The sequence below is a fragment of the Citrobacter sp. Cpo069 genome (assembly GCF_030332785.1).
Lineage (GTDB): Bacteria > Pseudomonadota > Gammaproteobacteria > Enterobacterales > Enterobacteriaceae > Citrobacter > Citrobacter portucalensis.
In genome coordinates, this window is record NZ_JAOWHD010000061.1 from 176,460 (window position 1) to 291,802 (window position 115,343).

Sequence of the window (115,343 nt, forward strand, 5' to 3'; positions counted from 1 at the left end):
CGTAGCTCAGCTGGATAGAGTACTCGGCTACGAACCGAGCGGTCGGAGGTTCGAATCCTCCCGGATGCACCATCTTCTCCTGAATAATAGCGAAACTGTTGTTTCACGGTCTGCGAGATAATCGCCAGCACCAGGGAGGATAACGTTGCTTCAGCAACGGCCCGCAGGGCGAACACTAGTGAGTCATCCTCCCGGATGCACCATCTCCCCCTCAAATCATTTCCACATACTCTCTGAACACCCCTCAATTCGCTGTCAGCGACAAAATCAATCAATTACGATAAAATAACGTCTGGTCACTCGGCTTGTGAGAAGACGATGTACGAACGTTATGCGGGTTTGATTTTTGATATGGATGGTACCATCCTGGATACCGAGCCTACGCATCGTAAGGCGTGGCATGAGGTATTGGGGCATTATGGACTACGGTTTGATGAACATGCCATGGTCGCCCTCAATGGCTCCCCAACGTGGCGTATTGCGCAGTCGGTAATTGAATTGAACCATGCCGATCTTGATCCTCATGCGCTGGCACGTGAAAAAACCGACAAGGTGAGAAGCATGCTGCTGGATAGCGTCCAGCCTTTGCCGTTGGTTGATGTTGTGAAAGCCTGGCATGGTCGTCGTCCTATGTCGGTAGGTACGGGTAGTGAAAGCGCAATTGCAGAAGCGCTGCTCGCTCACCTTGGTCTGCGTCGCTATTTTGATGCTGTAGTCGCAGCCGATCACGTACAACACCATAAACCGGCTCCTGATACGTTTTTGCTTTGTGCCGAACGTATGGGGGTTGTTCCGGCTCGTTGCGTCGTGTTTGAAGATGCCGATTTTGGAATACAGGCGGCGCATGCCGCGGGAATGGATGCCGTGGATGTCCGGTTATTGTGAGTGATGGACTGTCGCTCCTGTCACTGTTTGCCAGCAGTTTTCTCAGTGCCACGCTATTACCCGGCAATTCTGAAGTTGTTCTGGTTGCTTTGTTGGTTTCCGGGGTCAGTCATCCCTGGGTCTTAGTCTTAACAGCAACAATGGGTAATAGCCTTGGAGGGTTAACTAACGTTATCCTTGGGCGTTTCTTTCCATTGCGTAAAACATCGCGCTGGCAAGAAAAAGCCACTGGCTGGCTGCGGCGCTATGGCGCTGTCACACTATTATTAAGCTGGATGCCGGTTGTGGGGGATTTGCTGTGCCTGTTAGCCGGGTGGATGCGCATCTCGTGGGGCCCAGTTCTCTTTTTCTTATGCCTTGGCAAGGCGCTGCGCTATGTTGTTGTCGCAGCGGTTACGACACAAGGCATTATGTGGTGGCACTAATTGTGTTGTGGGATAGCCTTCAGGGTAACCAATACCATTATGCTAATTAAAACGATTTTGACAGGCGGGAGGTCAATTTGATCCCGGACGTATCACAGGCGCTGGCCTGGCTGGAAAACCATCCTCAGGCGTTAAAGGGGATTCAACGTGGTCTGGAGCGCGAAACGCTGCGTGTTAATGCAGATGGGTCATTAGCAACAACAGGCCATCCTGAGGTGTTAGGCTCAGCGCTAACGCATAAGTGGATAACCACTGACTTTGCCGAAGCATTGCTGGAGTTCATTACTCCTCCCGGTGACGACATTGAGAAAATGCTCACGTTCATGCGCGACTTACATCGTTATACCGCCAGAAACCTTGGCGACGAGCGTATGTGGCCGTTGAGCATGCCTTGCTATATTGCCGAAGGTCAGGATATCGAACTGGCACAGTATGGTACGTCGAATACCGGTCGCCTGAAGACGCTGTACCGTGAAGGCCTCAAAAACCGTTACGGCGCGTTGATGCAGACAATCTCGGGCGTACACTACAATTTCTCGCTGCCTATGGCTTTCTGGCAGGCGAAATGCGGTGTAACCGAAGGTGAGGATGCAAAAGAGAAGATCTCCGCGGGCTACTTCCGTCTGATCCGCAACTACTACCGTTTTGGTTGGGTGATCCCGTATTTGTTTGGTGCCTCTCCGGCCATTTGTTCCTCATTCCTGCAAGGAAAACCGACAACTCTGCCGTTTGAAAAAACCGACTGTGGGATGTATTACCTGCCGTACGCAACGTCGCTGCGTCTGAGTGATTTGGGCTATACCAATAAGTCGCAAAGCAATCTCGGAATTACGTTTAACGATTTGCATGAGTATGTGGCAGGATTAAAGCGCGCGATTAAGACGCCTTCCGAGGAGTACGCGGCGATCGGTCTGGAGAAAGACGGTAAGCGTCTGCAAATCAACAGCAACGTTCTGCAGATTGAAAATGAGCTGTATGCGCCTATTCGCCCGAAACGCGTCACTCGTCGTGGAGAAACGCCATCAGATGCGCTTCTGCGTGGCGGTATCGAGTACATCGAAGTACGCTCGCTGGATATCAACCCGTTCTCGCCTATCGGCGTGGACGAGCAGCAGGTGCGCTTCCTCGATCTGTTTATGGTCTGGTGTGCGCTGGCTGATGCCCCGGAAATGAGCAGCGATGAATTGCTGTGTACGCGTAAAAACTGGAATCGCGTGATTCTCGAAGGGCGTAAGCCTGGGCTGACGTTAGGTATTGGCTGTGAAACAGCCCAGTTCCCGCTGCCGAAGGTTGGGAAAGATTTGTTCCGCGATCTGAAACGCGTGGCACAAACGCTGGACAGCATCGATGGGGGAGAGGAGTATCAGAAGGTCTGTGATGAACTGGTTGCCTGTTTTGACAATCCTGAACTGACTTTCTCTGCCCGGATCCTACGGTCTATGATTGATGAAGGCATTGGCGGCACGGGCAAAGCGTTGGGTGAGGCTTACCGAAATCTGCTGCGTGAAGAGCCGTTAGAGATAGTGCAGGAAGCTGAATTTATTGCTGAAACCGAGGCTTCAAAGCGTCGTCAGCAGGAGATCGAAGCGGCTGATACTGAGCCGTTTAGCGTGTGGCTGGAAAAGCACGCTTGATACAAAAGAAAAAGGCCACTCGGGAGTGGCCAAAATTTCATCTCTGAAAACAGGGATGATGATAACAAATGCGCGTCTTTCATATACTCAGACTCGCCCCGGAACAAAGAGTTCAGATTATTTTTAAAAAATTTATCGGAGGTGGCTAAATGCCGTTGTTAGATAGTTTTACTGTCGATCACACCCGGATGGAAGCTCCCGCGGTCCGGGTTGCAAAAACGATGAACACCCCGCATGGCGACGCAATCACCGTGTTTGATCTGCGTTTCTGCATTCCGAACAAAGAAGTGATGCCTGAGAAAGGTATCCATACGCTGGAACACCTGTTTGCAGGTTTTATGCGTAACCACCTTAACGGTAACGGCGTTGAGATTATTGATATCTCTCCGATGGGATGCCGTACCGGCTTCTACATGAGCCTGATTGGTACGCCGGACGAACAGCGTGTAGCCGACGCGTGGAAAGCGGCAATGGCGGACGTGCTGAAAGTACAGGATCAGAACCAGATCCCGGAGCTGAACGTTTACCAGTGCGGTACGTATCAGATGCACTCTCTTAGCGAAGCACAGGATATCGCGCGTCATATTCTGGAGCGTGATGTACGCGTGAACAGCAATGAAGAGCTGGCGCTACCGAAAGAGAAACTGCAGGAACTGCATATTTAGTCTTATTGATTAGCTGTTCCAGTATTTAAATCAACCCCGGTTTATATCCGGGGTTTTTTATTGCTTAATATAATGTGTGTTTATTATATTTGCGGCGAGAATATGTTTTAATTTAAATGATGTCTGACCTGTTAAATAATAAAATGTGATCTGGCAAGCAGAAAGCGGTGGATAATTAACGATGCCAGAGTGTATTGATCACATAAACTAAAAAACATAAATAATTAATAGAAAAACATAATGGAATGCGCCAGATATCCGGGTAATAACAAGACTCTTTTAATAGCCGGTAGATAGGGTTTTTATCAAATCTTATCTGGTATACATTAAACTTTAGGGATGAAAATGAAGGCTAAATATTGGGCGCTGATGATCGGTGCTTGCTTTTCTCATAACCTTTGGGCAGCAAATAATATCACTATTGAGCAGCGTCTGGCTGAACTGGAGCAACGTGTTGTTAATGCCGAAAAACGGGCATCCGATGCCGAGGCACAAATTCGCTCGCTGAAGCAGCAGCAGGTCGCCGCTACGCCGACGGTGAATGTCCAGTCTGCCGAGCCGATTGCAGCAGGTGAAACTCCGCCTAAGCTGACATTATCCGGCTTCAGCGATATTAAGTTCTATGGCGATGTCGAATTTAATATGGATGCGGCAAGCCGTTCCGGTAGCCTGACATCGACGAGAACGTCAGCGAATAAAGATTGGGCACCAGGAACCAATGAACGCTGGGATATTAACGGACGCCTGTTGCTGGGTTTTGATGGCTACCAGCGGCGGGACAACGGTAATTTTGCAGGGTTCTCGGTACAGCCTCTGGCGGACCTGACCGGAAAAATGAACCTCGATGATGCCGTTTTCTTCTTTGGTCGTGAGAATGACTGGAAAATTAAGGTTGGTCGTTTTGAAGCCTACGATATGTTCCCGCTGAATCAGGATACGTTTGTTGAATATTCGGGGAATACAGCGAACGATCTCTACAGTGACGGTTACGGCTATATCTATATGATGAAAGAAGGACGGGGACGTAGCGACAGCGGGGGTAACTTCCTGCTGAGCAAAACCATCGACAACTGGTATTTCGAAGTTAACACATTGCTGGAAAATGGCAGTACGTTATATACCGAGAAGCAGTACCACGGAATGGATTTAACCAACGATAAAAACGTGGCTTACGTCCGTCCGGTTATCGCCTGGCAAAATGGGCGTTTTTCAACGGCGATAGCGATGGAAAGTAACGTCGTTAACAACGCCTACGGTTATTACCAAAATGGGACGTGGATCGATCAGTCAGATCGTACGGGCTATGGTTTTACCATGACCTGGAATGGTCAAAAAACGGACCCGGAAGATGGCGCGGTGATTAACCTGAATACCGCCTATATGGATGCGACCGATGAGACAGATTTTACTGCAGGGGTGAATGCGTTGTGGCATCGATTTGAACTGGGTTATATCTATGCGCATAACAAAATCGAAGCCTTCAATGCTACCAATATCGATGCCGTTTGTGAGGACGATTGCTGGATCACCGATCCCGGCAATTATGACATTCACACTATTCATGCCTCATATTTATTCCCCAATGTGATGGATATGAAAAACTTTAACATCTACCTCGGTGCCTATGCTTCATGGGTAGAGGCCAATCCGAATAATGGTGATAACAGCGAAGATGCGCGTTACGGCGGGCGTCTGAGATTCAAATATTACTTCTGATTGTAGGTCTGATAAAAGGGATCCGCAGATCCCTTTTATCAGATAGTTAGTGTGCGCCACCGCCGCCACCGCCGCCACCGCCCGCACCGAAGGGCGGTTTGGCGAACCACACCAGGCCAAGCAGGACCAGGAAGATCCCCGCCGACATCCAGAAGATTTCGTTAGCGGAAATAATCAGCCCCTGATTGGTGATCTGCTGAGCTATCCAACCTGAAGCCTGCTGGTGCGTCATCCCTAAATCTTGCAGCTTATCGTACATAGCCTGTGCATTTGGGTTGTAGGGGTTAACAGATTCCGTTAGCTGCGCATGATGCAGCGACTCGCGGTTTGTCCACATTGTCGTCGTAATCGATGTGCCAATGGAACCTGCCAGCGTTCGCGTAAAGTTCGACAAGCTGGATGCCGCCGCCAGACGCTCTGGCGGTAAGCCGGACAACGTAATGGTGGTTAGCGGCATAAAGAAGCAGGCTACCGCGAACCCCTGAATAAACTGCGGCCAGGCCGATGCGCCAAAGTCCATACCCGGCTCGAACGTCCACGCACGCCAGTAGAAACAGACGGCGTACATAATAAAACTGAACGTTACCAACCGACGCATATCCAGCTTATGCGCGAAGCGGCCGATAATCGGAGACAGGATCACCGGAATCACCCCAACCGGCGCTGACGCCAGACCAGCCCAGGTTGCCGTATAGCCGTATACCTCCTGCAACAGCTGCGGCAGCAGTACGATTGCGCCGAAGTAGAGCATATAGGCCAGACTGATACACAGACAGCCGATGGTAAAGTTGCGCGACTTAAACAGCGAGAGATCGACAATGGGGTGCTCGTCGGTAAGCTCCCAGACGATCAGGAAGCTGATAGCAACCACGGCGACCACAGTCAGGATGATAATCTCCTGCGAGGCGAACCAGTCCAGCTCTTTGCCGCGGTCGAGCATAATCTGCAAACTGCCGATACCGATGACCAGCAGTGCCAGACCAATGGCGTCAATGCGCCGCTGCTCGGTTTTGGTTTCCCGACCGCGCAGGGTTTGCAGTGTCATCAATACCACCACAGCCCCGATTGGCACGTTGATAAAAAATATCCAGCCCCAGTGATAGTTGTCGCTGATATAGCCCCCAAGAATAGGACCACATATCGGGGCAACAATCACCGTCATCGACCATAGCGCGAGGGCGATGGAACGCTTGGCGGGTGGATAGTTATTCAGCAACAGGCTCTGTGACAGCGGAATTAATGGACCGGCGACAATACCCTGGATTACGCGGAAGAAAATCAGCATGTTCAGGCTGGTGGACATCCCGCATGCCCATGACGCAATGACGAAGGCGATAGTTGACCACATAAAGAGTCTTACTTCGCCAAAGCGTTTTGCCAGCCAGCCGGTGATCGGAATAGAGATAGCGTTCGCCACCCCGAATGAGGTGATCACCCAGGTTCCCTGGCTCAGTGAAGAGCCGAGGTTCCCGGCGATAGTGGGGATCGCCACGTTAGCAATGGTGGAGTCCAGCACCTGCATGAATGTCGCCAGGGACAGCGCGATCGTCATAATGACGAGCTGCGCGCCTTCCAGCGGTTTTTGCTGTTGCATCACACGCACCTTTGAATTAGCCCGCGTTGGCCCGCACGATCTCTTCGATCATCTTATTGACCGGAGCAAGGTTGATTTCACGTGCATTACTTTCTGATACCGGCGTGGTACGAACCTGGCTTGCCAGAATTTGTCCGTCACGATTTGAGGTATCTACCGTAACCAGCGTAGACAAACCAATACGTAATGGATGCTGTGCCAGTTGCTGCGCATCCAGTTCGATACGTACCGGCAGACGCTGGACGACTTTGATCCAGTTGCCGGTTGCGTTTTGCGCCGGCAGCAGGGAGAAGGCGCTGCCCGTACCCATATCGAGACCGACAACTTTACCGGTATATTTTACGTCATCGCCGTAAATATCGCTGATAACGGTCGCCGGTTGGCCGATACGCATGTGCGCGAGCTGTGTTTCTTTGAAGTTGGCATCTACCCACAGGTTAGTGGCCGGAACAACCGCCATCAGCGGCGTGGTTGGGCTAATTTGCGCACCAGGCTGTACGGCGCGACGGGATACATAACCGGTCATTGGGCTGACAATTCTGGTACGTTCCAGCGCCAGCCAGGCATTGCGCACTTCGGTGGCAGCCTGTTGCACAGCGGGTTGATCTTCCAGCTTGCTACCCAGAATCATCGCCTGGTTAGCATTATATTGTTGGATCGCGACATCAAGCTGGGCCTGAGCGCTGGCGACGGCATCACGAGCGTGTTGCAGCTCTTCACGGCCAATCAGGTTGGCATTGCCCAGCGGAACTCGGCGATTAAAGTCGCTTTGTGCCTGCGCCAGTGCGGTTTTTTGCACTTCAATGCTTGCCTGTAACTGCTTGCTGTTGATCATCAACTGGTGCGTCTGACGCACGCTGGAAGCCAGCGCAGTTTTGGCTTTTTCAAATGCCTGCTTTGCGTCTGTCTGGTCGAGGGTGACCAGCACATCGCCTTGTTTTACAAAGTCAGTGTTATCAGCCCAGACTTTCGTCACGCTGCCTGATACCTGAGCCATGATTTGAACCTGGTTCCCTGCCACGTACGCATCGTCTGTCTCTTCGACATGACGAAGTACTAAAAACCAATAAATCCCATATGCCACGGCAATGATAATAAAGAGCAAGGTCAGAAGGAGCAGCATACTTTTACGTTTGCCATTCTTCTTGACCGGTTGCTGCGGGGTTTGAGTCTCCGCATTTGCGCTCATGTTGTTCTCCACGATCTTATTTTTTTCACATCGGCTGAGCCGACCTGTTTATCAGACAGGCCAGCAGTATGCGTGCTGGCCTGTCGGTTTTTTCATTTATAAATCTGGATTTCTGAGCGAGTCAGCGCGTTAGCGCAGCGCTTCTAACACCGCGCCATCCTGCTCCATCTGATCAAGACGGGTCAGAAGTTTACGGGTAATTTGCTCAAGCTGATCTTTTTCGGTGGTGCTAAGAGACGACCAGAGCTGATGCAGGCAGTTATGCTGAGGCGGTAACACCTCTTGCAAAAAAGCATGGCCTTTCTCGGTCAATTGCAGATGCAGACAGCGGCGATCGTTATCGCTTTCACGACGTTCGATCCAGCCACGTTTTTCTAACTCATCCGCAATGCGGGTAGCGTTAGTGCGTGACGAGCCAAGCGCGCAACTCAGTTCAGAAGGCTGAATACTGTGGTTTTCCTGAGACTCCAGCGTAATCAACGCCATAAACAATGTCTCGTTAATCCCTTGAGCTTTCAGCATCTTATTGCGGTTTTCCAGCAACTTACCCTGCATGTGCATACAGAGGCGAGTCAGAAGCACTTCCTGATAAGGGAACTCTTCGTAGCGGCTGGCGCGAAATTTTAGCATTTGTTCAATGGGCGTAAACGAACTATCCATTTGGGTATAACCTCATTAATTTCAGCCGATATAGTAACGACAGTGACAAATAAAGTAAATGTATTATTTCTTTAAAATGATTGTTTTTATCTATAAGCCAACAAGCATTTTCCAGGCTAATCCATAGCCCAGAGCACTCAGTAACGTTGGAATGATGATGCTGCGGGTCTTATAGAAGCTTGCGCCCAGTATGACAAACCCCACCAGCGTAGGCACGAACCGACGAGCGTCGTGCATAACTTCTGGTGCGGTAGACACCACCAGCAGGGCGCAAATAGATGCAATGCCAATAGTGTCGAGTAGTATGCCCGTCGCGCCGCGCTTCGTCGGGCGAACATTGCCTACCCCAAGACGGAGCGGCAAATAACGAAAACAGTAATTAACGCAGCCGACCAACAGGCCAAGTAGCAGAACCTCATAGCTCATCAGGACCTCCCTGCCAAAATGACTGGATGAGCGCCGTCAGGCATCCGCAGACAATACCTGCAAGGATAGCGGCAGGTATGGAAAACAGCATGACGCCAGCCAGCGCCCCGGCCAGGGAGGCAGTCACGCAGAGCGCTTGTTTACGTTGGAATGACGCGAGCAGGAAGCTCATAAACAGCGCCGGGAGCATGAATCCCAGTGCCGCTTCAACCGCCGGGTAATCCTTGAGTAAACCACTGCCGGAAAACGCGCCGATCACCGTACCAAACACCCAGGAGGCCCAGGAGCACAGTGCGATGCCGATCATCCAGTTTTCACTCCAGCGCCGATTATCCCGGACCAGTTTTGCCGTTGCAGCGGCAAAGACTTCATCGGTAAGGCCAAAAGCCCACAGTGCACTTTTGGGTTTACTCAGTCGCTGGGCTATTCGGCTGCGCAGGGAAGGGCCGTACAAAACATGGCGGACATCCATGGCCATGACGGTAAGGGCGGCGACCCACAGCGAACTGCCCGCAGCGAGCATGGTGGTAATGACAAACTGGCTGGCTCCCGCATAGATAATGCAGGAGAAAAAGACGCTTTCAACCGGCGTAAAGCCAAGGCGAGTGGCATTGAGACCAAATGCAAAAGCGACCGGAATATAGCTGATGACTATTGGTAGGCTGTCTTTGAATCCTTCCGTTAACGTTGCCGAACAGGATTCAGACTGGGGTACAGGGCTTTCCATAGGGTTATAGGTTTCATTACCGAAATTAATATAACTTGGTTCAATGAGTTATAACCTTAGCAGACTGATGGGCTCCTTAACACCCTGTGGAGCCCAATCAGCGGTAAACATGCGCTATACGCTTAATTTACGGCTTCCTGACGGTGAAAACCTCGCCACCAGACCACCAGGTTGAGTACGGCAACGGTCGTACCCGCCAGACAAACGCCAGCCCACCCGGCATGCTGCCAGGCAGAGGCTGAAATTAGCGAACCTGCCGCTCCGCCAATAAAATAGCTGGTCATGTATCCGGCGGTCAGGCGATTACGCGCATCCGGATGAATGCGATAGATAACCGTCTGGTTGGTGATGTGTACTCCCTGAACGGTGAGGTCCAACACCAGAATACCGATAATCAGCATGGGGACTGAAGTGTGCCCAAACCAAATAGCAAGCCAGGAGAGCAGCAGTAATAGCAGTCCTATGGTTGTGGTCAGGTGGGATTTACCTTTATCGGCAAAACCGCCCGCAGGACGTGCGCCTAACGCCCCTGCGGCACCCGCCAGACCGAACAGACCAATCATTCCTTCCGAATAGTTAAACGGCGGCGCGGCGAGCAAAAACGCCATCGAGGTCCACAGGATACTGAAATTGGCAAAAGTCAGGCAGCCCAGCATCGCGCGGGTACGCAGCAATTTATCGTGAATAAACAGGCTGAATACCGAGCCTAACAGCTGAGGATAGTTAAGATGAGTATCGGATTTCATCTTCGGCAGGCCGCGCCACAGAGCAACCGCCATCAGCGCCATTAATACTGATGCGACCCAAAATACGGTGCGCCAGCCGCCAAGATTCGCCAGTAATCCCGCCACGGTGCGCGCCAGCAGAATACCCAGCAGCAGGCCGCTCATAATCGTGCCGACAACCTTCCCGCGCTTGTCCGGTGTGGCAAGCGTTGCCGCCAGCGGAACCAAAATCTGTGCCACTACCGAGAACAGTCCGGTCAGGGCAGTACCGAGAATCAGCATACCCAGCGACTGGCTGCTGGCGGTGATCAGCATGCCGCCAGCCGCGAGCAATGTCATGGAGACAATCAGCATCCGACGTTCAAACATATCGCCGAGCGGCACTAAGAACAGCAGGCCGGCGGCATAGCCGAGTTGGGCCGCGGTGACGATAAACCCTGCGGTACTGGCAGATAGCGAAAAGTTGCGCGCGATGGTGTCGAGCAGCGGCTGCGCATAATAGTTACTGGCGACGGCGAGGCCGGTGGCAATAGACATTAACAGGATCAGCGAAGGGCTAAGTCCCTGAGTAGTTTTCGTCATTGTTTTCAACTGAGTAATGGGTTGCAGAAAACAATCATAACGGAAGTGATTAAATGTTGCTGATTTGTTGAGTGATGGATTGTGCGATTGGGGGAGGGAGGATAGGCCGGATTAGGCGCATCGCGCCACCATCCGGCATTTATGCGGTTACTGGCCTGATGGCGCTACACTCATCAGGCCTGCGAGTGGGTTATTTCTGCGCGGCCAGCGCTTCGTTCACCCAGCCGTCAAACTGCTGCTGGTGGGCTTTGATCCAGCCGTCAACGTGACCCTGTACGTCGGCTTCAGACGCTTTCCCGTCGTGCATCATTGCGTTCTGCGCGTTGATATCCGCCAGCGGCAGCTTCATGATGGCAAACAGTTTCGCCGCAGCCGGGTTTTTCTCCGCCCAGGCTTTATTGGCGACAATATGCATAGTGTTCACCGGGAAGCCGTAGTTGGCGCCGTTTGGCAGTTTGGTATCAATATCTTTCTGCTCACCTGGCAGGGAAGAGAACGGCACCTGCAGCCAGACCACATCTTTACCAGGTTTCATTACGTCGCTCACCCAGTACGGTGTCCAGGTGTAGTAAAGAATGGGTTTACCTTCTTTGAAGCGGGTAATGGTGTCGGCCATCATCGCCGCATAGTTACCGTGGCTGACCTCGACGGTTTTTTCCAGATCGAAAGCTTTGTTCTGGTGGTTGATTACTGCTTCACAGCCCCAGCCCGGTGAACAGCCCATCATATCGGCTTTTCCGTCACCGTTGGTGTCAAAGATTTTGGCGATCTTCGGATCTTTTAACTGGGCGATATTGGTGATTTTATACTGCTCAGCGGTTTTCTTGTCGATCAGATAACCCTGTGCGGCACCCGTAACGAATACCCCCTCGCGATAAAACTTTTTGTCTCCGCCCGCAGCGGCGTACATATCATCATGCAGCGGCTGCCAGTTCACGGCGGTAAAAGTTGCATCGCCAGAGGCAATGGAGGTATAGCCGACGTTGTAGTCAACTTCGCTGGTTTTGTTAACGGTGTAACCCAGTTTCTCCAGCGCACGGGCGACTAACTGCGTCTGGAAGGATTCTTCAGAGATAGTGCTCTGGATTGGCTGTACGGTGATGCCTTTGCCCGGCAGGTCGGCAGCGAAAGTGCTGGTGGAGACAAGGGTGGCAAACGCTGTGGCAATAATTACTTTCTGTCGCATCGTTGTTCCTTATTACACTTCATCCTTCAAGCTGCCTCTTTGTTGGCTGCACTCATGCACCCCAGTCACGTACTACTTGTACGCTCCTGGGGATACATTCGTTTACCGCCGCGATGCAACTTGAATGATTTTGTGCAAGTTAATGAATTGTAGGCCCGGTAAGCACAGCGCCACCGGGCAACGGGTGAATTACTTCGTGAAAGGGCGAGTGATAAGCCCAATGGGACCGGTGGTGTACCAGCGACGGTTGCCACGACTACGCGAGTCGCGACCGACGGCCTGCGTCAGGCGGTCGAGAATGATAGCGAGGATCACAATCCCAACCCCGCCGACGGTGGCAAGCCCCATATCCAGACGACCGATTCCGCGCAGAACCATCTGACCCAGTCCGCCGACGGCAATCATCGACGCGATGACGACCATTGAGAGTGCCAGCATCAGCGTCTGGTTAACCCCAGCCATAATGGTGGGCATTGCCAGCGGGAGCTGCACTTTAAACAGCATCTGACGCGGGCTGGCGCCAAACGAGCGCGAGGCTTCAATCAGATCGGCTGGCACCTGGTTAATCCCCAGAATAGTCAGACGCACGATTGGCGGCAGGGCGAAGATAATCGTCACCACTACGCCCGGGACGTTACCAATACCAAACAGCATGACAATCGGCACCAGATAGACAAACGCGGGTGTGGTTTGCATGGCGTCCAGCAGCGGGCGAACAATTTTTGCTGCCCGTGGACTGCGCGCCAACCAGATCCCCATCGGCAGACCGATCACCACGCAGAACAGCAGCGCGGTCAACACCAGCGCCAGGGTTATCATGGCCTGCGACCACGCGCCGATGGCACCGATAGCAATCAAGGAAATCAGCGTAGCAACGCCCATCCCCACGCCGGAAATCTGCCAGGCAATCAGCGCGAACAGGATAATCGCCACGGGCGCTGGCATACCCAACAGCAGCTGTTGAAAGCCGTTGAGAATGTAATCCACCGGGACACGAATGCCCTGGAAGACCGGACGGAAATGGGTAACGACCCAGTCGATCCCCTCTGTGACCCAACTGTCAAGCGGGATCAGCGTTTTATGGAACGGATCCATAATATTGAAATGCTCTGGTGCCGGCGCGGGTGCGCTGGTCAGCCAGTCCGCGCCACCACCGTCAGTGGGTGCGCCTGATGGCGTACTCCAGGCATCAGCATTTTGTGCGGCACTGTCGGCCGCTGGTGTGGTGTCCCACGGATTAGTTTGATCAGCCATTGTTTACCCCCTCACGATCTAAAGCCTGTAACAGCATGCGTTTTGAAATGACGCCCACATACTGCTGTTCCTCATCTACAACCGGCACCGCGCACGGGGCCTGACCGACATGAGAAAGCAACTCGCTGAGAGGGGTTTGTGCATCTACGGCTAACGGCTCATCGATCAATGCCGCTTCAATACCTTGCGCCTGACTTAACGCTGTTTTTAATGAGTCGATAGAGACAACGCCAACGAATTTATTGCCGCGTTCGATCACGTAACCATATTCGCGATCTTTGTCCTGCAATAATTGCAGCGCAGAACGTGGACCCACCCCGGGGTTTTTACGAATTAAACCTTCGGGACTACGGCGTGAAATATCTTTCGCGCTAAAGACCTGGCTAATATCGACGCCACGGAAGAAGGTGCGTACATAATCATTGGCCGGATTATTCAGGATTTCATCTGGCGTGCCGACCTGGACCACTTCACCGTTTTGCATAATGGCAATTCTGTCGCCAATGCGCATGGCTTCGTCGAGGTCATGCGATATAAAGACCACGGTGCGTTGATGCTTCGCCTGTAGTTTTACCAGTTCATCCTGCATCTCAGTACGAATTAATGGATCGAGGGCTGAGAAGGCCTCATCCATTAATAAGATGTCAGGGTTAATGGCTAATGCGCGGGCGAGGCCTACACGCTGGCGCATCCCCCCGGAAAGTTCATCCGGGTAGCCGTGAGCATAATTCTCCAGACCAACCTGGCGCAGCGCATCTAACGCTTTTTCACGACGTTCATCCGCACCAACACCGGCTAATTCCATGCCGAATGCCGTATTGTCGAGAACCGTCATGTGCGGCATCAGGGCAAAGGACTGGAACACCATCGCAATCTTTTTTCTGCGCACCTCGCGAAGCTCAGCATCGGATATCCGGGCGATGTCTACGCCGTCAATCAATACCTGTCCGCGGGTGGGTTCAATCAGGCGATTGAGAAGGCGTACCATTGTGGATTTACCCGAACCGGATAATCCCATGATGACAAATATCTCGCCTTCTTCAATGGCCAGACTGGCGTTCTTAACGCCAAGCGATAGCCCCGTTTTATCCAGAATCTGCTCTTTTGAAAGCCCTTTTTCAATATATTTGAAGGCTCTCTGGGGATGCTCTCCAAATATCTTATAGAGATTTTTAACTTCTAATTTAATTGCCATGCAATAGAATGATTCCTGTTATTTGTTTATATCGATATATTACCTGATGGAAATAGTGACCTTTTTCTACCCTAACATACTGAGAATCTGAGACAACCCTGAATTTGGTTGTGGCATGAATATTGCCAAAGGCCAAGTGGCGGGACTTCCCGTGATATAAGGGCTGAGCGCGAATGTGAACGGGGTAATATTTTTTGTAAATGGCAATGAAAAATCGCCTGAATTGCTGGAATGCAGGCGAATAATGCGGCTGATATTGAGTGTAGATCACACAATTATATTTGCACGACAAAAGTGTGATCCTGTTAAAATATTTCCGCGAAAAATGTACGGTATTTCCCGTGAAAATGAGCGCTAGAAATTCCAGTCGTCATCTTCTGTTTCGACCGCTTTTCCCATCACATAAGATGAGCCGGAACCCGAGAAGAAATCGTGGTTTTCATCAGCGTTGGGCGACAGCGCAGCAAGGATTGCCGGGTTAACCTCCGCCATTTCAGGCGGAAATAGCGCCTCATATCCCAAATTCATTAATGCCTTATTGGCGTTGTAACAAAGGAAGGCTTTGACGTCATCCACCCAGCCGGTTTCTGCATACAACTCTTCCGTATAACGCGCTTCGTTATCATACAATTCCATCAGCAGGTCAAAGGCAAAATTCTTTAACTCCTCGCGTGCGGATTCGCAAATATGCTCCAGACCTTTTTGATATTTATAACCAATGTAATACCCATGAACCGCTTCATCACGAATGATCAGACGAATGAGATCGGCGGTATTGGTCAATTTGCCGCGGCTGGAAAAATACATTGGCAACCAGAAGCCAGAATAGAACAGGAAGGATTCCAGAAACACGCTGGCTATTTTTTTCTTCAACGGTTCGTCGTTGGCGTAATGTGTCAAAACGATCTGCGCTTTGCGCTGGAGCGGGGTATTTTCCTCACTCCAGGCGTAGGCAGCATCCACGTCTTTGGTCTGGCAAAGGGTAGAGAATATTGAGCTGTATGAACGGGCGTGCACCGCCTCCATAAAGCTGATATTCGACAGCACCGCCTCTTCATGCGGCGTTAACGAATCAGCCATTAACGCTGGCGCTCCGGCAACATTCTGAATGGTGTCGAGCAGCGTCAGCCCGGTAAAAACGCGGATTGTTAACTGCTGTTCGGCGGCGTTCAACGTTTGCCAGGCCGGAATGTCATTGGAGAGCGGGACCTTTTCCGGGAGCCAGAAGTTACTGGTCAGACGGTTCCATACCTCAAGATCTTTATCATCCTCAATCTTGTTCCAGTTGATGGCGCTCACGCGGGATAATGTCATTTTCTCCTCCTTACAGCGCGCATGACACGCAGCCTTCGATTTCGGTGCCTTCCAGCGCCAGCTGGCGTAGTCGGATGTAGTACAGGGATTTGATGCCCTTACGCCAGGCGTAAATTTGCGCTTTATTGATATCGCGCGTGGTGGCGGTATCGGGGAAAAAGAGCGTCAGTGAAAGCCCCTGATCGACATGGCGCGTTGCTTCTGCGTAGGTATCAATGATTTTTTGTGGACCGATCTCATAGGCATCCTGATACAAGGCCAGATTCTCATTGGTCATAAACGGGGCAGGGTAGTAAACGCGCCCGGTTTTGCCCTCTTTGCGAATCTCCACTTTCGACACGATCGGGTGAATGCTTGACGTGGCATGATTGATGTAGGAGATAGAACCGGTGGGGGGAACCGCCTGTAAATTCTGGTTATAAATGCCGTAGCGCATCACATCTTCACGCAGCTGTGACCACATCTCGCGCGTCGGCAGCGTAATGCCGCTGGCGGCAAACAGCGTGCGAACCTTGGCGGTTTTTGGCTGCCAGTCGCCCTGCAGATACTGGTTAAAATATTCGCCGCTGGCGTAGCGCGACTGTTTGAATCCGGCAAAGGTTTGACCGCGCTCGCGGGCGATCTTCATTGACGTATTCAGCGCATGCCAGGTGATGGTATAGAAATAGAGATTGGTGAAATCCAGCCCTTCCGGCGAACCGTAGGCGATCCCTTCCCGCGCCAGATACCCGTGCAGATTCATCTGCCCAAGACCAATCGCGTGCGACGCGCTGTTTCCGGCCTCAATCGAGGGCACGCTGCGGATATGGCTCATGTCCGAAACGGCGGTTAAGCCACGAACCGCCGTTTCCACGGTACGACCAAAATCGGGTGAATCCATGGTATGGGCAATGTTCAACGAGCCGAGATTGCAGGAAATATCGTGCCCGGTCTGCGCGTAATTGAGATTTTCATCGTAGGTGGAGGCACTGTTAACCTGCAAAATCTCCGAGCACAGGTTGCTCATATTGATCCGACCTGCAATCGGATTGGCGCGATTCACCGTATCTTCAAACATGATGTAAGGATAGCCAGACTCAAACTGGATCTCGGCCAGCCGCTGGAAGAAATCGCGGGTGTTAATGTATTTTTTACGCACACGTTCGTCGGCAAGCAGTTCGTCATAGCGTTCACTGACGGCGATATCGCCGAACGCTTTGCCGTAAATCCGTTCCACGTCATACGGCGAGAACAGCGCCATTTGGGCATTTTCTTTCGCCAGTTGAAAGGTAACATCCGGGATCACCACGCCAAGCGAGAGCGTTTTGATGCGGATTTTCTCGTCGGCGTTTTCGCGCTTGGTATCGAGAAAACGCAAAATATCCGGATGGTGTGCGTGCAGATACACCGCCCCCGCGCCCTGACGCGCGCCGAGTTGATTCGCATAAGAAAACGCATCTTCCAGCATTTTCATTACTGGGATCACCCCAGATGACTGGTTCTCAATGCGCTTTATGGGCGCTCCTGCCTCGCGCAGGTTGGAGAGTAAAAATGCCACGCCGCCGCCGCGTTTGGAGAGCTGAAGTGCTGAGTTGACCGCCCGACCAATAGACTCCATGTTGTCTTCAATACGCAACAGGAAGCAGGAGACCAGCTCACCGCGTTGCTGTTTGCCGCAGTTTAAAAAGGTTGGTGTGGCGGGCTGAAAGCGCCCGGAGAGCATTTCATCGGTCAGCTGCATCGCGAGCGTTTCATCGCCCTGCGCCAGCGTGAGCGCCACCATCGTGACCCGATCCTCAAAGTCTTCGAGATAGCGCTTACCGTCGAACGTTTTCAGCGTATAGCTGGTGTAGAACTTCCATGCGCCGAGGAACGTCTGGAAACGGAATCCGCTGGCGTGGGCGTGATCGAATAGCTTCAGCACGAACGCGCGATCGTAGCGGGCTAACACGCTGGCATCGTAATAGCCTTCATCCACCAACGTTTCCAGGCGCTCCTGCTGGCTGGCAAACGCCACCGAGTTTGGGCGGACGTGGGTGGCAAAGAAGGCCTCCACCGCCTGATGGTCTTTGTCGAACTGAATGCGCCCGGCTTTATCGTACAGATTTAGCATGGCGTTCAGGGCGTGATAATCCAGCGTTGGCTGCATTACACGTTCTGCGGTTGTCGTTGCCAAAATTCGCTCACTCCTTTTCGAACGTTGTCGATATCGCTTTGGGTGCCCATCAGCTCAAAGCGATAGAGCCACGGCACGCCGCATTTTTGTGAGATGACATCACCCGCGCGACCGTAGGCGTCACCGAAATTACGATTGCCGGAGGCGATCACTCCACGGATTAACGCCCGGTTGTGCGTATCGTTTAAAAAGCGGATCACCTGTCTTGGGACCGCGCCAGCAGTGCCGCCGCCGCCGTAGGACGGCACGATTAATATGTAAGGTTCGTCTACCCGGATCCGCTCGCGTTCGTTAAGCGGAATGCGGATGGCTGGCAGCCCCAGACGCTGCATAAAGCGGTGCGTATTTTCGGAGCTGCTGGAGAAGTAGACGAGCTGACTCATGCGCTGGCCACACGGTGTTCCGGATGCAGACGGTTGATCATGTCCGGGCGAAACCCTGACCAACTGGTTTCACCCGCGACCACGACCGGTAGCTGGCGAAACCCTTGATCGCGCAGGCTATCAGCCAAATCGGGCTGTAAATCGACGTTTACCATCTCAAAGTCAAAACCACGGCTTTCCATTGCCCGTTTGGTGGCGTGGCACTGAACACAGTTATTGCGAGTGTAAATAATAATACGCATGATTCGTATTTCCATTTAAAAATAAAGGATCGGCGCGATAGAGGGCGTCGGGTTGTATGTGTCCTGATAGAAGAAATACTAGATGTAGTTTTAAAAAGATTCAACCATACAAGATATGGGAATTTTAGATTGATGATGAGCGGGGTGATGAGCGTGGCGGGGGAAGGCTAACGGGTGGTTATAAATTGCCCGATGGCGCTAAGCTTATCGGGCCTACGGGCAACAGGAGAGCACAACGTAGGCCGGATAAGGCATCTATGCCGCCATCCGGCAGCGCAAAATCACATGCGCATCCCCACCGCCAGACGGTTAAAGCAGTTCATCAGGCTAATGGCAAATGTCAGGTCGCTAATTTCTTTCGCGCTGAAATGGTCTAGCAGCGGCAGATAAACGTCATCTTCGGCGTGAGTAGTGGCAATCTGGGTGACCGATTCGGCCCACGCCAGCGCCGCACGTTCCTGCTCGCTGAAGTGGTGACTCACCCGCCAGCCTGCCAGTGCGTCCAGTTTGGCCTGCGCAACACCGGATTTGCGCAGTGCTTTACTGTGCATTTCCAGACAAAAGGCGCAGCCGTTGATTTGCGAGACCCGCAGGTAAATCAGTTCCGTCAACGTAGGTTCCAGCGCGCAGTTTTCCAGCGCTTGGCTTGCCTGAACCAGAGCGTTATAGATTTCGGGACTGAGTTCGTAATAGGGCTGGCGTAACATTGTCATGGTATTTCTCCTCGTTTGGATGACCCGCAATGTAGCACTATAATGGACTGCAATAGAGAGCCATATTGTTACCAAAAAAGCAGACCATAAATGCCACGTTATCAGCAAATCGCCCGTCAGTTAAAAAACGCAATTGAGAAAGGTGAACTCAAGCCCGGTACCAGATTGCCCTCCAGCCGGACCTGGGCCCAGGAGCTGGGAGTATCACGCTCGACGGTGGAAAATGCCTATGCAGAGCTGGTGGCGCAGGGCTGGCTCGCGCGGCGTGGGCAGGCAGGAACGTTTGTCAGTGAGCAACTGCGACCAGAAAGGGCGCCTGCATCGCCTGCCATCTTCGCCGGAGAAAATCCCAGACCGCAACCTTTTCAGATGGGATTACCCGCACTCGATCTTTTTCCGCGTGAAGTCTGGGCACGGGTGATGGGACGGCGTTTACGCACCCAAACGCGTTTTGATCTGGCGGTGGGCGATGTATGTGGTGAACGGGTGTTACGCCAGGCAATTGTTGATTATCTGCGCGTTTCACGCAGCATTGAATGCCAGCCAGAGCAGATTTTTATCACTTCAGGCTATGCGGCATCAATGACGTTAATCCTGCGCGCTCTGGCGCATCCCGGTGAGGGAATGTGGGTCGAAGATCCCGGTTTTCCGCTGATCCGGCCCGTGGTGGCTCAAGAACGCATTGAATTGATGCCGGTAGCGGTGGATGCCGATGGTCTGGATGTCAGCGCCGGGATCCTCGACTACCCGCAGGCGCGTTTTGTACTGCTCACTCCCGCACATCAAAGCCCTCTGGGGGTAGCACTGTCTTTGGACCGTCGCCATCAGTTGCTGGAGTGGGCGACTCGTGCGCAGGCGTGGGTAATCGAAGATGACTATGACAGTGAATTTCGTTACCACGGTAAGCCGTTGCCGCCGCTAAAAAGTCTGGATGCGCCTCAGCGGGTGATTTATGCCGGAACGTTCAGCAAATCGATGTTTCCGGCTTTGCGTACGGCATGGCTGGTGGTGCCTCTGACCCAGGTTGAACGCTTTCGCCAACAAGCGGCGCTAACGGCCTGTAGCGTCCCGGTTCTATGGCAGCAAACGCTGGCGGATTTCATGCGAGACGGCCACTTCTGGCGACACTTAAAACGTATGCGACAGCATTATGCCGAACGACGGCAATGGATGGAAAACGCCCTGACCGAACAAGGGTTTAGCGTCATTCCTCAGGAAGGTGGGATTCAACTGGTGATGAGTGTAGACGGAGATGATACTGCGCTGGTGCGCAAAGCGAATCAGGCCGGGTTAGCGGTTCAGGCGCTAAGCCGCTGGCGAATAACGTCAGAAGGAAAGGGGGGAATATTGCTGTCATTTACTAATATCAGCTCGGCGGAAATGGCGCAACAGGCGGCCTACCAACTGAGGTTGGCGCTGACATAAATCTGTACGTTACTTAAGATATTCGTCTCATCGTGTTCACTCGTTTATGGACTTTTCTGAAAGCGTTGCTAATGCTGAATCAGGTAAGGTAAGCCCGCAGTAAAAGATAACGAGGAAAATAATATGTATTTACGACCTGATGAGGTGGCGCGCGTACTTGAAAAAGTGGGCTTTACCGTTGATGTAGTGACGCAGAAAACGTACGGCTATCGGCGTGGCGAAAATTATGTGTATGTTAATCGTGAAGCTCGCATGGGGCGTACCGCATTAATTATCCATCCCACGTTGAAAGAGCGTAGCTCTTCGCTGGCGGAACCGGCAACGGATATTAAAACTTGCGATCATTACCAGCAATTCCCGCTGTATTTAGCCGGAGAGACTCATGAGCATTATGGTATTCCGCACGGCTTTAGCTCGCGTATTGCGCTTGAACGTTATCTGAGCGGGCTGTTTGGCGACGTTAATTCTAACTAATAACGCGACTGGCAGTGCCAGTCGCGAAGAAGCGTGTCAGGCTTTAGCCTGATGATAGCTGCTGACCTTAAACAAGCGGCGGCAATAATCAAGAAAGTAGCCATAGACAGCGCCCATCAGCATTGACACCACGATGTTCGAACTTACTGCAGCCGTAATCTGATGCCAGTCTGCGCCAACCGTCAGTAGAATAATCACATACACCGGCGACTGGAAGGTGACATAAGCCAGCACATCCGCCAGATTTTTTGCCCATCCTGCCTGCGTGGCTTTACGGGCCGCGCGCATGAACAAATCACGATACATGCCGTATGGCCACGCGATCAGTATGTTGACAGGGATAGCGACTAATCTGGAATACAGCGACTGTTCGAAGCTCATTCCAGAAAGGAATATTTCGATCAACATGTTCACGACAGAACAATAAACAACCATCGCGAACGTGTCTGCTACTGCATGACGCAAGCGTGACTGCGGAGAGAACATGTTAATGCTCCTTGTAAAAAGGGGAAAAAAGGTTTTGAATACCTTAGCTGCTAGTGATTTGTCTTGCTGCTTTCGCGTTTTAATAGGATATCTGCCTGGGTAATAACTAGCAACTAGCTGAAAATTTTTATTTATTGTCTTTTTGTCGATAAAATACTCTGTAATGGTTTGTTTTTTGTTCGTTTTGGTGTTTTCGTTGCTGTGTTAACTAAAGTCTTTTTAGATCAAAGAGTTATTGTTGCTTGTTTTTCTGAATTTTTTGCGCTCCTTTTCTGAATGTTGACTGATGTGCAATATGTATACTCGTTGGTTCCACGAGATGCCGTGGCTTGTTTCTTAAGTGACGCGCTGAGATACCTTGCAGGCATATTCAAAGCTGCAATCAGGGTAATAGAATATATTTTCTGGGCGATAGCAGAATGGATGCTATAAATATCAGAGTTGGCTATTTGTTTAATAATAAATGAATAAATTAGACTGGAAATATAATAGTCGGTTGCATACAATATTTAGCGTAATACCGTTTTTATGTTTTACGTTAAAGAGGTTTTGTTAATATGAGTTCAATGTTAAAAAACTTAAATAATATCCGCTCGCTGCGTGCAATGGCTCGTGAATTTTCCGTTGATGTACTGGAAGATATGCTTGAAAAATTCAGGGTAGTGACCAAAGAACGGCGCGATGAAGAAGAACAGCTACAGCGCCAACGTGCAGAACAGCAGGCAAAAATTAATGCCTTGCTGGCGCAGATGCAGGCAGACGGGATCAGCCCGGAGGAGCTGCTGAGCATAACACCTGCGACGGCACGTTCAGTTAAAAAACGCCAACCGCGCCCGGCGAAATATCGTTTTATCGATCTCAATGGTGAAACGAAAACATGGACCGGACAAGGTCGCACACCGAAGCCAATTGCCCAGGCGCTGGCGGCCGGCAAATCTCTTGATGACTTTTTGATCTAATTGCGAAGGCGGTGAGGAGATCTCACCGCTTATTTTCAGCAAACGCCGAAATCACCCTCTTCGGTATATCGCGTGACATCAGCTGCTTTCAGCGTGAATTTATCACCGCTTTCATTACTGGCTTGTACCGCCACAATTTGATCGTCATTGACTTCAACAACCTTCAGTTTTGGACCGCCCATACGCGGTTGAACCAGATCGCCAGGTTTAAACATATTGTTGTGCTCCTTTATTTATCATTTATCGCAGAACTCACCATAGATCACGTCAACCGGCGGGTACAGTGCTGTTTCAATGATTACCGCTTAATGAGTACGTCGGTTCCAGGGCATGATGTCCAGTAATCGCGCCATACCGCAAAAGCCAGTTACACCAGCGAGTATCAGCCCGGCGCCCACAAAACCGCTCAGCAGGAAGAAGGCGCTACTAACGCTATAGCCCAGAATAACGCCGAGTAGGGCAAGGCTGCCTGCGGCTATCTGCACCTGACGCATCAGCGGTAACGGTTGTGAACTGTCTTTCGCCACCGGCAACCCTGCGGCTTTCCAGCCGTCAATTCCACCTTCCAGCAACCAGACCTGCGCGGGCGCGGCGATGGCGCTTAGTTTTGTTGCTGTATTTTGTGTACGTTTGCCTGACTGGCAGTGAAAAATCACCTGCTCGGCGCGTAAATTCGCAGGCAGCGATCCCTGCTCAAGCGCGGGTAATGGCGCCAGATGTGCCTCAGGAATATGCTCGTGCAGATACTCGTCAGCATCGCGGATATCAATCAGTTTTGCACCCTGCGCGACCAGTGTCTGCGCCTCGTGTGGGGGAATCGTCCCAATAGTCATGATGGCTCCTTATGGGCAATACAGTGTTTTTAATGTGGCGATCAGCGAATTCACGGCCGCATTTTTAATGGAGTAGAGGATGCGCTGGGCATCGCGCTGGCTTTCTATCAGACCTTCTTCACGCATACGCGCCAGATGCTGGGAAGTGGCGGAAGGACTAAGGCCGGTAACACGGGCTAACTCACCCGCGCTGGTACCGGGTGAACCACAGAGCATGCACAAAATCAGCAACCGTTTCGGGTTACTCATCGCTTTTAGCAGGGCGGCAGCCTGTTCAGCGCTGGCCTGGAGTTGTTCAAGTTCAGTCATATGTATTTAAGCATTATCTAAATTAAGCGTATTCTAAAATAAGTAACCAACGTACGCCAGCGTAAAGAGCGTAAAGGAGGGTAAAACAGCCGCGGAATACTGGCAGAGTTGGGTAGAATGGCTACTCTTAGAGATAAAATCTCTTTTTAAACAATGATTAATTTTTGCTTGTAGGGAGTGTGCATGGGTTTCTGGAGAATCGTTTTTACTATTATTCTGCCCCCGCTTGGCGTGCTGCTGGGGAAGGGATTCGGCTGGGCATTTATCCTCAATATCGTTCTGACGCTGCTGGGCTACATTCCTGGTTTGATCCACGCCTTCTGGATACAGACGCGTAATTAATTCCTTTCAACTACGGCGCTTTGGCGCCGTTTTCTTTGTGCCCCTTTCTCCTCTGCTACACTTTTGGGTGTTGATTGTTAATTACCGAGGTGGATATGGGACTCTTCAATTTTGTAAAAGATGCAGGTGAAAAACTGTGGGATGCGGTCACTGGAAACCATGACACAGCCGATCTGGCAAAAAAAGTGCAGGAACACCTGAACAAAACCGGCATCCCTGATGCGGATAAAGTGGACGTGCAAATTAACGAAGGCAAAGCCACGGTTTCTGGTGATGGATTAAGTCAGGAAGCAAAAGAAAAAATTCTGATCGCGATTGGTAATATCTCTGGTATCGCCAGCGTAGATGATCAGGTTAAAACCTCTGCACCCGCGAGCGAAAGCCAGTTTTATACCGTGAAATCTGGGGATACCCTGAGCGCTATTGCCAAACAGGTTTACGGTAATGCCAACCTATATAACCAGATATTTGAAGCGAATAAACCAATGCTAAAAAGCCCGGATAAAATCTATCCTGGGCAGGTTTTACGTATTCCGGAACAGTAATGTTATTTAGGCTTATTGCGTCAGTAATTTACCGGACATAGCCTGTTGAATAATCGGAATCGGCGTCAGCAAGTGCTGGCGCATTAATTCGCTGGCGCGCACGGCATCACGTGCCAGAATCGCTTCGGTCAGCGTCTTGTGCTGATCGTGTTTGTCTTCCAGCATTTCAACCGACAGTACCGTTTTACGCAGCCAGATAAACCGGTAGCGCGCCGCCAGAGAAAACAGCCGTTCACGCATTTGCAGCAGATATTGTGAACCACAGCCGGCGACAATCGCCGAGTGAAACGCCTGATGGCGCTGATCCCACTCGTCGAGCATCTGTTCGCTGGCGTCAATGGCTTCAAGCTTACTGAGCATATGCGCGCGCGCCAGAATTTCAGCTTCCCAGGCGTCGTCGCCGCGTTCAATGGCCAGCGCGACCAGCATGGCTTCCATATTGGCGCGGGCATCGAAAATATCGAGCAACTCCTGCTCTGACATCGGGGCAACACGATACCCTTTCTGATTAACCACCGTCACTAACCGCTCGGCAACTAACTGCGAAAGCGCTTCGCGCAGCGGTCCCACGCCTAGATCATAGCGTGAGGTTAGCAGGCTCATACGCAGTTTTTCATCAGGCTGATACACACCGCGGATGATGTCGTTCTTCAGCCAGCGGTATCCATCAATGGCCGTCGGTTGGGGAATGGCGGTCATGGTCATACTCCTGAAAGGATTTCCCGGCCTGCGCCGGGAACAGGTTTAATGCGTATTTTGCAATGGTGCTTTTTGCCACGATAGCAGTTTTTTCCAGCGTGACATAATGGGCACGGTGCAAATAATTCCTATGGCTAACAACCCGGTAGAGATAACTTCCAGCTGTTGGGCCGGACGAAACAGCATGACCACCAGCACAAAGATAATAAACGCGATGACCAGCCAGGTAAGCCACGGATAGAGCCACATTTTCAGTTTAATTTCACCGCCTCGCGCCAGCAGGATTTTGCGCATCCGCAGTTGAGAAACGGCAATGACCAGATACACCAGCAGCGCGATGGCACCGGAGCTGTCGATCAGGAATTTAAATACCTTGGCCGGGGCGTAATAGTTGACGATGACGGTGAGGAACGCAGCACCTGTCGACAGTAATACCGCCACATAAGGTGTTTTGCTGCGGTTCGTTTTACCCATAAAGGCGGGGGCATCGCCACGGCGGCTCAGGGAGTAGAGCATACGCGATGACGTATACAGCGCGGAGTTAAGACAGCTGGTCACCGACAGCAAAATGACGCAGTCCATGATCAATTTCGCGTGCGGGATATGCAGTAGCTCCAGCACCGAGCGGTAAGAACCGACTTCTTTCAGGCCCGGCATGTTCCACGGGATCAGCGCCACCACCACAAAAATTGAGCACAGATAGAAGATAGAGATACGCCAGATAACCGAGTTGGTGGCGCGAACGATATGTTTATCCGGGGTATCGGATTCGGCGGCGGCGATGGTAACTATCTCTGCGCCCATAAAGGAGAACATGGTGATTAACATCGCGCTGATCACGGCGCCAAAACCGTTGGGCATAAAGCCGCCCTGATCCCACAGGCGTGAAACTCCGCTAACCTCGGCATAAGGGTAGAAACCGCTAATCGCCGCCGCACCGAGGGTAATAAACGCCAGAATGGCAACCACTTTGCACAGCGCCAGCCAGAACTCGAATTCACCGTAATTTTTAACGCTCAGCAAGTTACTGCCGGTTAACGCCAGCGTGATAACCAGAGAAAATAGCCAGATAGGAATGCCCGGTACCCAGGAGTGCAGAATGATGGCGGCAATATTCGCTTCCAGAGGGATAACTAACACCCAGAACCACCAGTACAGCCAGCCGATGGTATAACCCGCCCACGGGCCAATGGCCTTATCGGCGTAAGTGGAAAAAGAACCGGTATCCGGGGTGGCAACGGCCATTTCTGCCAGCATGCGCATAATCATCACCACCAGCAATCCGGCGAACAGATAGGCTAATAATACTGCGGGACCGGCTTCTGCAATCGCCACACTTGAACCGACGAACAGACTTGCGCCGATTACCCCGGCAATAGACAGCATGGTGACGTGGCGTGATTTCAGCCCGCCCCCTAAATCATGTGATTGTGACACTTGCCCCATCTTTAAACCTCGTTATTGTTATTGACGTCGCTTCCTGCACCTTACCCGTAGGCCCGGTAAGCGTAGCGCCACCGGGCATCACAACATTGCCGGATGGCAGCGCTTGCGCTTTATCCGGCCTACAATTTCCCGTTTTTATTCGGGGGTTTAACCCTGCTTTGCCTCGGCAAAACACTGGGCGATAATGTCCAGCCCCTGGCGGATTTGCGCATCTTCAATAGTCAGCGGGACAAGAATGCGCAGCACGTTGTAGTAAGGTCCGCAGGAGAGCAGGATCAGTCCTTTCTCGCGTGCACGCGCCACCACTTCCGCAGTCAGTTTGGCGTCTGGTTTCGTGTGGTCGCCGTTTTCGAACAGTTCGATAGCAATCATCGCGCCCAGCCCGCGTACGTCGCCAATCTCGCGATGGGTTTCCGCGATAGCCAGCAGGCCTTCGCGCAGGGTTTGTCCCAGCTCGTTGGCTTTTTGCAACAGATTTTCCTGCTCGAAAATGTTCAGTACCGCCAGCGCGGCGGCGCAGGCAATTGGGTTACCGGCATAGGTACCGCCCAGGCCGCCCGGTGGGATTGCGTCCATGACTTCGGCGCGTCCGGTCACGCCCGCCAGCGGGAAGCCTCCGGCGATGGATTTGGCGAAGGTGGTGAGATCGGGTGCAACGCCCATCTGCTCCATGGCAAACAGTGTACCGGTACGGCCCGCACCGCTCTGTACTTCATCGGCAATCAGCATGATCCCGTGTTCGTCACAAATGGCGCGCAGCCGTTGCATAAAGGAAGGAGAGGCCGCGTAAAAGCCACCTTCGCCCTGAACGGGTTCAATCACGATGGCGGCGACGTCTTCTGGCGCGGCATCGTTTTTGAAAATACGGTGAATGCTGGCGATAGCATCATCTTCACTGATGCCGTGCAGCGGGCAAGGATAAAGCGCGCGATACACGTGGCCCGGCATCAGCCCCATTCCGGCGGAGTACGGATTGACTTTCCCGGTCAGTGACAGGGTGTAGTGGGTACGACCGTGGTAAGCGCCGCTAAAGGCGATAGTCCCCGTACGCTTGGTGGCGGCGCGGGCGATTTTCACCGCGTTTTCTACCGCTTCAGAACCGGTGGTCACCAGCAGGGTTTTCTTGGCGAAATCACCCGGCACTTTCTTATTCATGATTTCACACAGCTCCAGGTACGGCTCATAGGCCAGCACCTGGAAACAGGTATGGGACAGCTTTTTCAACTGCGCTTCTACCGCAGAGACGATCTGCGGGTGCAGGTGGCCGGTGTTCAGCACCGCGATACCGCCAGCAAAGTCGAGGAATTCCCGGCCTTCAACGTCCCAGACCCGACAGTTTTCTGCCCGCTCGGCAAAAATAGGGTGGATCTGGCCTACGCCACGGGGAACGGCGTTGCTGCGACGTTGCATAAGTTCTTTGTTGGTGCTCATCAGGTGTTCTCCAGTATTTGTTTTATTAAAGGCCGATGCACATATATTTGATTTCTAAGTAGTCTTCGATGCCGTATTTCGATCCTTCACGGCCAAGACCGGAGGCTTTTATCCCCCCAAACGGGGCGACTTCGTTGGAGATAATGCCGGTGTTAATCCCGACGATGCCGTACTCCAGCGCTTCGCCAACGCGGAAGACGCGGCTTAAATCACGGGCGTAGAAATAGGCGGCCAGACCAAACTCGGTGTCGTTGGCCTGAGCGATGACGTCAGCTTCGTCTTTAAAACGAAACAGCGGAGCCAGCGGGCCGAAGGTTTCTTCTTTGGCGACCTTCGCGTTATCAGGCACATCTACCAGAATGGTGGGCTGGAAGAAGTTACCGCCGAGTGCATGAGGTTTACCGCCCGCGATAATGCGTGCGCCTTTATCCAGAGCGTCGGCGATGTGTTCCTGCACTTTGGCAACCGCTTTCTCGTCGATCAGCGGTCCGGTGGTGACGTCAGGTTGCAGACCATCGCCGAGATGCAGCTTGCTCACCGCCTGCTGGAGTTTTTCGGCAAAACGCTCATACACGCCGTCCTGCACGTACAGGCGATTGGCGCAGACGCAGGTTTGCCCGGCGTTACGGAACTTCGATGCCAGCGCACCTTCCACGGCTTTATCGAGATCGGCATCGTCAAAGACGATAAACGGCGCATTGCCGCCCAGCTCCAGCGATACCTTTTTGATGTCTTTGGCACACTGCTGCATTAACTGACGGCCAATTTCGGTCGAGCCGGTAAATGACAGCTTGCGCACCAGCGGGTTGCCGGTCAGCTCGTTACCTACCGCGCTCGCAGAGCCGGTCACCACGCTGAAAACGCCAGCCGGGATCCCGGCGCGATTAGCCAGTTCTGCCAGCGCCAGTGCGGAGTAAGGGGTCTGGCTGGCGGGTTTAAGCACCATCGTACAGCCTGCTGCCAGCGCCGGACCGGCTTTACGGGTGATCATCGCTGAGGGGAAGTTCCACGGCGTAATCGCGGCGGTAACGCCGATCGGCTGCTTGATGACGATCAGACGCTTATCGGCCTGATGGCCAGGGATCGTATCGCCATAGATGCGTTTGCCCTCTTCGGCAAACCACTCAATAAATGAGGCGGCATAGGTGATTTCGCCTTTGGCCTCCGCCAGCGGTTTACCCTGTTCCAGGGTCATCAGGCGGGCGAGATCGTCCTGATGCTCAATCATCAGGTTGAACCAGCGGCGCAGGATATTGGCTCGCTCTTTGGCGGTCAGCGCACGCCAGGCCGGCAGGGCGCGGTTAGCGGCGTTAATCGCTTCGCGGGTTTCATCTGCCCCCATTTTAGGTACGCTACCCAATTGCTGACCGTTGGCGGGATTGGTCACCGCGATGGTCTCGCCGCTGTTGGCGTCACGCCAGTTGCCGTCGATCAGTGCCTGCTGGCGAAATAATGTTGGATCGTTAAGTTGCATGATTGCTTCCTGTCTTAATCGGTTTAACGGGTAAATGCGGCGTGTAATGTCTCCACGCTACGTGCCGCACGCAGCGTGCGTCCGGGGTTACTCTGGTTCTCCAGCAGCGCATGAACTTTGCTGACAATATGTGCGCCGATAGGGATTGCCGACGTTGCTGCCGGAGAAGGGGCGTTACAGGTGTGAATTGAGCGTGGCGTGGTGACAAACAGAAAATCGTCGATAAGCTTGCCATCAGGTGACACCGCCTGTGCCCGTACGCCCGCAGGCCAAGGTTGCAGATCCTTAAGCGTCAGGCTCGGGCAGTACTTTTGTACCAGCCGCAGATAACCGCTTTTGCACAGCGAATTCTTCATTTCACCAAGCCCTGAGCGCAGGTTGTTTTGCAGCACGCGGCGAATACCAGAAGAGCCGAGGATCTCCAGCGTATCGCTGAGCGAGAAGTCACGTTTACGATAGCCTTCACGTTTAAATGCCAGTACCGCGTTGGGGCCGACGGTGACGCTGCCGTCAATCATCCGGGTCAGATGAACGCCGAGAAACGGCATCGCCGGGTCGGGGATGGGGTAGATCAAATGGTTAACTATCTGATTATGTTCTGGCGCCAGGCGGAAATATTCGCCCCGGAACGGACAGATGATAAAGCCAGGTTCAACGCCGAGCATTTTTACCAGTCGGTCCGCCATCAGGCCAGAACAGCTAATCAGCGTCGCGCCTTCATATTCCTGGCCCTGACGGGTACGGACAATTACGCCCGCAGCATGCTCTTTCAGCGTGCTGACCTCGGCGTTGTAAATAATTTCACCGCCTTTGGCCTGGAAAATCTTCGCCATCGCGGCGGTGACTTCGCGGTAGCTGACAATCCCGCTCGACGGGACAAAAATGCCGCCCAGTCCGGTGATATTGGGTTCACGCTCGCGAAGTTCCTGCGCATTTAGCCATTCGCGCTCCAGACCGTTAGCGGCGGTGCGATCCCAAAGCGCGCGCATGCGCTCCATTTCCAGAGCGGAGGTGGCAACCAGCATTTTTCCGCAGACGTCGTAGCGGATGCCATTTTGGTCGCAAAAGGCTTTTGTGGCGCGATTTCCGGCCAGGCAAAACTGTGCCTTCAGGCTGCCGGGGGTGTAATAGACCCCGGCATGAATGACGCCGCTGTTGTGGCCCGTCTGGTGGCAGGCCGGGCCGGACTCTTTTTCCAGTAGCGCGATTTTGGCGTCCGGATAGACATCAATCAGCTGCATGGCGGTCGACATGCCGATAATGCCGCCGCCAATAATCACAAAATCATACATCCGCTTTTCCTTCGCGCTTACTGATGGGTCTGGTAGTGGTTGGTCGCGTACGCAAAATAACCACGTTGGCGCATCAGTTCGCGGCGCAAGTCCGGATGCGAAGTGAAACGATCGCGCCCGTGCAGCCAGAACAGGTTGTTGATCAGCAGGAATTTACCCACTGAAACCGGAACGGAAATAATGCTCTTGCTGGTTTCCAGCGCATCGGACAGGTCACTCAGCCAGACGCCTTCTTCATAGTCTTTTGGCTGGACGAACTGGTCGATGTAGCGCATTACCGGGCGGCCCTGCTGGTCAACGTCAAATACCGGATGGAACACTTCCTGACTGACGTTTTTGCTTGGCGGTGCGGCAAAGCGCATGGCGCGACGTGCCAGAGGATGGGTAAAGTACTGATCCAGATGCTCCCAGTCGTCGAGGTGCAGCAGCAGCGAGTTACCGCCGGTCATGTTCTGCTCGTCGATCTTCATCATCAGCACGTAATCGGTGATTTCTTCGAGGTAGGTTCCGTCGTTGTGCAATTCCATTACTCGGTGAGGCTGGCGCAGATAGCTGTCTGAGTTATCGACGTTTTTCACCACAAAACGTGCGTAATATTGACCGCTCATCGCATCAAAATTAGAGCGTCCGATGAGGTGCGCTACCGCCGTTGCCAGCTTGACCATCTCTTCCGCCTGCGCCACGTCGTCTACGCCAACGGCATTGATTAGCAGTGCGCCTTCGGCACGATCGAGCAGGGTTTTCAGCAGCAGGGGCTGTAACTGATTGCCGCACAGGTCGTCGAGGATCTTGCCCACTTTGAAGCGCAAGAAGGATTTGTATTCCAGCGCCTGAACCGGCCACTGCGCGACGGTCTGCAGAAATTGCTCAGTGGTCTCAGCAGAAAAAGTCAGCTCCAGCAGGCGTGGGGATTGGGCTGACGGTTTCAGCGTGAAACCGCTGTAGTGCTGGGCTGGATCTTCAGCGTTCGGTTTTACGGCAGTCAGTGCGTTCATCAAATCGTTCCTCTCAGTAGATTGTCAGGGAGATATGGCGCAGCTCGTTTCGTAGCCATAAATTAAAAATATCTACATTTTTGAAAAACGCGCACAGAATGAGCTTGTTTGTTTATTATTTGTGATCAAAAGCAACAATTATTTAACATTATAAAGGATATGGGTTAATGCGGGGGGATAGATAAAGTATTTTAAAACAGTGGGTTAATCACGCTGCCGTTGGTGATGTGTCAACGGCAGCGGCAAAGTCAGTAACCGACTTTATAAATACACCCGGTTTGGATGCCTTCCACACTGCGGCGGTAGGCGTTGGCGACGGTGGTGGCAGGCACGCTTTCAAAGCCCGGGAAGAAACTGTCGTAAGCTTCGGCGGACTCACTCAGCACGGTCGGACTTATCAGGTTAATGCGTTGACCATGGCCCAGTTCACAGGCCGCGGCGCGAACAAATCCTTCCAGCCCGGCATTGATCGTTGCGGCGTTTGTCCCCTGGGCGATGGGCTCGTGGGCGATAATGCCGCTAATTAACGTTATCGATCCGCCATCATTCAGGAAATGCTGCCCGGTTAATGCCAGGCGTATCTGGCCTAATAGCTTATCCTGAAGCCCCTGATTAAAGTCCTGGTCGGTCATGGTCGACAGCGGCCCAAAGAACAGATTACCGGTGGCGGAAACGATCGCATCTACCCGACCGACTTTTTCAAACAAGGCCTCGACACTCTCCTGCGAGGTGATATCGACCAGGTAATCACCCTGAGTGCGACCCACGCGGACCACCTCATGTTTACGGCTCAATGCTTCTGTAACTGCGCGACCCACTGTACCACTGGCACCAATAATGACGATTTTCATAACCACCTCCGCAATAGTGTGAGCCGCTATTCTTTAATGAAAATGAAATCAGATAAACTGGCTAAAAGTTAGATGATTACTAACCAGGGGTTTGTAATATGGATAAACTGCGCGGCATGGAAACGTTTGTCGCCGTGGTGGAGAGTGGGAGCTTTACTTCTGCGGCGACGAGGCTCGAGATGTCTGCGGTGATGGTGGGAAAATATATCACCCAACTGGAAGCGCAGCTCGGCACGCGTTTGCTGGAGCGCAATACGCGCCGCCAGAGTCTGACCGATGCCGGACGCGTCTATTTTGAAGAAGCCCGTCGCGTGCTGGAGCAGGTATCGATAGCCGAACGTTCGGTAGAGCGTCTGCGGCTGGCACCTGCGGGGACGCTGCGCATTAGCGCGCCCACTTCTTTTGGCGCTTGCGTGATCTCGCCGCTGGCCGCTGCGTTTTTACAGACCTGGCCAGAGGTGCGTATTGAACTGGATCTCACCAACCGGATGGTTGATCTGGTGAATGAAGGTGTCGATCTGGCGATCCGCATTGGCGATATCCATCAGACTGACGTGGTGGCGAAATACCTGTGTCCCTACCGTATGGCAATTTGTGCTTCGCCAGATTATCTTGCCCGCCATGGCACCCCCCGGACGCCCGCGGATCTGGTGGATCATCTGTGCCTGTCCCATACCGTGTGGACGGCTCGAAACGAGTGGATACTGCCTGGCGTGACGGGGGAGGTCAGATGGAAGCGCGATGCGATCCTGCGCTGTAACGATGGTCATGGCCTGCGTATGGCGGCAGTAGCGGGGGCTGGGCTGTTATTGCAACCTGAGGTGCTGCTGGCGCAAGAACTGGCTACGGGGAAATTGATTCGGATCCTGGAAGGGTTTACGCCGCAGCCGCGGCCAATTCATTTGCTGTGGCGACAGGATTTGCGTCCGTTGCCTAAGCTGACACGGTTTGTTGAACATGTGCTGGAAGGAACGCAGGGGCTGCGCGGAAAATAAAAATGCCGGATGGCGTTGCACTTATCCGGCCTACAACCGAGCCAAATTGTAGGCCGGATAGGGCGCAATAGCGCCGCCATCCGGCATATTATTAACCGATATCCACCTGCGGTTTGCTGTTGCGTTTACGGATCATGCGCAGCACCGGCGGGACCACGATAACCAGTACCGCCATCACCAGCAGCACTTTCGCCACGCCGCTGGCCCACAGAATATCCATACTGCCGTTACTGATAGACAACGCCCGGCGCAGGTTCTGCTCCAGCATTTCCCCGAGAACGAAGCCCAGAATCAATGGCGACATTGGGAAGTGCATTTTACGCAGGATGTAGCCCAGCACACCGAGGGCGACCATCAATACCAAATCGAAGGTGGTGCTGTGAACGGCGTACACGCCAACCGCGGAAACTGCCGCGATAGCCGGTACCAAAAACCACAGCGGGATGGTCAGCATGCGGGTAAACAGACCGATCAGCGGAATGTTCATCACCAGCAGCATTACGTTAGCAATTAGCAGCGCCGCAATCAGCCCCCAAACGATATCCGGCTGCTCGGTAAACATGGCTGGCCCCGGGGTGATGTTGTACAGCGTCAGCGCGCCCATCATCACCGCCGTGGTACCGGAGCCCGGCACGCCGAGCGTCAGCATCGGAATAAAAGAGCCGCAGGCCGAGGCGTTATTGGCGGCTTCTGGAGCCGCTACGCCACGAATATCCCCCTTGCCAAAGCTGTCGCTGTTGCCGCTGAGCTTTTTCTCGGTCATGTAGGTGATGGCACTGGCAATGGTGGCGCCAGCGCCAGGCAGAACGCCGACGAAAAAGCCAATCACTGATGAACGCAGGGTGGCCCCTACGCACTGTGCGCCTTCTTTGGCGTTGAACAACATGCGGCCCGTTTTACGCACCAGCGTCTGGCCACTGCTGGTATGTTCCAGCATTAACAGTATTTCAGAGACAGAGAACAGCCCAATCACCACCACGATAAACTGCACACCGTCGGAGAGATGGACACTGTCAAAAGTAAAGCGATAAACCCCGGTGTTGGCGTCTACGCCGACGGTCGCAAGTCCGAGACCGATAAGCGCTGCCAGAAATGATTTCAGCGGATTTTGCGCCATCATGCTGCCGAGACAGGCAATGGCGAAAACCATTAAGGCAAAGTATTCCGCCGGACCGAAGGCCAGCGACCATTGGGCTAACGCCGGGGCAAACAGAATGATGCCCCCGATGGCGATAAGCGAACCAAAGAAAGAGCTGACCGCCGAGATAGAGAGCGCCACGCCGCCGCGTCCTTGCTGCGCCATCGGGTAGCCATCCAGCGCGGTCATAATCGCCGCCGCATCGCCAGGAACATTCAGCAGGATGGAGGAGATGCGCCCGCCATATTCACAGCCTATGTAGACCGTAGCCAGCAGGATCAGCGCGGATTCTGCGGGCAGATGCAGCGCAAAGGCCAACGGCAGCAGAATCGCCACGCCGTTGATCGGCCCAAGGCCAGGCAACAAACCCACAATGGTGCCGACAAAACAGCCTATCAAGGCGATGACCAGGTTTTCCGGCGTCATTGCCACCGCGAAACCCTGAGAAAGATAAATCCAGGTATCCATCGTTTCTCCGTTAACCCAGCCAGGCGCCGAGTGGTAAGGTGACGTCAAGCAGTCGGTCGAAGGCAAACCACAGCAGAATGCCGAGCACCGCGCCGGAAATACCCGCAGCCGGGATGGTTGCGCCGAACAGCATGCCAATCACCACGGTGAGAATGGCGGTGGCGATGGGAAAACCGAGCCACTCAAAACCCCAGGCGTACATCAACAGAACAATGACCATCGTCAGCAGCTTTTGCAGCACGTGGCGACGGGGCCAACTGATGGTGTCCGGATGGCGCAACAGCAGCGCCACGGCGCAGACCAGCATCAGACTGATAATGCCAAGCGGGAAGGGACGCGGTCCTACGGGTTCATAGCTGTATTCGCTGCTGATTTGCCAGGCCACGAACAGCCCGGCTATGCAGAGCAACAGCCAGATACCTGCGAAAATACGATCGCTCATCATCTTTGCCTCTGCGTTTACTTCGCCAGACCGAAGGCTTTCGCCTGCTCACGATAATCCGTGACCTGCTTTTTCACGTAGTCGTCGAGCTGTTTGCCGCTCATGTTGAACTCAAACAGACCGCGCAGATCGCGCTGCTTTTTAAACTCATCGGTCTGCTGGAGTTTGTTAAAGGCATCAACCCACCACTGATACTCGGCGTCGCTGACTTTTGGCCCAACGTAGAAGCCACGAATGATAGGCCACACGAGGTCATAACCCTGCTCTTTAGCGGTTGGTACGTTGGCTAACTGGCCCGGCAGGCGTTCATCAGAGAACACTGCGAGCACGCGGATTTTGTCGCCGCTGAGGTAAGGCACCATCTCACTGAGATCGCCGGAAACCACCTGTACGTGATTTCCCATCAATGCGGTAACCGGTTCGCCACCGCCTTCAAAGGCCACGTAGCGCATCTTGTGCGGATCGACATTGGCTTTTTGCGCCAGCAGCGCCGACTTCATCCAGTCCTGGCTACCGATAGAGGCGCCAGCACCAATGACCACGCTGTTGGGATCTTTTTCCATGGCTGTCAGCAGATCTTTCAGCGTCTTCCATGGCGCGTCCTGACGTACGGCAATCATGCCGTAATCGGTACCCACACTGGCCAGCCAGCGGACATCATCCACGCCGTAGCGACCAAACTTGCCCTGTGACAGATTCAGCAAGGAGCCGCCGGAGAAGGCCACCACGGTGCCTGCTTCAGCCGGGCGTTGGGCAACAATCGCGTTATAGGCCACAGCGCCAACGCCGCCGGGCATGTAGGTCACGCGCATCGGTTTTTCGATAGCGCCGGTTTCCATCAAACTCACCTGAATCAGCTTACAGGTGAGATCGAAACCACCGCCGGGTTTAGCAGGGGCGATACATTCAGTGCGCGACGGCGCTTGTTCCGCCAGTACAGAGGTACTCATCAGTAAAATGCTTGCAGTAAGGGTACGAAATAACTGTTTTTTCATTGTTTATCCTCACACCGGAAAACCGGATTTTCAGGTACGGAAGAAGATTTTTGTGATTATGTGAGCCGATGTGTAGCAGTTCGGTTGCGTGATTGTTAAAACATTAACCTTTCAATTCCCTTTCAATGCGGCAGAAACTTTACAGGATGTGATATGCGTCTCTTATTAGCGGAAGATAACCGTGAGTTAGCTCACTGGCTGGAGAAAGCGCTAGTGCAAAACGGTTTTGCCGTTGACTGCGTGTTTGATGGCCTGGCTGCCGACCATCTTTTACATAGCGAAACGTATGCGCTGGCGGTGCTGGACATCAATATGCCGGGGCTGGATGGCCTGGAAGTCGTTCAGCGGCTGCGCAAACGCGGGCAGACGCTTCCTGTCCTGCTGCTGACGGCGCGTAGCGCGGTGGCCGATAGGGTGAAAGGGTTGAACGTCGGAGCCGATGATTATCTGGCAAAGCCGTTTGAAATAGAGGAACTGGATGCCCGGCTGCGGGCCTTGCTGCGTCGCAGTGCGGGACAGGTGCAAGGCATACAGCAACTGGGGGAGCTGGCGTTTCACGATGAAGGCTATTTTCTGTTGCAGGGGCAGCCGTTGGCGCTCACGCCGCGTGAACAGGCGCTGTTAACGGTGCTGATGTACCGTCGGTTGCGGCCAGTTTCACGTCAGCAGTTGTTTGAGCAGGTCTTCAGCCTGAGTGATGAGGTTAGTCCCGAAAGCATTGAGCTGTATATCCATCGCTTACGTAAAAAGCTACAGGGAAGCGATGTGCGTATTGCTACGCTGCGTGGTCTGGGCTATGTGCTGGAGCGTAGCGATGAAGTGGGTTAAACCCCAATCGTTGTACCTGCAACTGCTGATGTTTCTGGGCCTGCCGCTAATGTTGCTGTGGGGCCTGTCGGCATTCAACAGCTATGTCAGTGCGCTACAGGCGGCGACCCAGGCGTATGACCGGACACTACTCTCATCCGCCAGGACCGTCTCCGAGCGGCTGGTGGTGCGCAATAAACAGCTGGAAGTGAATGTGCCATGGGTGGTGCTGGACAGCTTTGAACTGAATATGAACGACCGACTGTATTACAAAGTGGTTGATCCGGCGGGGAAGGTTATCTCGGGTTATGACGATTTACCGGCGATGCCGCCTGCCACCTCGCGCACGCGTCTTTACCCGGCGCTGGCATGGTTTTATCACACCGAATATCGTGGTGAGGCAATCCGCGTGGCACGTCTGCTGCAGCCCGTCAACGAAGGCGGCATTGTCGGCATGGCGGAGATTTATGTTGCCGAAACGCTGCAATCGCGGCGTTATCTGGCGCGACAGCTGCTGTTTTCCTCGTGGGTTTCGCAAGGGCTGCTGGTGCTACTGACTCTGGTGCTGGTTGGCTGGCTGCTGCGCCGGGTGCTACGCCCGATGCGCCAGCTGTCATCGCTGATGGTGCGTCGTGAGCCTGGCCTGCTGACGCCGCTGCCGGAGCTGCTGCCATGGTCGGAAACCCGTCTGCTGATTGTGGCTTTCAACCGTTATCTGGACCGACTTCGCGGTCTGATCTCTCGCCAGGAGCGCTTCAGCGCGGATGCTTCCCATCAGCTCAAAACGCCGTTGGCGGTACTGAAAACTCAGGCATCGGTGGCTCTCGCCAGCGCCGAACCGCGGCAATGGTATGAGAGTTTACAAGCCATGAGTAGCACGCTCGATAATACCATTCAACTGACGGAGAGGCTGTTGCAGCTGTCTGCGGTGAAGCGCAAGGAGCAGGGGGAAAGGCATTTCTCGCCGGTTAATCTGTATGAGGTGGTGCAAACCAGCTGTTTTACCCGACTGGCGCAGTCGCGTAGTAAAGGGATCGATCTGGGTTATGAAGGGGAACAGGACGCGGTGTGGGTTGAGGGAGATGAAGTGCTGCTCGGTGAACTGTGTGGGAATCTGCTGGATAACGCACTGAAATACACGCCGTCGCAGGGGATGGTGACCGCCCGGCTGCAACGAGAAGGAGAGGCCGTGGTGCTGGTGGTCGAAGATAGCGGGCCGGGCATAGATGAGCAGATGGTTCATCAGGCCCTGCTACCGTTTCATCGTCTTGATAACGTAGGCAATCTCCCAGGCGCCGGGATTGGTCTGGCGCTGGTCAATGATATTGCTCGTCTGCATCGCACGCATCCTCAGCTAACGCGTAGTGAGACATTAGGTGGGCTGAGGGTTCGGGTACGCTTTTTAAGCGTTACCGTATGAGGTATTCATGGAGATGATATTTGTTGTTTAATTATAATAAAAAGTAATTAATTGTATTATTAATATCATTTGAAATGTTGTCGTAAGGCAGCTGTTTTTATTTTAATTACGGTATTAAACAGCAACTCTAAGGTGATTCAACGTCACTGAAACAATACTTTTGTGCAATTTATCATACATAAAACACTTTTTCATAGACCATGAGATGTTATCTGTCAATAGCGAAAATGTTGTTAAAGGTTATCTTTTTTGCTGAGGTAGATAAAACTTCTATTGATGTCATCTGCATTAAAATCATATAGATACGATTTCACTGGGGGGTGTTGTCACAGTAATGAGTATTATTTTTTACATTTACTGACAATGTACCATTGCGTTTTTTAGACTTGTGATATAATTAGCAACATGAAATGAGAAAAAAACAATTAAAGATCAATAAATAATGGGCTGAGATATGCTTAAAAAATCGCTAAAGATTAGCAGCCAAGGATATCCAGTCTTTTTAAAACTGGTCGATTTCATTGTTATCAATGTGACGTTAATTTTTAGCGCCCATCTGCTGGGTTTGGTGCCCTTTAACACCATTGCCATTTTGAGTCTTCTCTTCTCAATCTTTTTCTTGCTGTTTGCTGAATACATTAAAATGTACCAGCAAAAGATTAAGACGATCGGTTTACGTAATCAAAAGCGCTTGGTTTTTTGTACGCTGCTGGCGATTTTTTTTAACGAACTGGTCAGTATGACGGTGGATGAACCTGAGTCACTGGGCTACTTAGACAGACTGCCTTCCCCTTTTTATTCAGCCATTATTTACTGGTACTTCATTCCATTACCTTTTCTTTACTACATTCGTTTTTTTATTTTTAAGTATTCAACGAAAAAGAGTATCCGTGTGGCGATTATTGGTCTGACCGACAATGGTCTGGCCGCAGAAACCGCGCTAATGAATGAATACGCCAATATCACATTAGATCTGGCCTTTTATGATGAGCGCGCCTTATCTCGCTGTGGCGATGTCGTTGATAAGGTTAAAAGCCCCTTTCGTGGTCCGGTGATCAATCTGGTCGAGGAAGCCAAGAAGGGAAACATAGACGAAATCTATATTGCTTTACCGATGGTTGCTTTACATCGCATTCGTCACTTTTTGGCCATGATGTCAGACACCACCGTAGATACCTATATTGTCCCTGACTTTTATACCTACAGTAACAACATGTCCAAGTTACGCTCCATCCACAATCTGCAAACTATCGGTATCTTTAGTTCACCGTTCGAAGGGGCGGGCTCGTTTATTAAGCGGGCGGAAGATTTGGTTCTTGGCAGCATCATTATGGTGATGATTTCCTCCCTGATGCTGGCGATTGCCATTGGTATCAAACTCACGTCCCGTGGGCCGGTTTTTTTCAAACAGGACCGCTATGGCTTGAGTGGGCAAAAAATTAAGGTCTGGAAGTTTCGTTCTATGCGCGTCATGGAGAATTCCGATACGGTTATTCAGGCCACTAAAAACGATCCGCGGGTAACCAAATTCGGGAGCTTTTTGCGCCGCACTTCGCTGGATGAACTTCCGCAATTTATTAATGTTTTGCAGGGAAGTATGTCGATTGTCGGTCCCAGACCTCATGCGGTTACGCATAATGAGCAGTACCGAAAACAGGTCGAAAATTACATGATTCGCCATAAAGTTAAGCCAGGGATCACTGGGCTTGCGCAGATCAACGGGTTCCGCGGGGAGATCGATGCGCTTTATAAGATGGAAAAAAGGGTTCAGTACGATATTGAGTACATTCAAAACTGGTCGTTATGGCTGGATATAAAAATTATTATTAAAACTATTTTCAAAGGATTTGTCGGTAAGAATGCATACTAAATTACTCGTTATTACCGGAATCGTGATATCGCAGTCCGCATGGGCTGATTTAACACCGAAATCACACATTGGCTTTGCGGGGATAGACTTCCAGGGCAAGGTCGCTGTGGACTATGGTTATAATGATAACGTGTCTTATCAGCCACATAGCAGCGATGCTATCGGTTCATCGTTTCAGAGTGCGGCGCCCGTTCTGAGCATGATTGGAGAGCGTGGTCAGGATAAGTATTTGCTGATGTACTCTGGGGATTATCGTAATTACTCAAGCGATTCTGCTGATAACTACAACGATCATTTTTTCCGTTTTAACGGAGCCTGGCGTTATGGACTCAAGCATGGCTTAACCCTCAATCTGGAGGATTCGCTTGGGCATGAATCCCGCGGTCGTGACATCACCGAGGGGTTTCTACCGAGTCAGTTTGAGCAGTATGGGATTAAATCTCCGCTGACGACGAATTTTATCAATAGTGAATTGCGCTACAGCTACGGTGCGCCTGATGGTCGCGGCAAAGCGGAACTGGCGTTTTTATACAAAAAACTGACTTTCGGTAACACCTCTGATGTTCGGGACAGCAGTGAGGACTTCTACAATTATATTCAGGAACAGGAATGGCATGAAAATAGCCTGATAGCGGAAGTTTTTGACCAATACTCATCCAGAACGCGCTTTCGCTATAGCTTTATTACTAACCAGCGTCGCTATGATAACAACTCAGATAAAGACACTAATGAGTATTATTTACTGTATGGCCTGAAGTCGCAGTTGACGGGGAAAACCAATGTCGACATGAATATTTCATGGCTGTATAAAACATTTGAAAACAACGCAAACTCGCATGATTTTAATGGTCTAAACTGGGACATAAAAGCGGAGTGGAAGCCGTTACAGCAGTCTGTTTTCACGGCCCACTCTGCGCAAAGCATTAAAGACCCATCGGAAGTTGGGGGATATATTTTAGTGACCCAGTATGGCCTTTCTTACCAGCATTTCTGGTTAGGCACTCGTTTTTCTACTTTATTGGACTACTCATTCACTTCGGAAGACTATAAAAAACAGAACAAGGATCGACATGATAAAGATGGCGTGTTTAGTTTCACCATGAGCTATGACTACACGCCGTCGGTTAATTTTGAGATTAAATATCAGATAGATACATTAAATTCGAATAAGGATACTGACTCGTTTTATATCGGTCCCAACGACAATCAGGAAGTCATTAGAACGTTGGGTTATGATAATTCTATGATTATGCTTAAAGCTAAGGTTCAGATCTAAAATGAAAATAATAGAACTGTGCGCGGTTTTGCTATTCAGTATCCTGTTGGTCGGATGCACAGCGTCCAGCCCGCGATTAATGGACGATCCTGCTACTGTTCAGCAGGATTACCGACTTGGGGCGGGGGATACGGTCAATATCGCTGTTCATGGTCAACCCGATATGACGATGCGGTTTATTTTGGATAAGAGCGGGGAAATTAATTTCCCGTTTGTTGGTGCTCTTAAATTACAAGATAAAACCGTTGATCAAGTGACTAAAGAATTAACTCAACGCCTGACCGGAGATTATTTTACATCTCCAATGGTGACGGTGAGTATTGCCGAGTTCCGCAAATACTATGTTTCAGGTGAGGTAAAAAGTCCAAATGGCTTCGCCTATGAGCCAGGGCTTACCGTCGAGAAATCTATTGCGCAGGCGGGTGGATTTACAGATCGTGCTGACCGAAAAGATATCAACATTCGCCTGTCAGGGAGCAATCAGCTGCTTGAGAATGTCGATTTAACGCACTCTGTTCATCCTGGGGATGTCGTGATTATTGGCATGGGGTTCTTCTGACGATGAAACTATCAATAGTGGAAAACGGCAAAAAACGAGAAAGCAGTGTCGAATTCTCCCGCTTTGCCAAAGAGCTGAAAAAGAACGCCTGGAAAATCGCGCTGGCCGGTATCGTTGCCGGGGTCGTCGCGTATCCGTTAATCAGCATGATGTCCTCAAAGTATGTTTCAACGGCGACGGTGCTGATTAAGGCGCAGGCTGATAACGTTTCTCCGTTTCCACAGGTTGATGGTTTCGATTCAACACGCAGTGGTTACTACGAAACACAATATGCGTTGATGCATTCACGTATTGTGCTGGAGCAAGCCGTACGTGATATGAAGCTGGATGAAAACCCGGAGTTTACCGGGGAAAAAGCCGGTGCTCAGGGGGCTGATAGCAATGAAAGTCGGCAACTGAGAATGGAGCAAGCGCTGAAAACGTTATCGAAAAACCTGAATGTCATCGGTATTCGCACGACGAACCTGGCTTCCATTACCTATGAATCAACTTCGCCTCAGGTTGCGGCTGATATTGCCAACGGCGTCGCGCAGGCTTTCATCAACTATACGGTGGAGCAGAAACGTCTGAAGGTGGAGAAAGCTCGCGAACTGAATTTTGAAAAAATGGAAGAGATTCAGAAGTCGATAGCCAAGCAAAAAGACGAGATGGACAGCTATCTGAAAAATGCCGGGTTGCTGACCTTCCGTGGTATCGATGGTTTTGAAACCGAGCAGTTAAGTATCGTAACTAATCGCCTGGCCGATGCGACCCAGCGTCGGGTTGCCGCTGAATCCGTCTATAACGAGGTGAACGGGGGAGGTAAGTCCCTTGAGAGCGTTATCTCGCTGCCTTCGGTCTCTAACCACGCTCAGATCCAGGATTTGCGCATTGCGTTGATTCAGGCGCAACGAACGTTGTCCGAACAGCGTAAAGTCTATGGGCCAAAAAATCCCGCTATTTTAAAAGCCGAGGCCGATGTTCAGTCGATCCAAAGCCAGACCGGACGAGTGTTGGGCGAGCTGAAAGTCGGTTTACGTCAGCAATATCTGGCGGCGCTGGCGGACGAAAAAAACTATCAACAGCAAGTGATTGAGCAGAAAGAGATCTTCCAGAAAATGGCGTCAAAACGGGATGCCTGGAACAGTCAAAAGCTGTCGTTAGATAAAATGGAAGACCTGTATAAATCGCTTTATCAACGTACTCAGGAGCTGTCGCTGTCCGGCGTGAATGCCGATGCGGTGTTATACGACCCTGCGGTTCCCGCGTTAAAACCGGCGAAACCGAATAAATCTTTATTGTTGCTGATGGTGGTCATGCTGGTGGTGGTGTTCAGCATCATGTATTTCATTGTCAAAGCGGCAATGGATAACTCAATCGGTACCCTCAGTCGCATGAAAAAACGGCTCAATGTTGTTCCATTGGGTGAAATTCGTCGTTTTAGCGGAACCTCAGGGCGCGCACAGGTGCGGGACATGATCATGAAGAACCCGCTTAATGCCGATATTGTGCACGGTATCCGTACCCGGATTATGCTGGATAATCGACCTTTACAGACGCTCGCTGTGGCGTCGACGGAGCACGGCGATGGGCGTTCTTTGTTGGCGAATCTGTTAGCGAACTCTTTTAGTTTCGACCAGAAAACACTGCTTATTGATGCAGATTTCTTTAACACTGGTGGGCTCACATCCGAGCTGGCGTCAGCTACATCCGCAGGCTTAGCGGAACTGCTGCGCGGGGAGACAGAGCTTGAACAGGCGAGGATCAAACTCAGTGATAATCTCGACTTTATTCCACACGGCAAGAACACCATCTCATCTTTACTGATGCTGTCGTCGGAGCATGTTGAACTCTTAATGCGCGAGTTGAAATCGCATTATCAGCGCATCATTATTGATGTTGCTGCCGTGAATCAGAGCCAGGATGTTCAACTGATCAAACGTGCCGTCGATGGCGTTGTTTTCATTGTGAAAGCCGGGGCGGGGTCCGCCGGACAAATCGCCAACGCGCTGGATAAGATCGAGGAAAATAACGGCGTGGTGATTGGTGCGGTGCTCAATGCAGTTGAAGAAAAGGATCTTGAGACACAAGAGGGTCTGCGTTCACTGAACTTCAGTACCGATCAACTGATGGCAACGCCAGGCCGCGTATGAGTCTACTGAAGAGCGCTTCCACAATAGCCGGTTCATCAGTCATCTCGCAGTTGATTGGTGCACTGTCTATTTGGTTGATTTCACACAAGTACGATATGGCTGAAGTGGGACTTTATGCGCTCAACTACAGCATCGCCGTGGTGGGCGCTCAGGTGTGTACCTTTGCATCACAGCTGTTAATTCCTAAACAGCAGGATGACGAACTGGTGCAGAATGTTGTGTTTTGCCTGATCCAAAGCACGATCATTGCCTTACCGTACGCTGTGCTGACCGCGTGGCTGTTTCACCAGAACATTCTGTTTCTCTATTTGCTGACGCTGGCAACGGCGTGGGTTTTAATCTCGGAAAACCTGTCGCTACGCACGGCCAACTTTCGTTTTCTGATTTTCCAGCGTATTTCTGTCTCTGTGGTGGTATTACTTTCGGTTCTGGTTACGCACCATGTACAACTATTTTATTGGTCGTGGGCCTGCACGACGATGGTGCTGACCATAAGCTGTATTTTGCATTCGTTTGATATTCGTTCGGTGGCGGCCAGACATCTGCGGCCCACCAGTAATTGGCATTTTTTCAAACAGAATATTCATCACATTACCAAAGTGGGCAGCGCGGAAGTGCTGGCGATGGCCAGCAGCAATTTGCCTATTATGCTGATTAACTTTTGGTTCTCGGCGCTGACGGCGGGTTATTTTTCCGTGGTTAGCCGCTTTTGCCTGGCGCCGGTGGTGATCATCGGGAATGCGGTGCGCAATACTATTTTTTCCAAATGGTCTATCGACTTCAGAAATAATACCTTTAACTATCAGGAGTATACCAAGGTACGTATGCTATTGCTGGTACTAGGGGTTATCTGTACCCTTGGGGTTTTTATTTTCTATCCGATTGTGATGCGCCTCGGCTTTAGCGAAGACTGGATAAACTCCATTGAGACGTCACGCTACATGTTGCCCTATTTATTCCCGGCGCTGGCGATAAGCCCTCTGACGGTGATAGAGCTTATTTTTGGTTCCCATCGCTATTTTCTGCGTATCCAACTGGAACAGCTGGCGATTGTACTCTTCGCTTTTGTTGTGACGCCCTATTTTTATAAAGATTATGCAACGTCGGTCATCTTGTTTTCTTCACTGACATTTATTCGCTACGCCTTCATTTATCTGAAAATGAATAAGCGAGCCAATCTCCTGAAAGACAAGCCGGTGATACTATGACGCTGAATACCGGATACTATTTACAGGTTTATACCTTTGTCACGCTGATCCTGTGTGGCCTGGTGCAATACTTTACCGGCATGCAGTCAGTGCTGTGGATACCTTTTTTCCTGACCCTGTTGATGGTGGGATTATTGGTGATGCAGACGCGTGATGGCTCCTTACATCTGGATGCCCAGGAGACGATTGTCCTGGCGTTGTACTTTTCGTTTCTGGTGCTGGCTGGAGCATCGACGCTGATTCAGGGCGGGATCACCGTCGCGATTGTGGCATTTAAAAACGAAATTGCGCTGTCGCTGGTGATGATCTGTTTGCTGCTGGGCTTTTGCAGGGAATCACAGATTTACCGCGCAACGCGCTATCTGTATTGGGTGTTTTACGCGCAGATTCCGGTAATGATTTATCAGGTTTTACTGGTCGTTCCCCAGCGCGTTGCGGTGCGCGGCGAAGATGAGAAATGGGACTCCGTGGTTGGCTCGTTTGGCGGTGACCCAATGGGGGGCGGGAATACTGCCGCAATGGGCCTGTTTTGCCTGTTAATTATGTTGTTAAAAGTCTCCGAATATAAGCATGGGCTCACCACGTTCAAGTCCATGGCGCTGCATATTGTTCTCGGTATCGGGTTATGCATCATTGGTGAAGTGAAGTTTGTCATCCTGCTATCGCCTATATTCCTGGCGTGGGTGTGGCTTTCACCGAGCTACGTCAAAGACGTTAGTAAGGTCAATCTGAAGACGTTGTTAGTTATTGTGGCGGGAATGCTGTTGCTTATTAGCCTGTCGATTGTGATCCTCGCATACTATTATTCTACGGCGTTCGGCGGCGATCCGTCGAAAAGCTCGTTAAGTATTTTTATCGACTCCTTAAGCTATATCTTTGATCCGAACTACATTATGTCTACCGGTGAGTTAGGGCGCTTTACGACGTTCCTGTTCTGGTTGAAAAATAACGATCTGTGGGGGCTTTCAGGAACGTTATTTGGCTACGGACTCAATGCAACTAACAGTGGTAGTACGGTGTCGCCGGGCTTTTTGAATATTATCTACAACTTAATTCTCGACTCGACTTCCCTGAGTATGTTGCTGTGGGAAGTGGGGGTGATCGGCACGTTGCTCTTTATTAGCTTATTCATTTATATCCTGAAAGTTTGTCAGCCAAAGCCATTACTGACGCTTGAACAACTGGACCAGCAGGATCTCCAGTTATTGAGCTTTGCACCGGCGTTTAACGCTTTTGCGATTGGTTGCTTAATTAGCTTACCTTATAGCCAGATACTGATGATTACACCGATGTTACAATTCCTGTTCTATTTATCACTAGGATCAAGTTTAGTGATTCGTCGAACCGTCCTTCGCTGCGTAGGGTAATTGTATGGACCAAAAACCGTTTATTTCAGTGAGTATTAAAACACTCAATGAATCTAAATGTATTGAGAAGACGATTGACAGTATCCGTAAGCAGCTTATTGATTATCCACACAAAATTATTGTGGCAGATAGTCTGTCAACGGATAACACCCAACAGCTTGCGATCGATAAAGGGGTGACCGTAGTGTCCTTAACTGACCCTGGCGATCGCTGCTGTGGCGTCGGGCACCAGTTAGGTTATCTGTATAGTGAAGGGGAATATCTGTTGTTGATGGACGGCGATATGGAGCTGGAGGAGGGCTTTGTGGATCAGGCCGTCGCGTTTTTGCAGGCCGAACCAGAATATGCAGGCGTTGCGGGAACCGTTGAAATGGATGATGCCGTAAACTATGAGTTTAAATCGCGTAAGCAACGCATTAATAAAATCTATCCACTCGGGGATAGCGATCATCTGGGGGGCGGTGGGCTGTATCGTCGGTCGGCAATTGAAAAAATTGGTTATCTGACTAACCGTAATTTGCACGCGTATGAAGAGGCTGAACTGGGCCTGCGTTTAATCGAAGCAGGCTATAAACTGCGGCGTCTGGATATTCCTTACTTCAGCCATACGTCACATACGCTGCCGACGTTTAAGATGCTGGCGCGGCGCTGGACCAGCGGTTATTACCAGGCGCCAGGTGAGCTTTTGCGTTGTAGTTGGGGGAAACCCTGGTTTTCCCAGTCATTCAACATCGTGAAGAATGAGGCGGTATTTGCGCTCTACCTTATTCTCTTATTTGTGGCGATGCTCAGTTTAAATATCAATGTGTTTGCCGTTGCGCTTCTACCATTACTGGCGTTTGCTTTGTTGAAGATTGTGCAAAACCGCTCGTTAACAGATGGGCTGCAAAGCGTTATTAATTTAATCGTACGCTCAGCGGGGCTGATCAAAGGTATTTTTTATCCGGTACGCGATCCGCTGACTCCGCCTAACAGTAAAATCATTCATGAATAACCGGGGCAGGCGCCATGAAAGTATTATTGGTTAACAAGTTTTTTTTCATCAAAGGCGGCGCGGAAACGGTTTATTTTCAAGAGCGCGATATGCTGAAACAGGCCGGAGTGCAGGTTATTGATTTCTCTATGCAGCATGAGAATAATTTCCCCTCGGACTATGCGGATTATTTCGTCAGTAATGTGGACTACCACAAAGCGAGCAATCTGCTGGGTGGTATCAAAACGGCGGTTAACTTTATTCATAATTCGCAGGCCTGCAAAAAAATGCTGGCGCTATTAGAAAAAGAGCGCCCGGATATCGTCCACTTTCACAACATCTACCATCAGTTAACACCGGCGTTGATTAAAGTTGCGCGCAATTTTGGCTGCAAAACGGTGCTGACTGCGCATGACTATAAGATTGTGTGCCCCGCGTATTCCATGCTGCGCGACGGCAAAGTGTGTGATTCCTGTATTACCGGAACGGTTTTCAATGCCTTCAGGTATCGTTGTCAGGAAGGTTCAGCCTCAAAAAGTTTACTGCTCTCCCTGGAGGCAACCTGGCAGTACATTGCACAAAACTATCAGGCACTGGATGTGATTGTTTCACCAAGCGTTTTTTTACGCGGTGTCTTGCTGCGCACGCTGCCAAATTCGCGCATTGATGTCATCGTCAATGGCGTTGATGACAGCCGTCCCCTGGCTGAAGTGAGCGATGAGGGCTATATGCTGTACTTTGGCCGTCTGAGCCGTGAAAAGGGCGTGGCAACGTTGTTGGCAGCGCATAAAAAAATGCAGAACAAAGCGCCGCTGAAAGTTGTGGGGCACGGTCCGTTGCATGATGAATTAGCCGCCAAATACCCTGATGTTGAGTTTTTAGGTTATGTGCAACAAGGGGAAGCCCTCGACAACCTTATTAAGCATGCGCGAGCGGTGATCCTGCCTTCAGAATGCTATGAAAACTGTTCTATGGCGATATTAGAAGCGATGTCCTTAGGCAAGCCGGTTATCGGGTCGCGCATCGGCGGTATACCGGAACAAATTCGTGACGGTATCGAAGGGATTTTATTCGAACCGGGCAATGCGCAGGAGTTAGCCAATGCGATGGACGCTCTGGCCGACTCGCCTGATAAGGCGAGGAATATGGGTTTACATGGACGTGCACGGTTGAGTGAAAAATATGCGCTGAGTAAACATATGGATACCCTACAGGCGCTGTATAAAGAACTGCTGAGCAGGCCATAGTATGAGTAAAAAAATAACGGTTTTTGGAACGCGTGGTATTCCCGATGTATTGGGCGGTGTGGAGACACACTGTCAGAATCTTTATCCTGCCATTAAACAGCAGTTCGACGTGGATATTTGCGTGATCGCTCGCTCGCCATATGTAAATTACAAACGATCGGTATATAAGAAAGTCGAAACCTACGCGCTGTGGGCACCCAAAAAGCGCTCGCTGGAAGCGATTGTCCATTCCGTTTTAGCGGCGTTTAGGACATGTATCGACCATTCGGATATTGTGCATGTCCATGCTATCGGCCCCGGCCTTGTGATCCCACTCTTACGCGTGATGGGTAAAAAGGTGGTTTTTACCCACCACGGGCCCGATTACGATCGCCAGAAATGGGGGGTTGTAGCCAAAAAAATATTGTTGCTGGGTGAGCGTTGGGCGGTGAGATATGCCAACGAGGTGATTGTGATTTCTGACGTTATTAATCAACTGATCCAGAAAAAACACGGTCGCTATGATGCGCATTTAATTCACAATGGCGTGAACGAGCCGAGGTTATTATCACAGCTTACCATCGACAATACGCTCTCCCGCTTTGGGCTGCAGCCGAAAAACTACCTCGTGGTGGTTGGGCGGTTTGTGGAAGAAAAAGGGATGCATGATGCCATCGCCGCTTATCAACACAGTGGTTTGACCATGCCGTTAGTGTTAATTGGCGATGCGGATCATCCGACCGAATACAGCGTGCGCCTCAAAAAGCTTGCCGCCGACACGCCAGGTGTTGTGATGACTGGTTTTTTACGTGGTGACGAACTTCAGGCGGTGTTTTCGCAGGCTAAATTGTTTGTGATGCCCTCATACCATGAAGGATTGCCTATTGCGCTGCTGGAGGCAATGTCATTTTCTCTTCCGGCCGTCGTCAGTGATATTCCGGCTAACCTTGAAGTTCAACTGCCCGCCGAGGACTATTTTAAGGTGGGAGATGTAACCGGTCTGGCTGAAAAATTAGGCCAAGGGGCAACAGCAAATAGCGTGGACTATGGTGTATATTTGCAAAACTACAATTGGCATGAAATCGCCAAAAAGACGGTTAACGTCTACCACTCCATTGATAAAGATATAGGTTAATTTTGACCAGTCCTCAAAATCGTCCTCCTGCCATCGAACGGTTTTACGCTCACCTTGATGAGCGGATAGCGGAGGAATTGACCCCTGAACAAAAAGAAGGGGTGGAAAAAGCGCTCCTTGCTACAACCCTGACTTCGCGGCATCAGATCGATATTCGCAGAAGCTTTCCTTTTTTCAGTAAGCGTTATTATCTGGTTTTTTTGTTTGGCAGAGATTTACGCCGCCAGCATCGCCAGGAATCAACCCTGTCGAGAATGTTGCTCACTTTTTTGCTGCTGATTGCCGTGCTATTCGTCACCTGCTGCATATTGCTGACGCTGTATATGATCAAATCCGCGTTAGGTATTGATGTGTTCCAAAATTTTCACGTAGGTATCTGGGACTGGTGGTTAAGCCTGAAAGACCGCTAGTGTTAACAAATTGGTGGAGGACGTCATTGCGATGAAGCGTAAATGGGTTTGTGCGTTGTTGTGCATGTTTTTCCCGCTGACGGTTATGGCCGCATTGACGACCGTTACCCCCAAAGCATTGACGGGCCCGTTAACCAATCCGGGGATTGGCGTGGCAAGTTTTCATCAGGGATACGGTGAAACGCTGGGGCTGGCGGACTATCCCAATACCGGATTTGAATACGAGCGTTTTTACTGGCGGGATCTGGAGCCAGTCGAAGGCCAGTACAATTTTGCGTTGGTGGATGATGCCTTCAAATACGCGGCGGCACATCGTCCTGCGATGAATGTCGGGCTACGATTTATGGCTCTGGCAGAGCCGGAAAGCGGTTCGCAAATACCTGACTGGCTGATTAAAAAAGGTGTGAAAGGAACCTGGACGCCGGATAAAAAGACATTTGCCCCGGATTTAGACGATCCTCTGTTTATTGAATACAGCCAGCGTCTGTTGAACGCATTTGGTAAACGCTACGATGGTAATGAGAATCTCGCGTTTGTTGATATTGGCATGGTGGGATCGTGGGGAGAATGGCATAACAGCAACTTCCCGCACCTGAAGCCATTACTGGAGCGATACACCACGGCGCAACTGGATCGCTACGTCGCGATGCACTTTTCTGCTTTTCCGGTGACGCCAAAAACCATGCTGATAAGCGGCGGTCAAAGTCTGGCGAATGCGGTGGCGCGTGGGGCTGGGTGGCGTGCGGACTGTTGGGGGGACCTGCGCGTATTTTCGGACTCCTGGAACCATATGGCTGATGATTACCCGCAGCGATTGCTGGCTGCGCAGCAGAGTTATTCAGGGTTCAACGATGCCTGGAAACGTGCGCCGGTGAGTCTGGAGATCTGCTCGTATATGCAGGACTGGAAGAACACCTTTCACTATACACGTGCTGAAGTGCAGGGGATTTTTGACTGGGCGGTCAAGCAGCACGCCAGTACCATTAACCTGAAATCGAGAACGATACCCAGCGACTATCGACCGATTGTCGACGATGCGCTGACCAAATTGGGCTATCGATTTCGCCTTGCGTCCCTGAGCCATGAGTCCGTGTGGGACAGCGGACAAACGCTGACATTAAACAGTACCTGGTACAATGAGGGTATCGCACCGATTTATCTGCCATACATGCTGGCATTCCGGGTCGTAGACAGCGCCAATAAGGTGGTGGCACAGGGGAATTCCGCGGAGGATATTCGCCGCTGGCTCCCCGGTAAGTATCAGGTCAGTTATGCGTTATCTATGCCAGGCCGACTGGCGAAAGGGCAATACGCGATTGAGGTTGCGATGCTGGATAAGTCGGGTGCGGCGAGAATTAACTTTGCCAATGAAGGGAAACAGAGCAGCGGCTGGTACCGGGTGTCAACAATAACGGTACGCTAGTCAGACACAGCAGCGAGCCTGACGGTCAGGCTCGCTGCTGAGAACATTAAATTTGATACCCATTCGGGTTATTTTTTTGCCAGTTCCAGGTGTCACGCATCATTTCATCAAGGTTATAGATGGCCTTCCAACCTAGCTCTTTGTATGCCAGCGATGGGTCAGACCAACATTCGGCAATATCTCCGGGTCTTCTGGCGACAAACTGATAGTTTATTTTTGTCTGCGCCGCTTTTTCAAACGCCTCAATCAGATTAATCACGGAATAACCAACACCGGTACCGAGATTAATCACTTTGTAAGCCGCGCCTTTGTTCTGGCAATCCAGCGCGGCTAAATGACCGGTCGCCAGATCCATGACGTGAATATAATCACGCACACCGGTACCATCAGGGGTTGGATAATCATTACCGTATACCGATACGGTTTCCAGCTTACCAATCGCGACCTGGGAGATATACGGAACCAGGTTATTAGGGATACCGTTAGGATCTTCACCAATCCGACCCGATGGATGGGCGCCAACCGGGTTGAAATAGCGCAGGCAGGTAATGCGAAAATCGGGTTGTGCACGTGAGAAATCGGCCAGAATTTGTTCGACCATCAACTTAGACGTACCGTACGGATTGGTGGTGCCGCCCGTAGGTGATTGCTCGCTCAGTGGTACGCTTTCTGGATTACCATATACCGTCGCAGATGAGCTAAAAATGAAACGATTAACGCCAGCGGCCAGCATCTCATCCAGTAAAACCAGCGTTCCGGTAACGTTGTTTTCATAGTAGGCGAGGGGCTCTTTTATCGACTCTGAAACCGATTTGAGTCCCGCAAAATGAATGACATCGGTGATGTTATGGTCGGCGAAAATGTTTTTTAATGCCTGCCTGTCGAGAACATCGGCGATATAGACAATGGGCTCTCTTCCGGTGAGTTCCGCGACCCTGTCCAGCGAGATTCTGCTGGCGTTCGCCAGATTATCGATGACTACGACATCATCGCCTCTTTCCAGTAGCGTTAACACAGTATGTGAACCAATATAACCTGCACCACCAGTGACAAGAATTGCCATACAGACTCCAGATAAACGGGGATTGATTCACGCCAGTACCATAGAGAACGCGTTATTGGTTACGTTTGGTAAGGTAATAGTTGCGATACCTCACCATGCATTTATAAGATATTTTTTTAAGTATAGATAAAAAGCTGAATTTGTTTATTTTTGTATCATAAACAATATAGTTATTTGAGAAGTTCAGCGTGTGGACGCCGTCACTATGGTTGATCGACGAATTGATTTGTTCGATCAGAGTTTCAACAAAATTAGCGTCGTTTAGTGTCACTAATTCTTTGATATATATTGATTTTCCATAAGTTTCAGGTGTGCACTCCTGTGTAAGGAAGTACATTTTATTTTCGACCAGATAGGAGGCACCTGCACCTCGATGATGAGGATTGCTCACCTTCAATGAGGGGGTAATCCGCTGCCATTGTCCATAAATATGATCTGCGGAATGAATAATTATTTCGTTATCCATCGTGGTGGACAACAGATAACAGGTTTCATTAATTGAGATAAATACGTTGTCGGTTAATTTGGTATCAGAGATTAAAACTTTAACTTGCTTCCAGCGTGCAGGGAACTCAATTGACTGAAACAGTATTACCTCTTTTCTTTCTGAAGACTCGGGGATCATGAACAGTTGATCGTTGATATGTATCAGATAAGGGAATGACAAATGACACTTTAAGTCGTCAAAGCCTTCAAGCCTAATATCTTCAAGTTCAACCAGTTCACGGTCTAGAACGCGACATCGTAGCGTGCCTTTTGAGTTGCGGAAGCTAAGAGCTTCATAGAAAACATACAGTTTATCGTCTTTTTCAATCAGAAAAGGATCGGCCTGAAATGTATATTTCTTTTTTAACTGCTGCGCAGTGGATTTGCTTAATATCTCCAGAGTGTTGTCGGGGAATGAGTGTGTACCATTATCCTTAATAAGCATGATGTCCCACGACTCATGATAAAATAACTTATCCATTATTCTTTTTATTTTTGTTTGCATCTGCACCTGCTCCTTTTTATCGCCTGCACCATGTATGAACAGCTGTTTGCGACTCAGTGAATGAGCCTGCCGCAATGTTGTATAAATGTGCGAAAACCGATGTGGAACACCAGTGGCTACTTTAAAACTAGTCGCAAGCCCCTGTTTTGTCCACTAACAGAAATAGGGAGAGGAGATGTCCAGAGCATCCTTGCTCCAGTGGGGGAATTACTCGAAATGCACCTGCGGGTTATCTGCAAGGGAAACGTAGGTTTTGCTGTTTTTATCCAGGGTACGGATTTCACCGCTTTCGATGTCATACACCCAACCGTGCAGACGAAGCGCATTATTGCGCAGCCCAACCGCGACACAAGGATGCGTTTTAATGTTGTTAAGCTGTGCGATAACGTTCTCTTCCACCATGGCGTTAACTTTATCGATTGGGTTATCCCAGGTTTTTTTATCGACCACGGCTTTCGCGGCATCGGCATAGTGCAGCCAGTGAGCGACAGCGGGCATCGGATCCAGGGGCTGGCTATCGGCAATGGCTTTCATCGCGCCACAATTGGAGTGACCGCAGATGACGATATCCGTTACGCCAAGTGCGACAACCGCGTATTCGATGGTTGCGGATACACCACCTGGTTCCGGACCAAATGACGGTACGATATTACCGGCGTTGCGGATAACGAAAAGCTGTCCTGGATCTTGCTGAGTAACGAGTTCTGGAACCAGGCGGCTATCGGAACAGGAGATGAAAAGTGCCTTAGGATTCTGGCTGGATGCCAGGCTGCGGAAGAGTTCCTTGCGTTGAGGGAAAATCTCTTTTTGGAAGTTGAGGAAGCCCTCGATGATATGTTGCATAGCAGTGTCTCTTGTCTCTGTTTAAGCAGGTTATGATGAAGATCACATTTTCCAGTTTAACACCAGCCGACAGAAGAGAAAGACTTTATAGCAGTTCAGCAACATCTTTGGATAATTTTGCCCCACCGTGGCAGGGCAAATCGTGTGATGTACGCTATGCGTTCTGCCATTTCTGGTATGCCGCTTTTAGCCTGTTCATCGCGTCTACCAGTACCGGGCGGGGGCAGCCCACGTTGAGCCTCATGTGCCCCTCTCCACCGGGACCGTATTGCGCCCCAGGTGACAGGCCAAGCCTGGCGTCATGCACAAAAAAAGCGCTTAGCTGCTCATCGCTGAGATCCATTTTTTCCGCATTCAGAAACAGAAGATACGACGCGCCGCCATACACAATGGAAATCAAGGGACAGTACTTTTCGATTTCACTTTTTACAAACGCTACATTGTCGGCCAGATAGACCAATAATTTCTGGTGCCAGTCGGCGCAATGGGTAAAGGCGCTGTAAATGGCCGCCTGCTGCAATGAATGCGTCTCGGCAAGGTAGCAGTTATCCAGAAAGTGGTAGAACTGATGGCGTAATTCATCATTCTTAATAATGGCAATTCCGCCCTGGATCGCCGCCGTATTGAAGGTCTTGCTGATGGAAGTAAGCACGATTGACCGACTATCTGGCGCTTCATCAACAGTGAAAAACGGCAAATGGCGCTTTCCTGGCAGGGTTAAATCACTATGCACTTCATCAGACAGAATGATGACGCCAGCCTGCTGGCAATAGTGGCTTATTTTTTCCAACGTTTCCCGCGACCACACCATTCCACCTGGATTATGCGGTGAAGGGAACAAAAACATTTTGCACTGCTTGAGTTTCTCGCTGAAATCATGCCAGTCAAATTCATAGTGCCCGTTTTTCTCAATGAGGCGCGTCTGAATCAAATTCCTACCGCTGGTGCTTACCAGATTAGGATAGGGATCATAGATTGGCGTACAGGTTAAAATATTATCGCCTGGACGGGTAAGCGCCATTAAAGAGAGTACGATAGTTTTTATAACACCGGGAATAAAATGTAACCAGTGTGCCTTGATATCGGCATCATACTGTTGTGCATACCAATGAATAACAGATTCTTTCCATTGTGGATAATCCAGGTTATAGCCTTGCACAGTCTGCGAGACCACCGAACGCAGCGTGCTCATGATTGGCTCTGGTGTCGCAAAATCCATATCTGCAATCCACAGCGGTAATACATCGGTGGTACCGTACATCTGTTGTAATTGCCCGTATTTGCGACAATTAACATCCCTTGTGACAATATCATCAAACAAAGACATTGTTGACTCCTGGAAAGTCTCTGAAAATAGTGTAAGCAACGCAAAAGCGAAGAATGTTTATGTATATCTAATGGATATGTTTAATTTACCCTGGTGATAGCTAATATTTAGCTATTTAGTCGTTTATGATTTTTGCTCAACCATATTCTCAGTGGCTTCATTGGGCTCATATTTAGCAATGCCAATACCGGTTGCCGCCCACAGTAGGGCAAAGATGACACCGCTGTAACAGAGGATTGCCCAGGGCAAGTAATCAAGCGTGGCAACGCCCAGCATAGTGGCGCAATAAACGCCTGAGGCAGACCAGGGGATAATCGGTTCGACAACGGTTCCGGCATCTTCAGTGGTTCGCGAGAGGTTTTTTGCCGCAAGACCTCGTTTTTTGTACTCCTCTTTAAAGGCATCACCGCACAGCAGCAACGGTAAGGTCCCATTTGCCGTGCAGGCACAGATGGTAAATGTCGTCACAATCGTGGTAGCCACCAGGCGGAATGTGGATTTAACGCCTTTTGTCAGCGCGTTTATCACGGTGTGCAACGAGCCTGTTGCACTCATTGCCCCGGCAAAGCTGAAGGCGCTGAAAACGGTAACGAAGCTGCTAAACATTGAAATAGCGCCGCCTCGCTCCAGTAAGCGGGAAACATCGGAAGACAGTGTCGGCAGATTATCTCCGGTAAGCATTGCGAGCTTAAAGCCACTGACCACGGATTCGCCGACAGAGGATGCCGTGAATTGCTGAAAGACTAACGCCAAAATCATTGAGACTATCGTAGATAAAAAGAGCATCGGAATGGGCGGTCTTTTTGACAGTGAGCCATATAAAACGATGATCGGCGGGAGTAGCAGCAGAATATTAAAGTGATAAATCTGACCAATAGAATTCATCAAGTTGGTAATGTTTTCAGGCGCGCTGGACGAGGCATCAATGCCCATGCCCATATAGCTGTAAACGACGCAGCAGATAATAAAACCCGGGCCGGTAGTCCACAGCAGGTGGCCGATATGCGAGTACAGGTTTACCCCGGCAGCCAGTGCAGCCATGTTGGTTGAATCAGAAACCGGTGAGAGCTTATCACCAAACCAGCAGCCTGAAACAATGGCACCAGCGGCAATGGGCAGCGAGACATTCAGACCAATCGCTACACCAATCATGGCAATACCAACGGTCCCGATAGAACCCCAGGAGGTACCGGTGCATACTGAGATTAGTGCTCCCAGCATAAATGCCGAAATATAGAAATACTGCGGATTAATCCACTTCAAACCATAATAAATCATCATTGGAATAGTGCCTGACACCATCCATGCGCCAATTAAGAAACCGATACTGGCGACGATTAATATGACCGGCAGCGCTTCAGATATTTTATTGCAAATAGATTGTAGAATGTCATCCCACGTGTAGCCGTGAGCGATGGCGATAAACGAGGCGGTTGCCGTTCCCATCAGGATCATGGGTTCAGCACGAATATTGAAGATAAAATATCCGATGCTAATCCCGCCCAGCATGACTACCATGGGTAAAACTGACCAAAAGAAAGACAATGGCTTTCTGTTGTTGGCGGTACAGTTATTTAATTCCATAATTCCATCCCAATCATTAATGGTTGAACACGTCAAATAAATACCTGCTACAGGTCACTCATGTCTGAGTAACATAGTTGCCAGAGCTCATGGCTGAACCCTATTTTATTAACTGCTGCAGATTATCTTTTTTGACCTGCTATTCTGGTGCTTATATTTTAGTAGTAAGGTAAGAGAACGTTTGGTGAATAAATTACCCCTCGGCATAAGGTGAATGATGTCGGCGTTGTTGACTCAATTTGCGATACTGCTGTGGCGGCATGCCGACGTATTTATGGAACGAGCTGTAAAATCGACTGCTGGAGCGAAATCCTGCAATTGTAGCGATATCCAGAATTGTTTTATCCGTATCGCTGAGTAAAGCCCGCACATGGTTGATGCGCATCGCGGTAATATACTGTTTCATCGTAAGTTGCATCACCCGGTGAAAAATACCCATCGCATAATTGGGATTGAGCTTAACGTGTTCGGCAATAGCATCAACCGTAAGCTGTTTGTCGCAGTTGGCGGCAATAAACTCCAGCATCTGGCTGACGTAAAACTGTGAATGCCGTGAAATACTGTTTTTCTGGGTACGCGACGTTTTGTTACCCAGTACCGGCCGCCAGCCAGCGAGGCTAAAGCGCTTGAGCATTAGCGCGATTTCATCAATGGCTAACTGGCGAATTTGTTCGTTATCGCTATTGAGTTCATTCTGCCAACGCTGTACTTCAAACGCGCTCAGCTGCTGTGAAGCCAACGAAGTAATCACCATCCCGTGGGTCACGTGATTAATCAGCTCCCTGTCCAGCGGCCAGGACAAAAACAGATGCATCGGTAAGTTGAAGATGGCCATCTGTTTACAGTGCCCGGCATCCGTGAGTTGATGGGGAGTACAGGCCCAGAACAAGGTGATAAAACCCTGTTTGCTCTTCACCACTTCGTCATTAAAAAGATACTCCACATCACCATCAAATGGCACGTTCACCTCAACCTGACCATGCCAGTGGCTGTAGGTCATAGCCAGCGGCGCCCGCAGTTCGACATCCATACGCTGATACTCGGAATAGAGCGCCAGCGGACTTCGCGACTTTTTCTCATAGCTACGACACATATGAGGGTCGAGCGGCAGCTGCGGGGTACTTTTTGCCATTATGGTTGGGTTCCTGGATAGTGATTCCGGCCATGGGGTAACGCCAAAGCATGAACATAGCTTAACCGAAAAAAAACGTCGTTTTCTCTCCATTTTCGCGAAGTTATTCCCAAAAACTCAGATCCTGTGCCTGTCGCTTGCCGATCTGAGATAGCGGGAATGGCGAGCTGTAATCTCAAAAACGCTCAATCTGGGGAGCCCATGGCAAAGCAACATCGTTTATTTGCCCATAAATCGGAGTTGAAGCGATAGCCAGTATTCAGCGAATACCGTACATTTTTATTTGTATCCACAGCTTAAGGAATCATCATGTCCAGGCTCCGTACTTTGGCCGCGGCGGTAGTTGCCGTTGCTGCGATGACGATGTGTGCCACTCCTGTGTTGGCTAACCCCGGTAATGGCAACGGAAATGGTAACAGTGGCAACCATGGTAATAGCGGGAACAAGGGGAATAGTGGTCATAGCCAGAAAGGACACGCGGACCAAAAAAATAACGCACAATCAGAACAGCGTAAAAATTATGGTAAGCCGGACCATGTTGATAGTGACATCAGCTATAACGTGGCCAGACAGTATGCTGTCAGATACGGTCTAACGGGCTATAAGTCACTGCCTCCAGGTATTGCCAAAAATCTGGCGCGAGGAAAACCGCTTCCTCCGGGGATCGCCAGGAAGAGCGTTCCGCCATCAATGTTGAATCAACTTCCGTATTACCCGGGCTATGAATGGCAGGTTATTGGCGATAATCTGGTGCTGATTGCACTGAGCACGGCGATTGTCACCGCTGTTATTAATGGTGTGTTTGATTAAGTTTCAACACCATGTCCAGACGAAAGGCCATGTTATTAACATGGCCTTTTTGTTGTGCATTATTCACTAAGGATCACCTGCATAGTCAAAGAATTATATTTTGCACATTTCCCAGTTAATATCTGATAGTTCCGACATGGATCACAATCGCAGTTAAATGAGTTGGCTTGCAGTTGGAGCATCTCCATTATGTGCCTTTTCTTAACAAGGATTACGTTTTATGAACATTCGGCCTCTCCTCGCCTTCACTTTTATCGGAATATTGTGGGGTGCGGGATCTTCACAGGGACAAGCAAAAGAGTGGAATAAAGAACCTGTGGCTGTTTTACAGCAGGGTGCTGAGGCGGGAAATGCGCAGGCGCAGTTTGTGCTTGCAACCGTGTACTTAAAAGGTAAAGAGGTAGAGCAGAATTTCAGTAAAGGCAGCGAGTGGCTGACCAAATCGGCTGAGCAGGGTAATGCGAGTGCCCAGCATCTGCTTGCACTGATGTACTACGAGGGCAAAGGCGGCCTGAAAGATGACAAGAAAGCGGCCGAATGGTTTAGCAAAGCGGCGGCCCAGGGGAATGTCGATGCCCAATACTATCTCGGTGTGCTGTATTTCGAAGGTAAGGGCGTGCAGCAGAATGACAAGAAAGCTGTTGAATGGCTGACCCGTGCGGCTGAGCAGGGCAATCTCGATGCGCGTTATCTGCTCGCCTTAGTCTACTTTGATGGTGAGGGTGCGCGCTGGTATGACGGTAAGGTCATTGAGTGGTTTGACAACGAAGTCGGAAAAGGCAATAAGCAGGCCGTCGAGTGGTTAAGCATTGCTGCCGAGCGCGGAAACTATCATGCCATTGAGTGGCTCCATCGTGCGGTTGAGAAGGGCAATCCTGACGCAAAGCGTTTCCTTGAAAGTAAGGCGTCGCTATTAGAGGGCTACAACACCGTTAAGTCATTGAGTAAAGCGGCTGAACGAGGGGATGCCAAAGCGCAGGGATTACTGGGCAGAAAGTACTTTGAAGGTGATGGTGTCGGTCTGGATACTGACAAAGCTTTCGCGCTGTTTAAACAGTCCGCCAGCAAAGGGGACGCGCTGGGCCAGAGCATGCTCGGCGCGATGTATTACCTTGGCGAGGGGGTTGGTGTGGCTCAGGACCACAAAAAAGCGTTTGAGCTGTTTAATCAGGCTGCTCTTCAAGGGGATATGCTGGCCCAGGGCATGCTTGGCATGATGTACGCAAAAGGAGAGGGAACGGCCCAGGACAATAAAAAAGCGGTGGAGTGGCTGGAGAAAGCCGCGGCCCAGGGAGATGCAGGCTCGCAAAAAGATCTTGGCTTGATGTATTTAGAAGGTAATGGCGTTGCCCAGGATGATAAAAAAGCCGCTGAGTGGTTTGAACAGGCCGCAAGAAAAGGAAATGCGGAAGCTCAGGGGATGCTGGGAACCATGTACCTTGAAGGCAAAGGGGTAACTCAGGATTATGCTCAGGCGTATATCTGGAGTGCGGTGGCCTTTGCTAATGGGAATTCTGATGCACAAAATGGACTGGATATCGCGCAGAAGAACCTGAATCCGACAGCTCTGAAAGAAGCTGACGATAAGGCCAGACGCTATTTCGAGCAGCATCGAAATCAATCGGCCCTGTAACGCGCTCGGTTGCACAGTATGGTTTTACGTGAGCCTCTTCGTTAAGAGGGGGAGGCTCACAAACCGTACAGTTTTATTTTTCTATAGAGCGTGGCAATGCTGATCCCCAGTTCTGTCGCGGCTTGTTTTTTCCCCTCAACGCTTGAGCCGAATCGCTGGATGACGTTTTCGATAGCTTCCCTTTCCGCCTGTTTTCCTTTGCTGGCAAGCTGACGGGGTTGCGCGGTCATCGTCGTTTTTCTACCGTCAGCGGCGGTGAGCAGGTAAGGGGGAAGATGGCTGGCGTTGATCCCGGCGGCTTCTCCGCGCATCACAAAAATGTATTCGATCACGTTGCGTAATTCACGAATGTTGCCCGGCCAGTGCCAGGCATAAAGGCGGTTAATAACGTCATCAGGCAGTTTTTGCGGTGGTCGCTGGTAACTGACCGAGAACTCATCGGCAAAATACTGTGCGAGGACCGCGATATCAGCCCGGCGTTCACGCAGGGAAGGAAGTACCAGAGGGACCACGTTCAGGCGATAGAAAAGATCTTCGCGAAACTGATTATTCTCCACCATCGCATTAATGTTTTTGTTGGTCGCGGCAATAATGCGCACATCAATATTGATGGTGTTATTAGAGCCAACGCGGGTGATCGCCTTTTCCTGCAAGACCCTGAGCAGCTTAGCCTGCAGATGCAACGGCATATCGCCAATTTCATCCAGAAACAGGCTGCCGCCGTTGGCCAGTTCAAATTTTCCCATTCGTCCTTTGGGATCGGCCCCGCTGAATGCGCCACGAACATAACCAAACAGTTCGCTTTCCAGCAGTTGTTCGGGGATAGCCGCGCAGTTGATTGTCACGAAAGGCGCGGCTTTACGTGGACTGCTTTGGTGAATGGCAAAAGCCACGACCTCCTTCCCCGAACCACTTTCCCCGGTGATGAGCACGCTGGCGTAACTGTTGGCGATTTTACCGATGGTGCTTCTGAGTTGCTCCATTGAGGGTGAGTGACCAATCAGTCGCACCTGCATGTCGGACTCATAAGGGGATGGAGTAAGGTTACTCAGGTAGTCGTGTGCATCACGAAAGATAACCATGGTTAAGCGATCGTTATCCTGTGAGGAGAGCGAAATTTGTTTGCACAGTACATGATGTTTCTGACCTTCAAGCGTCAGCCACGCTTCTTCATCGCCATACAGGCTATCCCCGGTTGTTTCAATGGTCAGTGGTAATCCCTGAACCTCACGGTTGAGGATGCGATCGGCTGAATGATTGGCATGCCAGATAAGACCCTTGCCATCAATTGCCACCACGCCGCGGTCCATAGCATCGATCAGACGCCGAAATGCGCCAAGCGTTTCCTGCGCGCGTAAACGCTCCAGGCATTCAAAGACCTTACTGGAGATCATTACGGCGATTTGCTCAATAAAGGTGACAAATTTATCAATCTGGCTCAGTAACGTGTCACGCTGTGCCTGGGTTGAGCAAATAATCCCGATCACGCCAATCACGCGATTATTGAGAAAAATTGGTGCGTTCAAATCCAGCATTTCAGAACAGTAGTGGTGTTTTTCACATAACTGGCACAGCGGATGCTCGCCGGGATTTTTGATCAGTACCGTTTCTCGCACCTGCAAAACGTGACGATAGATGTAGCCATTTTTGGCCACGTTCTCATTGAGCATATGCCGATATTTCCCGGTACCCGCGATGCGCATTAAAGATTCATCAATGATTTCAACGTCCGTGCCCGTTATGCCAGAAATAGCGTCGGCATAATTGCATATATCATCCTGAATATTGCTGAGTACTGAAATCATGGTACTTCTCCGGCAGTGTGTCGCATTTCTCAAGGAAAATGATAAATAGGCGAAGCAATGCAAAAATGATTTGCGAAAAATCAATCTATCACGCTGTTTTTGGATGTTTTTCTTATTTTATCTTCAGCGATCACACTATTTATCAATAATGAGAATTTATCAAAATGAGGCGATAAACTGACGCAGTGATATTTTTTGGTGTCAATTTTTATTTCTATTTAATTTATTGAAATTAAAGCCTTTATTAAAATATTCATAAGAATTTACTCGGTTAATAAAAAGCTGGTAAGCATTTTGCTCTATTGCCAATACCGATAACGGAAATATCTCTGTATTGCACCGATTACAGGGAATGAAATACCAGGACAATGAGGTTTTATGATGCAGGAAAACTTATCATTTTTTATTAACCAGACACCGTTTACCGAACATCCGAACGCGCCGTTGGCACCGTTTAGCCGCCAGGAACTGGTAAAAGCGTTGAATTTTCATCGGTCTATTCCGGGTTACGCGCCGACGCCGCTGTATACGCTACCGGCGCTTTCACAAAAACTGGGCGTTAAAAATATCTGCCTCAAAGATGAATCTCAGCGTTTTGGCCTGAAAGCCTTTAAAGCGCTGGGTGGCTCCTATGCGATGGCGTGCCATATCGCTGAATTAGTTGGTAAGGATATCAGCGAACTGCCGTTTGACGTGATGACCAGCGAAGAGGTACGCCACGATCTGCAAACCGTCACGTTTGCCACTACTACTGATGGCAACCACGGTCGCGGCGTGGCATGGATGGCGCGCCAACTGAAGCAAAACGCCGTGGTTTATATGCCGAAGGGTTCTTCGCAGCAACGTCTGGCCTCTATCCGTAACGAAGGCGCTACCGCTGAGATTGTCGATATGAACTACGACGATGCGGTTCGTATGACCGCAGAGCAGGCCGAAAAGTATGGCTGGATAGTGGTGCAGGATACCGCGTGGGAAGGATACGAAAAGATCCCGCAGTGGATTATGCAGGGCTACGGCACGCTGATGCTGGAGGCGATAGATCAGCTGCATCAGGTTGCGCCGACGCACATTTTTGTGCAGGCAGGCGTCGGCTCGTTTGCCGGAATGGTTCAGGGAATGGTGACGGCAGCCTGGGGGGAGAATCGCCCGAAAGTGATCGTCGCTGAAGCGTTAATTGCCGATTGCCTCTACCGCTCAGCCCGTTCGAAAGAGGGGGATGCCATTGCGGTGGGCGGTGATTTACAAACCGTGATGGCCGGTCTCGCCTGCGGTGAGGCGAACAGTATCGGCTGGAAACTGCTGCGCGATTATGCCAACGCATTTGCCTCCTGTCCTGATGAAGTTGCAGCGTTGGGCATGCGCATGTTGGGTAACCCGCTGGCAGGTGATCCACAGATTATTTCGGGTGAGTCAGGTGCGGTTACTACCGGTCTGCTGGCGCTGCTGATGACCTCGCCTGAACTGGCGCAAACGCGTGAGCAACTGGGGCTGGATGCGCACTCTCGTGTGCTGTTAGTCAGCACTGAAGGGGATACCGACCCGCAACAATATCTGGATATTGTCTGGGGCGGTCAGTACCCGGGCATCAACAAATAATTCCCTGATTGAGAGATATAACGGAGAAACCCATGTTATCTGCAAACCGCATTGAAGAAGTCATTAAAAACTGTCAGGCGCTGATCCAACAAAAAAGTTATTCCGGTCAGGAAGGGGAAGTGGTTAATGCCATAAAAACAATGATGCAGCATTACCAATTCGATGACATCCACGTTGATAAGTACGGCAACATTGTTGGCGGCATTGTCGGCAACCAGCCGGGGAAAACGCTGGTTCTCGATGGACATATCGATACCGTACCGGTGAACGAAGAGAAGTGGTCCTGCAATCCATACGGCGGCGATATTGAAGATGGCAAAATTTATGGTCGCGGCACAACTGACATGAAAGGTGCCGTGGCGGCGATGATCTCCGCCGTGGGCTTTTTCGGTCAGGACAATCAGCGAAATTTTGCCGGGAAAATCTACGTTGCGTGCATCGTGCATGAAGAGTGTTTTGAAGGTATTGCTGCCCGTCTGGTCAGCGAGCGCTATAAGCCAGACTACGTGATCATCGGTGAAGCTTCCGAGTTAAACCTGAAAATTGGTCAGCGTGGCCGTGCTGAGATTGTGGTCGAAACCTTTGGTAAGCCCGCGCACTCCGCTAACCCACAGGCGGGGATTAACGCGGTGTACAAAATGGCGCAATTGATCGACAAAATTCGCACGATCACGCCGCCGACGCATCCGGTTCTGGGGCCTGGCATTCTGGAACTGACCGACATTAAATCTTCGCCGTACCCGGGAGCCTCGGTGGTACCGGATTACTGTCGCGCAACCTACGATCGCCGTTTGCTGGTGGGTGAAACCAAAGAAAGCGTGATTGCTCCGCTGGAAAATGCGCTTGCTGAACTTATTGCTCAGGATCCGCAGTTTAAGGCCCGAGTGTCCTACGCGGTGGGTCAGGAGTCTTGCTATACCGGCGCCACGATTGAGGGAGAGCGTTTCTTCCCCGGCTGGGTGTACGACGAGTCCGACGAATTCGTGCAGGCAGCGTTGGCGGGCGTTCGCGAGGCTGGCTTTAATCCAACCATTACGCAGTACTCATTTTGTACCAACGGTAGCCACTATGCGGGCGAAGCGGGAATCAAAACCATCGGCTTCGGTCCTTCACGAGAAAACCTGGCACACACCATTGATGAGTATATCGAGATCGATCAGTTAACCGGCTCGGCCAGCGGCTATTACAGCATCATCCAGACACTCTATCGCCAATAAAAATAAAGATAACCACCTCTTACCTTACAGGCGGTGTCGCTCAGCAGCACCGCCATGGAGAATAACGATGAAAACCATTTTCAAAAACGGAAATGTAATCGATGGGACGGGCAGTGAAGGCAGGATTGCCGATGTGATGGTTGATGAAGGACGTATTGTCGAAATCGGTCAAATTGAGGTTGGCATCAATGAACAGGTAATTGATGCAACAGGAAAAATTATTTGCCCTGGCTTTATTGATACCCATACGCACTCTGACCTGTCGGCCATTATTAACCCCGCGCTGTCGGCAAAAATTCGTCAGGGTATTACCACCGAACTGTTGGGCCAGGACGGCGTCGCCTTAGCACCGCTACCTGAAGAATATATTCCAGCCTGGCGTAAAAATATCGCCGGGCTGGACGGTGACACCGACAAAATTGACTGGAAATATAAAAATACAGACGGTTATCTCAATCTGCTGGCATCGCGTCATCCGGCGACAAACCTCGCGTATTTAGTTCCTCATGGCAACGTGCGCATGGAAGCGATGGGTCTGGATGGGCGTCCTTCAACCCGTGAAGACGTGGCGAAGATGTGTGAAGTCCTTGAGCGGGAGCTAAAGGCTGGAGCATTTGGACTTTCCACTGGACTTATCTATATGCCTTGCGCCTTTGGTGATACTGCCGAAATGATTGAACTGTGTAAGGTCACGGCGAAATATGACGGGATCTTTGTGGTGCATCAGCGCAGTGAAGCTGACGATATTATCAACTCAACCCAGGAACTGATTGATATCGCCAAAGCCACTGGCGTCTGGCTACATATTTCGCATATGAAGGTTTGCGGCAAGAAAAACTGGGGGCTGATCGACCAGATGCTGGGCATGCTGGAACAGGCGCAGGAAGAGGGAATTCGTATCTCTTTCGACCAGTATCCGTATGTGGCGGGCAGTACGATGCTTGGCGTGATCCTGCCGCCCTGGGTTCACTCCGGTGGTACGGACAAATTACTTGAGCGTCTCGCCTCGCCCGAACTGCGCGCCAAAATGATTGATGATATTCAGCAGGGTATTCCTGGCTGGGATAACTTTATCGATTTTGCCGGCTTGGACCAGATTTTTGTCACCAGCGTGAAAACGGCAAAAAATCAGGATGCTGTCGGTTTGAACCTCGTCCAGTTGGGCGAGCTGCGCGGAAAAGATCCGTACAACGCCACCTTCGATCTGCTCTTTGAAGAGGAAAACGCCGTGGGGATGGTCGACTTCTACGGTACCGAAGAGCACGTGATTAAGTTTCTCTGTCGACCTGAGCAAAACGTCTGTACCGACGGCTTAATGGGGGCTGGCAAACCGCACCCGCGCGTGTTTGGCGCATTCCCTCGCGTACTCGGTAAATATGTCCGTGAAGAGGGATGTCTGAGCTGGGAAGCGGCAATCCGCAAGATGACGGGAAAACCTGCTGAAGTATTGGGTTTGCAGGATCGCGGACTGCTGAAGGTGGGTTATGCAGCGGATATTGTGATGTTCGATCCGAACACAATTACGGATAAAGGCACTTTTGTGGAACCCAATCAGTACCCGGAAGGGATTGAAATTGTCATGGTTAATGGGCGCATTGCCTTAATCAATGGCACGGAAAGTTATGCCTGTAGCGGTACGGTTATTAGAAAACAATATTAATAAATAACGCTAAACACGCATGGATCTATCGCGACTATTTATGGCCGCGGTAGATCACTACACCCTAAGGACATCACAATGAACCTACAAACGTCTTTACCTTCAGGTAAACCCAAGACCTGGAAAGCAAGATATACCGTCCTGACCCTGATCTGGCTGGCGTGGCTGCTCTCTTTTCTCGACAGAATGGTGATGAGCGTTTCGCTCCCTTATATTGGCAAAGATTTAAATCTTGATACGACTCAACAAGGTTTAATTATTAGCGCCTTTTTTATTGGTTATGCTGCGTTTCAAATTCCCGGTGGATTACTGGCGGATAAATTTGGCTCGCGCAAAATCATGGCCATTGGTATTGCATGGTGGTCTGTGTTCACCAGCTTAACCGGCGCTGTGCTGACGCTGCCGCTGATGTTAGCAGTACGATTCTTCTTTGGTATCGGTGAGGGATGTTTCCCGTCGGCCTCATGGAAGATGATATCAACCTATTTCCCGTCGAAAGAGCGTGGTCGCGCCACGGCGATTCAGTCAACGGTTAACACCTTAGGCCCAGCGCTGGCGGTAGTTGTGGCGGCAAGCATCATCGGGGCATTTGGCTGGCACATGGTTTTTATCGTGCTGGGTATTCCCGGTCTGTTTATCGCGGCAGGTATCTACTTATTTACGCGTGACAACCCGAAAGATCACCCTGCTATTACGCAGCAAGACCTGGCGGAGCTGGCTGCTGACGATCAGGGGAGCCTGCAAAACACCAGCGCTATCGCGTTTAAAGACGTACTCAAAATGCCAGTGCTCTGGCAAATGGCCAGTATCTGGTTTTTGTTTGATATTACCTTCTGGGGTTTTTCAACCTGGCTACCAAGCTACCTGATTACCGTACGAGAGTTTTCTCTGGCAAAGACCGGCGTCATGGCGGCCATTCCCTTCCTGTTCGGGGCTGGCGGAACATTATTAGGCGGTTATTGCTCAGACAAATTCAAACCCCAGCGTAAAACGCTGTATGTCGTAACCTCTGTTATTGCCGCGGGATTCCTGTATCTGACTTTCAGCGTGAGCAGTGCAGATATGGCGGTGGTTTATCAGTGTGTCTCAGCCCTGTTCATGTTCTTTGCCATGGCGACGTTCTGGGGCATTCTGATGGATACGATCCCGAGCAACATCATGGGGCGGGCATCCGGTATTGTTAACTTTGGCGGCCAGATGGCAGGAGTTGTATCAGCGCCGATCATCGGCTGGCTTATCCAAAGCAGCGGCGGAAGCTATAACAGCGCCTTTATCTTTATGATTGCTGCACTGTTGTGCTCAGCTGTCGTTACACTGACAGTCAAAAGCTCGCAGGCAGTGGGAGCGTTGCCCAGTAAAGCCTGATTAATGTCTCTCTCTTGTGGCTCTGCTGTTCCATAGCCACATTAAGGATGACGGAAATAAGTGATTTAGAGCCTATCCCATTAGGCTCTTAGTGGAAACTCAGGAATCGGTTTGAAAGAAATGCAGAGGATCTTTTAATCGTTTTCTCTAAGGAAAACAGTATAGGATTTTGTAAACTACAAAAATGAGATGTTTTGTTATCTCTTTTATCTATAACAGGAAAGGGGTAAAAAACCTTATTTTTAGGGAAGCATTCTGTATAAATGCTCATATGGTTTAATACTTCACTGTTCAATGGTTTGGCCTTGTTACATATCTCGTTGGCGAATGCGCTGCATTTGCTGCAATTACAACGACATGCAGAATAGTCAGTCGAGATGAGGGAATCATTATTGCCAATGTTAAATCCTAGCTTTCCTCGCCGGATATAAGCATCCATTATTCCACTGGCTTCATATTTTAGCAGTAATCCCTCCCGTTCACTCCGCGTTAAAGATGGCGATAATATGTAACTCAGCAATAAGGTGGTTCTTTCATTTATGGATGGATATAGATTTAAATTGTTGATCTGTTTCGTCTTAATGATGAAATAGGACGCGATGACAAAGCCAAGGCATCGAGCGGTACTCATCTGCAGATCCCAGTTGTCTTTTTGTACGGTATATTCGTAAGTTACAGGCATGAGTGAATGTTCGTACGCTAGAAAGTCGGCAATAAACTCCATGGTCCTGATATACGGAAGTTGGTTGCCATTCATCTTGATGTATTGATGCTGGCAACACATCAAATGAACCAATTCATGAAAGAAAACGAAGTTCATAAAAGAGCGGGCGGTGTTAAGAGATACCTCTACTGAATGTATGTCAACGCGATTGGCTATAATACATAGCGCTGTATCGGCTAAGGCTGTGTGTTTAAATATGGAGGCAAGATCGAGACTGATGTTTAAGTTGTATGTTCCTGCAACAATAATTACCCATGAATAGAATCTGTGATTAATTGCAATATATGCAATATCTTCGTGGATAACTATCTGGATTAATGGTTCATTTTCGTTCACAAAACCCCATACGGTTTTGTTCACCGGGATGAGAGAGTCTTTACCCAACCAGGCTTCGATCATCAAATCCAGGTCAGTAAATGAGTACCATGTAATATCGGTATCAATATTTTCAGGTGAACACCAGGATTGATAAGGCCATGCGTCAGGCATTGTGTCAGGGAATACAACATTGTTTAATGATTCTCGTATTTGATTCATTTTGCTATACGCCATCAATCAATTGCTTTGCTTACTACCAGAAGAGAAGCGTAAGTTGCTGTTCTGGTAACCTATTTTTCTCCTTAGAATGTGAAAATGGTGCTTTTAACGTTGGCCGGTTTTTCTTCCCGCCAGGTTGTGCCAGTGTACGATCCCTCTGTGTTTACAGTTTCTCCAAAATTCAGGTTAGTAAAATTGTTATCACCCGAAAGTATGAAAAAATGCTCTATCTTATTTTTTTAGCAGCGCATCGATGTAACCTGGAAATTTGAAATGCGCTATTTCTGCTTTATTTAAGCATAAAGACAAGTGTAGGATAATTTCATATAGAAATAAAATTAACAAAAAACTGTCGTAGGCAACGTATTGAAAAATAATATTTGTTTGTAATGTAAAGTTGCTGGCATAGAAATGTGCATGGGAATGTTCAACGTAAGCGGCTATTTGATAGCGGCTTTCCACCATGCCACCCTAACGGAATGATCGTCAGATGAGGGGTGTTTTTTGTATTTTTACGGTTCTAATGCTTACTACCCTATTGATATTAATAGCTTTGTTAAGAATGAACTCTAATAAATGAAAGACCTGTCCTACATGTGTAGGAATTTTCCTTTACGTTGTGTTAATGATTTGATATTTACAAAGGTTCAAAGTTTAATTTTTGTAAATCAAAATGTTATTTTTATGATTTATTCATTCGAATTATGAAAAAATAATAAAATATACGCGTGGCTATGCTAGAATTTTCCTCTTAAAGTCTTGCGTTTATAAAACATAATATTGAAGACTCATCTGCTCTATAGCCATCGCCTCTCTTTATTTATCGGGATTCTTATACGCAATGAACGCGATAATCGTTGACGATCACCCATTGGCTCGCATTGCCATCCGCAACTTACTCGATACCAATGGTATCGCTGTGACCACCGAACTCGACAGTGGGGATCAAGTGGTTCAAACCGTTGAAAAAACTAAACCGGAGTTGTTGATTATCGATGTGGATATTCCGGGTATCAGTGGCATCGAAGTGCTGGAGCAGCTGAGAAAGCGGCACTATGCTGGTGTAATCATTATCATTTCAGCCAAAAATGAATTTTTTTACGGCAAACGTAGCGCCGAATACGGTGCTAACGGATTTGTGAGTAAAAAAGAAGGTATGAATAATATTCTTGCCGCAATTGAAGCAGCAAAAAATGGCTATAGCTATTTTCCCTTTTCCCTTGAGCACTTTACTGGTTCATCCGTCAGCGAGCAGGATAAGCTTGATACGTTGTCGAACCAGGAAATGAGAGTATTGCGTTATATCCTTAATGGCATGGATTACAGCACAATTGCCAGCAAAATGAATATCAGTAATAAAACGGTAAGTACCTATAAAAGCCGGTTGATGGAAAAATTAGATTGTTCATCATTAATGGAAATTTATGATTATGCGCAGAGAAATAAAATAGGATAGAGTAATGCTGGAACGCTTTTTTATTTTTTTGATGGTCATCTTTACCATCGGGTTGTCTACGGGTGTAAGCTCAGCTCGGCAAGTTGAGCTAAAAAGTAACTATAATACCTCAGTGCAAAATATCGGTTTGAACAGGGAAGAAACAAACTGGTTAGCGCATAAAAAAACCTTGGTTGTTGGCACCTGGTTACCGGAAGTCTCCCCCATTGTTTATCAAAATAGCGGTGAATATTATCGGGGCGTCAACGCGGATTACCTTGCGTTAATGCAAAAGAACCTCAATCTAAAAATCATTATAAAGCAGTATGATAATGAGCAAGAGGCGCTGGCCGCGCTCGCCAATAACGATGTTGATACGCTGATAACCCAACTGTCCCGACGCCAGGATGTTGGCGGGAATTTGTTGCGTACTTCGGCATTGCTGACCACGTGGCCGACGCTTGTAACATCGCTAAAAAACACTATGCTGCCGCTGACCTCGAACCATCAGGTTAGCGTCGCGTGTGTGCGGGATTGCCCTTTTCTCGATGTTATCCAGGGGGCTTTTCCTGAGGCTAAAGTCTCATTTTATGACGACGAGTATCAGGCTATGGCGTCGGTAGTGAATGGCGATAACCAATATTATATTGGTAACAATATCACCAGCAGTCATTGTATCTCTCGATACTTCTCACAATCACTGGTTATTACGCACTACTTTGATAAGCAAGAACAATATAATTATTTTGTCGTTAACGAAGATCAGCCTGTATTAAGAAATATTCTTGATGGTTTCATTACGTCAATCAGTAATGAAATTCATATGCAAGTCATGCAGAACTGGCTGAACCGCGGCAACCTTGCCTATCTGAATGCGCCTATTCCTTTCACCGATCAGGAAAAAGCGTGGTTGAAGAAAAAGCATGTTATCCGCATTTTAATCAACCCAGATTACTCGCCCTATACGCTGGTCGATCGCAGTGGTGAGTTACGCGGTATTATTGGTGATTTGCTGAATATTATTCATCTGCAAACGGGGCTCGATTTTGAACCCATTTTAGCTAGCTCCAAAAGTGAGCAGACAAAGCAAATAAGCGGCGAACAGTGGGATATGTATCCCACTATCACGCTAACTCATCAAAACCCGAGCAATTCGGCCTTTAGCGATCCGCTGATGAATGTGGCATTTGTGATGATCACTTCCCGTGAGGAAACCGCCGAATCGCTACTGGAGAAGCCGATACGTATTGCTTTGCCTGCCGGGCATGTGCTGGAAAGTGAGCTGAAGCAACGCTATCCGCAGGCCACTTGGGTGAATGCGGATACTGGCAGTGTTGCGATGGCCATGGTTAAGGAGGGCAGCGTTGATGCGGCAATCGCTACCGAATTGTCGGCAAGATTTATGGTCGATCATTACTACCAGAAAAATATGCACTTTTTTAGGCTTCCAGATATGCCTGGTGCGTCGGTAAGTTTTGCAATCTCTCCCCGCGAGCCGATGTTGAAGTCTGTTATGGATAAAGCGCTACAGGCCATACCGCCACGTGAAATTTTGCAGATGACGGAGAGGTGGTCGAAAATTTCCAATACGCAGGTCGATTTCTGGAGTCGATATAGCAAACAGTTCTATCAACTGGGGATATTCGCGCTGCTGCTGATAGCAATTAGCCTGATCTGGGGGATCTCACTCTCCCGTGAGGTAAATAAAAGGAAACAATCGCAGCGGCTACTGGAAGAGCAGCTTCATCTCAAAGAAGCATTATCTCAAGAACTGGAAAACGAAAAGAATAAAGCGATTGAAGCAACCAAGGCCAAAAGTCGCTTTCTGGCGAGTATGAGCCATGAATTACGTACTCCGGTAAGTTCGATTGTTGGCTTTGTGGAATTACTGTCGAGTTCAGAACTCAGCCCGGCACAGCGAAAAGAGGCGATTGCCCTTACCGGGGCGACGGCCCAGTCATTGCTTGGGCTGATCGGTAAGATTCTGGATGTGGATAAGATTGAGTCTGGTAAATACCAGGTTGTTCCTCAATGGACGGATCTCTCGCAACTCATTGAATTGCAGTGCCACTCTTTCGATGCCTTAGCCAGACAGAAAGGCATTACGCTTGCCTGTGTTAGTCAGTTGCCGGCGAACGAGCGGGTATTTGTCGATCAGCAGGCTTTGCGGCAAATTCTCACCAACCTGGTGGGTAATGCGTTGAAGTTTACCGAGCAGGGCAGCATTCATGTGACGGCCCGTTTGATGCCTGAGGGGGAGAATCACGGTACCCTGACTATTGCCATTAGCGACACCGGTTGCGGTATTAGTGAAGAGGAGCAGGCGGGGCTGTTTCAGCGTTACGCTCAGGGACGCTGCGGGCGTCAACAAACCGGTTCTGGACTGGGGTTATTTATCTGCAAAGAACTGGTGACGTTGATGGGTGGGACGCTGGAGTTGATGAGCGTCCCGTTGCAAGGAACCACGTTTACCATAACGCTGCCGGTTGAAACAGCTCGACAGTCGATTGTATCGGATGGCGATGCGCCCGGTACTTTGTTACCGCTTCCGTGTCTGTCTATTTTGATAGCTGACGATAATCCAACCAATCGCCTGCTGCTCAAGCGACAGTTGAATGCCATTGGCTACAGCGTGGATGAAGCGTGTGATGGGGAGGAAGCAGAAGCCAAACTGGCGAAGAAATCGTACGATCTGCTGATAACCGATGTAAATATGCCGAAAAAAGACGGGTTTGATCTCGCGGCTTCGCTACGTCGTCAACAGCCGAATTTACAAATATGGGGACTGACGGCCAGCGCACTTCCACAGTCACGCGATCGATGCCTGCAAAATGGTATGAACTTGTGCCTGTTCAAGCCTGTGTCGATTCAGACACTGACCCACGAATTGAGTAAAATCGAAACCGGTTATGCATCTCCTTGTACAATCCGGCATTTGAAATTCAATGTGTTGACGGAAAATACCGGCGGCGATCGCGCACTGATGAACGAGATTCTCGAGACATTTCGCGAGGCAACGCTGAATGATATACAAGCGGCAGAGAAAGCCGTTCTGCAAGATGAACCTCAGCTGTTTTTGCGAGCCCTTCACCGGTTGCATGGTTCGGCGCAAATTCTGGGTATCACTGCGCTACAGAACCTGTGCGACCCTTTCGAATCCAGACGACATGACGATCTTTCTCTGTCAGAACGCGAGGAGGCATTGCAGAAGATCATTGCTGTTATGCGGGAAATTGAGATTGAGATAGACAGTCTGATTAGCCATTAATCCCCCTGATCGGGTAGCTGTAGCTGCCCGATCAGGAGAGAAAGTCCTGGTTCAACACTCCGTAGTGCTGAGTACTACTGGCCTGCGCCGATCATCTCGCTATCGACCACAATGCCATCTTCAGCACCTTTTAACACAAGGTTTGCTTCATAGTATTTACCGGAAGTCAGCAGTTTTTGCGCGCTGGCAACGGCTTTACGAGTCTGATTCAGAGGCATCAGGTATTGGGTCTGAAGCACGCTGATACCAGCCAGTTGCAGAGTATCCACTGCACCTTTCCAGTCGCCTTTGGCCATTTTGCCATTCGCTGTTTTGATAGCGGATTCTTTGGCCGGAGTCGCAATATAGTCTTCTGACAGCGCGACCGTAGCGTTAATAACCACGTACTGATCGTCAATCATCTTGGCTTTAGGCGCAGCTTTTACAAATTTCGCCCAATCTTTGCTGTCGCCTGCCAGCAGGGAAGCCGCGTCATCGGTTAATTTTTTAGCGCTGTCAGGCTGTCCATGAAACAGGGCCAGACGAGCAAGCTGAATATCACGCATCGCATTTGCGCCTTGCACTGCGACCTGCATAACATCGGCAGCTTCTTTTTGTACATTTGCGGTAGCAGCTTGCGCCGGAGTGGTTGTGGTAGCAGTAGCAGCCATCACTGGTGCTGAACCCATCATGGTTGCAAGCACACCCGCAAGAATAATCTTTTTCATTACTTTCTCCTGAATAAATTTGGTATATGTCACCAAACGCAATAAGCATATTAAATAATGTTAAAGAGAGGAATCAGAGCCAAGATAGAATAATGACCGTTTAATCCTACAAGTGTCAGATGTCTGACATGTGTAGGAATATACGCATAGCGACATTCTCTTGTTCTTATATACGCTTCCTTAGTGGAAGTCTTATTATTCCACTGTAAGTAACATATGTTGAGTGAGTAATAATTCTTGTGTCAACAGGTTATATTGCGTTTATATATAACGGAGGATGTATGTTTGTTTTTAATCAGCGTAGCCTGAGAGCGTTTAATGAAAAAACACTCGTTCATTATAAAAAGCACGCGACGATTATGGCGGTGTTGATGTTGATTTGTGGCATCTGCTGCTTGATTTATCCGATTGCTGCAGGTGTTTATTTAAGCTATGCAACCGGTTTTATGTTCCTGGTATGTGGTTTCTATTCTATTTATAGCCTGTTTAGTTCAGGTAAAAAGCAATTGAAAGCCAAATTTACCTATGCCTTTTTTGCTATCGCGTGGTTACTGCTGGGTTACTGTTTCCTCGTGAATCCTGTGATAGGCATGAATTCACTGGCAATGGTATTTTGCTGCCTGTTTATTCTGGGGGGGATTTTTCGTATCGCCTCTGGGGTCAAACTGTTCCGTAGTCCGGGTTATGGATGGAGCATTTTTATTGGTATTTTTGACCTGCTTATTGCCGGCGTATGGCTGAATATGGATCCCGACAGATCGTATGTATTTACCTCAATTTTTATTGGTGTCGAGATGATCTTTAGTTCTTTAGCTTTTATCTGTCTGCGTAGAAATGCGACGCTGGTTAAAACTGATAAGCTCGCCGATAAAAATTAATGCTAACTCTGGAGCGCATAGTGAATATTAAAATGATGGTTTCTGCGGCTATTCTTGTGACCTCTGTTATGGCACCAATGACCCGTGCTTTGGCTACTCAGGCAACGGAAGCTGCGCCACAAGATATGACCTGTAAAGAATTTGTTGATATGAGTCAGCAATACAAGACGGCAATTGCCTTTGTGATTGTTAATAAAAATTCTGACTTTAAAGGCGATGATTATGTTCCCCTGCATGAGGTGGAAACGGAAGCTGTACCGAAAATGGTTAAAATGTGCCATCAGCATCCGAATACAAAACTGGGTGAACTGGCTGTAAATCTGAAAGGTTCCGGTCTGCACTATTGATTAACCGTTTTGATAGCCTGGCTTTAGTTAGAATTGACAACCTCTGTTCCTACCCTCAGTCGTTCCTTATAAAAAATCCGCGTAATGCTTACCCTGCTATCCACGAGAAACTCGCTGGATAGCCGTGCTCGCTAATAACCGTAGACCTGACACACGAAGCCCCATCCCTGGGAATTTAATAATCTAAACCCAGGGATAGGGCAGGGGATCAGCGTCGAGCTTTAAATCGCGCTAACGTATTTTCAACGAGGACAAAGAACACTGGAACAAAATAGATTGCCAGTACCGTCGCGGCCAGCATCCCACCGATAACCCCCGTACCGACGGCATTTTGCGCACCAGAGCCCGCGCCGTTGCTTATTGCCAGTGGAATAACCCCCAGGATGAAGGCGAGTGAGGTCATCAGAATTGGACGTAAGCGCATTTGCGCGGCTTCCACTGCGGCTTCAAGCGGCGTTTTCCCTTCTTTCTGCATAATCTCGACGGCAAACTCGACGATCAGAATGGCGTTTTTAGCCGACAGCCCCATGGTGGTGAGCAGGCCGACCTGGAAATAAACATCATTGCTCAGACCGCGCAGATCGGTAGCCAGCAAAGCGCCGACCACCCCGATTGGCACAACCAGCATCACCGAGAACGGGATCGACCAGCTTTCATACAGTGCCGCCAGCGCCAGAAACACGACGATCAGCGAGATGCCGTACAGCATTGGTGCCTGGTTTGTGGATAGCGCCTCCTGATAAGACAGACCGGTCCAGGCATAGCCGACGCCTGCGGGCAGTTTATTAATCAGCGATGCCATAAATTTCATCGCATCACCGCTGCTTTTCCCTTCAACCGGCTGGCCCAGAATTTCCATTGCTGGTTGGCCGTTGTAGCGTTCAAGGCGAGGAGAACCGTAGGTCCACTCGGTGGATGAGTAGGCGGAGAGCGGCGTCATGGAACCGGAGGCGTTACGTACGTACCAGTGGTTGATATTGTCCGGCAACATACGGAACGGCGTATCGGCCTGGACATACACTTTTTTTACGCGCCCCTGGTTCAGGAAATCATTGACATAGCGACTACCAAACGCGGTGGAGATGGTCTGATTAATATCCGATAACGCAACGCCCATAGCTTCAGCCTTTTTGGCGTTGACGTGAATGCGGAACATCGGTGTATCTTCCAGACCGTTCGGACGCACCCCGTCGACCTCACCGGATGACTGGTTGGCCAAAGCCAGAAGCTGGTTCCGCGCCTGCATCATTTTTTCATGCCCAAGATTACCGTTATCCAGCAGCTCCATATCAAACCCTGATGCGGTGCCCAATTCTGCGACCGCCGGTAAATTGAACGGATAAACGACGGCATTATTGATGGTGCTTAAGGCCATCATGGCCCGTCGAATAATAGCGGTAACCGAGTTTTCTTCGCCAACGCGTTCTGACCAGGGCTTCAGGCTGATAAACGCCAGACCGTTGTTTTGTCCCTGGCCGCTGAAACCAAATCCGCCGACGGTGAAAACAGAAGCAACGTTTTTCTGCTCTTTCGTCAGGTAGTAGTCGGTTATTTCCCCGAGCACTTTACTGGTGTTCACCATCGTTGAACCCGAAGGCAATTGTGCCGTGGTCATGAATACCCCCTGATCTTCTTCAGGCAGAAACGAGGTCGGAGTGCGTAAAAACAGCACAATCATGCCCGCGCCAATGACTAAATAGACGACCATATAACGGCCTGTGCGACGTAGCAGTCTACGGGTGCTGTCCGTGTAGTGCTGAGTGCATTTCTCCATGAAGTGATTGAAACGGGTAAACAGAAAATGTGTGTTTTCCTTTTCTCCTTCGTGGGATTTCAACAACATAGCGCAAAGTGCAGGCGTCAGGCTCATTGCCACAAATACCGACAGCAGCATGGAGGAGATCAAGGTGATGGAAAACTGACGGAAAATTTCACCCGTTGCCCCGCTCATAAACGCCATCGGCATAAATACGGCGGATAACACGACGGCAATACCAACTAGCGCCCTCTGGAGCTGGCCCATTGCTTTATGCGTTGCCGCTTTTGGAGACAAGTGCTCTTCGGCAATAATACGTTCTACGTTCTCAACCACCACGATGGCATCATCGACCAACAGCCCTATCGCCAGCACCATGCCAAACATCGTGAGCGTGTTAATTGAAAAACCGGCGACGTCGAGTATTGCAAAGGTTCCGAGGATAACCACCGGAACGGCGATAGTGGGGATAAGCGTCGCACGGAAACTCTGCAAAAACAGATACATGACGAGGAATACCAGAATGATTGCCTCGATCAAAGTATGAAAAACACCCTGAATCGAAATCTCGATAAACGGCGTGGTGTCATAGGGATAAACGGTTTTCATACTGGCCGGAAACCAGGCCGATAATCTGTTCAGCTCTTGTTTGACCGCCTGGGACGTTGCCAGGGCATTGGCACCAGCGGCAAGTTTAATCGCAATCCCGGCGGCGGGTTTGCCGTTGTAACGTGCAACCGTTGCATAATTTTCCGCACCCAGCTCAATGCGCGCGACATCGCGCAGCAGAACCTGAGAACCATCTTGCTGAACTTTAAGGAAGATCTTGCCAAATTCATCGGTCGTTTGCAGACGCGTCTGGACGATTATCGACGCATTTAACTGCTGATCGGCTGACTGAGGCATCCCCCCCAACTGCCCGCCAGATATCTGATTATTCTGCACTTTGAGCTGGGTAATGACGTCCTCGGGAGTGAGGTTATACTTGTCGAGCTTTTGCGGATCCAACCAGATGCGCATGGCGTATTGCGAACCGAATAACTGTACGCTCCCCACCCCGGCAGTGCGGCTTAGCGGATCTTTAATGTTCGAGGCCACATAGTCGGCAATATCATATTGGCTCAGGCTGTTATTATCAGAGATAAAACCGGCAACCATTAAGATATTGCTACTGGATTTATCAACGCTGATCCCTTGCTGTTGTACTTCCTGTGGCAAGGAAGGCATCGCCAGCTGTAGTTTATTCTGTACCTGAACCTGCGCAATATCGGGTGACGTACCCGTTTTGAAGGTCAGGATAATCGAGGCATTACCTGCCGCATCGCTGGTGGATGACATATACATCAGGCCATCAAGACCATTCATATTCTGTTCAATCACCTGGGTGACGGAGTCTTCAACGGTCTTTGCGTCAGCCCCTGGGTAGGCAGCGCTGATGGTAATGGTTGGGGGCGCAATTTGTGGATATTGGGCGACAGGCAGGTTCATTATCGCGATACCGCCCGTAAACATCATGATAATAGCGAGCACCCAGGCGAAAACCGGGCGCTCAATAAAAAAGTTGGCCATGAAGAAAGTGTCCTTAATGCCTGAAATATTACTGTTCAGCTACCGTGTCAGGTGTGTTCAGTTTTGAAGGGAGGACCCGGGCTTTGATTCCCGGACGAATTCTTTGTAATCCGGACACAATGACCCGATCGCCAGGACGTAATCCCGCGGTCACTAACCATTGATTACCAACGGCCTTCACTGCGTTTATTTCACGCAGTTGCACTACGTTTTCCTGGTCAAGGATCAACGCGGTGGCTTTTCCTTGCTCGTTATGCGTAATTCCTTGCTGGGGGACCATCAACACGTTTTGTTGACTACCTTCATCCAGCAACGCCGTGACATACATACCGGGTAAAATTTCACCTTCAGGATTGGGAAATACGGCGCGCAGGGTTACCGAACCGGTGGTCTCATCAACAGCGGGATCGGAAAACTCAAGCGTACCGGTATGGCGATAGGGCTTGCCGTTTTCCAGCATCAGCTCAACCGGAATTTTGCCTTGTTGCTGGGCGATTTGGCCGTTGGCTTTCTCTTCTTTCAGGCGTAAGAAGTCCTGTACTGACTGGGTTAAATCAACATAAATCGGATCTAATCTCTGAACGGTGACCAGCGCGTTTTCCTGATTGGCAGTAACCAGGGCACCCACGGTCACGGAAGATTTGCCGCTAATGCCATCAATGGGCGAGGTAACATTGGCGTATCGAAGATTGATGGTGGCTTGTTCAAGATCCGCTTTAGCGACGGCAACATTGGCTTGCGCTTCATTAAGCTGTGAACGCGTCGTGTCATAGTCCTGGCGGCTGACGTAATTAGATTTTATTAACGCTGACTGCCGATTGAGTGTCAGACGAACATTATTGGCGGTAGCCTGTGCCTTTGCCAACGCGCCTTTGGCTGAGTCCAGTCGTGCCTGCAGCGGGGCAGGATCAATTTGATACAGTGATTCTCCTTTGCTGACTTTATCGCCTTCAACAAAGTTGCGTTTTATGATGATCCCACCAACCTGAGGGCGGATTTCGGCGATCTCGAACGCAAGCGCTCGACCCGGAAGTTCACTTTTAATATTTACTGAGGAGGGCGCTAAGGTAACAACGCCGACCTCGGGCTCCATGGCGGTTTTTACTGCAGGTTTATTATCGCAGGCGGTGATGATGACGCTACTAAAGAATAATGGTATCAACAGTAAGCATTTTCTGTTCATAGTAATCCCTGAATAATGTATAAACACAAATGTTCTTTTATTGCATGCAGGGTGGGGGAGTTGTCGGTAAATAACAAAAGATGGTCAGGCATGAGAAGGGTAAAGCCCATTTCTTCGCTAAAGAATTAGCGGTTAAAAATTATATGTAACAGGAAGAATGCATGTTAAGCGAAGGATCTCATGAAGCAGGATGGCGCAATAAGATAAACGCGGGGTGATGAGAAGGGTTGTTTGCCAACACCTGACTCCGGAATATAGTCGCGCCATCTTACCTCTGGGATTATTTCACTAGCTCCGGAGTTACCTGAGTGACTGTATTGGCGTAGTAAGGCGCTCCCCACATCGGCTCAGGCCAGAATGCGCCGTAACCATAATCCCACATGTTATAGGTGGTGTTGACAGACTCAGTTAAATGCCAAACCTGGATTCCTTGTAAATCAACTTTAACAAAGTTGTACGGGACTTTGTTGATGAATCCTGACTCATCTCCTTGAATTGTTCCCAAAATGGTCACGAAATGGTTTCTGTAGTTTACCGGATCGAGGAAACCTTTCTGCTGGGCAAGAATACGTCCCTGATAGCTCGCGTCTATTTGTGGCTTAGCAGAGTCGTTCAGTGGCAAAACGGCGATTTCCAGCAACGTATCATTTTTGGTGTTAATCACATTGATGACTTTACCACCAAAGCGAGCCTGTTGACCGGTATATAAACCGGGCTGGTTATGCACGGAGATAAAGTTTTTTTGGATATCGGGTTGATTATTACCTTTGATATTCTCAGGAATGGAAGCACATGATGCCAGGGTGAAAGCAAGGGCAATAATCATCAACCCTTTTGTATTTTTCATTTTACTTTCCTGCTTAAAAAAGACAGGTCTATAGTAAACCTTTGCGTATTATTGTCAGCATGCGCATTGTTGATTATCTAATATTAATATAATTGTAGCTTATGGTAATAACGGATTGTATTTTATCTGGTCGCTGAATGAGGGCGATATTTTCAACGACCATAAAAGTAACGGCTGGCATCACGGTTTCACGTCACGCTGGCGGGAATGTAATAAAGCGGATCGTCAATTTTTGCGGTGCTCATCACCCGACAGAATGACCGTTTTCATTACTCCCGTCACCCAGACGGTAAGCCAGCGCCACCACTAGCGACTGCACCAGGCACAGCGTCGCAGACTGGGATCGAAACGCGTCAACCTGCGCCTCTTTCACCACAAAGCAGAGATCGCTGAACGTGGCCAGCGGGCTTATCTGGCTGTCGGTAATCACGATCTGGCGCGCGCCGGCATTGGCCGCAGTTTCGCTGACCATCAGCGTTTCTTCCGCATAAGGCGAGAAGCTAATCGACACCACGATATCCTGCGCTTTGATGCGGTTAATCTGCTCGCGCAGCATTCCGCCCATTCCGTCGAGCAAAATAGGGCGACATTCAAGATGGCTCAGCGCGTAGGTAAGATAGGCTGCTACGCTAAACGAACGACGCAGACCTGCAATGTAAATGGTGTCGGCTTCTGCCAGCAATTGTACGGCGCGTTCCAGCATTTCAGGTTCGGCACGGGCTGCCAGCTGCTGGAGCGCCTGGGTATTCGAACGGGCGAACTCCTGCAGGATATCGAGCGGGGTTTCCGGTACGGCTTCGCTTTCCATCTCACGGAACATGCGCGCGCGGTCGCTGTAGCTGGCGGTTTCCTCTACCAGGTTCATACGAAACAGCTGTTTCATTTCGTTGAAGCCGGTGAAGTCAAAGGCGTTGGCGAAGCGGATCAGCGTAGAGGGTGGCACTCCGGCACGTTCAGCAATGACGGCAACCGTATCAAAGGCCACGCTATTGGTATTATCCAGCACATAGCGGGACACCTGCTGCAGCCTCTTACTCAGGCTATCGTAGCGATCGCGGATTTGCTGCTGCAGCTCGTTCAGGCTGGTTGCTGTTGTCATTTTACCTCCTGGTACATAGTTTTATGATTCTAAACGCAAAACCGCGTCTTTGAAATGTCACTCATTCATCTGGCTGTAAAAACGAAACAAAAGCTTCAGGCTTGTCGTCCGCTGAAACGTTATGCCAGTGCACGCTAATCATGCGATTCCGCTTGTTAACATAAAAACCCATCCTTGATCACATTAATCATTATTTATTTTATTTCAACTTAAAATGGAATGTTTGTTTCATATATAGTACACAGATAACAGTGTTCAGGTAACAGTCACGTATCAACAGCGAGAGGTTAAGGATGGAGACAGTAGCGAATTTTATCCACGGCGAATGTGTCACCGGTTCAGGCCAGCGCGTTCAGGCAATCTTCAACCCGGCCACCGGCGAGCAGATCCGCCAGGTGGTGATGAGTACGACACAGGAAACCGAGCAAGCCATTGCGGCAGCGCACGACGCATTCCCCGGGTGGGCGCGCCATTCTCCGTTAAAACGTGCGCGAGTGATGTTCCGCTTTAAGGCGCTGTTGGAAGAAAACATGGAGAGGCTGGCTCGCATCATCAGCGAAGAGCATGGCAAGGTATTCTCTGACGCAGTTGGTGAACTGACCCGCGGCCTGGAAGTGGTGGAGTTTGCCTGTGGCATCCCACATCTGCAAAAGGGCGAACACTCAGCCAACGTAGGTACCGGCGTCGATAGCCATTCGCTGATGCAACCGCTCGGGGTTTGCGTCGGGATCACGCCGTTTAACTTTCCGGCAATGGTACCGATGTGGATGTTCCCCATCGCGCTGGCAACCGGGAATACCTTCGTGCTGAAACCCTCAGAAAAAGACCCTTCTCTCGCTCTGGCACTGGCGAAACTGCTGCAAGAAGCCGGATTGCCGGACGGCGTGTTCAACGTCGTGCAGGGGGACAAAGAGTCCGTTGACGTTCTGTTAACTGACCCGCGCGTGCAGGCCGTGAGCTTTGTCGGCTCTACGCCGATTGCGGAATACATTTATCAGACGGCATCGGCCCACGGTAAGCGTTGCCAGGCGTTAGGTGGCGCTAAAAATCACTGCATTTTAATGCCGGATGCCGACATGGATATGGCAACCAACGCCATTATGGGGGCCGCTTACGGCGCGGCGGGTGAACGCTGCATGGCGCTTTCGGTCGTGCTGGCGGTAGGGAATAAAACGGCAGATGAGCTGTGCTCGAGACTGGAAAAACAGATTGCGGCGCTGCGTGTCGGGCCTGGTCTTGACCAGACACCGGAAAATGAAATGGGGCCGCTTATCTCCTCTGTACATCGTAATAAAGTGCTCGGTTATATCGACAGTGGGGAATCGCAGGGGGCCAGCCTGCGCGTGGATGGGCGACGTTTTAGCGTTAAAGGCCATGAGCAGGGTTATTTTGTCGGGCCGACCCTGTTTGATAACGTCACGCCGGAGATGACCATCTATAAAGAAGAGATTTTTGGACCGGTGCTTTCTGTGGTGCGCGTAGCAGATTACAGCAGCGCGGTGGAACTGATTAACCGTCATGAATATGGTAATGGCACGGCAATTTTCACACGTGACGGCGGCTGTGCACGTCGCTTCTGCGAAGAAGTGCAGGCGGGCATGGTGGGCGTAAACGTTCCAATTCCGGTGCCGATGGCGTTCCACAGTTTTGGCGGCTGGAAGCGGTCCATTTTTGGTGCGCTGAACGTTCATGGTAACGATGGTGTGCGCTTCTACACCCGGATGAAAACCGTCACCGCACGCTGGCCGGAGATGCTGCAGGACACAGGGGCCGCGTTCTCCATGCCAACGCTGGGCTGACAGGAGGGTTTATGCAAACCGAACGTATGACCATGGCTCAGGCGCTGGTCAAATTCCTTAATCAACAATATATCTGTGTCGATGGCGTGGAAACGCCCTTTGTCGAGGGCGTCGCCACCATCTTTGGTCACGGTAACGTGCTTGGCATTGGCCAGGCGCTGGAGCAGGCACCCGGTCATTTGCAGGTGATGCAGGGATGTAATGAGCAGGGAATTGCGCACATGGCGACCGGATTCGCCAAACAGCATCGGCGCCAGCGTATTTTTGCCGTGACGTCATCGGTTGGGCCGGGAGCGGCAAACATGGTCACCGCCGCGGCAACCGCGACGGCGAATCGTATTCCGCTGCTGCTGTTGCCTGGCGATGTCTACGCCAGTCGTCAGCCGGACCCGGTATTGCAGCAAATTGAGCAATACCATGATCTTGGCATCAGTACCAACGACTGCTTCCGCCCGGTCTCGCGTTACTGGGACCGGATTAACCGACCGGAGCAGTTAATGAGCGCGATGCTAAACGCGATGCGAACGCTTACTGACCCCGCAGATACTGGTGCCGTAACTATTTGCCTGCCACAGGATGTGCAGGGGGAAGCCTGGGACTATCCGCAGAGCTTCTTTGCGCGCCGCGTTCATTTGATCGAACGTCGACCACCCGACCCGCAGCGTCTGGCGATGGCGCGGGCGCTGATTGCCCGCAAACGCCGTCCGCTGGTGGTATGCGGCGGCGGGGTACGATATTCCGGCGCGCATGAGGCGTTTCGTACGTTTGTTGAAACGCTGCAACTGCCATTTGCCGAAACTCAGGCCGGAAAGGGAGCGCTGGTTAGTGACCACCCACTTAACCTCGGAGGCATTGGGGTAACTGGAGGGATGGCAGCGAATCAGCTCGCACCGCAAGCCGATCTGGTGATCGGCATTGGTACGCGCCTCACAGACTTTACCACCGGTTCGAAAGCGCTGTTTTCTCATCCGGAGGTTGAGTTCCTGCTGCTGAACGTGGCGGAGTTTGACGCACTGAAGCTTGATGCCACTGCGCTTATCGCCGACGCCCGTACCGGGCTTACGGCATTAACTGAAACACTGAAAGACTACCGCAGCGATTGGGGGAAGGAGGTCGCTAAGGCGCAAGAGGCCTGGCGTGATGAGTGCCAACGTTTATGGGAGCGCGACTGGCGTCCCGATGACGAACCCGAAGTGGCTGGGCATCTTGACGTTCAGCTGGCGGAATATGGCGACACGCTAAACACCCGGTTGACCCAGACGAAGGTGCTGGGGCTTATCAATCAGCACATTGAAGATAACGCTATCGTCGTAGGGGCCGCCGGATCGCTGCCTGGCGATTTACAGCGTATCTGGCAGGTCAAAACCCCGGACAGCTATCACCTGGAATACGGTTACTCCTGTATGGGCTATGAGATTGCGGCTGCTATTGGAGCCAGGCTGGCGAAGCCGCAGCAGCCGGTATATGCCATGGTGGGGGATGGCTCGTACATGATGCTGCATTCCGAGCTACAAACCGCCGTCCAGGAGGGGATAAAAGTCACTATCCTGCTGTTTGATAACGCCAGCTTCGGGTGTATTAACAACCTGCAGATGGGGCATGGGATGGGGAGCTTCGGTACGGAAAACCGTCACCGCAACCCGCAAACCGGACGGTTGGATGGGCCATTGGTGAAGGTCGATTTTGCTAAAAACGCGGAAAGCTACGGCTGTCGGGCATGGCGTGTACATGACGAGCAAAGCCTGCTGGCAGCGCTGGAAGCCTCGCGTGCGCATTCGGGACCTGTGCTGCTGGATATCAAAGTTCTGCCGAAAACCATGACCCACGACTATGCCTCCTGGTGGCGCACTGGCGATGCGCAGGTGGCAGAATCTCCGTCGGTGCGAAAAGCGGCTGAGCAGACGTTTGAGCAGATGAAAAACGCACGTCAGTACTAAAAGCGATTAATGCCGGATGGCGCCGCGCTTATCCGGCCTACAGCGGATTCTACCCCCAGGCCGGATAAGTCGTTAGCGCTGTCATCCGGTAACCTGCGACAACGAAATTTTCATTTCATTTTTCCTTTCTCTTCATCCATCGCCTCCTTCCTGAACGGAAGGGGGCCAATTCCTGCATCTTCCCTGTTGTTATGTTGTGATATTGATAACAGATTTTATCTCGATCATCTCAAAAGTGTTAACTTGCACCCAAAAACATAATTTTCACTATTTATAAAAATGAAATAAATGTTTTATTTAAGGGGTCGTTAGTTCATCGCATTCACCAACACCGGGAGCCGTTATGTTTAACATTGCTTTACTGGGCGCTGGCCGAATTGGCCAGGTACATGCAGCTAACATTGCCAGTCACAGTGCCACTACCCTCTGGTCCGTCGTCGACCCGAATCAGGAATTTGCCACCCGTCTTGCCACACAGTACCAGGCTCGTTTGCAAAGCCTGGATGAGGCGATGACGGACCCTAACGTTCACGCCGTGCTGATTGCCTCCGCGACCGATACCCATGCGGATTTGATTGAAATGGCCGCCCGCCACGGCAAAGCCATCTTCTGTGAAAAGCCGGTCCACCTGGATCTGGCCCGTGTACGCGACTGCCTGAAAGTAGTCAAAGAGTACGACGTACCGTTGTTTATCGGTTTCAACCGCCGCTTCGATCCACAGTTTCGCCGTGTGAAAACTGACGCACTGGCCGGGCGTATCGGAAAGCCGGAATCGCTGCTGATCATCTCCCGCGACCCGTCGCCGCCGCCTGCGGAATACGTGCGTGTGTCCGGCGGTATGTTCCGTGATATGACCATCCACGATTTTGATATGGCGCGCTTTATCATGGGCGAAGAGCCGGTTTCGGTGTATGCCCAGGGCAGCAATCTGGTGGATCCGGCGATTGGTGAAGCGGGCGATATCGATACCGCGTTCATCGTACTGAAATATGCCTCCGGCGCGATGGCGACCATCGTCAACAGCCGCCGTTCTTCTTACGGATACGATCAGCGCCTTGAGCTGCACGGCTCTGAAGGGCTGCTGTGCGCTGGCAACATTCTCGAAAATCAGGTGCAGCACTACGCGAAGACCGGCTGCACCAGCGCGTTACCTGAACATTTCTTCCTGCAGCGTTATAAATCGGCCTATGCCGCGGAATGGGAACACTTTGTTGCGGTACTGCGCGGCGAAGCGGTCCCTGATTGCAGCGGGGATGATGGCGAGCGTGCGCTGTATCTGGCGGATAAAGCGCTGGAGTCACTGCATAGCCAACGTGAAGTTCTCCTCTGATTGTCACCACAACCTACCCTACACAGAGAGACATAATAATGAAAAAACTGATCTTAGCTGTCCTCATCGCCATGACATCCGGGGCAGCCATTGCTGAAAATGAGCAAATTGTTTTCAGTACGCCAAACCTGGCGATGCCATTTGAAGTTCACATGCAGCGCACGGCGGTGAAAGCCGCAAAAGAGATGGGCGTGAATTTACAGGTCCTGGACGGGCAGGGTAGCTCGCCAAAACAGGTCGCTGACCTGGAAAACGCCATAACTCGTGGCGCACAGGGCTTTATTGTTTCACCGAACGATGTCAACGCGGTGTCCAGCGCGGTAGATGAAATTCAGGATGCGAAACTGCCCGTTGTTACCCTCGACCGCTCCGTTGACAGCCAGAAAAAAGTGCCGCACTTCGGCGCGAACAACTACAAGGGCGGTCAGGCGATTGGCGACTTTGTCAAAACCAAATTCCCTGACGGGGCAGACATTATTCTGCTGACTGGCCAGCCAGGCTCCTCCTCCAACATTGAACGTACTAAAGGCATTCGCGACAGCCTGAAGGCGGGTGGTGAAAAGTACAAGATCGTTGCCGATCAGACCGGTAACTGGATGCGTTCTGAAGGGATGCGCATTGTCGAAAGCGTTCTGCCTTCGTTGCCGAAGCGTCCGCAGGTGATCCTCTCCGCTAACGACGATATGGCGTTGGGCGCGATTGAAGCGTTACAGGGACAAGGACTGAAACCGGGTGAAGTTCTGGTCACGGGCTTCGATGCCGTGCCGGAAGCACTGGCGCGTGTGCGCGACGGCTGGCTGGCAGTGACGGCGGATCAGCGTCCTGGCTTTGCGGTGAAAACGGCCATGAGCCAGTTGGTGAATAACGTCCGTGAGAAGACTGCGATCACCGGGGCTGACTACCCGCCAACGCTTATCACCAAAGAGAACCTGCAGCAGGCCGAGCGTATTAGTGAGGCCGGTAACTGATATGTCCGCAGCCGCCGCGCAAGTGGCGGCTCTCTATGAGGAGGAGCAGACCGATGTCGCAACCCTTACTGAAAGTGACCGACCTGGCGAAAAGCTTTTCCGGCGTTTGGGCGCTGAGCAGCGCACAGCTGACCGTCGGAGCAGGCGAAATTCATGCGCTGTTAGGTGAGAACGGTGCCGGAAAATCGACCCTGCTGAAAGCGCTGGCGGGCGCACAGCCGCAAACACGCGGGGATATTTGGTTCAACGGCGAAACATTGCCGGTAGAAGACTCTCCGGTTGAGCGGCAGAACAAGGGCATTATCACGATTTATCAGGAATTTAATCTGCTGCCCAATATGACCGTCGCCGAGAATATGTTTCTCGGACGCGAACCGCGTAAACGCAATCTGATTGTTGACGAAAAGGCGGTAAATCAGGAAGCGCAGGTGATTCTGGATTACCTGCAACTGAACGTTGCGCCAACCACGGCCGTGGCCCGGCTGAGCGTGGCGCAGCAGCAAATGGTGGAAATTGCGCGGGCGCTGACGCTGAACGCAAAGCTGATCATTATGGATGAACCTTCCGCCGCGCTGAGCGACAGCGAAGTAGAAAGCCTGCATCGTGTGGTGCGGGAACTTAAAGGGCGTGGCGTGAGCATTATCTACGTCACCCATCGCCTGCATGAAGTTTTTCAACTCTGCGACCAGTTCACCGTTTTCCAGGATGGACGATTCACCGGGAATGGCGCAGTTGCACAGACCACCGTAGAACAGCTGATCCGCCTGATGGTGGGGCGCGATGTGGCCTTTAATCGCCGTCCGGCCAGCGAAACTCACCATGAAGATAAACCTGTGCGTCTGGCGGTGAAGGGGCTTAGCCGCGAAAAACCGCCGCTGGATCCGCATGGTATCGCGCTGCACGACATTAGCTTCCACGTGCATGCTGGCGAAGTGTTAGGCATTGCCGGACTGGTGGGTGCCGGGCGCACCGAAGTGGCCCGCTGCCTGTTTGGCGCCGACAGTTTTACTTCCGGCAGCTTTGAACTTGATGGCGTGCCATATCAGCCGCGCGATCCGCTGTTTGCGCTGGATCAGGGGCTGGCGCTGGTACCGGAAGATCGTAAAAAAGAGGGCGCGGTGCTTGGGCTGTCGATCCGCGACAACCTGTCGCTCTCCAGCCTCTCGTCACTACTGCACTGGCGCTGGTTCGTGAATACCCGCAAAGAGGATGCCCTGATCGAGTCATACCGCCAGGCGCTGCAGATCAAAATGGTCAACAGCGCGCAAGAGGTGCGCAAGCTCTCCGGTGGGAACCAGCAAAAAGTGATCCTCGCGCGCTGCATGGCGCTTAATCCGCGAGTGTTGATCGTGGATGAACCAACGCGCGGCATCGATGTTGGCACCAAATCAGAAGTCCATCAGGTGCTGTTTGATATGGCGAAAAAGGGCGTAGCGGTGATCGTGATCTCCTCCGATCTGCCGGAAGTCATGGCAGTTTCCGATCGGATCATCACGCTAAGTGAAGGCCGGGTGACCGGCGAGATCCACGGCGACGACGCCAACGAAGAGCGGCTAATGACGATGATGGCCATCAACCACAACGCCCTGAATGCGGCATAACGGAGTGATTCATGACGCAGATTATTTCTAAAACGCAGGTTCCAGCCAAACGCGGCGGACGTCTTGATCCCATTGCCTTTTTTGAGCGCTTTGGGGTACTGATTTTCATGATCCTGCTGCTGATTTTCTTTCAGTTGCAGAACAGCAATTTTCTTTCTGAACGCAATATTTTCAACATTCTGACCGAAGTCTCCATCTACGGGATCATGGCCGTCGGTATGACGTTTGTCATTCTGACCGCCGGGATCGACCTCTCCGTAGGTTCTATTCTGGCAGTGTGCGCCATGACCGCGGCGTATGTGATTAAAGGGGACAACTTCACCACCGTCGACCCGAACGCCTGGGGCGGCATGAGCTGGCTGATTGGCCTTGGTATCTGTATGGCGATGGGCACCGCGATTGGTTTTCTGCATGGCCTCGGCGTGACCCGCCTGCGTCTGCCGCCGTTTATCGTCACCCTCGGCGGGATGACTATCTGGCGCGGCCTGACGCTGGTGATTAACGACGGCGCGCCAATTGCCGGTTTCGACGCGGGATACCGCTGGTGGGGACGTGGCGAACTGCTCGGTATCTCCATTCCAATCTGGATATTCGCGCTGGTGGCGGTAGGCGGTTATCTGGCGCTGCATAAAACCCGCTGGGGGCGCTTCGTGTACGCCATCGGCGGCAACCCGGAGGCGGCGCGTCTGGCAGGGGTTAACGTGAAGCGCGTGCTGGTGAGCGTCTACGTGTTAATTGGCTGTCTGGCAGGGCTGGCGGGCTTCATTCTCAGCGCGCGGTTGGGCAGTGCAGAAGCAGTCGCCGGGATCTCTTTTGAGCTACGCGTCATTGCCTCGGTGGTCATTGGTGGTACCTCACTGATGGGCGGCTACGGGCGTATTGGCGGCACCATTATCGGCTCGATCATCATGGGCATCCTGATTAACGGTCTGGTGCTGATGAACGTCTCGGCTTACTACCAACAAATTATTACCGGCTTAATTATCGTTCTGGCGGTGGCGTTCGATACCTACGCCAAGAGCCGTCGCGGCGCATTGTGAGGATCATGATGAAAGAAGTTCGTATTGGATTGATTGGCACCGGGTATATCGGCAAGGCGCATGCCATCGCCTATGCCCAGGCCCCGACGGTGTTTAACCTGCGCGGCAAGCTGGTGCGCGAAATGGTGGCGGAAGTCTCTCCAGAGCTGGCCGCCGAGCGGGCGCAGGCGTTTGGCTTCAATCGCTCAACCGGAGACTGGCGTGCGCTGGTGGCTGACCCGGCCATTGATGTCGTGGATATCTGTTCTCCTAATCATCTGCACAAAGAGATGGCGCTGGAAGCGATTCGCCATGGCAAGCATGTGTATTCAGAAAAGCCGTTGGCGCTGAACGCCCACGACGCACGTGAAATGGTTGAAGCTGCACAGCGGGCAGGAGTGAAAACGCTGGTGGGGTTCAACTATATGAAGAACCCAACGGCGCAGCTGGCGAAAGAGATCATTGAGCGCGGAGAAATTGGTGAGGTGATCCATTTCTACGGCACCCACAACGAAGACTACATGGCCGATCCGCTTGCGCCGATCCACTGGCATTGTTTTAAAGAGACCGCCGGACTTGGTGCGCTTGGCGATCTGGCGGCGCATATCGTCAATATGGCGCAGTACCTGGTTGGGGATATTAAGCAGGTCTGCGGCGACCTGAAGATCGTGGTGCCACAGCGTCCGGCGCAGGTCGGTTCCTCGCAAATGGTGACGGTAGAGAACGAAGATCAGGCCCACGCGATGGTGCGCTTTGCAGGCGGTGCGCAAGGGGTGATTGAAACCTCGCGCGTTGCCTGTGGCCGCAAGATGGGGTTGTCGTATGTGATTACCGGGACCAAAGGAACCATCAGTTTTACCCAAGAACGCATGGCAGAGCTGAAGCTCTATCTGCATGACGATCCGGTCAACCGCCAGGGGTTTCGCACTTTACTGGTTGGCCCGGCGCACCCGGACTACGGCGCGTTTTGCATGGGAGCCGGGCATGGTATCGGCTTTAACGACCAGAAAACTGTGGAAGTACGCGACCTGGTGGACGGCATTGCCGCCGATGCACCGATGTGGCCGGACTTTGAAGAGGGCTGGAAGGTGTCGCGCGTGCTTGACGCTATCGCACTCTCGCACCAGGAAGGCCGCTGGCTGAACGTGAACGACATTGTCTGAAGAGGTATCAACGTGGAAAAGCAGTTTGATGTGATATGCATGGGCCGCGTGGCGGTTGACCTCTACAGTCAGCAAATTGGCGCGCGCCTGGAAGATGTGTCGAGCTTTGCCAAATATCTTGGTGGTTCGTCCGGCAACGTGGCTTACGGCACGGCACGCCAGGGACTGCGTTCTTCAATGCTGGCGCGGGTTGGCGACGAACATATGGGCCGTTTCCTGCGTGAAGAATTAAACCAGGTAGGCTGCGATACCAGCCATCTGATCACTGATAAAGACCGCCTGACGGCGCTGGTGCTACTCGGCATTAAAGACCGGGACACCTTCCCACTGATTTTTTACCGTGATAACTGCGCGGATATGGCGATTACCGCCAGCGATGTTGATGAACAGTACATCGCTTCTGCTCGTTGTCTTGCCATCACCGGGACGCATCTTTCTCATCCGCAAACCCGCGAGGCGGTGTTGACGGCGCTCACTTACGCCCGGCGTCACGGCGTGCGTACGGCGCTGGATATCGATTATCGCCCGGTGCTGTGGGGACTTACTTCCTTAGGCGACGGCGAAACACGTTTTATCGCCGCTGATCAGGTCACCCGCCAGTTGCAGGAGGTGCTGCATCTTTTTGATGTAATTGTCGGCACCGAGGAGGAGTTTCATATCGCGGGCGGCAGTACCGATACGCTGCAGGCGCTGTCGCAGGTTCGCGGCGTGAGTCACGCGACGCTGGTCTGCAAGCGCGGTGCGCTTGGCAGTTCGGTGTATACCGACGCGATCCCGGCCCGGCTGGACGATGGCCTGACGGTCACCGGCGTACGCGTAGAGGTGCTGAACGTGCTGGGGGCGGGGGATGCGTTTATGTCCGGCCTGCTGCGCGGCTATCTTAACGATGAAGGGTGGGAACAGGCGTGCCGCTATGCAAATGCCTGCGGCGCACTGGTGGTATCACGTCACGGCTGTGCGCCGGCGATGCCGAGCAAAGTTGAGCTTGATGATTATCTTTCCCGCGCTGCAGAGGTTCCACGTCCGGATCTCGATCCGCATCTCAACCATTTACATCGCGTGACGACTCGCCGCCGCACATGGCCGGAACTGTGCGTGATGGCCTTCGATCACCGTAGCCAACTGGAAGAGATGGCGTTGCAGTGCGGCGCGTCTTTGAAGCGTATTCCTGCATTGAAACAGCTTATTTTGCAGGCCAGCCGTGAAGCGGCCAACAGCGCCGGGCTGGAGGGCAAGGCCGGGCTGCTGTGCGATGGTACGTTTGGTCAGGATGCGCTGAATGCGATAACCGGAGAGGGCTGGTGGATAGGTCGCCCTATCGAACTGCCGGGGTCGCGCCCGCTGGAGATGGAACACGGCAATATAGGCTCGCAGCTCATCAGTTGGCCGCAGGAACATGTGGTGAAGTGTCTGGTCTTTTTCCATCCGGAAGATGCCCACGCGTTGCGTCTGGAACAAGAACAGAAAATCGCTGAGGTGTACCGCGCCTGTTGCCAGTCCGGTCATGAGCTGCTGCTGGAGGTGATTTTACCGGCCAGTATGCCGCGCAGTGATGAACTGTATTTGCGCGCCATTTCCCGTTTCTACAACTTAGGGATCTACCCCGACTGGTGGAAACTCCCACCGCTGACTTCTGCTGGCTGGACGGCGTTGAGTGACATTATCGAACGGCGCGATCCGCACTGCCGTGGCGTGGTGATCCTGGGTCTGGACGCTCCGGCAGAGCAACTGCGTGCTGATTTTAAAGCGGCTGCGGGTCATGGGGTGGTGAAAGGATTTGCCGTGGGACGCACGCTGTTCGGCGACGCTTCCCGCGCGTGGTTGAAACACGATATTGACGATGCGCAGCTGGTGACGCGCATTAAAGATAACTACCTGCAGCTTATCGCCTGGTGGCGCGAGCGCGGACAAGCATAATTCAGGAGAAGATGATGACGGTACAATTAGGTATTAATCCACTGACATGGACGAATGACGATCTTCCTTCACTGGGCGCTGAGACGTCGCTTGATACGTGTCTGAGCGAGGGCAAAGAGGCTGGATTTGCTGGTTTCGAACTGGGCAACAAATTCCCGCGTGAGGCGCGACTGCTCGGCCCCATTTTGCAGCGCCACGACCTGCAACTGGTTTCCGGCTGGTACTCCGGACGTCTGCTGGAACGCAGCGTGGAGGAGGAGATTGCCGCTGTGCAATCGCACCTGACGTTACTGCGCGAACTGGGAGCGAAGGTGCTGGTCTTTGCCGAAGTCAGTGGCTGCATTCACGGCGAGCAGCAGACGCCGGTACATCTGCGTCCGCGCTTCCCGCAAGAGCGCTGGCAAGAGTACGGTGAAAAGCTCACCGAGTTTGCGCGCTACACCCAACAGCAGGGAGTACAGATTGCCTATCACCACCACATGGGAACGGTGATTGAATCTGCTGAAGATGTGGATAATCTGATGACGAATACCGGTGATGAAGTTGGCTTGTTGCTCGACACCGGGCATTTGACCTTTGCGGGTGCCGATCCGTTGGCTGTGGCGCAGCGCTGGGCATCACGTATCAACCATGTTCACTGCAAAGACGTACGTGCCGACGTGCTGGCGGATGTCAAAAACCGCAAAACCAGCTTCCTCGATGCGGTGCTGAGCGGCGTCTTTACCGTGCCGGGAGATGGCTGCGTTGACTATCCGCCAATCATGGCATTGCTGAAGGCGAACCAGTATCAGGGGTGGCTGGTGGTGGAGGCGGAGCAGGATCCAGCCATCGCGCATCCGCTGACGTATGCGCGTCTGGGCTATAACAACCTTAGCCGTCTGGCGCGGGATGCCGGGCTTATCTGAGGAGGTGATATGTCACGTTTATTATCACGCTGGCAGCAGCCGAACGCGCAAGGGTGTACGCAGTCAGTGACGCCGGAAAGCGCCGGTTGGGGATATGTTGGCTTTAGAGCGTATGAACTGGAGGAAGGGCAGCAGCTTACGCTGCCCGCCGTCAGCGAAGAACGCTGCCTGGTACTGGTCGCCGGACGCGCGACCATCACCACGCCGGGCGCAACTTTTACGGATATCGGTGAGCGGATGAGCCCGTTTGAACGCATCAAACCGTGGGCGGTTTATGTCACTGCTGGTGAAACCATACAGGTTCAGGCGGTGACCAGACTGGAGCTGGCAGTCTGCGCTGCGCCGGGGAAAGGCACGCACCCAACGCGGTTGATCGCACCTAAGGATATCGACGGGGAAGCGCGCGGCAAAGGCCACAACCAGCGCTACGTGCACAACATCTTACCGGAAGATAAACCCGCAGATAGCCTGCTGGTGGTGGAGGTGTGGACCAACGAAGGTCGTACCAGTTCTTACCCAAGCCATAAGCATGACACCGATAATCCCCCGCAGGAAACCTATCTGGAGGAGACTTACTACCATCGCCTCAACCCGCCGCAGGGATTCTGTATGCAACGGGTGTACACCGACGACCGGTCGCTTGACGAGTGTATGGCAGTCTATAACCGCGACGTGGTGATGGTGCCGAAAGGGTATCACCCGGTGGCAACCCTGGCGGGATATGACAGTTACTACCTTAACGTGATGGCCGGCCCGGTTCGCAAATGGATGTTTACCTGGGAAGATGAACATGCGTGGATTAACAGGGATTATCCGGTTGATAAGTAAGGTCATGAATGGCTTTGTTAAAAGTGAGTCGTTTTTTTCCCTCCTTTTGATGAGTAAAAGGGGAAGGAATGGGATGACGGTTGGCGCTATTTAAGTGCTCATTATTCTCATCGCTCGCCTGGCCATGAGAATAATCCAAGTGTCGATATATTTGAGGTTATGGCAGTAGCCGGGGTGCTCTCGAGAACACCCCGGCTATCTTTTGTTTATATCCCGATCAGGAATTTGGTTGATGGTTCTCAACTACCCAGACGGTGAGTACTTTTTCCAATGTTTTATCTCCCGTCGTCGCCTTCGCTCTCACCCAACTTACACCGGCCGTATCCGTTCTCAGTTCAGAGTAAGCATTCCCTAACTTAAAGTTGGTTTTATCCGGCGTCATCGTAAAGGTTCCGCTGCCGGGTTTGGCTTTGCTGCCTGCGCTAAATTCGACACTGCCGTTTAACGGGTTACCGAATTTATCCTGCAACCGGGCCATAAAGCCTACCGGCTCAAGGTTGGCAACGGCATAGCCAGGATCCTGCTCCAGAGTGAGTACTGGATTCTGGGCATCGGCATTCAGCGTTAGCGAAGCATTTGCCGAGACATTGCTACCGTGTTCAGCCAATGTGGCGGTCAGCGTGTAACGACCCGCCTTATTACCGTGGACATTTACAGTCGCAGTACCGGAACCATTGGTGGTGACAAGCGTATTGTCAATCACCAGAGGATCGCGTGGCGATGGGCCTGTAGCCGTAATTTTCAGCTTACGGTTGCTGACGCTGTTCCCTGATGTATCGGTCAGATGCAGGGTAAACGCCACGTTATCCACATCACTGACTACGGCGGATGTCGTTGACGGTTCGATCGTCAACGCGGCATTTTGCAGATCCGATACCACCTCAATCGCCTTACTCGCCGTAACGCGTTTACCCTCTTTGATGAAGGTTGCCTGCAATTGATAGTGCCCGGCTTCTGCGGCAATAAAGGTTGTTGATGCCATTCCTTTCTCATCCAATGTCAGTTCGGACTGGCCCAGTTTTAATCCACTGGTAGGGGAACTGGTCAGGTGCACGTCACCACTAAATGGGTTGTTTTCACCGTCGACAACCTGTACCTGAATTTCATGTGCCGCTGATGCGTTTGCCACAATGCTCTCAGACGGTGCGGTCAAATTCAGCACTGCGCTGTTAATATCAGGTACGAATTCCAGGTCAACGCTTGAGGACTCAACGCTGTGCTGCCCATCTGTAACCCTGGCATTAACGGTGTAATGACCTGCCTTAACCGTAGTTAACGTTACCGTCGCGTAACCGTCTTTATTGGTGGTGATTTTCTCCGGGTACACGAGCCCTTGTGGCGTTACGATAAGCTCCACTTTCTGTCCTTCAACCGACGCGGCGGTATTGTTGAGCATGATTTCAAGCGTGGCACCATCGCGACCGTTTGCTGCAATATTGGTGATTGCGCCATTGTCTTTGGCCGTCAGAGACAATGTTGCCCCCTCCATTGCAGAGGCAAATGTTACGCTTAGCGATGAGCTGATGTTCCCCGCGCTTAGTGTAATATCATAAGTTCCCGGAGTTGAACTGGTCAGTGAGAATCTTGCTTCACCTTTGGCATCGGTCTTCACAACGTTCTCCCCATTCGCGATCTTAACCTGTGGCGGTAACGCCAGGGTGACCGTGTATCCGGACAGCGGGTTCCCATAACGGTCGGTCAGGGTAACGACCGCGACATTACTCTGTTTGCCATCCGCCAGCGCATTGTCCCTGGTCAGGTTAAAAGCCTGCACCACCGGCTGCGTTTTGTCGGCAATCCAGTTGGCTTGTTTTTCCAGCCCGGAGAAATCATGTTTTTGTGACGTCACACCAATGCGTGTCGCCTGAGCCAGTTCAGATGTTGCCTTAGCGCTGTACACGCCGTCTTTCTCTTCTACGGCAGTAAAACGGACCTCGCCGCTGGCTGAAACTGCATAAAAACGTAAGCTGTCGTCGCCGGTGATGGCATTCCCGTCTTTATCTTTTGCTTCTAACGCCAGGCTAATCGGGTGTCCAACGACCTGCTCCATGGGCATTACCGTGAATGTCGATTTTGCCGCCTCGGCGGAAACCGCTTTTAGTGTCACCGTCAGGGTTTCTGTTTTACCCAGGACTTTAGCGGTGATGCGTGCCGTCCCCGCCGTTAAACCCGGCGTCAGCGTGGCGGTATACACCCCGGAGCGGGTTTCCTGCACTTCACCAAGTTTTGGAGCCTGTGCTGAACGCTCACGATTTCTCTGTGCGTCAGGTGTAAACGCTAAAGACAACTCAATGTCATGTGCAAGCCCTGTTAACGGATTACCATTGGTATCTTTAAGCACCAACGTAACCGGATGCTGTGACTTCCCGTCAGCCGCGATGATCGGTTGCTGCTCGCCGTTCAATGTAAAATCCATTGTGCCGACAGAGGCTGAACTCCCCGTCACCGTCACGTTCATCACCGCATAGTTAGAGACATTTCCTTTAACATCTCGCGCCGTTGCACCGATTTGCCAATGATTAGTGCCGCCTGGTGTATAAGCGGGTAACGTCAGTTGCCATGATGTGCCGCTACCGGAAATGCTTCCGCCAGCGGCGGTAAATGCGCTATCGTTCCACTCTACCGACTGAATGCCCCAGTGGGATTTATCCAGTGAAATAGTCACCGGAATAACGGCGCCACCTTCCCCCTGCACGCTTTCAGGCAGGCGGATTTTCAGAACCGATTTTTTGCGGTATTCCAGAACAATATTGTTATTTCGTTCGACAAAATCGTAGCGTCCGTGCTGAACTTCGCGCATTAACGCAACATTGTCGCTGTCCAACTGCTTCGCCAGCGGGATGCCGGGGCGATAGTTAATCTCTATGCCGAAGCGTGAATCATGAGTATTGCTCTGCCCCTGCTTGTGTTCAGCGGAAAGCGTAACTAGCGGAACCGGCGTATAGCTGATCCCGCCTGTAAAGGCGTACGGATTTTCCTGAAGATGATCGCTGCCAAAGAGGCCGACATTCTTGCCGTAATACTTTTCATATTTAAGCGATGCGCCCAGTTGCGGATACGATGGCAACCAACCTTGGGTATAGATATCCCAGCCATCTGCCGGACGTTCCTGATAATCATCCAGATCGTGGGAATCCTTCCATTTTGATAATCTTAAATAAGCATTTACGCCTGCGCGTAAATAATCTCGCCAATACTCAACGCCTGCACCCATACGTGCGTGATGACGACTTAAATCGTAGTCATAAAATAAGTTTGCGCCCAGCATTGAATTATCCGCCGTGAAATAGCGATAACCCATGCCGATATTAGTTTGGGTTCTGTCATCGGTACGGTGAAGCGATGTCTGGCTAAATAAAACATGCTGCTTTGTATCAATCCACGGATAAAGGAAATCGAACGCCGAATCTTTCAACGAGAAAGCGTCATCGACGTTGAGTTGAATACGCGCATTACCGTACTTCTGTAGCCACTCTACCACCTCCTTCGTTGCCTGTGCTGAGACGGTATTGGCAGCAAAACTGCCCGCATGGCCGTTTTCAATACTTCTGCCAGCCTGCGCGGCGAGAGAAGACAGACCGCGCAGTTCTTGCTGTTCTGCGGTGGCCTGCCATGCCTTAACGGCTGACGCATGGCTGATGGTTGGCGTGAAGCTAAGAAGGGCAGGATACAGAGCCTGCAAAGCGATTGTTGACCATGCGACAACCTTATTAACGGGGCCTGTTGCCCCATTGCTCCGCGAAATTTTCTTATTTGACATTTGTAACTCCAATATCAATTAAAAAAATCAAAGGTTATTTCATGTACTGAACGGGATGCGTAATATATGTATTTAGTCGGAAAATTCAAGAGTTGTTCATGGAGAAGTTAACTGGATATTTTTACACTATGCGGCGTTGTGGGCTGGCTAACGATGTCGAACGTTTAAATGACGAATGTATTTAAAAAATACGTTTCTTTTTATCGTGATGATTTTAAGCCTGTAGGGATATTATTTAACCATGGTCTTTCACTGTTAAATAAAAAGAGTTATCAGGAAATGAGTCTGCTTGTTCGTATTCAGCTATTATCATGTTCTCCGGATCTAAGTCTGGAACGTGTCAACACTTTCAGGACGGGGCAATAGACACAAAAAAGCCCTCAGCTTGCGCTGAGGGCTTTTCGCCGGGCTGTCGGAGTCTGAATAAATTTCCCAACCTATTAAAAGTAAGGGGTTTTTTCGTATTCAACTTTCAGTTGTGTACCTAAACGTGTACCAATTTTCTCACTGTAGCAGCGTTGTATCTCGTATAAACAGGGAACTAAATATGCTGTTAATCATGGGGCAGCATCATTAGGAGGGTATACATTGACCGATGTACTTACACGATGAAACTCTAGTATGTTGCCAGTATGGTGACCAGGGATAGCTTCAAACACCCCAAGAAATCGGTACAGTGTCCTGTTCAACTCATCACGAGAATGTGCCATAACAATTCGTTTATCCCAGCGTTCTGTGTATCCCTCATCATCTTTTATATTCCGCTCTATGATTTTGTTACCATCATCAGTCAATTCATTTCCCCAATCTGAATTTCCATATAGTTTTGGAAACCAAACCATGCATTTTCCTGATAGACCCATTGCTTCACTTATGTGAGAAGGAATGCTCCAACCGCCAGACTGATGATGTCCTTTGTTGTAACCGAAACAGTTCAAAGCATCCCGGTGGTATCTGAAGACGGCATCTGGACCTACAGATATCCTTCCTGCCTTAAGATGAGGACGAGCTGTATATTTATTATCATAATCCCATTCTTTGAATTTTTTATCTTTAATCATTCTATTTTTACGATTGCGTATCAACTCAATAAATTCATTGATATAACGATCGAAAATTTCAAGACTTATTTCGCTGGCGGGAATTCTTTTCTCTAAAAATCCTGTAACTTCAGTAATATCCATACGACGTTTCGCATCATCTATTTGTGATTGCTCACTGTTGTGATGCCCTTCATCAATTTCAAGATAAAGTTCCAGTTGTGGGAAAAATAAATCTGCCAAATAGATTTTTCCATTTTCTTTTCTGACACATTGCTGGCAGACAAATTCAATGTCGGGATCATTTAAAAGATGATAAATGCGAGTTACTGCATAATGTTCCCATCGTTTTTTTGAGGTTTTCGTAAGTGAACGTAGGATGTAATCAGTTTTATCCATTTATATGCCTTCCTTCTTTGTTCTTCATGTAATGTGCTTTTTCTTATGGCGATAGTGTTACCTATCGCCATAAGATGCGTTAGTATTTTTTTAATCTAACTGTTTATACTGTTAACTTCGATGATTTTCTATTTTATATCATGTGGTTAAGCGGTGGTGAGTTGGTGAGGAGTGAAAAGTCGACTCTTCCCCTTTGTGATTTTTGCTCGTTCTGGATCTGCCCGGTCAGGCGATGTGGTGGGGGGATAAAAAGTTTTTTTAGGTTTTACTGTTCACACTGTTCACCTCTGGTTTTTTATTAATAATTTCATGGTGATACAGGGTGAAGATACGGTGAAGGGTGAACAGTGGATTGTTCACCTTGCGGCAATGGCCAGAAAGGAAAAGACCGGCTGTTGCCGGTCTGAGTGAGGTTATGTTGCTGCGGGGTCGTCGCACTTCGGCAGCCAGTCCCCGTAGCTTTCCTCTTTCAGCGACAGATTGGTTTGTATCCCCCGCTTTGTGTGCCGCTTTTCATAATTCAGGCCGTACTCTTTCAGCATCATAGGTAGCCCCAGCCCGAACATTTTCAGGCTGAGCGCGTTCCTGTACCCGTTAGCCTCCATATAGGCCAGATACGCGTGATAGAGATATTTACGGTAATTACGCGGGATGATGCTGGCATTCCCCATAAACATCCCGTTGGTCTGCGGGAGCATTTCCAGATAGCCGCAAAAATCAAATGTCGGGTCAGCATCGCGCTTAATGCTGAGCGCCTCGTCGGAATTCTGCTGCGACTGGAGCAGTGCGCGCGCGGTCATCGGGTCGCTGAATTTCTGCATAAGCTGGCGCACAATGACGGCCAGCTCGAGCGCAATTTTATCCCTGAGCTGCGGGTCGCGTTCCTCCGGCGCAATCTGCTCCGGGAAGTGAATAATCACCCGGCGACGTGACACACCGCCGCTGCGGTCGGTGAAGCGCATCGGGTTGTTGTTCACGGCCAGAATCACCGCCGGAATGTGTGTTGAGTACGGGTTCTGGTATTTCGGGTCAACCGAGACCGCATCGCCGCCGGTGATGGCCTTAAGCCCTGCGCCGTCACCGCTCCATTTTTCCTGGTCAGGCAGACGGATAGCCGCCGCACTGGCACCAGAATTAATGCATCTCAGCGAACAACCTGACATCGTCAGAAAACGGGCTCTCGACCGGGCGGCCGCCAGTGTTCGCGAAGCGTTGTCCGTTCATGTAACCCGCGGAGGAAATATTGATTACGCAGAGGAAGATCGCGACATTCTGACAAACAACGGTTTCCGGCCTGACAGAACATCAAGAGACGACAACCGGTCAAAATATACGCCTGAACAGAGTCAGATTTTCATGCGTCGACAGGCCGCTAAGCCCCGCAAAAAATCAGCATAAAACACCCCGAAAATACCCGTCTTTTTAATAAAAATAGCCATGCATGCCTACGCTGCATGGCTTTGCATGCAAAAACCTGAATTTTCCACACCCCGCCGCACCAGCACTGGCGCGGCCTGAGCCCCTTCATGCACCTGCATTAAAAACGCCCCATGAAGCGGGCAGGCGTGGCGGGGAGAGCATTGCGCGCTCACTCTGGAATTTGTTTTTTTCTTGATTTTACTAATTTCTCCGAATTTTTAGGAAATTTATCAGGGTTAGCGAGTATTATTTGCTGAACTAGCTCCTTATCATCGTTCTTCCATCGGGAAAAGTTAAATTTTTGACTGTCTAACCATTCAGAAAGAGACGCTGATTCCGGTGCGTGAGGGAACAGCCTTATTATAGTTCTATTTACTAATTGTTTGTTTTGATCGTTCAATATAATAATATCGCCGAAATTCTCAATTAATAGTATTTGTTTTTTTACATCAAAATCTCTTTGGTAAATCAAGTCAATTAGACTATCTAACGTGGCTTTTTTATCTATATCAGATAGTATATTGAAAATTAGCCTGGTGTGATTGTTTTGAGGTGTGTTATTAATTGGGTTGTCTGCATACCATTTAGCTATTGCACCATTGCTAGACTTTATAAGAGAGATGGCGTTTGTATCACAGTATCTAAAAATAGCTCTGAGGTTTTTATCGATTTTAACAAAAAAGGTTGATAATTCTTTGTTTTCAGATGCTTTCTTTTTGGCAGCATTTATTATTGCTTTTTTAGTTAATGGGAGTTTATCCGAATCAAGAGTATTTTGCAGAAATAATGAGTCAATAGTTTCAATATCATTTTTGATAAAGCTATTAATTTTTTCTGAACATGGTTCATCCCAGTCGCTAAAAAAAGAAAGCGTAAAGTCAGGATTATAATGAGAACATAATATTGGGTATTGCTTTTTGATGAACTCAGCTATATTAAGTCTGGCTATATTTCCTTTAGCAAGTAAAGCCTTGATTGGGTTTACTATGTAGTCGGTTATCTCTGTGTCATTAAGTGCTAATACAATGTTGTCAAATGAAAAACTAAACAATAAGTGTTGCTCTACTATATTGTGAAATTCATCAGATGATAATAATAGCTCATCTACATTAATAGTGCTGATTACTTCTGTTATATCATTGCTCTTGGTGTCAATTGAGTTCAGTAGGGCTAATGATATAAAGTTTAATGGATGTTCTTCTTTTATATTTGTTAATGCCGAAGCATTACATAGTTCGGAACAGTCTTCTTCGTGCCATCTTGATGATAAAACTAGTAAATTTGCTTGTTCTAATGAGTAGTGCTGATTTGATTTTTCTATAAGCATAGCGATTTCTTCCGCAGCACTAAACGCCTTTTGTTTTATTTTTTCTGTTAACTCCTCCGTGTTTAATTTTATTTTTTCTATGAAGAAATTGTTAAATAAATCGAAATCTACGCTAAATCTAGAAAGGTGTTGTATTGATTTAATAAGCTCAGATTCATTTAGATTAATTTCACTGATATTTAAGTTTTTATACTCATTTATATGATGATAAAGAGCTGAGGCGAAAAAAATACCAGATATATTATCTTGATTTGGTAGAATTGTTGATAAATTATCTTTATCGTCAATAGCACAAAAAGAATTGGCTATTTTTATTATGTTCTCACATTTGTTTTTTATTTCTTCATTAGCATTGTCATCTGAATAAATCTTATTGAGTTTTAGGATTGAGCTTGAAAGATAATCTCTGATATGGTCAAAGTATGAACCTTGATAATCAATTTGTTTATGCCTGAGTTTTTCAATGGATTGAATTAAAGAAATATCAAGATTATTTTTCTCGATGTTTATATCTTTTGTGTTTAGTGCCATGATGACATCATTAATAATTGTTTTCGTTATTTCTAAATGGACATCATCAACCTCTGAAAGGATCAATATCCATTTAATCGGATCTGTCTTGTCAAGTACAGATTTCCATAATGAATTAAAACCATAGATGTCTGTTAATTTGAAAAAGTCTTTTGAATTACTATGCTCTATTGCAGTTAACAATGGTTCCGTTATTAATTCGCTTTTTGCTAAATGCTCGTTAGTTTGAAAGTGAAGGCAAAGGATATCTTCTATCCATATATCTTTATTATTGCCATTGAGTCTCTGAAGTTGAGGGTAACTTAACATATACTTATTGTAATACTCTTCAGAAATACCATGTATCTGAAGAAATTCCTTTGTATTTTCTATGTTATAGTTTAATGTAGCCCAAACAAATGGATTGTTATTATATCTACATGATAGGATATAAAATGAAGCCGCAATTGGAGAAACCACTTTGGGAGTAGTATAGATACTCAAATTAATATCGTTGATTAGCCTTTTTAGTAATCTAGGTGTAACTTGTAGATAGTTTTTAGGAAGCCACGCTTCTATTAATTGAGATATTTCTTTTGAGTGATTAATGTATTTATCATTAAAGGTTTCAGTCCAGAAATAATCAAAAGCATTTCGCCAGCCAGTTGATATTATTGGAGAGACTCTAAAGCTGACAGGTAACCTTTTTGATAAAAACTCCATTCCTTCATCATCTTTATCTGAAAGAGATTTTGCTAAATGTTCAGCAGAATATGGGATGATTATTTTTAATTTTGAATTGGAATTGTGAGTGATTAATTCTATATCGCTCCAAATTTCTTTTACTTTCTCTTTTGAAACTCTATCTAGGTTATCAATAATTAGTATAAATGTATGGTCATCAACACATTTCAAAAATCCGTTTAGTGCACTCTTTAACTCTAATGCACCAACCTCTTTAGATATGAGTACTGTTTCAGTAATGGTATCAAGACTATTTTTTTTAATTATATCAGAAACATTAATTGAACTATTTTTATCTCTAACCATTTGAAATATGAGGAGTAATATTAAAGGGGATACTACAATTACAGATTCAATAATTAATGCGATGGCACTATAGCTCTCATTATTAATTAATTTTGAAAAGTCTAATAAGAAATACCTAAAGCATTGCAACGATAATATGCTTGTGAAAATAAAAGAAAATGTCCACATGCTCATAGAGCTTTTTTGCTCTTTTTTATAAGAGAATTTATTACCTAGTGCAGTATCTTTATGGTCACTAAAAGCATGTCGAACATAATCTTTAACTTTAGGTTTTATACCATCATAAAGAACATTTATTAGAGCCTTTTTTGTTGAGCCATGATGATAAGTTTCCACATCAAAATCAATAAAGGTAATTTTATCGTTATCTTTTAGTTTTTCCTTAATGAGGGTTATCACAGTAGATTTTCCCGAACCCAAACATCCATCCAAACCAATTGTATTTATATCTTTTTGTAATAATATTGACGATATTTTATCTGCTAAATTTGAATGATTTTGCCCATCAAAGAGATCTTTTTCAGAAGGCTTTTCATCATATAATTTAAATTCCATTATAATCCCTTATCTTTTAAGTAAACAAAATTTCCCCACCAGTTCATTAAATCAATACGACTAGCGAGATATGTTGAGCGATTATATGCTTTTCTGACTTCATTTGGGTCACTGTGAGCAAGCGCGGCTTCTACGACATCAGCGTTAAACCCATGTTCATTAAGGGCTGTACTCGCAATTGAGCGTAAACCATGAGCAACCAATTTACCACCATAACCAATTCTTTTTAAAGCAGCATTAGCAGTCTGGCTATTCATCGGCCGCTTTGGATCATTTCTACTAGGGAAGATATGTTCACGATGAGCACTAATCGGTTTCATCACTTCCAGAATATCTAACGTCTGAGGCGATAAAGGTACAATGTGTTCACGCTTTGCCTTCATCCTTTCGGCTGGAATCGTCCAGAGTTTGGCATCGAGATCGATCTCTTCCCATAGAGCGCCAGAAGCCTCAGATGGACGCACGAGCGTCAGGAGTTGCCATTCAATTAGACAGCGGGTCGAAACTGAGAGATTCGACATCACCAAAGAGCGCATGAGCTTTGGCAATTCTTCTGGTCGAAGTGTCGGCATGTTTTGCTTTTTCGGTTTCTCAAATGCCATTCCGACACCCGATGCCGGATTAGCATCAATCAGGCCTGTGTTAACTGCGTAAATCATTATTTCGTTAATGCGCTGGACCAAGCGACGAACAGTTTCTAATGCACCTCGTGCTTTGATTGGTTCCAACGCTTCAACTATCGTTCTGGCCTTAATCTCCTGAACAGGAATCGCGCCTATTGCAGGGAACACATCCTTATCCAAAGAGCGCCAAATATCTTTAGCGTAGTCTTCAGTGACACTTTTGCTCTTCATTTTGAACCAGTTGGCGGCCACAGTTGAGAAAATACTATCCAACTCAATCTGACGTTGTTCTGATGCCTGCTCTTGTTGCTGCTGCGGATCCATACCTTGCGCAAGCGTGGTTAAGTGCTGGTCGCGTATCTGACGAGCTGCTGCGAGTGTAAGGGCAGGATATGAGCCGAGACTCAAATTTGTGCGGCTGCTGCTTCCAGGTCGTTGATAACGGAAGCGCCAGAGTTTTTTACCAGTGGTTTTGACGAGCAAGAACAAGCCATCACCATCATGAAGGGTGAAGTCTTTTTCACGGGGTTTGGCTTTAAGGATTTCATTGTTAGTGAGGGGGCGTGTGATACGCGCCATGTCTGGAGCCCTTCCATAATTGGTACACGTTTAATGGACCACAGTATAGCGTGTACCTAAACGTGTACCTAAACGTGTACCAATTTTCTCTGGATTTAGCCGGATGTTCTCGGACAACGACAGACACAAAAAAGCCCGCAGGGCTTGTGCCGTGCGGGCTTTCTGTACTTCACCGGACGTATCCGGATCATGATTTGGTGGAGCTGGCGGGAGTTGAACCCGTGTCCGAAGTTATGTAATTAGTTGAATATAAACAGCTAAATCTTGATGGTTTTTCTCGCGGCTCTTTTGCGGTTCTTTTCCTGTCCTTTCACTGACCTAAACATCGAATTTAAAATAGTAAGTATGGTAATAGATGTATGTATAAACTAACGGGTGATGATTTCGGCCTCTGATTAGGATAGCATTTTTTGCTAAAAGAAATTTTCTGGATAATTGTGCATAAAAATAATGTTACGCACAGAGTTATGCACAAAACTTTCCTCAGAAGCTAATGTCTGTGATGAAAAGGTGGTTTTTCTGGGTTTTGTTAATAATTTTGTTGATCCTGATTATCAGAGTCAGAGTTTTCGAAGGTGGCCAGAAGTAGCTCCTTCATGTACTCTTATTCACCATAAAGAACAAAAAAATGATTCGAAATCATCACCAACTATTTGTTAGATAAGGTTTTTAATGCCGCAGCCAGCAAAAAAAGCATCAGTTATTAGCGAGCAGCTAACTAAATACCTCCAAGATGAAGTGAGGATTGATGACTTTAGCTTTAGACGAATGTTACGTGAGATTGAAGCCCTTAGAGACCCGGTTTCTGAGGACTATCTGTTTGCGTTGGTCTATGGTGCGCATGGACAGGTGAATGAGGCGATAGGCTTCTTTGAGCGTTCCTTGCAGGTATGTAGTAATGAGGTTGTTGCAAAGAATTTTCTAGTCTTCTTGTCAGACTATGGGACGCTGAAGAAAAGCTTTGAAACAAGCATTGAGCTTGCTGAAAGCTTTGTATCCCCGTTTATTTATCTTCAAGCTTATGAAAACTGTATCTTCATGGGAAAGATGGGGCTGGCGGAGAAGTATTTTCAGTCTTATTCTAAGTTGTTCGGAGATAAGGAGCCTGAAAAAATGGATAACAATCTTGATGAAGTTGTTTCCCAGGTTGAATCTTTTAAGCAGCGTGCCGATCTTTCTGGTTTAGAATATGAGCTTATTTTTAAGAATGTATCTGATGTCATGGATGCTCAAAAGATTCACCCTTCTGGAATGCGTTTTTATAACATTTCAGAAGAGAAAGTGAATGCGATTGTATTTATGACAAAGTCTACAGATGCTGAACAAATCGCTGACATGAACATTGAGCTTGCTTTTTCAATGGCTGAGCACGACTGCTTAGCACGTAAAGATTTTGCTGTTTGGTTCGAATGTAAAGACGCCCATGTTGATGCGAACGCTATCTCTGAATCTGGTCTGATTACCCGGAGGATTTCGCATGTCGGTTAATAGCCAAGATTTTCTCGGTTTTGCAAAAGATTGTCATCAACGTAATGACGAAATCGGCTATCGAAATGCGATAGCAAGGTCCTATTATGGCGCATACCATCATGTCTTGCCATGTATGGTAAACGGGCCGAAAGATAGCCATCAGGGGCTAATCGATTATTTGCAAGGAGACGCTTCAAGGGGAAGTGAAGCGTATGAAGCTAAGTATCTGAAAGGTATAAGTTTCATTCTGGGGCAACTTAAAGCCCAGAGAATTATTGCGGACTATCGCCTTGATCAATCGGTCTCCCATAAACAGTCTGAAGTCGCGATTTTGACAACTGAGAGGCTCTTCGTTAAGTGTGCAGAAATGCTTAAATCGAGAGCCTCATAATTAAACATAGAAAGCCACTTAAGTGGCTTTTATTTTGATATTTTTGGCAGTATTACCGTCATATTCCTTTAAATATGAGCCGTAGTGTCGGAACAGCATTTCAGGTCCTTTATGGCCCATCTGGGCGGCTAACCAAAAGAGATTAGCACCGCGACTGATATGGCTGGTGGCGAATGTATGCCTAGTCTGGTATGGGTTCCTGTACCGAATGCCTGCTTTCCGTAGAGTTGGCACCCATGCTTTTTTTCTAATCGCGTCGGCACTTGCCCAAGGTTTATTAGTTTTCGGATCTTCAAAAATCGTTTCATCCTTCAAGAAAGTGAAGGGTTTTTGGCTGGTTAAAGCCGATAATGCTTCATCAGTCAGTTCTACTTTCCTCGTACCGGCTTTTGTTTTTGTTCCTTTGATGACGCCAACTACACTGGCATTTTGAACGTGTGCAGTCTTCCCTATAAAGTCGATATCACGCCAACGAAGAGCACACAATTCGGAACTACGCAGCCCTGTTTGTATCGCGAACCGGAAAAGATTCTCCCACTGCTTATTGCCAGCAGCAGAGAGCAAAGCAGCAACTTCTGCTGGTGATAGCGGATCAACCACATAACTACTTTCTGCTTCTGATTTATCACTTTGGTAACGTGAGGCTGTGACCAGTGATACAGGGTTAATCTGAAGCACTCCATCAGTTACTGCCTCATCCAAAGAAGAACGCAGGAATGACAGCTGGTTTCGGATAGTCTTCAATGTCGTTTTCTGGCTCTGGATCCATGTCTTCAATGCTGCCGGCGTCAGCTCACTTGCGGGAAAAATATGAAGTGATGACAGCGCGCTTCGACATTTCTTATATCCACCAATTGTTGAAGGGGATAGTTTCCTCGTTTCGCATATCACCAGATACTCGTCTAGGTACATCTTCACTGTTTTACCTGCGGCAGCGTTTCCGAAAATTTTTAACCGGGTAGAACGGGGAAAGTATTCCGCATAAACAAAAGTCCCCCTTTCGATCTTGTTGTGAATCTCGCCGAGGGTGCGCTCGGCGTATTTGATGTTTTTTGGAGTTACGTCCAGATTAGAAAGGGGCTCACGGCATTTCACCCCTTTATAAGTGAAGGTAATATTGATGGTTTCGCCGTTGCGGTGTTTCCTGATGGTTACGCCGCGCGGGAGTTTAGGCGATTCTGTCGTGCCCATTTTGCAACCTCACTAAGATCAATCCATCTTTCCTTAACGCCGTCGACCTTTAGCACCTGAACCCCCTCACGCCATACTCCACGTTGCACTCGTTTGTTGATGGCATCCGGGGTTTCGCCAGTCTCTTTGCAATAAGTTGAGATGGGAACACAATCGAGGCTCAGCATATATTTCTCCATTATCCCGGCTGCACCCGGGCATATTTATTTTTAGTGTCTAAATAGTGTCATTGATTGCTTGATTCATAACGCTATCAAGTATATCCTCGTCTATTTCAAAATTATATTTCCGCAAGTCAAGTATTGAAAAGAAAGTTTTCCCATCATCAGGTAGTGTTATCTTTAATGGCTCCCCAAACTTCGGGATGCGGAAACTCTTCCATTTGTTAATATATTTTTTGCATATATTGGCTATATCTTCTTGTTCGCTTTCAAATTGGCTCATGTTTATAATGAATTGGCCATGGTATTTACCTGAGTGCTTTGAGATATATGGTATGGATCTTAATAATTCTCTGTATTTAGCACAGTCACTATCATAACAGCTCATTGCTATTGCTAGTAATGGTGTTGCGCCCGGTTGCTCTTCAAGAATTCGCTCATATGCCTTTCTTCTTAGGTCCATATTTAATACTTCCCCATGGCCTTCTGCTATCACTTCCCACAGAGGGCCAGCAGGCTCAATTTTTTGAGTAAGATATTTTTCTATAAAAAAATTTCTCTCTGATGGTTGGCATGCTCTTATTTTGTTTGTTACCCAGTTTGAATCATATTTTTCAATCTGATCATAGGTGAATTCTATTTCACTAATGTAATCAATATATGAATCCCACTCCCAGTATTTACAAGCCGATATAGCATCCTCATAGGTTTCAAAGAAAAATGCACCTTTAAACCGAGATGGTGCTTTAGGGTGTTTACGATTTCTAAAGATTTCTATTTGATATTCAGATATAAAGTCATCGAAACGATTATGATTTTTTCCTGTAATAATTGAGTTGTACATCCATAGCGAGGGAGTTGGAAAATTATTTCCATTAGCATCCTTTGCTGTTATCGTCGTGATTCTACCAATCGCAACCTCCCACGCAACCATCGGATGTTCTATATTTAGGACCGCATATAACCTTAAATTTCCCATTTTCCCTCTGTGTTTAAATTACTATGAAAAAATGAAATTATTTATTCATAATTGACTATCAGGCATCATTGTAGCGTTTTAGTATCAGTTTATGTGATTGAATAATCAAAATATCTGCCACAGATCATGTCTTTTGATGTTGTTCATGACACTACATTTGTCAGTTCATTGAACCGGTTCATGAATAGACCATAGGCTTGTCCAGGACGTAGGGGGATCACCTGGACGAGATCAGAGCAGGGAATACCTGCCAGCATTTCCCACTTCGGACCATCGTCGATTTCCAGATCGCGGAGCTCGGTTGCCAGCATGGTTAGATCGGCATATTTCACGACAGCAGCTTGTTCAAGAGAGATACCGAATTTAAAGCGGATAAGACCATCAACATAAGTTTCCATGCGTTGGTAGTCAGGTAACAGGGCTTTGAGCGGGGCAGGAATATCCTGGCAATATGCCTCCGCAGCGTCGTGCATCAGCGCTTCAAAGGCGAACTCTGGCGGCACAATCTGGCTTACAAGCACAGAGTGCTGGGCCACGCTGTAGAACTCTGGAAGATGCCCAGCGAATCGACAGATGTTGGAAAGAGCAGTCGCGATATCCTCAACATCGATATCGTCGATAGTGGCGGTCAGGTAGTTAAATTTTTTGCCGGATAATGTCTGAATGTAGCTCATGGTTTTCTCCATATTGGCGCGCTGCACCGCGCAGATTTTGGTTGCACGAATCCCTCGCCGGGTGGCGATAATTAATGGAATTACGCTTCAATAAATCCCCGCGGCGCCGGGGATTTAATGCAGAGCAACTAGGCTTTAAAGTTACCGATGAAAGTTTCTACTGATTCGCCTTCGAACTTGCTGATCAGCAAATCGCGGAATTCGTTGGCGATCTCCTCTTCCTGGGCTTCAAGTTGGACGATGCGCAGAACAAAGCAGGGTTCATCGCTGGTCAGCAGGCTGTTACGCAAGTTAAAGCGGCGTTCGCCCAGACCTTCATACGGCACACATTTGAACTCGAACGCCACAGGCATTACGTCTTTGCTGCTTGCTTCAACGCTTTGCATCAGCGATTTTTTACCAGCGAAATCACCAGTTTCATGGTCCTGCTGGGTTGCTTGCTGAATAGTGATACGACGCACAGCCTGAGCCGCCTGGGAAATCTGCATCGTATTGCCATCAGCATCAAACGCCAGCAGGTAATCGCTCAAGTCTTCCAGCCATTCAGCGATTTGCTTTTGCTTCAGACGTTGACCATCGATCTGCAGTAACGCGCGGAACGGGGCGGTTTTCTTCAGGGTGATTGAAGCAACGTTATCGGCGTGACCGGGATTATCCAGGGTGCCGATGTTGAACACTGAACGGGCGGTCATGTTGTCAGCATCAATGAAGCAACGGGCTGGATCGCTGGCGCTGGCGTAACCTTTAGAATAACGTGCGAAATCGTCAATACTGGTTGTTATCATTGCACCACGGAAGCGGAAACGCTCCAGAGAAAAGCGCTCAAGGCTTTCAACGCTAGTGCCATCTGGCAGCAATGCGGTCGGGCAAGCCAGGCCATGAATATCATTCAGGTGGTAGCCAGAAAGGACCAGGTCTTTTACCTGCTGAAATGTACCGCTGTCTAACTGAGACATAAAAATTCCTTATTAACTGATGATCAAAGTGGTATCAGTGAGTTTGTTGTTGCGGATCACTGAGCCGCTTTAAGCTTTCCATCCACCGCGCCAGTGATCCCGAACAGCTGGCCCTGATCTTCCTGCAGGATGGTGAGCTTCCCGCCTTTGTTGACCCACATCGGGGTTTCGGTTGTGTCCTCTTCGGAAGCCTTACCACGCGGTGTTGGGGTGCTGTAGTTCAGCTTGTGCTTGATCTTCACGCGCTTCTCTTCAACGGAATTACCCATACGCTCAAAATCAAATGTGAGGACTACTTTGCCTTTGTTGCCGTTGTTCAGAACGCCAAGCGCGGTGGTATT

98 protein-coding genes and 1 pseudogene (1 of these 99 only partly in view) are annotated in these 115,343 nt (G+C 49.8%); 47 read left to right on the forward strand and 52 right to left on the reverse strand.

Annotated features, from left to right (window positions below; genetic code table 11):
* Positions 1-318 precede the first annotated feature (318 nt).
* The 5 genes from yqaB to OGY08_RS21165 all read left to right on the forward strand — a co-directional run bounded on the left by yqaB (position 319) and on the right by OGY08_RS21165 (position 5,325).
* Complete coding sequence (gene yqaB / locus OGY08_RS21145) at positions 319-885, forward strand: fructose-1-phosphate/6-phosphogluconate phosphatase (RefSeq protein WP_003825960.1); 567 nt, start codon at positions 319-321, stop codon at positions 883-885.
* Positions 882-1,310: a YqaA family protein gene (locus OGY08_RS21150; RefSeq protein ID WP_003825961.1), complete on the forward strand. Its 429-nt coding sequence runs from the start codon at positions 882-884 to the stop codon at positions 1,308-1,310. The genes yqaB and OGY08_RS21150 overlap by 4 nt, the downstream gene beginning before the upstream one ends.
* A 77-nt stretch (positions 1,311-1,387) precedes the next feature.
* Complete coding sequence (gshA, locus tag OGY08_RS21155) at positions 1,388-2,944, forward strand: glutamate--cysteine ligase (RefSeq protein ID WP_032944711.1); 1,557 nt, start codon at positions 1,388-1,390, stop codon at positions 2,942-2,944.
* Positions 2,945-3,093: 149 nt separating this feature from the next.
* Positions 3,094-3,609 (forward strand): S-ribosylhomocysteine lyase, encoded by a 516-nt coding sequence (gene luxS / locus OGY08_RS21160; RefSeq protein ID WP_003037312.1) that lies wholly within the window; start codon positions 3,094-3,096, stop codon positions 3,607-3,609.
* A 345-nt stretch (positions 3,610-3,954) separates the two neighbouring features.
* Positions 3,955-5,325 (forward strand): carbohydrate porin, encoded by a 1,371-nt coding sequence (locus OGY08_RS21165; protein WP_100272885.1) that lies wholly within the window; start codon positions 3,955-3,957, stop codon positions 5,323-5,325.
* A gap of 46 nt (positions 5,326-5,371) precedes the next feature.
* Here OGY08_RS21165 and emrB read toward each other — a convergent pair whose 3' ends face one another.
* The 14 genes from emrB to OGY08_RS21235 all read right to left on the reverse strand — a co-directional run bounded on the left by emrB (position 5,372) and on the right by OGY08_RS21235 (position 19,670).
* Positions 5,372-6,919 (reverse strand): multidrug efflux MFS transporter permease subunit EmrB, encoded by a 1,548-nt coding sequence (emrB, locus tag OGY08_RS21170; RefSeq protein ID WP_125363104.1) that lies wholly within the window; start codon positions 6,917-6,919, stop codon positions 5,372-5,374.
* Between the two features lie 16 nt (positions 6,920-6,935).
* A complete protein-coding gene (gene emrA, locus OGY08_RS21175) occupies positions 6,936-8,108 on the reverse strand; it encodes a multidrug efflux MFS transporter periplasmic adaptor subunit EmrA (protein WP_003825968.1) in 1,173 nt (390 codons plus the stop codon).
* Positions 8,109-8,237: 129 nt separating this feature from the next.
* Positions 8,238-8,768, reverse strand: a complete 531-nt coding sequence (gene emrR, locus OGY08_RS21180) for a multidrug efflux transporter EmrAB transcriptional repressor EmrR (RefSeq protein ID WP_003037300.1) — start codon at positions 8,766-8,768, stop codon at positions 8,238-8,240.
* A 90-nt stretch (positions 8,769-8,858) separates the two neighbouring features.
* Entirely contained in the window at positions 8,859-9,194 is a 336-nt protein-coding gene (gene ygaH, locus OGY08_RS21185; protein WP_003825969.1) for an L-valine transporter subunit YgaH, read from the reverse strand.
* Entirely contained in the window at positions 9,184-9,921 is a 738-nt protein-coding gene (locus OGY08_RS21190; RefSeq protein WP_003825971.1) for an AzlC family ABC transporter permease, read from the reverse strand. The genes ygaH and OGY08_RS21190 overlap by 11 nt, the downstream gene beginning before the upstream one ends.
* A gap of 122 nt (positions 9,922-10,043) precedes the next feature.
* Positions 10,044-11,228, reverse strand: coding sequence for an MFS transporter (locus OGY08_RS21195; protein ID WP_008785612.1), 1,185 nt, complete (start codon positions 11,226-11,228; stop codon positions 10,044-10,046).
* A gap of 190 nt (positions 11,229-11,418) precedes the next feature.
* Positions 11,419-12,414: a glycine betaine/L-proline ABC transporter substrate-binding protein ProX gene (proX, locus tag OGY08_RS21200; protein ID WP_003825976.1), complete on the reverse strand. Its 996-nt coding sequence runs from the start codon at positions 12,412-12,414 to the stop codon at positions 11,419-11,421.
* Between the two features lie 189 nt (positions 12,415-12,603).
* The gene (gene proW / locus OGY08_RS21205; protein ID WP_008785611.1) at positions 12,604-13,668 is read right to left on the reverse strand and encodes a glycine betaine/L-proline ABC transporter permease ProW; all 1,065 of its coding nucleotides are present in this window, start codon (positions 13,666-13,668) and stop codon (positions 12,604-12,606) included.
* On the reverse strand, positions 13,661-14,863 hold the full coding sequence (proV, locus tag OGY08_RS21210) for a glycine betaine/L-proline ABC transporter ATP-binding protein ProV (protein ID WP_003825980.1): 1,203 nt from the start codon (positions 14,861-14,863) through the stop codon (positions 13,661-13,663). The genes proW and proV overlap by 8 nt, the downstream gene beginning before the upstream one ends.
* A gap of 354 nt (positions 14,864-15,217) precedes the next feature.
* On the reverse strand, positions 15,218-16,177 hold the full coding sequence (gene nrdF / locus OGY08_RS21215; protein ID WP_100271984.1) for a class 1b ribonucleoside-diphosphate reductase subunit beta: 960 nt from the start codon (positions 16,175-16,177) through the stop codon (positions 15,218-15,220).
* A gap of 10 nt (positions 16,178-16,187) precedes the next feature.
* Entirely contained in the window at positions 16,188-18,332 is a 2,145-nt protein-coding gene (nrdE, locus tag OGY08_RS21220; RefSeq protein WP_125363103.1) for a class 1b ribonucleoside-diphosphate reductase subunit alpha, read from the reverse strand.
* The gene (nrdI, locus tag OGY08_RS21225; RefSeq protein ID WP_003825987.1) at positions 18,305-18,715 is read right to left on the reverse strand and encodes a class Ib ribonucleoside-diphosphate reductase assembly flavoprotein NrdI; all 411 of its coding nucleotides are present in this window, start codon (positions 18,713-18,715) and stop codon (positions 18,305-18,307) included. The genes nrdE and nrdI overlap by 28 nt, the downstream gene beginning before the upstream one ends.
* Entirely contained in the window at positions 18,712-18,957 is a 246-nt protein-coding gene (nrdH, locus tag OGY08_RS21230; RefSeq protein WP_048236625.1) for a glutaredoxin-like protein NrdH, read from the reverse strand. Before nrdH ends, nrdI begins: the two co-directional genes overlap by 4 nt.
* 281 nt (positions 18,958-19,238) lie before the next feature.
* Positions 19,239-19,670, reverse strand: coding sequence for a carboxymuconolactone decarboxylase family protein (locus OGY08_RS21235; RefSeq protein WP_003825991.1), 432 nt, complete (start codon positions 19,668-19,670; stop codon positions 19,239-19,241).
* Positions 19,671-19,760: 90 nt separating this feature from the next.
* Here OGY08_RS21235 and pdxR point away from each other — a divergent pair, with 90 nt between their 5' ends.
* A complete protein-coding gene (gene pdxR, locus OGY08_RS21240; protein WP_125363102.1) occupies positions 19,761-21,095 on the forward strand; it encodes a MocR-like pyridoxine biosynthesis transcription factor PdxR in 1,335 nt (444 codons plus the stop codon).
* Positions 21,096-21,218: 123 nt separating this feature from the next.
* The gene (locus OGY08_RS21245) at positions 21,219-21,569 is read left to right on the forward strand and encodes a DUF2002 family protein (RefSeq protein ID WP_003037262.1); all 351 of its coding nucleotides are present in this window, start codon (positions 21,219-21,221) and stop codon (positions 21,567-21,569) included.
* Positions 21,570-21,605: 36 nt separating this feature from the next.
* On the opposite strand, the gene alaE is transcribed toward OGY08_RS21245, so the two are convergent.
* On the reverse strand, positions 21,606-22,055 hold the full coding sequence (gene alaE / locus OGY08_RS21250) for an L-alanine exporter AlaE (RefSeq protein ID WP_003037259.1): 450 nt from the start codon (positions 22,053-22,055) through the stop codon (positions 21,606-21,608).
* A 557-nt stretch (positions 22,056-22,612) separates the two neighbouring features.
* Between alaE and stpA the strand changes: the two genes are divergently transcribed.
* Positions 22,613-23,014: a DNA-binding protein StpA gene (stpA, locus tag OGY08_RS21255; RefSeq protein ID WP_008785604.1), complete on the forward strand. Its 402-nt coding sequence runs from the start codon at positions 22,613-22,615 to the stop codon at positions 23,012-23,014.
* Positions 23,015-23,049: 35 nt separating this feature from the next.
* On the opposite strand, the gene OGY08_RS21260 is transcribed toward stpA, so the two are convergent.
* The 3 genes from OGY08_RS21260 to OGY08_RS21270 form a co-directional block, all read right to left on the reverse strand.
* Positions 23,050-23,229 carry a GDFGVC terminal motif YodC-like protein gene (locus tag OGY08_RS21260; protein ID WP_003825999.1) on the reverse strand — a complete coding sequence of 60 codons (180 nt, stop codon included), beginning with the start codon at positions 23,227-23,229 and terminating at the stop codon, positions 23,050-23,052.
* Between the two features lie 90 nt (positions 23,230-23,319).
* Positions 23,320-23,847, reverse strand: coding sequence for a rhodanese family protein (locus OGY08_RS21265; RefSeq protein WP_125363101.1), 528 nt, complete (start codon positions 23,845-23,847; stop codon positions 23,320-23,322).
* A gap of 9 nt (positions 23,848-23,856) precedes the next feature.
* Complete coding sequence (locus OGY08_RS21270; protein ID WP_003037247.1) at positions 23,857-24,156, reverse strand: ArsR/SmtB family transcription factor; 300 nt, start codon at positions 24,154-24,156, stop codon at positions 23,857-23,859.
* Between the two features lie 183 nt (positions 24,157-24,339).
* Between OGY08_RS21270 and OGY08_RS21275 the strand changes: the two genes are divergently transcribed.
* Positions 24,340-24,498, forward strand: a complete 159-nt coding sequence (locus OGY08_RS21275) for a YqaE/Pmp3 family membrane protein (protein WP_003037242.1) — start codon at positions 24,340-24,342, stop codon at positions 24,496-24,498.
* Between the two features lie 95 nt (positions 24,499-24,593).
* Entirely contained in the window at positions 24,594-25,043 is a 450-nt protein-coding gene (gene lysM, locus OGY08_RS21280; protein WP_003037241.1) for a peptidoglycan-binding protein LysM, read from the forward strand.
* 12 nt (positions 25,044-25,055) lie between these two features.
* Here lysM and csiR read toward each other — a convergent pair whose 3' ends face one another.
* The 7 genes from csiR to OGY08_RS21315 form a co-directional block, all read right to left on the reverse strand.
* Positions 25,056-25,742 carry a DNA-binding transcriptional regulator CsiR gene (gene csiR, locus OGY08_RS21285; RefSeq protein WP_125363100.1) on the reverse strand — a complete coding sequence of 229 codons (687 nt, stop codon included), beginning with the start codon at positions 25,740-25,742 and terminating at the stop codon, positions 25,056-25,058.
* A 45-nt stretch (positions 25,743-25,787) separates the two neighbouring features.
* Complete coding sequence (gabP, locus tag OGY08_RS21290) at positions 25,788-27,188, reverse strand: GABA permease (RefSeq protein ID WP_032944690.1); 1,401 nt, start codon at positions 27,186-27,188, stop codon at positions 25,788-25,790.
* A gap of 147 nt (positions 27,189-27,335) precedes the next feature.
* Entirely contained in the window at positions 27,336-28,619 is a 1,284-nt protein-coding gene (gene gabT / locus OGY08_RS21295; protein WP_008785600.1) for a 4-aminobutyrate--2-oxoglutarate transaminase, read from the reverse strand.
* 25 nt (positions 28,620-28,644) lie between these two features.
* Complete coding sequence (gene gabD, locus OGY08_RS21300) at positions 28,645-30,093, reverse strand: NADP-dependent succinate-semialdehyde dehydrogenase (RefSeq protein WP_032944689.1); 1,449 nt, start codon at positions 30,091-30,093, stop codon at positions 28,645-28,647.
* A gap of 23 nt (positions 30,094-30,116) precedes the next feature.
* Positions 30,117-31,385: an L-2-hydroxyglutarate dehydrogenase gene (gene lhgD, locus OGY08_RS21305; RefSeq protein WP_125363099.1), complete on the reverse strand. Its 1,269-nt coding sequence runs from the start codon at positions 31,383-31,385 to the stop codon at positions 30,117-30,119.
* Between the two features lie 17 nt (positions 31,386-31,402).
* Entirely contained in the window at positions 31,403-32,380 is a 978-nt protein-coding gene (gene glaH, locus OGY08_RS21310) for a glutarate dioxygenase GlaH (RefSeq protein ID WP_125363098.1), read from the reverse strand.
* Between the two features lie 248 nt (positions 32,381-32,628).
* Complete coding sequence (locus tag OGY08_RS21315) at positions 32,629-33,231, reverse strand: short chain dehydrogenase (RefSeq protein WP_125363097.1); 603 nt, start codon at positions 33,229-33,231, stop codon at positions 32,629-32,631.
* 98 nt (positions 33,232-33,329) lie between these two features.
* Here OGY08_RS21315 and OGY08_RS21320 point away from each other — a divergent pair, with 98 nt between their 5' ends.
* Positions 33,330-34,226, forward strand: coding sequence for a LysR substrate-binding domain-containing protein (locus tag OGY08_RS21320; protein ID WP_032944682.1), 897 nt, complete (start codon positions 33,330-33,332; stop codon positions 34,224-34,226).
* Positions 34,227-34,317: 91 nt separating this feature from the next.
* On the opposite strand, the gene OGY08_RS21325 is transcribed toward OGY08_RS21320, so the two are convergent.
* Genes OGY08_RS21325 through OGY08_RS21335 form a run of 3 tightly spaced genes read right to left on the reverse strand, consistent with a single transcriptional unit; the run spans position 34,318 to position 37,269 of the window.
* Entirely contained in the window at positions 34,318-35,832 is a 1,515-nt protein-coding gene (locus OGY08_RS21325) for a tripartite tricarboxylate transporter permease (RefSeq protein WP_003826025.1), read from the reverse strand.
* 10 nt (positions 35,833-35,842) lie between these two features.
* Positions 35,843-36,277 (reverse strand): tripartite tricarboxylate transporter TctB family protein, encoded by a 435-nt coding sequence (locus OGY08_RS21330; protein WP_095533105.1) that lies wholly within the window; start codon positions 36,275-36,277, stop codon positions 35,843-35,845.
* Positions 36,278-36,291: 14 nt separating this feature from the next.
* Complete coding sequence (locus OGY08_RS21335) at positions 36,292-37,269, reverse strand: Bug family tripartite tricarboxylate transporter substrate binding protein (protein ID WP_008785593.1); 978 nt, start codon at positions 37,267-37,269, stop codon at positions 36,292-36,294.
* 153 nt (positions 37,270-37,422) lie between these two features.
* Between OGY08_RS21335 and tctD the strand changes: the two genes are divergently transcribed.
* The 13 genes from tctD (at position 37,423) to OGY08_RS21400 (ending at position 53,075) form a co-directional block, all read left to right on the forward strand.
* Positions 37,423-38,097, forward strand: a complete 675-nt coding sequence (gene tctD, locus OGY08_RS21340) for a transcriptional regulator TctD (protein ID WP_003826032.1) — start codon at positions 37,423-37,425, stop codon at positions 38,095-38,097.
* The gene (locus tag OGY08_RS21345) at positions 38,084-39,496 is read left to right on the forward strand and encodes a sensor histidine kinase (protein WP_060683347.1); all 1,413 of its coding nucleotides are present in this window, start codon (positions 38,084-38,086) and stop codon (positions 39,494-39,496) included. Before tctD ends, OGY08_RS21345 begins: the two co-directional genes overlap by 14 nt.
* Positions 39,497-39,950: 454 nt before the next feature.
* Positions 39,951-41,366 (forward strand): undecaprenyl-phosphate glucose phosphotransferase, encoded by a 1,416-nt coding sequence (locus tag OGY08_RS21350; protein WP_286566510.1) that lies wholly within the window; start codon positions 39,951-39,953, stop codon positions 41,364-41,366.
* Positions 41,356-42,642: an outer membrane beta-barrel protein gene (locus tag OGY08_RS21355; protein WP_060683348.1), complete on the forward strand. Its 1,287-nt coding sequence runs from the start codon at positions 41,356-41,358 to the stop codon at positions 42,640-42,642. Before OGY08_RS21350 ends, OGY08_RS21355 begins: the two co-directional genes overlap by 11 nt.
* 1 nt (position 42,643) lies before the next feature.
* Positions 42,644-43,201, forward strand: coding sequence for a polysaccharide biosynthesis/export family protein (locus OGY08_RS21360; RefSeq protein ID WP_003826038.1), 558 nt, complete (start codon positions 42,644-42,646; stop codon positions 43,199-43,201).
* Positions 43,202-43,203: 2 nt separating this feature from the next.
* On the forward strand, positions 43,204-45,333 hold the full coding sequence (locus OGY08_RS21365; protein ID WP_103285671.1) for a GumC family protein: 2,130 nt from the start codon (positions 43,204-43,206) through the stop codon (positions 45,331-45,333).
* The gene (locus OGY08_RS21370; protein ID WP_032944673.1) at positions 45,330-46,541 is read left to right on the forward strand and encodes a lipopolysaccharide biosynthesis protein; all 1,212 of its coding nucleotides are present in this window, start codon (positions 45,330-45,332) and stop codon (positions 46,539-46,541) included. Before OGY08_RS21365 ends, OGY08_RS21370 begins: the two co-directional genes overlap by 4 nt.
* Positions 46,538-47,908 (forward strand): capsular biosynthesis protein, encoded by a 1,371-nt coding sequence (locus OGY08_RS21375; RefSeq protein ID WP_286566513.1) that lies wholly within the window; start codon positions 46,538-46,540, stop codon positions 47,906-47,908. The genes OGY08_RS21370 and OGY08_RS21375 overlap by 4 nt, the downstream gene beginning before the upstream one ends.
* 4 nt (positions 47,909-47,912) lie before the next feature.
* Positions 47,913-48,902: a glycosyltransferase family 2 protein gene (locus OGY08_RS21380; RefSeq protein ID WP_008785586.1), complete on the forward strand. Its 990-nt coding sequence runs from the start codon at positions 47,913-47,915 to the stop codon at positions 48,900-48,902.
* Between the two features lie 14 nt (positions 48,903-48,916).
* Positions 48,917-50,128 (forward strand): glycosyltransferase family 4 protein, encoded by a 1,212-nt coding sequence (locus tag OGY08_RS21385; RefSeq protein WP_060683351.1) that lies wholly within the window; start codon positions 48,917-48,919, stop codon positions 50,126-50,128.
* A gap of 1 nt (position 50,129) precedes the next feature.
* Positions 50,130-51,242 (forward strand): glycosyltransferase family 4 protein, encoded by a 1,113-nt coding sequence (locus OGY08_RS21390; RefSeq protein ID WP_060683352.1) that lies wholly within the window; start codon positions 50,130-50,132, stop codon positions 51,240-51,242.
* 2 nt (positions 51,243-51,244) lie between these two features.
* Positions 51,245-51,652: a hypothetical protein gene (locus tag OGY08_RS21395; RefSeq protein ID WP_003826052.1), complete on the forward strand. Its 408-nt coding sequence runs from the start codon at positions 51,245-51,247 to the stop codon at positions 51,650-51,652.
* 31 nt (positions 51,653-51,683) lie between these two features.
* Positions 51,684-53,075: a DUF4832 domain-containing protein gene (locus OGY08_RS21400; protein ID WP_125363096.1), complete on the forward strand. Its 1,392-nt coding sequence runs from the start codon at positions 51,684-51,686 to the stop codon at positions 53,073-53,075.
* A 46-nt stretch (positions 53,076-53,121) separates the two neighbouring features.
* Here the strand turns inward: OGY08_RS21400 and galE are convergent, their stop codons facing one another.
* From galE to melR, 6 genes are all read right to left on the reverse strand, one after another.
* Positions 53,122-54,138, reverse strand: coding sequence for a UDP-glucose 4-epimerase GalE (galE, locus tag OGY08_RS21405; RefSeq protein WP_103285666.1), 1,017 nt, complete (start codon positions 54,136-54,138; stop codon positions 53,122-53,124).
* A 52-nt stretch (positions 54,139-54,190) separates the two neighbouring features.
* Positions 54,191-55,129: a glucosamine inositolphosphorylceramide transferase family protein gene (locus OGY08_RS21410; protein WP_125363095.1), complete on the reverse strand. Its 939-nt coding sequence runs from the start codon at positions 55,127-55,129 to the stop codon at positions 54,191-54,193.
* 207 nt (positions 55,130-55,336) lie between these two features.
* Positions 55,337-55,972: a carbonic anhydrase gene (locus OGY08_RS21415; RefSeq protein ID WP_003826059.1), complete on the reverse strand. Its 636-nt coding sequence runs from the start codon at positions 55,970-55,972 to the stop codon at positions 55,337-55,339.
* 154 nt (positions 55,973-56,126) lie between these two features.
* Positions 56,127-57,299 (reverse strand): MalY/PatB family protein, encoded by a 1,173-nt coding sequence (locus OGY08_RS21420; RefSeq protein ID WP_125363094.1) that lies wholly within the window; start codon positions 57,297-57,299, stop codon positions 56,127-56,129.
* A 123-nt stretch (positions 57,300-57,422) separates the two neighbouring features.
* Complete coding sequence (gene nhaC, locus OGY08_RS21425; protein ID WP_032944663.1) at positions 57,423-58,883, reverse strand: Na+/H+ antiporter NhaC; 1,461 nt, start codon at positions 58,881-58,883, stop codon at positions 57,423-57,425.
* Between the two features lie 193 nt (positions 58,884-59,076).
* Positions 59,077-60,015 (reverse strand): transcriptional regulator MelR, encoded by a 939-nt coding sequence (gene melR, locus OGY08_RS21430; RefSeq protein WP_003826064.1) that lies wholly within the window; start codon positions 60,013-60,015, stop codon positions 59,077-59,079.
* Between the two features lie 309 nt (positions 60,016-60,324).
* On the opposite strand from melR, the gene OGY08_RS21435 reads away from it, so the two are divergent.
* Both OGY08_RS21435 and OGY08_RS21440 read left to right on the forward strand, forming a co-directional pair.
* Positions 60,325-60,825 (forward strand): anti-virulence regulator CigR family protein, encoded by a 501-nt coding sequence (locus OGY08_RS21435; protein ID WP_048215725.1) that lies wholly within the window; start codon positions 60,325-60,327, stop codon positions 60,823-60,825.
* A gap of 220 nt (positions 60,826-61,045) precedes the next feature.
* Positions 61,046-62,458, forward strand: coding sequence for a tetratricopeptide repeat protein (locus OGY08_RS21440; protein ID WP_125363093.1), 1,413 nt, complete (start codon positions 61,046-61,048; stop codon positions 62,456-62,458).
* A gap of 56 nt (positions 62,459-62,514) precedes the next feature.
* Here OGY08_RS21440 and OGY08_RS21445 read toward each other — a convergent pair whose 3' ends face one another.
* Entirely contained in the window at positions 62,515-64,263 is a 1,749-nt protein-coding gene (locus tag OGY08_RS21445; protein WP_057067643.1) for a sigma-54 interaction domain-containing protein, read from the reverse strand.
* Between the two features lie 381 nt (positions 64,264-64,644).
* Between OGY08_RS21445 and dpaL the strand changes: the two genes are divergently transcribed.
* The 4 genes from dpaL (at position 64,645) to OGY08_RS21465 (ending at position 70,101) form a co-directional block, all read left to right on the forward strand.
* Positions 64,645-65,859 (forward strand): diaminopropionate ammonia-lyase, encoded by a 1,215-nt coding sequence (gene dpaL, locus OGY08_RS21450; RefSeq protein ID WP_057067664.1) that lies wholly within the window; start codon positions 64,645-64,647, stop codon positions 65,857-65,859.
* A 32-nt stretch (positions 65,860-65,891) separates the two neighbouring features.
* Positions 65,892-67,076 (forward strand): YgeY family selenium metabolism-linked hydrolase, encoded by a 1,185-nt coding sequence (locus OGY08_RS21455; RefSeq protein ID WP_125363092.1) that lies wholly within the window; start codon positions 65,892-65,894, stop codon positions 67,074-67,076.
* Positions 67,077-67,143: 67 nt separating this feature from the next.
* Positions 67,144-68,736: an N-acyl-D-amino-acid deacylase family protein gene (locus OGY08_RS21460; RefSeq protein ID WP_008785573.1), complete on the forward strand. Its 1,593-nt coding sequence runs from the start codon at positions 67,144-67,146 to the stop codon at positions 68,734-68,736.
* 78 nt (positions 68,737-68,814) lie between these two features.
* Positions 68,815-70,101 carry an MFS transporter gene (locus OGY08_RS21465; protein ID WP_032944659.1) on the forward strand — a complete coding sequence of 429 codons (1,287 nt, stop codon included), beginning with the start codon at positions 68,815-68,817 and terminating at the stop codon, positions 70,099-70,101.
* An 88-nt stretch (positions 70,102-70,189) separates the two neighbouring features.
* Here the strand turns inward: OGY08_RS21465 and OGY08_RS21470 are convergent, their stop codons facing one another.
* On the reverse strand, positions 70,190-71,362 hold the full coding sequence (locus OGY08_RS21470) for a hypothetical protein (RefSeq protein WP_279850941.1): 1,173 nt from the start codon (positions 71,360-71,362) through the stop codon (positions 70,190-70,192).
* Positions 71,363-72,203: 841 nt separating this feature from the next.
* Here OGY08_RS21470 and evgA point away from each other — a divergent pair.
* Positions 72,204-72,818, forward strand: coding sequence for an acid-sensing system DNA-binding response regulator EvgA (evgA, locus tag OGY08_RS21475; protein WP_008785570.1), 615 nt, complete (start codon positions 72,204-72,206; stop codon positions 72,816-72,818).
* 4 nt (positions 72,819-72,822) lie between these two features.
* The gene (locus OGY08_RS21480; protein WP_279850940.1) at positions 72,823-76,065 is read left to right on the forward strand and encodes an ATP-binding protein; all 3,243 of its coding nucleotides are present in this window, start codon (positions 72,823-72,825) and stop codon (positions 76,063-76,065) included.
* A 74-nt stretch (positions 76,066-76,139) separates the two neighbouring features.
* On the opposite strand, the gene OGY08_RS21485 is transcribed toward OGY08_RS21480, so the two are convergent.
* The gene (locus OGY08_RS21485) at positions 76,140-76,772 is read right to left on the reverse strand and encodes a YfdX family protein (protein WP_003826081.1); all 633 of its coding nucleotides are present in this window, start codon (positions 76,770-76,772) and stop codon (positions 76,140-76,142) included.
* Positions 76,773-77,053: 281 nt separating this feature from the next.
* On the opposite strand from OGY08_RS21485, the gene OGY08_RS21490 reads away from it, so the two are divergent.
* Both OGY08_RS21490 and OGY08_RS21495 read left to right on the forward strand, forming a co-directional pair.
* The gene (locus OGY08_RS21490) at positions 77,054-77,650 is read left to right on the forward strand and encodes a DUF308 domain-containing protein (protein ID WP_353622343.1); all 597 of its coding nucleotides are present in this window, start codon (positions 77,054-77,056) and stop codon (positions 77,648-77,650) included.
* Positions 77,650-77,997 (forward strand): HdeA/HdeB family chaperone, encoded by a 348-nt coding sequence (locus OGY08_RS21495; RefSeq protein WP_020996283.1) that lies wholly within the window; start codon positions 77,650-77,652, stop codon positions 77,995-77,997. Before OGY08_RS21490 ends, OGY08_RS21495 begins: the two co-directional genes overlap by 1 nt.
* Before the next feature lie 208 nt (positions 77,998-78,205).
* On the opposite strand, the gene OGY08_RS21500 is transcribed toward OGY08_RS21495, so the two are convergent.
* The 4 genes from OGY08_RS21500 to OGY08_RS21515 all read right to left on the reverse strand — a co-directional run bounded on the left by OGY08_RS21500 (position 78,206) and on the right by OGY08_RS21515 (position 84,451).
* On the reverse strand, positions 78,206-81,322 hold the full coding sequence (locus OGY08_RS21500) for an efflux RND transporter permease subunit (RefSeq protein ID WP_048236596.1): 3,117 nt from the start codon (positions 81,320-81,322) through the stop codon (positions 78,206-78,208).
* Positions 81,323-81,350: 28 nt separating this feature from the next.
* The gene (locus tag OGY08_RS21505) at positions 81,351-82,505 is read right to left on the reverse strand and encodes an efflux RND transporter periplasmic adaptor subunit (RefSeq protein WP_111465195.1); all 1,155 of its coding nucleotides are present in this window, start codon (positions 82,503-82,505) and stop codon (positions 81,351-81,353) included.
* Between the two features lie 280 nt (positions 82,506-82,785).
* Positions 82,786-83,352 (reverse strand): Slp family lipoprotein, encoded by a 567-nt coding sequence (locus tag OGY08_RS21510; protein ID WP_003826090.1) that lies wholly within the window; start codon positions 83,350-83,352, stop codon positions 82,786-82,788.
* Between the two features lie 244 nt (positions 83,353-83,596).
* Positions 83,597-84,451, reverse strand: coding sequence for a MurR/RpiR family transcriptional regulator (locus OGY08_RS21515; protein ID WP_137377542.1), 855 nt, complete (start codon positions 84,449-84,451; stop codon positions 83,597-83,599).
* A gap of 293 nt (positions 84,452-84,744) precedes the next feature.
* On the opposite strand from OGY08_RS21515, the gene OGY08_RS21520 reads away from it, so the two are divergent.
* From OGY08_RS21520 to iolB, 10 genes are all read left to right on the forward strand, one after another.
* Positions 84,745-86,250 (forward strand): CoA-acylating methylmalonate-semialdehyde dehydrogenase, encoded by a 1,506-nt coding sequence (locus OGY08_RS21520; protein WP_071444945.1) that lies wholly within the window; start codon positions 84,745-84,747, stop codon positions 86,248-86,250.
* Positions 86,251-86,261: 11 nt separating this feature from the next.
* Positions 86,262-88,187, forward strand: coding sequence for a 3D-(3,5/4)-trihydroxycyclohexane-1,2-dione acylhydrolase (decyclizing) (gene iolD / locus OGY08_RS21525; RefSeq protein ID WP_286566537.1), 1,926 nt, complete (start codon positions 86,262-86,264; stop codon positions 88,185-88,187).
* 343 nt (positions 88,188-88,530) lie between these two features.
* On the forward strand, positions 88,531-89,517 hold the full coding sequence (gene iolG, locus OGY08_RS21530; protein WP_003826096.1) for an inositol 2-dehydrogenase: 987 nt from the start codon (positions 88,531-88,533) through the stop codon (positions 89,515-89,517).
* Between the two features lie 38 nt (positions 89,518-89,555).
* A complete protein-coding gene (locus OGY08_RS21535) occupies positions 89,556-90,485 on the forward strand; it encodes a sugar ABC transporter substrate-binding protein (protein WP_003839787.1) in 930 nt (309 codons plus the stop codon).
* A 53-nt stretch (positions 90,486-90,538) separates the two neighbouring features.
* Positions 90,539-92,086, forward strand: coding sequence for a sugar ABC transporter ATP-binding protein (locus OGY08_RS21540; protein WP_008785559.1), 1,548 nt, complete (start codon positions 90,539-90,541; stop codon positions 92,084-92,086).
* Positions 92,087-92,097: 11 nt separating this feature from the next.
* On the forward strand, positions 92,098-93,126 hold the full coding sequence (locus OGY08_RS21545) for an ABC transporter permease (RefSeq protein WP_003826102.1): 1,029 nt from the start codon (positions 92,098-92,100) through the stop codon (positions 93,124-93,126).
* Between the two features lie 8 nt (positions 93,127-93,134).
* Positions 93,135-94,268: a Gfo/Idh/MocA family protein gene (locus OGY08_RS21550; RefSeq protein ID WP_057068474.1), complete on the forward strand. Its 1,134-nt coding sequence runs from the start codon at positions 93,135-93,137 to the stop codon at positions 94,266-94,268.
* Positions 94,269-94,280: 12 nt separating this feature from the next.
* Positions 94,281-96,185 (forward strand): bifunctional 5-dehydro-2-deoxygluconokinase/5-dehydro-2-deoxyphosphogluconate aldolase, encoded by a 1,905-nt coding sequence (locus OGY08_RS21555; RefSeq protein WP_286566540.1) that lies wholly within the window; start codon positions 94,281-94,283, stop codon positions 96,183-96,185.
* A 14-nt stretch (positions 96,186-96,199) separates the two neighbouring features.
* Positions 96,200-97,090, forward strand: a complete 891-nt coding sequence (gene iolE / locus OGY08_RS21560) for a myo-inosose-2 dehydratase (protein ID WP_060683363.1) — start codon at positions 96,200-96,202, stop codon at positions 97,088-97,090.
* Positions 97,091-97,099: 9 nt separating this feature from the next.
* Positions 97,100-97,918 carry a 5-deoxy-glucuronate isomerase gene (gene iolB, locus OGY08_RS21565; protein ID WP_286566543.1) on the forward strand — a complete coding sequence of 273 codons (819 nt, stop codon included), beginning with the start codon at positions 97,100-97,102 and terminating at the stop codon, positions 97,916-97,918.
* A 217-nt stretch (positions 97,919-98,135) separates the two neighbouring features.
* Here iolB and OGY08_RS21570 read toward each other — a convergent pair whose 3' ends face one another.
* The 3 genes and pseudogenes from OGY08_RS21570 to OGY08_RS21580 all read right to left on the reverse strand — a co-directional run.
* On the reverse strand, positions 98,136-101,678 hold the full coding sequence (locus OGY08_RS21570; protein WP_286566545.1) for an inverse autotransporter beta domain-containing protein: 3,543 nt from the start codon (positions 101,676-101,678) through the stop codon (positions 98,136-98,138).
* Between the two features lie 557 nt (positions 101,679-102,235).
* Positions 102,236-103,117: an AbaSI family restriction endonuclease gene (locus OGY08_RS21575; protein WP_021557107.1), complete on the reverse strand. Its 882-nt coding sequence runs from the start codon at positions 103,115-103,117 to the stop codon at positions 102,236-102,238.
* 413 nt (positions 103,118-103,530) lie between these two features.
* Positions 103,531-104,229 (reverse strand): annotated as a pseudogene (locus tag OGY08_RS21580) (primase-like DNA-binding domain-containing protein); the annotation flags it as partial.
* 25 nt (positions 104,230-104,254) lie between these two features.
* Between OGY08_RS21580 and OGY08_RS21585 the strand changes: the two are divergent.
* Entirely contained in the window at positions 104,255-104,515 is a 261-nt protein-coding gene (locus OGY08_RS21585; protein WP_286566547.1) for a phage polarity suppression protein, read from the forward strand.
* Positions 104,516-104,705: 190 nt separating this feature from the next.
* Here the strand turns inward: OGY08_RS21585 and OGY08_RS21590 are convergent, their stop codons facing one another.
* Positions 104,706-107,978 (reverse strand): P-loop NTPase fold protein, encoded by a 3,273-nt coding sequence (locus OGY08_RS21590; protein WP_286566549.1) that lies wholly within the window; start codon positions 107,976-107,978, stop codon positions 104,706-104,708.
* A complete protein-coding gene (locus OGY08_RS21595; RefSeq protein WP_125363600.1) occupies positions 107,978-109,180 on the reverse strand; it encodes an integrase domain-containing protein in 1,203 nt (400 codons plus the stop codon). Before OGY08_RS21595 ends, OGY08_RS21590 begins: the two co-directional genes overlap by 1 nt.
* 672 nt (positions 109,181-109,852) lie before the next feature.
* On the opposite strand from OGY08_RS21595, the gene OGY08_RS21600 reads away from it, so the two are divergent.
* On the forward strand, positions 109,853-110,668 hold the full coding sequence (locus tag OGY08_RS21600; protein WP_284106327.1) for a hypothetical protein: 816 nt from the start codon (positions 109,853-109,855) through the stop codon (positions 110,666-110,668).
* The gene (locus OGY08_RS21605) at positions 110,658-111,041 is read left to right on the forward strand and encodes a hypothetical protein (RefSeq protein WP_286566554.1); all 384 of its coding nucleotides are present in this window, start codon (positions 110,658-110,660) and stop codon (positions 111,039-111,041) included. The genes OGY08_RS21600 and OGY08_RS21605 overlap by 11 nt, the downstream gene beginning before the upstream one ends.
* Positions 111,042-111,059: 18 nt before the next feature.
* Here the strand turns inward: OGY08_RS21605 and OGY08_RS21610 are convergent, their stop codons facing one another.
* From OGY08_RS21610 to OGY08_RS21635, 6 genes are all read right to left on the reverse strand, one after another.
* The gene (locus tag OGY08_RS21610) at positions 111,060-112,232 is read right to left on the reverse strand and encodes a site-specific integrase (protein WP_286566556.1); all 1,173 of its coding nucleotides are present in this window, start codon (positions 112,230-112,232) and stop codon (positions 111,060-111,062) included.
* The gene (locus OGY08_RS21615) at positions 112,193-112,399 is read right to left on the reverse strand and encodes a hypothetical protein (RefSeq protein WP_003826122.1); all 207 of its coding nucleotides are present in this window, start codon (positions 112,397-112,399) and stop codon (positions 112,193-112,195) included. Before OGY08_RS21615 ends, OGY08_RS21610 begins: the two co-directional genes overlap by 40 nt.
* 49 nt (positions 112,400-112,448) lie before the next feature.
* Complete coding sequence (locus OGY08_RS21620) at positions 112,449-113,372, reverse strand: hypothetical protein (protein WP_149281657.1); 924 nt, start codon at positions 113,370-113,372, stop codon at positions 112,449-112,451.
* Positions 113,373-113,515: 143 nt separating this feature from the next.
* Complete coding sequence (locus OGY08_RS21625) at positions 113,516-114,046, reverse strand: HD family hydrolase (protein ID WP_149281656.1); 531 nt, start codon at positions 114,044-114,046, stop codon at positions 113,516-113,518.
* A gap of 128 nt (positions 114,047-114,174) precedes the next feature.
* Positions 114,175-115,002, reverse strand: coding sequence for a YfdQ family protein (locus OGY08_RS21630; RefSeq protein ID WP_286566560.1), 828 nt, complete (start codon positions 115,000-115,002; stop codon positions 114,175-114,177).
* 56 nt (positions 115,003-115,058) lie between these two features.
* On the reverse strand, positions 115,059-115,343 hold the 3' portion of the coding sequence (locus OGY08_RS21635; protein ID WP_001515608.1) for a YfdP family phage-associated protein. It continues 87 nt past the right edge of the window; 285 of the gene's 372 nt are visible here — the last part of the coding sequence; the start codon falls outside the window, past its right edge; it ends in the stop codon at positions 115,059-115,061.

Bases quoted from the DNA above. Each gene is read 5' to 3' on its own strand.
- yqaB (WP_003825960.1), top strand. From the start codon at position 319: ATGTACGAACGTTATGCGGGTTTGATTTTTGATATGGATGGTACCATC.
- luxS (WP_003037312.1), top strand. From the start codon at position 3,094: ATGCCGTTGTTAGATAGTTTTACTGTCGATCACACCCGGATGGAAGCT.
- OGY08_RS21165 (WP_100272885.1), top strand. From the start codon at position 3,955: ATGAAGGCTAAATATTGGGCGCTGATGATCGGTGCTTGCTTTTCTCAT.
- emrB (WP_125363104.1), bottom strand. From the start codon at position 6,919: ATGCAACAGCAAAAACCGCTGGAAGGCGCGCAGCTCGTCATTATGACG.
- emrA (WP_003825968.1), bottom strand. From the start codon at position 8,108: ATGAGCGCAAATGCGGAGACTCAAACCCCGCAGCAACCGGTCAAGAAG.
- emrR (WP_003037300.1), bottom strand. From the start codon at position 8,768: ATGGATAGTTCGTTTACGCCCATTGAACAAATGCTAAAATTTCGCGCC.
- ygaH (WP_003825969.1), bottom strand. From the start codon at position 9,194: ATGAGCTATGAGGTTCTGCTACTTGGCCTGTTGGTCGGCTGCGTTAAT.
- OGY08_RS21190 (WP_003825971.1), bottom strand. From the start codon at position 9,921: ATGGAAAGCCCTGTACCCCAGTCTGAATCCTGTTCGGCAACGTTAACG.
- OGY08_RS21195 (WP_008785612.1), bottom strand. From the start codon at position 11,228: ATGACGAAAACTACTCAGGGACTTAGCCCTTCGCTGATCCTGTTAATG.
- proX (WP_003825976.1), bottom strand. From the start codon at position 12,414: ATGCGACAGAAAGTAATTATTGCCACAGCGTTTGCCACCCTTGTCTCC.
- proW (WP_008785611.1), bottom strand. From the start codon at position 13,668: ATGGCTGATCAAACTAATCCGTGGGACACCACACCAGCGGCCGACAGT.
- proV (WP_003825980.1), bottom strand. From the start codon at position 14,863: ATGGCAATTAAATTAGAAGTTAAAAATCTCTATAAGATATTTGGAGAG.
- nrdF (WP_100271984.1), bottom strand. From the start codon at position 16,177: ATGACATTATCCCGCGTGAGCGCCATCAACTGGAACAAGATTGAGGAT.
- nrdI (WP_003825987.1), bottom strand. From the start codon at position 18,715: ATGAGTCAGCTCGTCTACTTCTCCAGCAGCTCCGAAAATACGCACCGC.
- nrdH (WP_048236625.1), bottom strand. From the start codon at position 18,957: ATGCGTATTATTATTTACACTCGCAATAACTGTGTTCAGTGCCACGCC.
- OGY08_RS21235 (WP_003825991.1), bottom strand. From the start codon at position 19,670: ATGACAATGTTACGCCAGCCCTATTACGAACTCAGTCCCGAAATCTAT.
- pdxR (WP_125363102.1), top strand. From the start codon at position 19,761: ATGCCACGTTATCAGCAAATCGCCCGTCAGTTAAAAAACGCAATTGAG.
- OGY08_RS21245 (WP_003037262.1), top strand. From the start codon at position 21,219: ATGTATTTACGACCTGATGAGGTGGCGCGCGTACTTGAAAAAGTGGGC.
- alaE (WP_003037259.1), bottom strand. From the start codon at position 22,055: ATGTTCTCTCCGCAGTCACGCTTGCGTCATGCAGTAGCAGACACGTTC.
- stpA (WP_008785604.1), top strand. From the start codon at position 22,613: ATGAGTTCAATGTTAAAAAACTTAAATAATATCCGCTCGCTGCGTGCA.
- OGY08_RS21260 (WP_003825999.1), bottom strand. From the start codon at position 23,229: ATGTTTAAACCTGGCGATCTGGTTCAACCGCGTATGGGCGGTCCAAAA.
- OGY08_RS21265 (WP_125363101.1), bottom strand. From the start codon at position 23,847: ATGACTATTGGGACGATTCCCCCACACGAGGCGCAGACACTGGTCGCG.
- OGY08_RS21270 (WP_003037247.1), bottom strand. From the start codon at position 24,156: ATGACTGAACTTGAACAACTCCAGGCCAGCGCTGAACAGGCTGCCGCC.
- OGY08_RS21275 (WP_003037242.1), top strand. From the start codon at position 24,340: ATGGGTTTCTGGAGAATCGTTTTTACTATTATTCTGCCCCCGCTTGGC.
- lysM (WP_003037241.1), top strand. From the start codon at position 24,594: ATGGGACTCTTCAATTTTGTAAAAGATGCAGGTGAAAAACTGTGGGAT.
- csiR (WP_125363100.1), bottom strand. From the start codon at position 25,742: ATGACCGCCATTCCCCAACCGACGGCCATTGATGGATACCGCTGGCTG.
- gabP (WP_032944690.1), bottom strand. From the start codon at position 27,188: ATGGGGCAAGTGTCACAATCACATGATTTAGGGGGCGGGCTGAAATCA.
- gabT (WP_008785600.1), bottom strand. From the start codon at position 28,619: ATGAGCACCAACAAAGAACTTATGCAACGTCGCAGCAACGCCGTTCCC.
- gabD (WP_032944689.1), bottom strand. From the start codon at position 30,093: ATGCAACTTAACGATCCAACATTATTTCGCCAGCAGGCACTGATCGAC.
- lhgD (WP_125363099.1), bottom strand. From the start codon at position 31,385: ATGTATGATTTTGTGATTATTGGCGGCGGCATTATCGGCATGTCGACC.
- glaH (WP_125363098.1), bottom strand. From the start codon at position 32,380: ATGAACGCACTGACTGCCGTAAAACCGAACGCTGAAGATCCAGCCCAG.
- OGY08_RS21315 (WP_125363097.1), bottom strand. From the start codon at position 33,231: ATGAAAATCGTCATTATTGGTGCCAGTGGTACAGTGGGTCGCGCAGTT.
- OGY08_RS21320 (WP_032944682.1), top strand. From the start codon at position 33,330: ATGGATAAACTGCGCGGCATGGAAACGTTTGTCGCCGTGGTGGAGAGT.
- OGY08_RS21325 (WP_003826025.1), bottom strand. From the start codon at position 35,832: ATGGATACCTGGATTTATCTTTCTCAGGGTTTCGCGGTGGCAATGACG.
- OGY08_RS21330 (WP_095533105.1), bottom strand. From the start codon at position 36,277: ATGATGAGCGATCGTATTTTCGCAGGTATCTGGCTGTTGCTCTGCATA.
- OGY08_RS21335 (WP_008785593.1), bottom strand. From the start codon at position 37,269: ATGAAAAAACAGTTATTTCGTACCCTTACTGCAAGCATTTTACTGATG.
- tctD (WP_003826032.1), top strand. From the start codon at position 37,423: ATGCGTCTCTTATTAGCGGAAGATAACCGTGAGTTAGCTCACTGGCTG.
- OGY08_RS21345 (WP_060683347.1), top strand. From the start codon at position 38,084: ATGAAGTGGGTTAAACCCCAATCGTTGTACCTGCAACTGCTGATGTTT.
- OGY08_RS21350 (WP_286566510.1), top strand. From the start codon at position 39,951: ATGCTTAAAAAATCGCTAAAGATTAGCAGCCAAGGATATCCAGTCTTT.
- OGY08_RS21355 (WP_060683348.1), top strand. From the start codon at position 41,356: ATGCATACTAAATTACTCGTTATTACCGGAATCGTGATATCGCAGTCC.
- OGY08_RS21360 (WP_003826038.1), top strand. From the start codon at position 42,644: ATGAAAATAATAGAACTGTGCGCGGTTTTGCTATTCAGTATCCTGTTG.
- OGY08_RS21365 (WP_103285671.1), top strand. From the start codon at position 43,204: ATGAAACTATCAATAGTGGAAAACGGCAAAAAACGAGAAAGCAGTGTC.
- OGY08_RS21370 (WP_032944673.1), top strand. From the start codon at position 45,330: ATGAGTCTACTGAAGAGCGCTTCCACAATAGCCGGTTCATCAGTCATC.
- OGY08_RS21375 (WP_286566513.1), top strand. From the start codon at position 46,538: ATGACGCTGAATACCGGATACTATTTACAGGTTTATACCTTTGTCACG.
- OGY08_RS21380 (WP_008785586.1), top strand. From the start codon at position 47,913: ATGGACCAAAAACCGTTTATTTCAGTGAGTATTAAAACACTCAATGAA.
- OGY08_RS21385 (WP_060683351.1), top strand. From the start codon at position 48,917: ATGAAAGTATTATTGGTTAACAAGTTTTTTTTCATCAAAGGCGGCGCG.
- OGY08_RS21390 (WP_060683352.1), top strand. From the start codon at position 50,130: ATGAGTAAAAAAATAACGGTTTTTGGAACGCGTGGTATTCCCGATGTA.
- OGY08_RS21400 (WP_125363096.1), top strand. From the start codon at position 51,684: ATGAAGCGTAAATGGGTTTGTGCGTTGTTGTGCATGTTTTTCCCGCTG.
- galE (WP_103285666.1), bottom strand. From the start codon at position 54,138: ATGGCAATTCTTGTCACTGGTGGTGCAGGTTATATTGGTTCACATACT.
- OGY08_RS21410 (WP_125363095.1), bottom strand. From the start codon at position 55,129: ATGCAAACAAAAATAAAAAGAATAATGGATAAGTTATTTTATCATGAG.
- OGY08_RS21415 (WP_003826059.1), bottom strand. From the start codon at position 55,972: ATGCAACATATCATCGAGGGCTTCCTCAACTTCCAAAAAGAGATTTTC.
- OGY08_RS21420 (WP_125363094.1), bottom strand. From the start codon at position 57,299: ATGTCTTTGTTTGATGATATTGTCACAAGGGATGTTAATTGTCGCAAA.
- nhaC (WP_032944663.1), bottom strand. From the start codon at position 58,883: ATGGAATTAAATAACTGTACCGCCAACAACAGAAAGCCATTGTCTTTC.
- melR (WP_003826064.1), bottom strand. From the start codon at position 60,015: ATGGCAAAAAGTACCCCGCAGCTGCCGCTCGACCCTCATATGTGTCGT.
- OGY08_RS21435 (WP_048215725.1), top strand. From the start codon at position 60,325: ATGTCCAGGCTCCGTACTTTGGCCGCGGCGGTAGTTGCCGTTGCTGCG.
- OGY08_RS21440 (WP_125363093.1), top strand. From the start codon at position 61,046: ATGAACATTCGGCCTCTCCTCGCCTTCACTTTTATCGGAATATTGTGG.
- OGY08_RS21445 (WP_057067643.1), bottom strand. From the start codon at position 64,263: ATGATTTCAGTACTCAGCAATATTCAGGATGATATATGCAATTATGCC.
- dpaL (WP_057067664.1), top strand. From the start codon at position 64,645: ATGCAGGAAAACTTATCATTTTTTATTAACCAGACACCGTTTACCGAA.
- OGY08_RS21455 (WP_125363092.1), top strand. From the start codon at position 65,892: ATGTTATCTGCAAACCGCATTGAAGAAGTCATTAAAAACTGTCAGGCG.
- OGY08_RS21460 (WP_008785573.1), top strand. From the start codon at position 67,144: ATGAAAACCATTTTCAAAAACGGAAATGTAATCGATGGGACGGGCAGT.
- OGY08_RS21465 (WP_032944659.1), top strand. From the start codon at position 68,815: ATGAACCTACAAACGTCTTTACCTTCAGGTAAACCCAAGACCTGGAAA.
- OGY08_RS21470 (WP_279850941.1), bottom strand. From the start codon at position 71,362: ATGAATCAAATACGAGAATCATTAAACAATGTTGTATTCCCTGACACA.
- evgA (WP_008785570.1), top strand. From the start codon at position 72,204: ATGAACGCGATAATCGTTGACGATCACCCATTGGCTCGCATTGCCATC.
- OGY08_RS21480 (WP_279850940.1), top strand. From the start codon at position 72,823: ATGCTGGAACGCTTTTTTATTTTTTTGATGGTCATCTTTACCATCGGG.
- OGY08_RS21485 (WP_003826081.1), bottom strand. From the start codon at position 76,772: ATGAAAAAGATTATTCTTGCGGGTGTGCTTGCAACCATGATGGGTTCA.
- OGY08_RS21490 (WP_353622343.1), top strand. From the start codon at position 77,054: ATGTTTGTTTTTAATCAGCGTAGCCTGAGAGCGTTTAATGAAAAAACA.
- OGY08_RS21495 (WP_020996283.1), top strand. From the start codon at position 77,650: ATGCTAACTCTGGAGCGCATAGTGAATATTAAAATGATGGTTTCTGCG.
- OGY08_RS21500 (WP_048236596.1), bottom strand. From the start codon at position 81,322: ATGGCCAACTTTTTTATTGAGCGCCCGGTTTTCGCCTGGGTGCTCGCT.
- OGY08_RS21505 (WP_111465195.1), bottom strand. From the start codon at position 82,505: ATGAACAGAAAATGCTTACTGTTGATACCATTATTCTTTAGTAGCGTC.
- OGY08_RS21510 (WP_003826090.1), bottom strand. From the start codon at position 83,352: ATGAAAAATACAAAAGGGTTGATGATTATTGCCCTTGCTTTCACCCTG.
- OGY08_RS21515 (WP_137377542.1), bottom strand. From the start codon at position 84,451: ATGACAACAGCAACCAGCCTGAACGAGCTGCAGCAGCAAATCCGCGAT.
- OGY08_RS21520 (WP_071444945.1), top strand. From the start codon at position 84,745: ATGGAGACAGTAGCGAATTTTATCCACGGCGAATGTGTCACCGGTTCA.
- iolD (WP_286566537.1), top strand. From the start codon at position 86,262: ATGCAAACCGAACGTATGACCATGGCTCAGGCGCTGGTCAAATTCCTT.
- iolG (WP_003826096.1), top strand. From the start codon at position 88,531: ATGTTTAACATTGCTTTACTGGGCGCTGGCCGAATTGGCCAGGTACAT.
- OGY08_RS21535 (WP_003839787.1), top strand. From the start codon at position 89,556: ATGAAAAAACTGATCTTAGCTGTCCTCATCGCCATGACATCCGGGGCA.
- OGY08_RS21540 (WP_008785559.1), top strand. From the start codon at position 90,539: ATGTCGCAACCCTTACTGAAAGTGACCGACCTGGCGAAAAGCTTTTCC.
- OGY08_RS21545 (WP_003826102.1), top strand. From the start codon at position 92,098: ATGACGCAGATTATTTCTAAAACGCAGGTTCCAGCCAAACGCGGCGGA.
- OGY08_RS21550 (WP_057068474.1), top strand. From the start codon at position 93,135: ATGAAAGAAGTTCGTATTGGATTGATTGGCACCGGGTATATCGGCAAG.
- iolE (WP_060683363.1), top strand. From the start codon at position 96,200: ATGACGGTACAATTAGGTATTAATCCACTGACATGGACGAATGACGAT.
- iolB (WP_286566543.1), top strand. From the start codon at position 97,100: ATGTCACGTTTATTATCACGCTGGCAGCAGCCGAACGCGCAAGGGTGT.
- OGY08_RS21570 (WP_286566545.1), bottom strand. From the start codon at position 101,678: ATGTCAAATAAGAAAATTTCGCGGAGCAATGGGGCAACAGGCCCCGTT.
- OGY08_RS21575 (WP_021557107.1), bottom strand. From the start codon at position 103,117: ATGGATAAAACTGATTACATCCTACGTTCACTTACGAAAACCTCAAAA.
- OGY08_RS21585 (WP_286566547.1), top strand. From the start codon at position 104,255: ATGCATCTCAGCGAACAACCTGACATCGTCAGAAAACGGGCTCTCGAC.
- OGY08_RS21590 (WP_286566549.1), bottom strand. From the start codon at position 107,978: ATGGAATTTAAATTATATGATGAAAAGCCTTCTGAAAAAGATCTCTTT.
- OGY08_RS21595 (WP_125363600.1), bottom strand. From the start codon at position 109,180: ATGGCGCGTATCACACGCCCCCTCACTAACAATGAAATCCTTAAAGCC.
- OGY08_RS21600 (WP_284106327.1), top strand. From the start codon at position 109,853: ATGCCGCAGCCAGCAAAAAAAGCATCAGTTATTAGCGAGCAGCTAACT.
- OGY08_RS21605 (WP_286566554.1), top strand. From the start codon at position 110,658: ATGTCGGTTAATAGCCAAGATTTTCTCGGTTTTGCAAAAGATTGTCAT.
- OGY08_RS21610 (WP_286566556.1), bottom strand. From the start codon at position 112,232: ATGGGCACGACAGAATCGCCTAAACTCCCGCGCGGCGTAACCATCAGG.
- OGY08_RS21615 (WP_003826122.1), bottom strand. From the start codon at position 112,399: ATGCTGAGCCTCGATTGTGTTCCCATCTCAACTTATTGCAAAGAGACT.
- OGY08_RS21620 (WP_149281657.1), bottom strand. From the start codon at position 113,372: ATGGGAAATTTAAGGTTATATGCGGTCCTAAATATAGAACATCCGATG.
- OGY08_RS21625 (WP_149281656.1), bottom strand. From the start codon at position 114,046: ATGAGCTACATTCAGACATTATCCGGCAAAAAATTTAACTACCTGACC.
- OGY08_RS21630 (WP_286566560.1), bottom strand. From the start codon at position 115,002: ATGTCTCAGTTAGACAGCGGTACATTTCAGCAGGTAAAAGACCTGGTC.